Source organism: Desulfitibacter alkalitolerans DSM 16504 (assembly GCF_000620305.1).
Taxonomy (GTDB): domain Bacteria; phylum Bacillota; class DSM-16504; order Desulfitibacterales; family Desulfitibacteraceae; genus Desulfitibacter; species Desulfitibacter alkalitolerans.
Genome location: NZ_KK211100.1, coordinates 1,075,776 through 1,191,118, shown reverse-complemented (window position 1 = coordinate 1,191,118; position 115,343 = coordinate 1,075,776). Strand labels below are relative to the sequence as shown.

The window sequence follows — 115,343 nt, the reverse complement described above, 5'->3', positions numbered from 1 at the left end:
AAACCTAAGGGTGGCAAGGGGATTCTCCTGGGAGGAGTGCCTGGCGTGCCTCCAGCTGATGTAGCAATTATTGGCGGGGGAGTAGTGGGAACCAGCGCTGCCAAGATTGCAGTAGGCATGGGAGCCCAGGTTACAGTTGTAGATATCAGTCTGGACCGGCTCCGGGACTTGGATGACTTGTTTGGAGGCAGGGTACAGACCATAGTTTCCAATAGCTTTAATATAGAAAGGCTTGTCAAATATACCGACTTGCTCATTGGAGCTGTTTTAGTGCCTGGGGCCAGAGCACCCCGTCTGGTAACAGAAGAAATGGTCAGCCAGATGAAACCAGGTTCGGTAATAGTGGATGTGGCAATTGACCAGGGTGGCTGTATTGAAACCATTGACCGGGTAACAACACACAGCGATCCTGTTTATGAAAAACATGGGGTTGTACATTATGCTGTTGCCAATATGCCGGGAGCAGTTGCTCGCACCTCTACCTTTGCTTTAACCAATGCTACCATGCCCTACGCCCTTGAGATAGCCAACAAGGGCTATGTTCAAGCCCTGCGAGATGATCCGGCCCTGGCAAAGGGATTAAATATTTATAAAGGTCATGTCACCCATCCGGCAGTAGCTGAAGCCCTGGGTTATAAATATAAAGCACCGGAAGATATTTTTTAAAAATTAAAAATATTCCAAGAAAGGAGGTGGATTAGATATAATATGACCTATTAAAAACTAAATCTAATAAAAAAGGAGAGTGATTCAGGTTGGATTTTTTGAATGCCCTTGGTGATATGGTCTGGGGTCCACCCATGTTGATCTTGTTGGTAGGTACTGGTCTTTTTTTAACATTCAGGCTGCGTGGTTTGCAATTTACCAAACTGGTTTACGCTCACAAGTTGATCTTTACCAAAGATGAGAAAAGTGAAGGTGACATCAGCCATTTTCAGGCTCTGACTACTGCCCTGGCGGCAACTATTGGTACAGGTAATATAGCCGGGGTGGCCACGGCCATTTTCCTGGGAGGGCCTGGAGCTGTTTTCTGGATGTGGATGACGGGTCTGGTGGGGATGGCCACCAAGTATGCAGAGGCTATTCTAGCCGTGAAGTACCGGACAGTTGATAAAAAGGGTGAAATGTCTGGTGGCCCAATGTATTATATTGAAAAAGGCCTTGGCTGGAAATGGCTGGGGGTTCTGTTTGCTATATTTGGTGCTGTTGCTGCTTTTGGTATCGGCAACATGGTTCAGTCCAATTCAGTAGCTGCAGCAGTAAAGACTACTTTTAACATTCCACCTTATGTTACCGGCATTATTTTAGTTGTTTTGACGGCCCTGGTTATTCTGGGTGGAATTAAAAAAATCGGCAGGGTTACCAGTTACCTGGTACCTTTCATGGCGGCTTTTTACTTTATAAGTGGATTAATAGTTATTATCATTAATGCTTCTGCTGTTCCAGGTGCATTAGGTGCTATTTTTACTTCTGCCTTCTCTGGAACTGCTGCTGCCGGTGGTGCTGTGGGAGCAGCAATCAGGTATGGTGTAGCCAGGGGAGTTTTCTCCAATGAGGCCGGCTTAGGAAGTGCGCCCATTGCTGCAGCTGCAGCTAAAACTGATTACCCTGGACGCCAGGCTCTGGTTAGTATGACCCAGACCTTCATTGATACTATTGTGGTCTGTTCCGTTACTGCCCTGGCAATTTTAACTACTGGTGCCCTTGCTACTGGTGAAACAGGCGCTGCTTTAACCACTGCAGCCTTTAACCAGGGGTTGCCTGTGGTGGGCGGTCTGATTGTTGCCCTTGGTATTATATTATTTGCCTATTCTACTATATTGGGCTGGTGTTACTATGGAGAAAAATGTCTGGAATACTTACTGGGAGAAGAAGCGGTGCCATATTATCGTTATGTATTTGTATTGGCTGTTTTTGTCGGTGCCGTGGCCAAACTAGACTTTGTCTGGACATTCTCTGATGTAATGAACGGTTTGATGGCTGTTCCCAACTTGATCGGCTTATTGGGATTAAGTGGGGTAGTAGTGGCCGAAACCAACCGGTTCTTAAATGCAGCCCAGGAGGAACTAAGAGTCAGTAGGGGGATAGCTTCGGGGAAATAAATTTGACAAAATAAGTACAAGTAAGGGAAAGAAAAAAACAAAAGGGAAAAAGCTTTATGCTTTTTCCCTTTTGTTTTTTCTTTCAGGAAGTATAAGTTCTGCTATTAAGAAGTATAGGCTCCACAAGATAGATGGTCGGCAAAAACTTGACCTTCGAAGCTGGTTTAAAGGTTATCTGTCATGGGCCACAGGAGGAATATAAACAGTAGAATTGGCTAAAAAGCAATAAATAACATGAAAGAGGAATTAAAAATGTCAAAAAAATGATATTATAAGTACTAAGAAGATTATGATTAATATTAAAAAGTAACATTGGAACTTGAACAACAAAATGTCTGGAGAGATATTGTTGTTCCGGTAAACATGACATTTGATAAATTACATAAGGTTTTACAGGTAGTTTTTGATTGGCAGGATTATCATCTTCATGAGTTTTATATTTTTGGTGAAGAAAAATTTAACAATGACTTTTATATCAACCATCCTGGTTATCATAAAGAGGGGCATAGACCCATAGTTAATCTAGTTTGCAACGAAGAAGCTTTTGCCTATCCTAATGATGTACCAATGAGGTTTGAAAGTGGTGTAAAACTGTTAGAATACTTGCCTGCTAAAATGAAGTATAATTATGACTTTGGTGATAATTGGCAGCATTACATTGAAGTAATAAGGTTAATAGATAGTTATGATAAAAATTATCCTGTTTGCCTGGCAGGTGAAGGGAATACTCCGCCGGAGGATGTGGGGGGAGAACATGGATATGAAGAATTTTTGCAGATAATCGCTGATAAAGAAAACCCGCAATATGAGTTTATGTCAAAATGGGGGGAAAGCCAGGGATATAAAGAATTTGATATTGACATGGTTAACAAGTTTCTTAAGGCATGTAATGTAGTAATGCAAATTAAACTTTGTATGGTAGTTGGAAGGGCTGATGTGATAGTAAAGTTAGCTGTACAAAAACATTATTTTGAGGTGTGGGGACTATGGGCTTAAGTTATGATGTTGTCAAATTAGTTGCATACAGAAAGGAATGGGCAGAGAAATTTATATATGAAGCTGAACTAATTGCTGATTTAACAGGAATAGAAAAGGCAAAAATCCGCCATATAGGCAGCACATCTGTTCCAGGAATGATAGCCAAGCCTATTTTAGATATTATGATTGAAGTGAATAAGATTGATGATATTATAAAGTTTATACCCTCCCTAGATGAAATAGGGTATAGGTTTTTTGGGGAATGTGGTAGGCCGGGAAGAATGTTTTTTGTAAAGGGAAAACCAAGTAATTGTACTCATCATCTGCATGTAATGGAAAAAGGAAGTATTTATTGGAAAAATAATATAAGGTTTAAGGAATTATTAATAAATAAACCAGACTTAGCCGTGTCATATGCAAAAGTTAAAAGGAATTTAGCCAGCAAATACCCGTACAACCGAGAAGAGTATAGAATTAACAAATCAAAATTTATTGAAAAAATATTAAATACTTACCATGAAGACACTATACACGACAGGCCACTATGGTAAGTAATAACTGGTATGGAAATAAAACTGGTATGGAAATAAAATTGAAACCGGGGACAGTTAATGATATAATTTTATATAATGATTGGGGCTGGAGGTAGAAAATGGATAATAGAATACTTAACTTGATATTAGATAAGCTTGAGAATATAGAAAAAGAACAGCAGGAAATCAGAAACGAACTAGGTGAGATGAGAAGTGACCAGCAATCAATTAAAAGTGAATTAAGTGAGCTGAGAAGTGACCAGCAATCAATTAAAAGTGAATTAAGCGAGCTGAGAAGTGACCAGCAATCAATTAAAAGTGAATTAAGTGAGCAGAGAAGTGACCAGCAATCAATTAAAAGTGAATTAAGTGAGCTGAGAAGTGATCAGCAATCAATTAAAAGTGAATTAAGTGAGCTGAGAAGTGACCAGCAATCAATTAAAAGTGAATTAAGTGAGCTGAGAAACGATCAGCAATCAATTAGAAACGAATTAGGTGAAATGAAGAGGGAGATATGCCATAGGCTGGACAGGCTAGAGCAGGGCCAAGAAGCAATTAAAGAGTTTATGTTTAATGCAGAAAAGGCATTTCAAAGGTGTGAAAAAGACCATAAATTTATAGAAAATTTAAAAAAGGCTATTGGTGAATAAAATAAAGATTCTAATAATGATATATTTACATAAGAATAGGCAATAATTAAAGTGGGTGATGTAATGAATAAAGAGATTAGATGGAGACAGAGATTTCATAATTTTGATAAAGCTTATGGGCAGTTTCATGCTGCAATTTTGGACATAGACAAACTTAGTGTACTTGAAAAAGAAGGTTTAATTCAGAGATTTGAATATACTTTTGAACTGGCCTGGAAGACACTAAAGGATTATTTAGAATCAAAAGAAGTGATTGTAAAATTTCCTAGAGATGTTATAAAAGCAGCATTTCAATACGAAATAATCAAAAATGGGGAAGTATGGATGGATATGCTAGAGAAGCGAAATCTGATAGCACATACATATGATGAAGAACGTTTTAAGTTTGCAGTTAAAAAAATAAAGGAAGAATATTATGAAGCAATAACCCAGGTACACAGTTATCTAGATGGAGAATTAGAATGAATTTTGGAATAACGCCAAAGAGCATGAATATGATAATTAATGTGTTGATGAATAAAAAAGAGGTTCAAAAGGCAGCCATATTTGGAAGCCGTAGCATTGGTAATTATAAAAATGGTTCAGATATTGATATTGCTATTTATGGTGCTAATATTACAGCAGACCTTGTAAACGAAATAAGTGTGGAGTTAAATGAAAAACTGCCTTTACCATACTACTTTGACATTGTGCACTATGATTCTTTAAAACATGATGGACTCAAGGAGCATATAGATAAATATGGTAAAAGTTTTTATGACAAATTGACAAAAAGTATTAACCTTCGTTAAAGCCCTGGAGAGAAATCACTCAGGGCTATTTTTTTGTATAGTTGGAATTTATAAGTCGAATTATTCGGAAGCCATTTAGGCCTAAAACAACGGAGTAGCCATGGCTAAAATGAGTAATTTGTTAGATAAGGAAATGGGATGGAATAATGTAAAAAAATGTATTGATTTGAAAGGTAATGCAAATCAAATGTAGAATAATGAGGATATTAACAAATATAAAGTAATCTATCTGCTCTCTTTGTTTCGCATAGTCAGAATACTGATTTACACTACTATTATACCACGCTTTTTTGAGTATGTTACAGTTTAAGATAAAAAACAGTTGTCCCATCACATAGCACGAGCTTTCCTGCAAGGGGCGGTAGGGCTAGAGCTTTGGGGCGGGCCCCCGCCCACATGTCCTCTGTCACAAGACTTGCATTTGGGTATGGAAGCTATGGTAGTCAAGTCTTGCGCCAGCCCTGGCTAGGTGGACACTTCAGGAAAGCCGAGGACGTTAAATGAAATTGGTCTATCGGAGTTGATTAATTTGAAGCCTAAAATGCGTTCTTATATGAGATTATATTTAGGAAAAATGTGCTACACGTTTATAAGATACCTTAGCTGGTATATAAACAAAGTAAAATATGCAAAAACAAGGAATGTAAAGTTGTTTCCAATAGTTGTGTTTCAGCACCAAACACCACTATTGAGAAAGCTTAAAAATGTGGAGATGTGGTTGCAGTATAACAAGGTTAAGAATCTCAAGATTGCCGTTGAAAAAGTAAATGGCATCATAGTTTATCCAGGAGAAACCCTCTCGTATTGGAAATTAATTGGTAAAGCGAGTAAAAGAAAGGGTTACGTTGAAGGAATAGTTCTTTCACAGGGAAGCTATAGACCGGGTGTCGGGGGAGGTTTATGCCAATTATCTAATTTGATTTATTGGATGACACTACATACTCCTTTGACAGTTGTTGAAAGGCATAGGCACGGTTATGATGTTTTTCCAGATTCAAATAGAACTCAGCCATTTGGAAGTGGAGCAACATGTGTTTATAATTACATAGATTTACAAATTAAAAATGAAACAACAGAACCTTATCAATTACATTTAAAGGTTACAGAGGATTTCTTAGTTGGTGAGTGGAGATCATTAGAAGAACCGCTTTATACATATGAGGTATATCAAAAGGAGCATTGGATAACACAGGAACATTGGGGTGGATATGTTAGGCATAATTCTATATTTAGACGATTGTATGATAAAGATAAGAAACTAGTTGGTGACGAGTTTATTACTGAAAACCACGCAATTATGATGTATCAGCCATTTTTACAAGAGGGGGCCAACTGCATATAACACGCAGTTCCCGCAAATTTACATAGATGAATGTGCTATGGACACTGCGGGAACTGCTGAACGTTATATGAAATACCATGCGAATATTTTTATGGAAGAAGATGTAAGTTGGTGGTTGATATAGCATAATATATGGTATAATAGCAAGTAAGGAAAGTAAGGAATGGAGTGGTTTTCAATGGAGCTTGCTAGAATAACATCAAAAGGACAAATTACAATACCAATAGGAATAAGGAAGAAACTCAATTTAAAAGAAGGGGATAAAGTCATCTTCATTGAAGAAGGTGACAAGATAGTTTTTGCTAATTCCTCAATGATTGCGTTGAAAGAAATACAAGAAGGAATGCAAGGGTTAGCCGAGAAGCAAGGTATTTATAGTGAAGACGACGTAAGTAACTTAGTAAAAGATATAAGAAAAGAGATATGGGAGAAGAAATATGAGAATAATGACTGATACCAACGTGATTATCTCAGCTATTCTTTTTCCAGAATCTCAGATCACGAAAGTTATTCACAATGTAACAGAGAATCATACTCTTGTACTTTGTTCACATATCGTTGAAGAACTTCCAGGAGATCTTTAAAAGATAGTTATTAATTCAGATAGGTCTTTGGGGCGCATGGTACTTCATATAACAGCCGGTTCCCAAAATCTGAGAGAACATGCAGGTAGTAATCAGACTTTGGGAACCCTCAAAACGATAGGTGAAATAGCTTAAAAAAGGGAGATGGTTTCTTATGGTTAAACAATCAATTGTTGTTCTTGTATTAGGGGTCATTCTTGTTTTCACAGTAGCCCCTAATGTTAATGCAGGTATGGATAATTCTCTTCATGTGGTATTGGAAACGGAATATATAGACTTTGACGTTGAGCCAATAATTGAGAATGGACGTGTATTGGTTCCGATTCGTGCTATAGCCGAAAAACTTGAATTTACTGTTGAGTGGATTAAAGATGATAACTCAATAACAATTACCAAGGGAGATAGAGAAATTAAATTGATTTCGGAAGGTAAACGAGCATTAATTGATTCAAAACCCGTATTATTGGATGTTCCCCCAAGGATAATATCTGGAAGAACACTTGTGCCATTGCGTTTTATATCTGAAAGTCTAGGCCAGAATGTGTTGTATGAAAAGTGGATGGATACCCCAATGATCTGGATTACTAGCTTTAAACTTCTGGATTTTGAGGATGTAAAAATAGATGAGAATTACAGATCAGAATCTGATGAAACTATGCCTCCGATCTTCTATTTAAAGGACAGTGGGAAGACTGCAAAAGACATAAGACTTGGGGATACGCTTGAAAAAGTTAAAGCTGTATATGGTTTGCCCTTTAAAGATAATATTGATAGTGAAAAGAGAGGTTTCTTGATATATACAACACCATTCATCCCAAATTCTGGCTCAGGGTTTAGAATGACTTTTGAGTTTGAAAATGGTGTTTTAGAAGCAGTTGTAATTAGCTGATAGGCTACTTCACCTAACACGAGTTTTCCCGCAAGGGGGGCGGTAGGGCTAGAGCTTTGGGGCGGGCCCCGCCCACAAGTCCCCTGTCACAAGACTTGCATTTGTTGATGGCTGTTGGGGCAGGTTTACAAAATTGCTTCTCCGGACAAGAAAAACACCTGTTCTCCAAAGCAACTTCGCAAACCCACGAGACGTTATATGACATCGAAAAGAAACTCTTAATACACAAGATGCGTTATTCAATACATTAATGCTAGAGTTGACTATTACAGAAATGGTATAATATGCAAAAGGTCTATTTTAAGGGGTGTCGTTGAATGAAATGGGAAGAAGTTAGAAAAATTTATCCAAACCGATTTGTTAAACTGCAAATATTAAAGTCAAAAATCAAAGGTACCAAAAGATTAATTGAAGACATGGCCGTTATTGAATCATTTGATGATAACAAAGTAGCAACAAGAGAGCTTGTAAGATCTAAAGATGACATAGTAGTTTATCATACAGGAAATGAAAAGATTGAAATTGAGATCAAAAATATTTTTGGCTATAGAGGTATGAGTAATGAAACTACGATTACATGATGGATTGCTATATACTTCAATAGAAATAACATATTGTGGAGTATCAAAAATTGTTGAGAATATTGTTATAGATACTGGTGCAGTTGAAACACTTATTTCTCCTGATATTGTTGAAGATGTGGGTATTGTAGCTGAGTTAAATGATGAGATAAAATCATTTTATGGTGTTGGGGGAAACCTACATTATTTCTTCTCAAAACGAATTGACCAAGTAATTTTTGGAAACGTAAATTTGCAGGATTTTAAGCTCGATTTTGGTGTTATTGATCCGAAAGGTGAAATAAACGGATTGCTAGGACTAGATTTGCTAATGGAAGCAGGGGCAATTATAAACCTAAAAGAATTGACAATAAAGTTTGATGTTCCTTAGGAACATGTCATCCGTGGGCTACCTCTTCCTCCATTTCGTCTTACATATTTAGACAAAAAGAAGGAAAATCCTGCATAAACGTCAAAGTAAATAAATAACATTTTTTACTTGGGGTGGATACGGCGTACAACAAGGTGTTCCCGCAAGGGGCGGCAGAACCATAACTTTTGGGATGGGCCGCCCACACTCCCTGAGCCTAACCGAGTCGGCAGCCGCATTAGGCGACCCAGAGGGTCTCGGCCATGAGCGGCTGCCTGTAAGCTCAGAGGCATCGGGAACACCTGGAACGATAGGGCGGGAAATTGCTCACTATGCTCACTATTTCCGCCCTATCGTGGCGTGGGTTACAACCACACCACGTTATCTGCCATACAAAAAGGAGGCTTTCATGGCCTCCAATTTACAAGAGATTTTTTTGTTTGAGTGATTTAGTTACTATCATTCTTAAAAAAGCACTTTTACTCAGACCGTTTTCATCGGCGAGCTTTTTGATAAGAGCATTTTCCTTTGGAGTTAGTCTAATAGTTAAAACCTCTGTTTTATTTTGAGGATAGAGAACCACTTTTTGGTTTAGGTTTCTAACTGGATTGTAATTATCCTTATCATATAGTTGTGATTCAGCTAATAATTCATCTTTGCTTATATGACCTAAAGTAGAAACGTCAGCAACAGTCTTAGAATTAATTTTTCTTCTAGGTTTTTTAATCATTTCTTAGCACCTCACTTTCTTGGTAATAAATAGTTGTAAGATTTTTATCTGCCCAGTAAGCAGTAATAATGTACAAATTGCCATCAGCTGGTCATATGTTACAACTCTATATTGACACGGAGGAGTTGAATAAAAGCAGCATTATTAGATCCATTTGGATAGATGATTACGTTAATTAGCTTTGGCAATAAGCTTTTCTCGAGGTGCCACCTTACATAACACGAGGATTTGCGGCTCCGGCTAGCACCTCCGACAACTTGACGATTGTCATGTCTTTTGCTACTAGGAGGTAGGCTTTTGGGGGAAAAGTCACGCCACCCGTCAAGTTCGCAAATCTCGGGAACGTTAGACGTCAACTGCCGCAGAATATACAATGGGATGTGAATGGAATGTGAATGGGATTAAAATGTTATTTCGGTGGGAAAACATCTTCATGTTTACCGATTATAAAAAGAGTGTTTATTTGAACATTGTCAGATTTAGTGGTTTCAATAACTATTCTGATTGACATGTTTACAGATATTTCAAAGAAATTATCCGTTCCTTGGATTCTTTTAAAACGTAAGGAAGGATGGGTAGGGTCTTTCATAAAAAGTTCAATAGCCTTGGATGATTGTTTTTGAGTTTTTTTATCGAGAGACTTAAACTGTTTATCAAATTTTCGAGTAGAAATAAATCGTCTAGTCATTGTCAAAACCTTTTAAAAACTCATTGACACTTGAAAACTCACGAACCCTACCTGCATTAACATCTTCTTTAGCTTCAAGTAAGTCAGTTTGAGCTTTCTTGGTCCAAAAGTATGCTTGACTAGCTGGAATTATCTTATATGGTTCAATAACAATTTTATTATCATGAACTTGAAGATCTAATAGGTCCCCTTCCGCAATATTTAGTTTTTCCCTAATTTCCTTAGGAATAGATATTAGATTTCTCCTTTGGACAGATACTCTGTAAGAATTCTTAGATCTGTTAACTGGGGTTTCCAAATTAAATCAACTCCCGATTTTAGTAATTGCAACATCAGTATATACGTATAAACGTAAAAAAGCAATAGCAAAGCAACACGAGAGGGTCAGGCTTGACAAATTGACAAAAAATATTAACCTCAGGTAAAGCCCTGCCAGAGAAATCTCTCAGGGCTATTCATTTGGAGCAAATAACTCACGAAGATAATCGCAACGACTATGCAGTATTCCCCCTTTATTATGATGAGTATAGTGTAGGAGTATATACGTATAAACGTAAAAAAGCAATAGCAAAGCGGCGGAAGCTTCGTCTAACACGGAGTTTCCGCAACTTTGCCAATATGAATGCAGTATGACGCCTGCAGGAATGCCGGGAACGTTATACGCAATGCTACAATTTAGTAATAACTGAATAAAAAAAGAGAGACGTTAACGCCTCTCTCCTATTCCAAGTTGTTCTTTAAGTGCTGATTGCAGTACATGGGAGAAATTGATGTTTTTTTCAACAGCAAGTTTATTAAGCCATTGGTGTAAGGGGAAGAAATTTTTTTAAAAAATAATTACAGTCAGGCAGGAATTATTACAGTATATATATAATAATAGAAAATTAAATAAATTCAGACAAAAAACACAGCAAAGGAGCGACTTGTACATAATGGATGACATTAATGAGAAGATTAGAGATCTACGCATACAAAAGGAGCTGACTTTAAAAGACTTGAGTGAAAAGACCGGCTTGTCAATAAGCTTTTTGTCCCAGGTTGAAAGGGGGACTTCATCACTAGCAATTACATCTTTAAAGAAAATTGCAGATGCACTGGATGTACCCATTACCTACTTCTTTGAAGGTGAGGTAAACCAGAGTTTTGTAGTAAAGGCCGGGGAACGAAAGTCCATTAAAATTGAGGGTTCAATTGCAAAATACAGCAGATTAGGAGGTGAATTTAGCGGAAGGCTTTTGGAACCAATGCTGGTTGAATTAGAACCTAACAATAAATCCATTAACGTGTTTAGCCATCCAGGGGAAGAATTCTATTATGTACTAGAAGGTGAGATAGTTTTTGTAGTGGATGATCGGGAGTATGTTCTAAAGGCTGGAGATACTATCCATTATCCATCTAACCTTCCCCACTATTGGTATAATCCACTTGACCGATCTGCTTTTGTCCTTTGTGTGCTAACACCAGCTATTTTTTAAGCAATACTGGAATTAATTAAGAAAGGTGGTTTAAACCCATGCGTGCAGCTACTGATATTGGAGGTACTTTTACTGACCTGGTTTATGTTGACAATGAGGGGAGAGTGGGAACTGCTAAATGCCATACCACTCCGCCAAATTTTGAAAAGGGAGTAATAGATGTCATTGCAAAGGCTGAAATAAACCCCAGGGATTTTGAAACCTTTAGTCATGGGACAACAGTGATAATTAATGCCCTGACCGAAAGAAAGGGTGCCAAAACTGCACTAATCACCACTAAAGGCTTTCGGGATGTGCTAGAGATTGCCAGGGGCAACAGACCTGACTTGTTTAATGTTCGCTATGAAAAGCCCGTGTCCTTTGTCCCCCGATATTTGAGAAGAGAAGTGGAAGAAAGGCTCAACAACAAGGGAGAGGTTATAACTCCCTTAAAGACGGAACAAATATCAGAAATTATAGAGTATTTCAAAAAAGAAGGGGTAGAGGCTATTGCCGTATCCTATCTTCATTCCTATGCCAACCCTATCCATGAGCAGCAGACAGTTGAAATCATTAAAAGCCTGTGGCCGGAAATAGCTGTTACAGCCTCCCATGAGGTTACAAGGGAATGGAGGGAATATGAAAGAACAAGCACTGCAGTTTTGAACTCTTATGTCAAGCCCACGGCTGCCTCCTATATAGATAGACTTGAGAAAGAACTGCAGGCACTGGATGCTGGAGGCAACCGTTATATAATGCAGTCTAATGGAGGAACCACAACCTTTGAGCAGTGCAAGGTTACCCCCATTAACATGATTGAATCTGGTCCAGTGGCAGGAATCATAGGCTCCATTGTACTTGGGGAGGCCATTGGTGAAAAAAATGTTATAGCCTTTGATATTGGAGGAACAACTGCCAAGTGCTCTCTAGTGGACAATGGGGAAATCAAGGTAAGTACTGACCACAAAATAGAAAAAACAGAGCTGACTGCAGGTTATCCGGTAAAGGTGCCTGTAGTGGATATAGTTGAAATAGGAAATGGCGGTGGCTCCATTGCCTGGATAGATGATGCTGGGTCGTTAAAGGTTGGTCCAAAGTCGGCAGGAGCAGTGCCTGGTCCCATAGCCTATGACAAGGGTGGAACAGAGCCAACTGCAACAGATGCCAACCTGGTTGCAGGAAGGCTTTCTGTAAAGAACTTTGATAATGCAGTGGATATGGACAAGGTAACAGGGGGCATAGAAGAAAAAATAGCCAGACATTTTAACATGTCAGTTGATGAGGCAGCCCTTGGAATAATCAGAATTGCCAATTCCAACATGCTAAATGCCCTGAAGCTTATATCTGTAAGAAGGGGTTATGACCCTCGTGATTTTGCCCTGGTGGCCTTTGGTGGCGGAGGCCCCATGCATGCTCCGGCACTGGCTGTCGAGCTAGGTATTAAAAAGGTTATTGTACCTGTAGCAGCTTCAGTTTTTGCAGCATGGGGAATGCTCATGACTGACTTGAGAAGCGACTTTATCATGACCATCATCAAGGGTCTGGATAATTCTGTTCTGGAGCTTTTGAACAATGAATGGAGCAAATTGGAGAAGCAGGCCATGGAGCAGTACAGGGCACAGGCAATACCAGATGAAAAGGTAAGCTTCCTTAGATTCGCTGACATGCGTTACTTTGGCCAGGAGCATACTGTTAAGGTTGGAGTTCCTGGAGGCCTGTGGGATGAACAGGCCATGGCAAAAGCCAAGGAAAGCTTCCATAACAATCATGAAAAGCAGTTTACCTTTAAGCTTGAAGATGCACCTATTGAAATTGTAAATCTGCACCTGACAGCTTTTGGAACAGTTACAAAACCTAGAATGTACAGCATAGAAAGGGACCCAGCCAGTGCAGAAGCTGCTTTAAAGGAAGTGCGTCCTGTGCTCTATGAGGGCCATGGATGGATTGAAACTGATGTTTATGACAGGGATAAACTTAAGGGAGGAGCCCAGATTAAGGGCCCAGCCATTGTAGAAGAGGTGTCTGTCTCTACAATCATGTATCCTGGTCAAAATCTCACGGTTGACCAATTTGGCAATCTAATCATTAACACGGGGGTGTAAATGATGGCTAGCAAACAAGATGTGGATGTTTTTACTTTAGATATTGTTAAGGATTCTCTAGTAGCAGTAGGGGATGAAATGTTTATAGCCCTGGCACGCACATCAATGAGTCCAATCATCTATGAGGTATTGGATTATGCCTGCGGCTTGACTGATGCAGGGGGAAACCTGCTGACCCAGGGAAATGGAGTTACCGGTTTTATTGGCCTGCTGACCTTTATGGTCAAGGAAACCTTGGAGAAGTTCAACAAAAAGGGGGATTTAAAGCCCGGGGACATTATCATTATTAATGATCCCTTTGGAGGAGGGGGCTCCCACCTTTCTGATGTTGGTTTAGTCATGCCAATTTTTTACAAGGGTGAGCTGGTAGCCTTTTCTGCAAATAAGGCTCACTGGACAGAGGTTGGCGGCAAGGACCCTGGCTCCTGGACAACAGATTCCACTGATGTTTATCAGGAGGGTTTACAGCTCCCGTGCATCAAGCTGTTTGATGAAGGCAGGGTGAACCAGGCCCTTGTGGACTTGATAGCTGCTAATGTGCGTTTTCCAGACCTATCCCTGGGAGACATGTGGGCCCAGGTGGCAGCATTGAGGACAGGTGAAAGGCGGTTTGTAGAGATATGTGATAAATATGGTAAGGATGTAATAGTTGCTGCTATAGAGCGCCTGCTGGACCACGGTGAACAAATCTCTAAAAAGCAGCTTGCCATGCTGCCCAAGGGTACCTTTGAGGCTGTGGATTATATTGATGATGACGGTATAGGTAATGGACCCTTTAAGGTCCAGCTGAAGGTAACCATTACAGATGAGAAATTTATTTGTGATTTTAGAGGCAGCCATCCCCAGGTACCGGGACCTGTAAATTGTTCATATACGGCCCTGATTTCTGCTGTACGAACTATCTTTTTAGCCATAACTAATCCCTCCCAGGATGTCAATGATGGAGTGTTCCGCCCCCTGGAGGTCATTGCTGACAAGGCATCTATCTTTTCAGCAGAGAAACCTGCGGCAGTATCCACCTACTGGGAAACAATGCTTTATGGAGCAGATCTTATCTGGAAGGCCATGGCTCCTGTGGTGCCCCATAGATTAACGGCAGGCCACCTCCTTTCAGTTTGTGCTGTAGTTGTGGGAGGCATCCACCATGACACAAAACAGCCCTTCCTCCTGGTTGAACCATCAGTAGGGGGATGGGGAGCTGGAGAAGGCAAGGATGGGGAACCAGGACAGTTTTGTATAGGAGACGGGGAAACCTTTAATGTACCCATTGAGGTAGCTGAAACAAGATATGGCATCATGGTCAATGAGTACAGGTTTAGGACTGACGGTGCCGGTGCAGGTCAATACAGGGGAGGCTGTGGCGTTGTCAGGACCTATGAAGCCATGACAGACAATCAATTTGTTACTGGGACCTTTGGCCGGCACAAGTTTCTGCCCTGGGGCTTTAGTGGAGGAGAGGACGGATCCAAGAATTACTTTGAATTTGAAAAGGTAAATGGTGAAAAGTCTCAACCCTTTGGCAAGTATGCAAGATATCCCATGAACAGGGGTGACAAGGTATATCTCTTTACAGCTACTGGCGGAGGGTATGGGGATAAATTCAAGAGAGACCCTGCCAGGGTAGCCCTTGATGTGAAAAATGAAATAATAACTGTTGACCAGGCAAGGGATATCTATGGTGTAATTGTAAATCCTGAAACCTTTGCTGTTGAAGGACTAACTCAAGAAAGGCAGCAGAAGGGGGCTTGATAATGAAGATTGTAAATATTCATGAGCTTGTTGAGGAAGGAAAGAATAATTGTTTATTTAAGGTAATTTTTGACAAAAAGAATACGTCCAATGACAAGGTGACAATGGGAATGGTAACCATACCTCCTGGTGCTAGAATACCTGCTGCAGGTGATGGGGTTCATAGTAGTGATGAATATTCACTTATATGCAGGGGAACTGTGGTAACCATGGTAAATGGCAGTGAACACAGGATTTCCAGTGGGCAGGCTGCATATATTCCTGCTGGAGAATTCCACTGGACTATAAATGATGGGACAGAGGATTGTGAAGTGCTCTGGGTGCTTGTGAAGAATTAAAAAGAAAAAACAGGGAGGAGTTTTTAAAGTGAACAGCAGTAAAAAAATTGTAATGGCAATTGGTCTGGTTTTACTGGTTTTGATGATTGCTGTTGGATGTGGAGGGGGTGGGGCTCCTAAAGGAAGTGACACATCCCAGGAACCTGAAATGCAGGAAAGGATAATAAGAAGCACTGAAGCAACTGTACCGGTTATTGACCCTGGAGTAGGCTCAGATTATGCAAGCTCAATAGCCTTTGCAAATCTATATGACACATTGGTATTTCCAAACCATGACGGCACCTTGAGTCCATGGCTGGCTACTTATTGGGAGGCTGATGATGGAGGCCTGGTATGGACCTTCTACCTTAGAGAGGGGGTAAAGTTTCATAACGGTGACGAGCTAACTGCCGAAGACGTGGTATTTTCTATGAACAGGATGCTCACCATTGGGGAAGGGTATGGTTACTTGTTTAGTGGTGTTGTAAAAAAAGCTGAGGCACTAGACACCCATACAGTTAGATTTACTTTAGATAAGCCCTTTGGCCCCTTCCTGTCAACCCTGGTAAGACTCTATATTTTAAATGCCAGTGAGGTCATGGCTAACCTGGGAGATGGACCTTACGGCGACATGGGGGATTATGGTAAAAACTGGCTTATCACCAATGATGCCGGTAGTGGACCGTATATGGTAAAAGAGCTGAAAATGCAGGAGTATTTACATGGAACTGCCTTTAAAGATTACTGGGCTGGCTGGGAGGCAGATGCTCCTGAAGCTTTTATGATTTTAGGAACAACCTCTGGTCAAACTGTTAGGACCTTGATAAATAGAAGAGAGCTTGAGATTACTGACCAGTGGCAGACAAAGGAAGCCCTGGATGCCTTAGAAAAGATACCAGGGGTTGCAGTTAACTCGGTATTTTCAGGAACTAACCTGAACATAATGCTAAATACCAAGGTACCTCCTACTGATGATGTGCATTTCCGCAGAGCCCTGTCTTATGTTTTTGACTATGATGTGGTGGTTGACCAGCTGTTCCCAGGCTCAGCAAAATCAAGGGGTCCTGTGCCCGCTAACCTGCCGGGACATAATCCTGATATTCCAGAGCAGGCAAGAAATCTGGCAAAGGCGCAGGAGGAACTGGCAAAATCCAAATATGCTGACAGGCTTAATGATTATCCAGTGGAGCTGGTCTGGATTGCAGAGGTTCCTGATGAAGAGAAGGTAGCCATGCTCCTCCAATCAAATGCAGGGGAAATTGGCATCAAGGTTGATGTGGTAAGGATGCCCTGGTTGTCCTTTGTGGATCTTGTAACTACAATGGAGAACACACCTAATGCCAGTATAGTATTTGTTTCTTCCCATTATAATGAAGCTGGGTCTATCCTGGAATCAAGGTACCATTCAAGGTCAACGGGAACCTGGGAGCAGGGAGAGTGGCTCATGGATCCTGAAATAGATAAGGCTATTGATGAAGCCATTGGCACAGTTGATTTCAATGAGCGCATGCAAAAATACATGGGTATTCAAGAAAAGATAGTAGAGCTTGCTCCCACATTGTGGGTTTTTGACCAGGCTGAAAAGAGAGCTTACCAGGAGGATTATATATACTGGCCGGCTGCAGAGCTGACTAAAGCAGGTAAGCCTGTAACCTCTGTAATGGGCTACCAGTTCTACTACCGTGATTTCAAGGTTTATCCTGACAGGATACCCAAGTAAGAAGACCTGCTAAAATTACCTGGCGGTTCAGTATTGTTGATTAGCAGTTATGAATGCTGGGCCGCCATTTTTCCAAATTGTATTAGCTAAGGGGGAAACCAGGCTATGAGGCTTAGGACATATATCTTCAAAAGGCTCCTGCTATCCATAGTGGTACTAGTTGGTATTTCTATAGTGATTTTTGTAATTGCCAGGGTTGTTCCGGGGGATCCTGCCAGAATGGCCCTTGGACCAAGGGCACCCCAATTTGCTGTGGATGCTTTAAGGGCAGAAATGCACCTGGATAAACCCCTGCCGGCACAGTATGTATTCTGGATCAAGGGGGTAATGGTGGGAGATCTGGGAGTATCCATTGTTACCAAAAGGCCGGTTATGCAGGACGTTAAGGAATTCCTGCCAAGGACCCTGGAGCTGGCATTAATGTCTGCATTTATGGTTGTGGTATTATCCATTCTTTTTGGGATGCTGGCGGCTAATTACCGTGACAGGTTCCTGGATGCTGCAATAAGGATACTGGCCTATACAGGGGTAGCTGTTCCTTCTTTTGTGCTGGCAGTGCTTTTTGTCCTTGTTTTTGGCTACATGTGGCCTGTAATTCCCGTTCTGGGCCAGCTCAGCTATGGAGTCCAGGTTCCACCTCATGTTACAGGCTTTGTAACAATAGACAGCCTGCTGGCAGGCAAGGTTGATGTATTCTGGAATGCAGTGAAGCATCTCTTCCTGCCAGCCCTGGCACTGGCCATGGGGCCCTTGTTTCAGGAGGCTAGAATTGTAAGATCGGCCATGACTGATAACATGTCCAAGGATTATATAGCCCTTGCCAGGGGATATGGAATGCCTACCCGGGTTATCATGGGCAAATACCTTTTAAAACCTTCTTTAATACCGGCAGTTTCTGTCATGGGCCTGGATATTGCAGCTTTAATGGGCAATGCCTTTCTAGTTGAGGTTATATTTAACTGGCCTGGCATTTCCAGATATGGCATGGAGGCAATGCTGCGCAAGGATCTAAATGCCATATCCTCTGTTGTCCTTATTTTTGGCCTAATCTTTATCATTATTAACATTATTGTTGATATAATTGTGGCTTACCTGGATCCACGTATCAGGCTGGGGGGCAAGATATAGTGAATGCTAATTTACAAACTCAAACTGAAATAGTGGTTCCAGCCTTTTCCCAGAGGCTGGCAGAAACCCTTAAAAAGAACTGGTATTTGTTTTCACGCAACAAGCTTTCAGTATTGGGCCTGGCCATTGTGATATGTGTAGGGCTGGCAGCCCTCTTGGCACCAGTTATCACACCTTTTCCCCAGCATGTTCGGGAATTTGTTGATTACGGCAATGCCAGTATTGCACCAGGCAGCACCTATCTCCTGGGAACAGATGTCTTTGGAAGGGACATATTAACAAGAATAATTTTTTCCTTTCGGGGTGCTTTATTAATGGCTGTCATTGTCCTTTCCATAGCAGTGCCCCTTGGAGTTATCCTGGGTTTGTTAGCAGGTTATTATAAGGGAAGCAAGCTGGATACTGTCGTAATGCGGTTAACAGATGTTTTTCTGGCAATTCCTCCTATTTTATTGGCCCTGGCCATAGCCGCTGTTTTAGAGCCTAATCTTAAAAATGCCATGGTTGCTATAACTGTAATGTGGTGGCCGTGGTATACGAGGCTTGTTTACGGCATGGCATCCTCATTAAGAAACGAATACTTTGTTATTTCTGCAGAGCTCATTGGAGCCAGCAAGTTTCATATACTGTTTAGAGAAATTCTCCCCAACTGTCTGTCTCCAATTTTTACAAAAATGGCCCTGGATGTAGGCTGGGTTATACTTATTGGAGCTGCATTAAGCTTTGTAGGGCTGGGTGAGCAGCCGCCTACTCCTGCACTGGGACAAATGGTATCCGAGGGAACTAGATATATGCCTGATCTATGGTGGATGACAGTTTTCCCATCACTAGCAATTGTAATTATTATTCTAGGGTTTAATTTATTTGGAGACGGGATAAGAGACATGCTTGCCAGGGGGGAAAGTGGTCATGACTAATAATACCTTTAGTAATGCTGCTACTAGTACTGTTAATAATGGGGAGTCTATTCTGGATATCAGGGATTTAAGGGTATGGTACAAAACATATGGAGGCCATGTGAAGGTTCTTGATGGAGTAAATCTGCATGTTAACAAGGGGGAAAAGGTTGGACTTGTTGGAGAAGCGGGATGCGGCAAAACTACCACAATGAAAGCTGTTTTAAGAATCCTTCCTCATGGCAGGGCCATTGTCAAAAGTGGCGAAATCTTGTTCCAGGGCAGGGACATACTCCAGATGAAAGATAAAGATTTGCAAAATGTGCGCAGGAGTGGAATATCCATGATATTCCAGGAACCAACTGCTGCTTTAAATCCTGTCTTTACCATTGGAACCCAGATGCTGGATATTATTAAATTTTCACTTGCCGGCAAGAAGAATAAGGTTGGTATAAATTATAGAGATATGGCTTTAAAAGCTATCAGGGAGGTTTTCATTCCAGATCCAGAAAGGATTCTAGACTGTTATCCCAACCAGCTTAGTGGAGGTATGAAGCAAAGGGTCTGCATAGCCATGTCCATGGTCACACCTAGAGAGTTAATAATTGCAGATGAACCTGGAACCTCCCTGGATGTAACCATCCAGGACCAGGTCCACCGGATACTTCATGAACTGGTAGACAAAAAGGGGATGTCTCTAATAATGATAACCCACTCCCTGGGTGTTGCCAGGGAAATGACAGATAGAATATATGTTATGTATGCAGGAAATATTGTAGAGGCTTCCAGAACCAGGGATCTTTTTGAAAGGCCCCGGCATCCCTATACCCTTGGTCTTCTGGCATCAGTTCCAAAGCTGACAGGTCATGGCATGGCAGAGGGGATTTATGGATATATACCAAGCTATCTGCGCCCTCCTGCAGGCTGCAGATTCCATCCCCGTTGTCCAAATGTCATGGACATTTGCAAGGAACAAAAGCCTGAATTGATGGATCAGGGCTTGGGACATAAGGTTGCTTGCTTTCTATATGGAGGTAACTGAAATGAATGATAGCATATTAATTATTGAAAATCTAAAAACATATTTTCCTGTTAACCTCCCAAATGGCCGACAGGGATTTGTGAAAGCAGTTGACGGGGTAAATCTAAGTGTTAAAAAAGGTGAGGTTATGGGTTTGGTTGGTGAATCAGGTTCAGGAAAAAGCACCCTTGCGTATACCTTGATGGGGATGTACAGCCCTACAGAAGGCAGGATGGTTTTTCTAGGTCAGGATATTTGTGCAGTCAGCCACAAAAGGTCTCTGACTTTAAAAAAAGATATACAGATTGTTTTTCAGGACCCTGGCTCATCATTAAACAGGCAGCAGACAATCAGACAGATAATGGAGCTTCCCTTAAGGGTTCATAAAATTGTCAAGAAAAGTGAAGTGGACAGGAAAATTGCCTCCATTTTGCAGCTGGTTGAATTGTCCCCAGATTATATGTACAAATCTCCAGCTTCCATTGGCGGTGGTGAGCGGCAGATGGTAGCCATTGCCAGGGCCCTGGCTGCTAATCCAAGGTTTATTGTCCTGGATGAACCTACCTCTGCCCTGGATGTGTCCATTCAGGCCAAGATTATTAATATGCTCATGCAGCTGCAGAAGAAGCAGGAGCTTACCTATCTATTTATTACCCATGATTTAAGCCTCATGAGAAACATTGCCACTAGGGTAGCAATAATGTACCTGGGAAAGATCTGTGAAATGACCGAAACTGTTAGCTTCTTTAAAAATCCCCTTCATCCCTATACAAGGATGCTCCTTTCTGCTATTCCAGTTGTTTCTGAAGAAGAGGAAGCCCTTAAGCCTAAAAGGGTTTTATCTACTGGAGAAATTCCATCACCAGTTAATATACCTCCAGGCTGCAGCTTTCACCTGCGCTGCAGGGAAAGGAGCAGGGAGTGCAGCATTACTGACCCGGAAATGAGAGAAGTAGTTCCCGGGCATTTTGTACGATGCCATTTATATGATAAAAAATAGGAAAGGAGAAGGTTATGGTGGTAACAAAAGGGATACTTTTTATTAACCCTGTTGGTCATAATACATGGGATACTGCGGTCAAGGAATATCTGGCAGCTGCAAAAGATGACAATACTGAGGTTCATGTGATATCTCTTAAAAAGGGGCCCAGGCATTTAGAGTTTCATTATTATGAAGCCCTAATTGGTGTTGAACTGCTGCATACAATAAAACAGGCTGAAAAGCAGGGCTATGATGCTGCAGTAATTGGATGCTTCTATGATCCCTTTTTGCATGAGGCCCGCGAAATATGTGAGAGTATGGTGGTTACTGCCCCTGCAGAGGCATCCATGCAGCTGGCTGCCATGCTGGGTGACAGATTTTCCATAATGGTGGGCAGGAGGAAGTGGATACCTGCCATGCGGCGTAATGTGTTCAAGTATGGATATGGTGAAAAACTGGCATCCTTCAGGTCATTGGAAATGGGTGTACTGGAATTCCATGAAGACGAAAAACATACAGAAGCCATGTTAAAAAGTGAGGCTGAAAGGGCTGTTAAAGATGATTTTGCTGAGGTAGTAATCCTGGGATGTACAATACAATTTGGTTTTTACAGGGAGCTGCAGGAATTAATAGGAGTTCCGGTAATTGATGCAGTGCTGGCTCCCTTTAAGCAGGCCGAATATCTTGTTGAGGTTCGCAACAAGATGGGGTGGAAGCCCAGCAAATCAGGGGGCTTTGAGACTCCGCCAGTTAAAGAAATTGTTGAGTGGGACCTTGAAAGGCAATATGGGGCAGAGGGCTTATGGACACGAAACAATGGGGAAAAATAAAAAGGTTTAACTGGAAACATTGAACATGCTAAGGAGAGAACCAGGATAAAAAAATATGGTAAAGCATGGATTACAGTAAGGGGTGGTTAAAGGAAATGACCGATGTTTATTTAAATAGAATCAGCAGGGTTCAGGGTTTAATGGGCGACTTGAATGTGGATTACATGCTTATAGGGCCAACTTCTAATATGTTTTATTTAACAGGAAAGAAAACAGTAGTTGATGAACGTTTACAGCTGATTGTAATACCTAAAAAGGGAATGCCAGTCCTGCTGCTGCCAGAAATGTACAGGGAAAAATTCAGGGAGCTTGAGCTAGGGGGATTTTTTAAGCTAAAGTACTGGAAGGATACTGAAAACTCCTGTTCCCTGCTGAAACTGGCACTTGCAGAAAGGGGATTTAAGGTTGCTGTGGATGAACAGCTCTGGACTGGCCACTTTCTAAATATAATGGAGTGTTTTTCTAAAGCAGAGTATATTGGGGCATCAGGAATACTAGGACTATTAAAGATGTGCAAGGATCCAACTGAAATTGAATTGATGCTGGCTGCCGGCAAGATTATTGATGAAGTCATGTCACAGATGGTTGATGTTATCAGGCCTGGGATTAGTGAAAGAAAGGTGGCCCATCTTATTGAAACTCAGATAAGGGAGGCAGGAGCAGATGATATTGCCTTTAAGCCCATAGTTGCTTCAGGGCCTAATAGTGCCCTGCCCCATCACAGCCCTACTGACAGGGAGCTTAAAGCTGGCGAATTTGTAGTCATGGACTTTGGTGCAGTATATAAAGGGTATTGTTCGGATATGACCAGGACCTTTTTCCTTGGTAAAGCAAACAGCAGGCAAAGGGAGATTTATGATATAGTAAAAGCTGCTTATGATGCGGGATATAAGGAAGCAGTTAAAGGTAAAAAAATAGAGGACTTAGATTTGGCTGTTAGGAATGTGATTTCAAGTGCAGGTTACGGAGAATATTTCATCCATAGAACTGGCCATGGAATAGGAATTGAAGTTCATGAAGATCCATATATAATGGGGGGAAATACAAATGTCCTGGAAAATGGCATGGCCTTTAGCATAGAACCAGGTATTTATATGCCTGGTGAATTTGGAATAAGGCTAGAAAATATAGTTGTAGTAAATGATAATGCACCCCTGGAACTTAACAAATTTCCATTGGGGTCAGGCTTGACAAATTGACAAAAAATATTAACCTCAGGTAAAGCCCTGCCAGAGAAATCTCTCAGGGCTATTCATTTGGAGCAAATAACTCACGAAGATAATCGCAACGACTATGCAGTATTCCCCCTTTATTATGATGAGTATATTAATCAAGCTAAAAACTTTTATGCTCCAAGCTAGCACTAAGCATTTGCACATGGCAAATATTTAATGTAAAATTATAGTAACCATTATGCCAGGGGGGAAAAAGAAATGGGTATTTATGATGGTTTAAATCAAGCTGGCTTGTGGAAACTATTGGTTCTGGTACAGATCATTGTCATCTTCATATTTATTGTTATAATCAAGCATTTGTATAAACAAGCTTATACGGACCCACTTACTGGTCTTTACAGCAGAAGGTATTTTTATAAAAAGATGTCAGAATTAAAGCCCAACACCCAGGTTTCTCTTATTCTTCTTGATATTGATTGTTTTAAGGATATCAATGACACATATGGTCATCTGGTAGGGGACAAGGTGCTGAACCAGTTTGCTGATATATTGACAAACAATACAAGGGCAAATGATATAATCTGCAGGTGGGGAGGCGAGGAGTTTGCAATAATTCTTTTTCGTACAAATGCTATGGAAGTAATGGATATTACCAAGAGAATAAAAAGTGCCATAGAAAACTATGACTTTTCCTGCGGGAATATCAACTGCAGAATTACTGCAAGTATAGGCATAGTGTCTGCAAAAATAGAAAAGGGACTTGAGGTTGAGCAGCTTATAAAGGCAGCTGACAAAGCTTTATACAAGGCAAAGGAAAAAAAGAATTGCATTATTATGGGGATGGAATACATGTGATGTTGTAGTTTTACATTCTTCAATGGGTATTTTGCTTCAATAAGTATTTTGGAAAGCTCCAAAATACTTATCTCATGCCAAAAAACTTGCCCCTATTTTGAATTTAAATATGGAATTAGAGTTTTGACTAGTTTTGCTATAAGCTCTATTTCCCTGGTAGAGCATTTTGTTAACAATTGATTAAGTTCCCTGCCCTTGTTGGTGTCAGCTTTCCCATAGCTGCTGCTGCCTTCCTTTAAAAGGTCTGTATCCTTGCCTGTTCCAAAGACCAGGTAATCTAAAGATTCATGGAGATGAACACTGATTTTAACCAGAACTGGCAGGCTCATTTTTCTTTCTCCACGTTCTAATTGACCTACATAATAATCAGACAGGTCAATGATTTCTGCAAATTCTTCACGGGAAAGTGCAAGCTTTTCTCTTTCAGTTCTTATTCTCTGTCCAATAGCTTTTAAATCTAGTTCATGTTTTTCTGTCATAGTTAATTCACTCCCTTGTTGAGGCTACTTTACCGAACTTTAGAATATATCTGAATATGCAAAAGGCATATATTTTATATTTGCAAACAGCCCAATTTTAATGTAAAATTGTGTAGAATTGTAAAAGGTTGTATACAGGAGAGTGGGCAGGTGAAAATCATAGATAGGATAGAAGTTGCAAGAAGGCTGCTTGTGAATGCAGTTAATATGAACATGAGCAAAGATATTCTCCTTAAAATAAGTGAAAAACTAGATAAATATTTAGTTGAATATTATAAAGAAAATACAGGAGGAAGTAAAACTTTTGATAAGGAAATTTGATACAAGAAATGGGTCAGGCTTGACAAATTGACAAAATGGATTGTTTGGGATTGGAACTTTTTTGGCCTCCACCTAGTCTATATAATTAGCTATCTCGTGGTAAGAAAAAGTAGTAGTTGAAGTAGCCGAAGTAGATGTTTTTTACATGGACAAATAGGAGGTGATTGCGTAATGATTAAAAAACTATTACTATTTATTGCAGCTGCAGCTTTAATATTTACTGCATTTACTGTATTTACTGCAACTGGGTGTCAGAATACTGGTGATAAAGCAGATATCGGCCCTATTCTTATTGGGCCGGAAGAGGTATTGGGTGCTGTAAAAGGTGATGAAGTCAAAACTTGGGTTGAGGAATCTATTATTGTAAAAGGGCTTCATCAGAAAACTTTTGGTGATTATGATGTCTATGTGGTGGCATTTGGAGAAAAACCCACTGGTGGATATGAAGTGAAACCAGGGGAAGTTACCCTCACAGAAGCTAATAAGCTGCAGTTTGAGGCTGTCATTGTTGAGCCTGCACCAGGAGAAATGGTTACCCAGGTCATAACTTATCCCCATATTATTTTTGCGGTGGAGCAAGGTGTTGAGGTGAATGTTGTTAAAACAGGGGTTGTAAGAGAGATTGATGGGGAAGCTTCAGCTGGTGAGGGGAAAAACCTGTTGGATGATGTGAAAGTTGAAGGTGAAGGAAAATATGTCCAACTAGAATTTATTGACAAGGGCAATATTTTTAAGGATGTTCTTCTTATTAAAGGTGAGACCGCAGTTGAAAGGCTCAAATTTACTCTGGAGGATGGCCACAATATATATGTGGAACAGGATGTTGTTTTAAAGTTAGTGGATGGAACCTCTTCATTTACAGTTGGGCTCCAACTGCCTCCCATGGAAGGCTTTCTAATGATGGCAGTGCTGGCAGAAGTAAATGGCCAATGGAAGGATGACGCCTTTGTACCAATTAACCAATAGTTAAATTCCAAAAGCTATAGAGTAAAGATTGTTATATAAACTTAGGAATCACAATAAAGAAGCACAATTAATAATCACAATTTTTAGAAGCACAATTAGGAATAATTAGAAATCACATTTATAGAAAACAATATTTGGCTATAAAAGAATATTGTCATGAAACCGGGCAGCACTTTTGCCTGGTTTTTTGTGCTCAAGTGTACAAAAAGATGCTAAAGTGTCAAGTGTACTAAGGTGTACTAAATCATAGTAAAGGTACAGTTCTCTTACTGACTAGCGCAAAGCAGCCAAAGGAACCGTCCCTCTGGTTACTCTGGCTAAAAATTATAACATCATTAGGCAGGAAAATTTAAACATAAAGAAGAAATCCTAGAAGGAATTTTTTCTAAATTAGATGTTTTCTAAATATAAAATGAAAGATGAATATTAGTGAAGGGTGGTGCAAATCGTTACTGAGGAGGTAAAATATAGTCTTCCTTTTTGTAACGCACATATTATGTTTAAAATTAGACAAAAAAAGCCACTAACAGCCTCAGAAAATGACACAATTAAAGAGCGTCTGGAGGAACTCTTAAATGATCTTATAAAGACAAACAATATCATGCATGCAATTACTGCAGTTGAAAGTGGTGACGGATCTTTCCAGTGGTCTGGAGCCCGAGGTGCAGCAAACCCAGATGGGACGCCCATGGAGGTTGAAACCCCTTTTTGGATTGCCAGTGTTACGAAATTATTCATTGCAGCTGTAATACTAAAGCTTCATGAGCAGGATCGAATATCCATAAATCATGCTATGTCCGCTTATCTACCCCAAAGTATTACTAGAGAACTCCATCTTTCAAATGGCGCGGATTATACAAACAAGATTACAATCCGTCATTTACTCAGTCATTCATCGGGTCTACCCGACTATTTGATAGTTCATACAAAGGGTGAAAAAAGCCTATTTGAAAGTCTCCTTGAAGAAGGTGATCGGACTGTTTCTATTGATGAAAGTATGCAGATAGTCCGCAGGGTAAAATCTCCTCACTTTCCTCCCCGGTCTTTGGAGGAAGGGAAAAAGAAAGTTCGTTATTCTGATACAAATTTTCAGCTGCTCATTGCTATCATCACGGCTGTAACTGGGCAATCCTTACATGCAGCCTTTGAAGAAATGCTGTATAAACCCCTAAATTTAAAACAAACGTTCCTTCCAGGAACCCTGCCAACTGACCCTGTTTCTCAAGCAGCTACAGTATGGTATAAAGATATGCCCCTAAACATACCAAAAGCAATGAGCTCTATAGGAGATTTAAATAGTACCATCGTTGATCTGCTGGCATTCATGCGGGCGCTGATTTATGGCAGAGTCTTTGCTAAACCCATCACCCTTGATCTTATGCTAAACGAGTGGAACAAATTCGGCTTGTCTTTTAGTCCAGTGGGCCCCGGTTGGCCAATTGAATACAGCCTAGGAATGATGCGCTTTAAAATGCCGCGTATTTTTACCCCTTTTAACCCCATGCCAGGGGTTATAGGACACACAGGAGCTTCCGGCTCATGGCTATTTTACTGTCCGTCCATGGATATTTTTCTTGCTGGTAATGTGAGTCAAATAACAGCCGGTGCAGTACCATTTAAGGTTGTTCCTAAACAATTGAGCATTCTAAATAAATACTTTTAAGAGAATATAAGATAATAAAGGATTAGGCTATATTAGCGTTTAGAGGATAGAGGTGGGGGTATAAGTCTAACAAGGATGTATGTGGGCTATTTGAGTTATAATATAAATAGTTAATTTAAGGCAGGTGATGTAATGTGGAGAAGGAATTAAGAAGGCAATACAGGTTTTTTCTTAAAGACACCATCCGTAAGGCAATTGATTTTTCTGAAACTGATCAAAACATGGGCGTAGAAAGCCCTCTCATTGAAAAACCCCATAGTACAGATGCTGTGAAGGTTGACCTAATAAAACCTGAGAATTTGCAAAATATTAAGGGAATAGACTTGGCTGCGACAATAGCAAAACGAAAGAGCAGAAGAAAATACACTGATGAACCACTTACCATGGAAGAAATATCTTTCCTGCTTTGGGCCACACAGGGTATAAGAGGAGAACCGTCACATGGGCATGCTCTTCGCACGGTTCCTTCAGCAGGATGCCGCCATGCATTTGAAACGTACTTAACTGTTTTTAACATACAGGGTTTAAAACAGGGGATATATAGATACCTGCCCACGACACATCAGCTTCTTTTTGAATCCTCACCACATAACCTCAGGCAAAAGACCACTAGAGCAGCCTTTGGGCAAAAATTTGCAGGGAATTCAGCAGTTACCTTTATTTGGACTGCAATTCCCTATAGAATGGAATGGCGATATGGCCTTGCTGCATATAAAGTAATTGCCATTGATGTGGGTCACGTGTGTCAAAATCTATACCTTGTCTGTGAAGGAATTGGTGCCGGTACTTGTGCCATAGCAGCTTATGACCAAGAAGGTGCAGATGCCTTGCTGGGTGTTGATGGTGAGGATGAATTTGTAGTGTATATGGCTTCGGTGGGTAAGACGATTTAAAACGGAAATTATAAGTAGAGGGTGATGGTTTTGAATGAATGGAGAGAACTACTTTACAAAAGCATAGAGGAAGGAACTCTAAACTCTTTAAATAAGGTTTTTGATTTTATAGAAGAAGAGTTTTTGGAATTAACTGACCCAATAAAGAAAATGGATCCAACGCTAGTTTCCATGTACAAAAAAGGCGTTTGTGATGAATTAATAGTAAGTATCGGTGAAAACAATCTAAAATTTATAAGTGATGGGTACAAAAATGAAGTAACCGTTACAAATCGACTTAATGATAAAATTGCGGTTATAAAGATCATAAATTACTGTGCATATGGTTTTATGACTGAAGGTTCTTATGAAATTAGTGAAACAAGGGAAGTCTTAAACAAAGAGTTTATTGATAAAATTTTCAAGATGACCTTTGAAGTTAAAAATTAGCCACAGTCTGTAATATTTCTAAGGGCAAAAACCTGAGCAGCTGCCTGTGAGCAGCAGTATTTTTATTATTACTTGTACACCAATGATTTTAATGTAGACTAAATATAAGTGGATTAAATATAAAGGGAAAAGAGGTGTGTCAATTGAAAAATGTTACCATGTTTACAACCAGGACATGACCACACTGTAACACAGCAAGAGAGTTTCTCTTGAAACGAGGAATTATTTTTGAAGAACAGGATGTAAATGAGGACTCTGCAGCCAGGGCTGAGTTTTCACGAAGAGGACTTCAAGGGGTACCAGCCTTTTTAATAGGCGACCAAGTGGTTGTTGGATTTGACAGACAAAAAATAGAAAGCCTTTTAGATTATAGTATTGTTGGTTGTAATGAGTGCAATGCTCGTATGAGGGTGCCAAAAAACAAGGGTAACATTATTGTTACATGTCCAAAGTGCAGCAATAAATTTAAGATGTCAACATAAGTCTGGGGCAGTTTAATGACCAAAATATAGTAGAGCTCCAACTTCCTCCCAAGGAAGGCTTACTATTGCTGGCAGTGTTGGCAGTGCTGGCAGTGCTGGCAGTGCTGGCAGAAGTGGATGGACAATGGAAAACACAATTTTAAGAAGCACAATTAGGAATAATTAGGAATCACAGCTATAAGAAAACAAATCTGGGTTATAAAATACTATTGCCATGAACCGGGGAGCATTTATGCCCGGTTTTTTGTGCTCAAATGTACAAAAGGTACCAAAGTGTCAAGTGTATTAAAGCATATTAAAGCATACTAAAGCATGCTAAAGCATAGTGAATGGGCTGTCTTCTTACTGACTAGCGCCAAGCAGCCAAAGGAACCGTCCCCCTGGTTAGTTTTTTTTACTAGTATTCTTGTGGAGAAAATATTATCATTATTGTATATTTTACTTAGAGCAAGCTTAGATTAACAAATAATGAAGGAGACGACCAGATGTCACGAAAAAAATACGGAAAAACCTGGTGGGGCAATGTTTGGGTGGAGGCCCTGGAAAGAATAGATTACCATACCAACAGATTGCCCAGGGGGAGAGCCTATGCCGGTGGTGATAGGGTAAAGCATGTGGAAATAACCCCAAAGGGCAATATTACTGCAAAGGTAAAGGGTACACGAATCAGGCCATATAGCATTGAAATAGGCCTAAGAAAATTTAATGATCAAGAAATACAAATCATCCGGGAGTTAATTGAAGGCAATCCCCTCGTGGCTTCTCAGCTATCCATGGGCAAGCTGCCAGAGAACCTTCTGGAATTATTAGCCAAAAAAGGGGTCCAGCTGCTTCCAGATTCATGGGAGCAAATAGCTGCCCAATGCTCTTGTCCTGATTGGGCCAATCCCTGTAAACACCTTGCAGCAGTATATTATATCCTGGCAAATGAAATAGACAAGGATCCATACATTTTATTCAAGCTGCGTGGTGTGAACAAGGAAGCCCTGCTAAGTGATGCAGTTCATGAGCCTCAGGCCAATTCATTAATGGAACAAGAGAAACAGCTGCCTTTTATTAAGTACAGTGATTTCAAGCCCAATGAATACATGAACTATGCGGAAAACACTACTAACAAATCCATTAAATCCACAGAAAAGCTTGATTTAAGCTCAATTGCTAACAACATGCAGGGTGAACAGATCTTTGCCCTCTTAAGTGATGCACCTCTTTTTTACGAAGGCAAGGAATTTAAAAAAAGACTTCTTAAAGCCTATGAAAATTGTGCAAAAGCTGTTGAAGACCTGGAGCTAATTGAAAATGGCTTCTGCTTTGCAAACCTCAAGCTAACCCTTTTGTATCCTGGGAAAAAAGATGAAGCATATACCTTTTTTCTTAGTGAAGACACTTCCCCTGACCAACCCATAGAGAGGCTCTTATCTGCAGGAATAGAAAAAACAATATCCATTCCCCACTGGCAGGATGGGAAGCTGAGCCTTAAAAAGAAAAAGGGAACTATAGTGTCTTTGGAAGAGGTGATAGACCTGTTTCTGACCCTGCCCCTTGAACTGCCCCAGGAGAATACCCCGCCCTGGGCCAATTTTCTTTGCGGAGCAGCAGGGGCAGCCCGAGCCCTGTCCAGGTCATCTGCCTTTGTGCCTGTAGTCAAGCTTGTTGACGAAGCGGGGAGCTTTACTGTATGCTACCGGCCCCTGGATAGAATCAGCGGCCTGCAGGGTATAATAGAATACCTTTCGCAGCTGCTGCCCCCGGACTTCATATATAACCAAAAAGAGAAAAGCCTGCTCATGCAGAAGGAGGCAGTAGAAGAGGTAATACAGTTAATTCTCTCTCACATTATGTATAAATATAATGCCCAAAAGGTTGACAAGGATGATGAACTTGCCCTGGCTTTCTTTACTGGGAAAAAGTACAAGGCAGACAGCTTTGAAAAAAGGCAGACAGGCAATGCTGTAGCTAACTGGTTGGCATGGCTAAACCTTGAGAATTCATCTGTTGCTCCTGTTATTAAAATAGGGCTTCCTGCAAAGGGTAGTGAAAAATTTAGAATGCTTGTGGAAGTAGAAAACAAAAAAGATCCCCTGGCACCTTTGGTCCCCCTGGCCAAGATCTTTACTAATGATAAACAGGACAAGGAAGCAGAGTTGTTTTCCCTGCCCATACCAGTGGTGCGCAGGGAAGTAGCAAATCAGTTAACTATTGCTGGAGAATATTTGCCAGTACTAAAAAACATTCTTCAGTTAAAGGGCAAAAAGGGTGCTGAAGTTTCCCCAGAGGCAATGGCAGGTTTCCTGGGACAAACTAAAGACATACTTTCTCTCCTTGGAATTGGCGTTATGATACCCAGGGAGCTAAAGAAAATGGCAGCCCCTAAATTAGCCATTTCAGCTAGAACTAAGGGTGAGGCCTCTGCAGTTTCATATCTTAATCTTGCAGATATGCTAGAGTTTTCATGGCAAATAGCCGTTGGGGACAAGCTTATATCGCCTAAAGAATTTCGTGAGCTGGTAAAAAATGCAGGCAAGGTGGTAAAATACAGGGATGAATACATACTTCTGCAGCCGGAAGAAATAAAACAAATCCTGGATAGGCTTCAGAAGCCTGAGCCCAGGATGAATTCCATGGAGGTACTTCAGGCAGCCATTAGCGGCCAGACAGCACATGCTGATTTTCTACCAGACCAGGTGCTCCAAAAAATGATAGATGCCTTGACTTCTAAAAGCATTCAGGAAGAAATACCGCCGCCTTCAGGGTTAAATGCCAATCTGCGGCCATACCAGCTCAGGGGATTAAGCTGGCTTTACGGCAATGCAGTCAGGGGAATAGGCTCCTGCCTTGCAGATGATATGGGCTTGGGCAAGACCCTGCAGGTTATTGCTTTGATTCTTAAGCTCAAGGAAGAGGGCAGGCTTGCTAGACCGGTTCTCATAGTATGTCCGACAACACTAATAGGCAATTGGAGCAAGGAGCTGGAAAGGTTTGCTCCTTCACTTGAGGTGGAAATCTATCACGGTTTTTCACGCAAATTAGCTGCCAAAAATATAGATGTTATCATTACCTCATATGGAATTCTCCGCGGAGACAGGATAAAATTCAAAAAGCGCACCTTTGACCTGGTTGTTATAGATGAGGCACAAAATATAAAGAACCCCGATACGGATCAGACCAGAGCAGTTAAAGATTTGCAAGCCCAAGCATATATTGCCATGACAGGAACACCAGTGGAAAACAGGGTTTTAGAGCTTTGGAGTATTTTTGACTTTATCAATCACGGCTTTTTAGGGAACAAGCAGGATTTTAAAACTCACTTTGCCAATCCCATTGAAAAATACCGTGATGGGCAAAAAATCCAAAAGCTAAGAAATGTTACAGGTCCATTTATCCTCAGAAGAGTAAAAACAGATAAATCAGTAATAAGGGACCTGCCGGACAAGGTTATAAAGGATGAATATTGTTATCTCAGTAAGGAGCAGGCTGCCCTTTATCAGAAGGTAACTGATGCACTTTTAAAGAGCATTGAGGAAAGTGAAGGTATTGAAAGAAAGGGGATAGTTTTCAAGCTCATTACCTCTCTCAAGCAGATCTGCAATCATCCTGTTCATTATACAAAAAAGGGAACTGTTACTAAAGAGCATTCAGGGAAAGCTTTAAAAACCCTGGAGCTAATTCAAAGCATCAGGGAGAAAAATGAGAAGGTCTTGGTATTTACACAGTATAAGGAAATGGGAGAGCTCCTGCAAAAGCTGATTTATGATGAATTGAAGCTGGAGGCACTTTTTTTCCATGGAAGCCTTAATCGTAAAAAGCGTGATGAGATGATTCATGAGTTTCAAAACCACAAGGCAGGCTCCCCCATTATGATTGTATCCCTTAAAGCAGGGGGCACGGGCCTAAACCTAACGGCTGCTTCCAATGTCATACATTATGACCTCTGGTGGAATCCGGCAGTTGAGGACCAGGCTACAGACAGGACATACAGAATAGGCCAGCTGCAAAACGTCATGGTTCACAGGCTTATTAGTATAGGCACCTTTGAAGAAAAAATCAATGAGATGATTAATGATAAAAGAGAGCTGGCGGAGTTAACAGTGGCTGCTGGTGAGACAAGAATTAGCGAAATGTCTAATCAAGAGCTCAAGGAGCTATTTGTGCTTAGCAAATACTAATTTGAATTCTAAATGACAACCGGGCAGAAAATGTTTTGCCCGGTTTTAGTATGCAACTACTGATTTGACCTTTACACCCTTGATATTACCCAACTTGCCAGTTAAAGCCCCTATGTCATCAGTAGTGCCGTCTATGATTAAGGATATTACTGATACACCCCTGTCCTTGTAGGGGATACCCATTCTGCCAACTACAAGGTGGCCGTAACTGGCAATGATGTCATTGACCTTTGCAGCACTTTCCGCCCTGTTTCCTATAACAATTCCTATTACAGCTATCCTGGTATCCTGATTTTTCCCTGGTTCTTTTCTTGCTTGCTTTTTTTCCTGCTTTCTTGCTTGCTTTTCTTCTTGTATTTCGTCCAGTTTCTCTAGACTCATTAGTGTTCACCTGCCTGTTTATAATGCGCCTTCTCCCATGGCCAAGCACCACTAGCTTTGCATGGGTTCTCGGATTTTCTTTACCATTATTTTACCCTAATTCCTTTAAAATGGCACTAGCCTCGGGGAAGGAATCTAGAGCTCTAGGCAGGATACCATGGAGGTAGGCAATGAGTACCCCATAGTTTACCATGGGCACCTTGCTTGCCCTGGCTTTTGACAGGCGGTGCAGCATTTCCTTTCTATTAAGCATACATGCACCACAATGGACAATCAGCTTATAGCTCTTAAGATTAGCAGGGAATCCCCTGCCAGTATACCACTCAAACTCTAATTTGCCCTCAACGGCTTTTTCAAGCCATTTAGGAATTTTCACCCTGCCAATATCATCTTCCTGGCGATGGTGTGTACAGCCTTCTGCTATTAGTACACGATCCCCTGGGTTAAGATTTTTTACAGCTGCGGCTCCCTTGACCAGTTCAACCAGGTCTCCCTTCTGGCGGGCCATGATAATGGAAAAGGAGGTCAGACTGATGTCCAGGGGTGTCTCGGCAGCAACCTGATGAAAGGCCTGGGAATCTGTAATTACAATGGTGGGCTTTTTACTTAGGCCTGCCAGGGTCTGTTTCAGTTCAGTTTCCTTTGTTACTACACTAATGGCAGCATGCTCCAGGATATCTCTAATGACCTGCTGCTGGGGAAGGATTAATCTCCCCTTGGGTGCCGCTGAATCAATTGGCACTACCAATACGGCAAAATCTCCAGGCTTGACTAGATCCCCCACAAGAGAAATTTCAAGGGCTTCGCCAGGGGCTGCCTTGATAATTTCTTGTATAAGCTCATCTATACCTGTCCCAGTTTCAGCAGAGATTTTAATTAAGCCCTGGCCCAGGACATCCTGCCACTTTTCCAGCTGAATTTCTTCATCCGCCGAAGCATCTATTTTATTAAGGGCAATTATTACAGGTATGTTTTTTTCACGTATGATTCCTGCCAGTTTAATCTCAAAATCTGTTACCCCTATCATGGCATCAACCAGCATTATTGCCACGTCAGTACTATTAAGAACATCATTGGTACGTTTAATCCTCATTTCACCCAGATCTCCTTCATCATCCAGGCCTGCAGTATCAATTAAAACCACAGGACCAAGGGGCAGCAGCTCCATGGTCTTAAATACCGGATCTGTAGTGGTGCCCGGAACAGGAGAAACAAGGGCTGCCGGCTGTTTGGTAAGTGCATTGATAATACTTGATTTGCCTGCATTTCTTCGCCCAAATACTCCTATGTGCAGGCGAGATGATACTGGGGTAGTGTTCATGTTATCCATGTAAACTATCATTCCTTTCCCAACCAGGGGACAACCAGGGGGACGGTTTCCGCTGGTTACTTTGGTGATTCTTATCAACCAGGGGGACCGTCCATTCAGTCTCCTGGGCATTTTTTCATAAATATTAACTAAATATTACTTTTTGCTGTCAATCAAGTCTGTGCAAAAGACAAATAAGGGCAGGGCCGAAAACACTGTTTTATATTCCAATTATGGCTGCTATTATGCTTCCTTTAAAATCAGACAGCAGAACCGTCCCTTTGGTTGTTTTGGTTGGAGTCAATAACCCTTGCTAGCCCGGCCTGTTCAATGGTTTCAAGGGCTTTTTCCAGCTTGATTGCTTTTTTATTGCTGTATATTTTGTAGTTGCTTTTATAAGTCTGAGGAGTATAATTGAGCATGATTACATTGGCTCCTGCCTTTAAAGCTTTTAACTGGCCCTTTTCTTCCAGGGTTTCCAGAGCAGTAGTGGCAGGCAGAAAGGCCTTCCTGCATATTAGTCTTATAACAGCAACAGTCTTTATGGTCATAAAGGTGCTGCCGGGGGGATGGTTTTCCAGGGGAGTGTTTTGAGCTGGTACAAATGGGCCAACCCCTATCATATCCATACCCATATCCCTGAACCATAGTATATCTGCAGCCAGATCCCTTTCACACTGCCCGGGCAGTCCAATGATGCACCCTGAACCATTCATGTAGCCCAGTTCTTTTAACCAGACTGAACATTTTTTTCGCTGGAATAGGCAGTCATCAGGGTGCATTCTGGTAAATATGTCCTTACTAGTAGTTTCAATCTTTAATAGAAATCTTTCAACTCCAGCCTCTCTATAGAGGGCATATTCCTCACGGCTTCGTTCGCCTATGCTCAGGGTAATGGTTATTCCCACCTGTTCCTTGATGCTTTTAATCAAGGACATGATCCTTTCAGGGCTCCACCAGGCATCTTCTCCTGACTGGAGGACAACAGTTCCAATGCCAGCATTTTTAATATCTTGTGCAGCTGCTGTAATTTCATCAATGGTCATGCGGTAGCGGTGAATGCTGTTCTCTGCCCTGATTCCACAATAAAGGCAGTTCTTGCTGCAGTAATTGGAAAACTCAATGATTCCCCGTAAATACACTTCTTTCCCAAATTCCTGCTCCCTGACCTTAAAGGCAGCTGCAAAGAGTGCTTCACTATCTTCACCCTCTGCTTTAAGCAGGGTAACAATGTCTTCTAAAGTATAGCCCCTTCCGTCTTGAACTCTTTTTAGCGATTCTTGAAATCTAGAAAATCTAGTATCTAAACCCTCCATGGTGTTCACTCCCTGTTTCAGCTTTTAAGTTATTTTACTTTTCATGGTTCAATCATGCCACAAGTTGACAATTAAAAATATAAATCCCGCTGCCCCTTGTTAATTAAATCAAGCTTTTCAAGGGTGGCCTCTTTTAGTCTATCATTCTCAATTTCGCCTAAAGCCTTCTGGATAACAACCTCTCCCTGGGAAATATTTTCAGGAGTTCCATAATCTAAAAGGTTTTCCTTGAAGGTCAAGATGGCATTTGGCTGACAGAAAATATGAATGTCACCATGTCTGGCCAGATCCATAAAGTCTTTGCCGGTTCTGCAGCGTCTATAACAGGCTGTGCAGAAGCTGGGAATATAGCCGGAATCACAGATTACCTTGATCATCTGACTCAAGGATCTATGATCACTACTAGAGAATTGCTCGGCATTTTCTTCTTCATGACCATATCCCCCAGGACCTGTCTTGGAGCCGGCACTAATCTGAGACACACCAAGACTTAAGAGCTCATCTCTTAATGCTTCACTTTCACGTGTTGACAGGATAATTCCCGTATATGGTACTGCAAGCCTTAAAACAGCAACCAGCTTTTTAAAATCCATATCACTTATTGGATAGGGGGCTTCCTGTATTAAAGATCCAAAGGCAGGACGCAGCCTTGGCACAGAAATGGTATGGGGACCGATACCATACTTGTTCAACAGGTAGTCTGAATGTTGGAGCATGGCAAGGACTTCATATTTATAGTCATAAAGCCCAAGTAAGGCTCCAATTCCCAGATCATCAATTCCCGCCTCTATAGCCCTGTCCATGGCTGATATGCGCCAATCATAATCTCTTTTTATGCCTGTGGGGTGCATCTTCTTGTAAGTCTCCCTATGATAGGTTTCTTGAAAGAGCTGGTAGGTGCCGATACCTGACTTCTTTAGCTCCCTGTAATCATCAACTGTCATGGGAGCAGCATTGACATTTATTCTGCGGATGTCGCAGCATTCATAGATTGCCTTTACTGCATTGTTTATATGTGCCACATGGGTTTGACTCTGGTCTTCGCCACAAACCAGCAGGATTCTTTTATGACCCTGTTTTTCTATTTCCCTGGCCTGGGCCACAATATCCTCAGTATTTAAGGTCCGTCGATTGAGGTTCTTGTTTTCTGACCTGAAGGCACAGTAGAGACAGTTGTTGGTACAGGCATTGCTTGTGTATAATGGTGCAAACAAGACCACCCTTTTACCATAAACCTTATCCTTAACAAAGCGGGCTGTAGAAAAAAGCTCCTGCAGCTCATAATCATCTTCTGTGTAAAGCAGCCTGGCTGTCTCTTCAAGGCTCAAGCCTTCACATTTTCTTGCCCTGGCAAGTATCTCTTTAACTTCCAAACGGCCAGGTGGGGCCGATGGATTTAAAAGTTCGTTTATTCTATCTTCTTGAATACAATTCATGAAAAAACACCCTTTCTATGGCCTGCAAGCCTTTAATAAGCTAAAGAAACTATAAAACCATATCCATGCAAAATCCTCCTTAATGCAAAAATGCCCCTTCTGACGGTACAGAAAAGGCACACTAAGTCCGCATAAATACTTAACCTCCTTTCCCTCCGAACAAGATTTACTCCCATACGTCAGGTTTTAAAGAACTTTTCCCTTTGAGCCAGGTTATTACCCAACCCATCAGGATAATAATATTAAGTTTTACAATAAAAGCTATAAGAAAAGACAATTTTTCTTTGATATCTATTTTATTTTATTGCCCTGTAAAAAACAATACTTTTGTATAATTTTCATAAATTTTCATAAAGATTTCACACAAATACAAAAGGGCAGTCCGGCAGTTATAGTCATGTGCTAAAGGTATGTTTTGAGTATGGTTTTTTGTAATAAAAGGAAGAAAAATGCTATATCTTTTTAATACATTTAGTGTAAAATTAGTATAAGAATAATATAGAATCAGTTTAAAACAAGTGTTCAATGGGATAATCTAAAATTGTAAAGGAGGCAAAATAACATGTTTGGTATGATAGGTCCTCTTGGAATGTGGGAAATAGTTTTGATTTTAATAATTGCTTTGATTATCTTCGGACCAGGTAAGCTGCCCGAGGTTGGCAAGGCTGTTGGTAGGGGCATAAAAGAATTTAAGAGCGCAGCTAACTCTATAACTAGCGATGAAAGTGAAAAGGAAAAAAAGGAAGCTGAAAACAAACCTTCTTAGATAGAAGGTTTGTTTTCTTGTATAAGATTTTGCTAAAAATTATTAAGCTGCATTACTAAACTGCAAGTTTCTCCCCTAAAGCAGCCACATACAGCCTATTGTCAAATGTCAGTACAGTAAGCTCAGGCAGGTCTTTCTGTAAGGTTTTAGCAGTTGCAAGGTGCCAGAGATCTGCTCCCCTAAGAGGCCATTTGCTGGCCAATGCTTTTATAAAAATAGTATCAGGTGATAAGTTAATCAGCCGCCATGGACCTGTCTCTAGTGATTCAAGGGCTGAAGCTAGCAGAACTTCAGCTAACATTCTTTCCCGTTTAAGGCGGCTAATGACTCCATGGGTTTCTGCCAGGGCCAGGGTGGACATAAAGTGAAATCCATCTGAACTGGCATATTCTAATGCCTGGTCACTATGGCAATCCTTAAAAAGTGCAGAAATTATTGCAGATGAATCCCAATATAGTATATTGGTAGAACTGCTTTTCATCATCTTCATCATCTATCTCGGTCCTCCTGGAGAATAACCTGGGCCTTTTGATCCGGCAGGTGAAGGGGAGGCGGCAGATTCTTGATTTTCTTTTTTGGTGGTTCAATGATTCCCGCTTTTTCAAGCTCTGATAGCCGTTGTTTTAAAGACAGTTTATCTTTTTTAACCGGGCCTAAATATGCTACTGGAGCACCCCTGTCTGTTATGATAATTTCTCTTCCGCCTTGAACATCCTGTATAAGCTTACTTAGGTTAGCTTTAGCTTCTCTAATCCCAATATTGATTTTTTCCATTTCATACACCCCAATATAAAAACTTACTTTAATTGTATTATTTTAATTGTAGTCATTAAGACTACAATTGTCAATATATTAAGGCGTTTATTCAGATATTTCAGGCATCATTCAGACATCATTCAGACATCGCTCAGGCATTATTCAGATATCATTCAGGCATCGCTCAGGCCATTTGCTGGCCAATACTTTTATAAAAACAGCTTCTAACCAAAAGCATCAATTTGAATAGACAGGAAAACCTCCACAAGCTCCGGGTCAAAATGGGTGCCTGAGCAGCGCCTGATCTCTTGCAAAGCCTCATCTATAGTTTTGGCCCTGCTGTAAGGGCGTTCATTTGTCATGGCGTCAAAGGCATCAATTATAGATAAAATACGACATTCTATTGGTATTGACTTGCCTCTAAGGCCAAGGGGGTAGCCTGTTCCGTCCCACTTTTCATGATGTTTTAATATTAAATCAGCTACACTTAGTAAATCTGGGGATGAAGATGCAATCCTGTAGCCTTTTTCAGTATGCTGAGTCATAATGGCCCACTCTTCCTGTGTCAATGGACCTTTTTTAAATAGTATATGATCTGGGATACCAACCTTTCCTAGATCGTGGACCTGGGCTAGCAAAGCCAGGTTATCCAATTGGTGTGAAGAAAGTCCTATTTTCCTGCCAACTTTTAGGCATAAGTGTCCCACCCTTTGGGCATGACCCTCGGTAATATAATCTCTTTCGCCCAATGTGGCCATAAGGGCATTGAGTATCTGGGACTTGGCACTTGCTCCCTTGCGAAGCTTACTGCGGTACATGGCATCATCTGCCGTTTTAAGGGCCGCTGAAAGAGATGTGTTTTTGTCACTAACAGTTGTTGTTCCTAAGGAAATGCTTAATGGCAAATGCTGGTTGTCACTATTGTACTGGGCTTCACTAAACTGAATTCGCCCTGCAATTCTTGCAGATATTGTTTCACTAGTGCCTGGAAGGAGAATTACAAACTCATCTCCCCCAACTCTAGAAATAATGTCGCATGAGCGTAAGTTTTCTTTTAAAATCCTGGCAAACACCTTTAAAAGCTCATCGCCAAGGTCATGTCCCAGGGTATCATTTATCAGCTTTAATCCATCTATATCTGCTGACATGATAGTAATGGGATACTGCCGGCTGTTTTGAAGACGTTTTATCTCAGCTTCAAAAAAGGTACGGTTGTAAACCCCAGTGAGCTTATCATATAAGCTTAGATATTTGAGCTCTTGTTCATAGTGCTTTCTCTCGTTAATATTTGAGTAGCTAATATAACCACCGGTAATAACTCCGTCAATATATACAGGGCTTCCTTTAAGATGGACGTTTACTGGTTTGCCGCTTTTGGTGTATCTGATGGTTTCTCTTTCAATAGTCTGGCCCTTGAGAATTTCAGGAGAAGCATAATCTGCTGCTTTGTTGAAGGGATCTATGATGCTGTTTATGTTCTTGCCAATAACCTCATGATATTCATAGCCAAACATCTGGACAAACTGGGAGTTGACGTTAGAAATGTTACTATTTGTATCAAAATAGACAATGGCATCCAGTGTGTTGGTAAACAAAGCCTGGAAATGTGCCTTTTGATTGTAGATCTCTTTTTCAGCAAGTACCTGGTCAGTAACATCCATAATAACCCCATCTATGCAGATGAGTCTATTTTGAAAATCAAATATTCCCTGCCCCTTGCCATTGACCCATATATAGCCCCCGTCTTTTTTGAGCAGCCTGTAGTTAGTTTTAAAAAATTCTCTTTTCATAAGGGCATTTTGGACTATCCTGGAAACCTCTTCACTATCCTCTGGATGAATTACACTTGCATAGGAGCGAACATTATTATTAATGAAATCAGAACTTGGATAGCCTGATATGTTTTCTATTTCGTTGCTGATAAACTCCATGGTCCAGTCAGCATCATTGGCGCATCTGTAAACTATGCCGGGCACATTGGATACAAAGGCACGGAATTTGACTTCACTATTGTTAATGTCTTGAATCAAGGCAGTAATATTTGTTTTCATCCTGTCAACAGCCCTGGCAATTACACCAATTTCATCTCTTCTTTTTTGGTATTTGCGCAATTCTTCATCTTCAAAGGCAAAGTCATAGCTGGATAATCTGTCTAGTGATTGGGACAGCTTGACTATTGGTCTAGTTACATGCTTGACAGCAAAGTACAGCATTATAGCAATGACAAAAAAAGTGGCTAAAACGGTACCACTCATTTCAGCAACCATGTCTTTTTTAAGGCTGGTTAACTCACTTTCTTCAATAAAGGCTATAAATTTCATGCCCAGCTCTGAAGATGAGTAACTTGTAACCAGGTAATCAGTATTGTTTATATTAATCTTTATGAAGCTTTCCTTTTCACCCTGGCCATTATTAAATGAAATTCCATGGAAGAAATCATTTATGTTTTGAAGCACCAGGTATTGATACCGGGAGTCAGCAATTATTGTTCCGTCATCCTGTGTTAGTACAACAAAACCAGAATCTCCTATGCTAATCCCAGATAACATTACAGCTAATTCACGAAGATTAATATCTACACCTACCACACCGATGAATTGGCCGTGCTCATTTTTTACCTGCTTTGTAAGACTAATCAGCTGGTTTCCAAACCAATCATAGGGAGGGCCTTTTACTACCTGATCTCCACTATCAAGTGCCTGTATATAAAAAGGACGTTTCCTAGGATCATAATTGACCATTACGGGACCTTCTGGGCATTGTATATAACCTCCATATTTTGTTCCCATATAGACATAAACCAGGTTAGGATGGGTGTCTATAAATTTTTTGAAAACACTGTAAATTTCTTCTTCAATGCCGCCATTTTGAGATGGGGTGATAAAAACCTCTTCATTTCTATCCATGTAAGTAGTTATGGTATCATCTGCCTGCATTACAAAATAATTTTTTGACAAATAAGCTACCTTTTCCATGTAGTTTTTAAAAAACATGTTGTAGGCATTTTCAACTTGTTTGATTTCCCGGTTGGTTGCTTCTAAATAATTGCTGGTAATATAGTTGTCCAAAATCTTATTTATAAAAAAGCCCACAATTAGTAAAGGGATCAGAACAGACACCATGAAGATAGCATATAAAACCATGGAATTATTACCTTTTGGCATAGCATCCCTTTGCTTTTTCATTGCCTTTGTTACCTTTCATATTATTAGTTTTCTTTCAAAATTGGTAATTGATGAGAAATTCTCAATTGTTTCTTTTATACTTCTTAATTTTAAAAAAATCTGTTATCTGAGTGTAAACTTGCCTGGGTACCCCTCTTGCTAATGCACTTGCTAACGGCACTTGCTAATGCAAGCACATCCCCAGAATTAGCTCCTGAGGATGTGTATGCAAACAGGTGAGATAAGACACCTGAGTTGTGATTAATATTAAAATTTTAAGACGGGCTAAAGCCCTGGTTCTGCCACCACGCTTCTTTTAATTCATCATAGTGCTTTTCAAAACTTGCAAGGTGCTCTTCTTCCCATTTTACAAGGGTTAAGTACAGTTTTTTTGCCGCGTCTAGTTTAGTGGTTCCAGCGGCCATTTTATAGAAATCTACAGCAGCTTTTTCCATGTTTATGGCAATGCCAAAAACAGATACAGCCAGGGAACCCCTTTCTGTTCCTGCATTAGACCAGGAGAAAATATGGGGGGAAGGTGGGTCTGTTAGCGAAGGGGGAGTTATGACTTCTGTATCCTCACTCATGGATTGGTACATTTCCTTCAACCAATTAAGGTGTTTTTCTTCTTCTTTGGCAAAGTGTGAAAAAGCTTCCCTTGCATCAGCGTCCTTTGTCTGTTGTGCTGCAAGGAGATAAAAGTTATAACCCTCTAATTCATTTAAAATGGCCTGCTTTAGAATCTCCAGTTCATTATTAAGAGCCATAGCAACTCTCCTTTCATGGTTAATCTATAGATGTAATTATGGTTTACAGTTTAGTTAATATTATTTGCAATTTTTACATGTTTTGATAATTTCTTTTTGCATAACAACTTTGTATAAAACTTCTACAGAGTTTTGGAATATCCTAGTTTTCAGTTAAAAAATCTACAAAATCTTCACAAATGATTTTAGTCATTTTAATTCTGACAAAAATATAGAATTGGCTCACATAATTTTAAGTTACAATTAGCATTAAAATTTCATAAATAACCTCAGCATATGTGCTGGACAAGGCTTTATATTTTCCTTGTACTTAACAACAAGTCAACGAAACCGTCCAACAGGTCGGGTTTTTTCTTTTTGTGCACATGGGTTTATCATGTAAATAACTTCAGCAGAGAGGAGGTGAAAAAATGCCAGTTATTAGTTCAGTAGTAAGCTCAGGGTTAAGGCTCATGGTACAAACAGGGATGGATGATGAGGGTCTGCCAATCATTCGCACTAGAAGCTTTAACAGGGTAAAGCCCCAGGCAGCAGATGAGGCTGTCTACAATGTAGGAGATAAGCTTGGGGAGCTTCAGCAGTATCCTGTTACTGCCATTAGAAGGGTTACCGAAAGTGACCTTATTTCCCAGTAATGATGGTTTGGATGTGATGGATGAAGCCGAAGGCAAGAAGACAGGAAGGGAGGTGAAATAATATGCTTACAAGAAGATTAGAGCTGCAGTTTTTCAATGAAGCTGGCACCAGAGCAACTATAGGTCTGGATGATCCAAAGGAGGATTTAACTGATGTGGAGGTTAGAAATGCCATGGAGTCTATCCTGGCTGAGGATGTGTTCACATCCCCAAGGGGTGACCTGGTAGCCATTGCAGGAGCTCGAATTGTCGCTAGAGAGGTTACTGAATTTTCAGTAGCTGAGTAAAGGGAACACAGGGGGATAGGTCCACCACACATATTGAGCATCAAAATAGCTTAAACTTGGGCTTATACCCCCTGTTTTTTCTCCAAACTGCACATTAGTTGTGGTTTGCGGCCTGAAATATAACTTGTGACCTCTTGACCCATGACATGGGCCGCTATTTTATATAAGGCTTTCGCTGGCGCCAAAAGGCTTGGCGAAAGGCAAGTTTTCTTTAATAAAAATGGGGGTGAAAAAATGGAAATGATTTTTACCCAGGTGGGGAATTTTGGCTTTCCCATGGTGGTGGCCATTTATCTCCTGGTAAGGGTAGAAAAGAAGCTTGATGAATTAACCGTTGCCATTAATAATCTTGGAAGGGTGGTTGAGAAAAATGCATCCTAGAGAATTTATTGTACTCCATCACACAGGGGCGGAGGAAGCAGATGCCGGACATGTAAAAAGAAACCATCTGCGCAAAGGCTTCAGGGATATTGGTTATAACTATGTTATAGAAAATGACGGCAAGGTCATCACTGGAAGGCCCCTGGATATCCCAGGGGCCCATTGTATAGCCGACAGGATGAATTTTAGAGGTATCGGAGTAGCCCTTATTGGAAATTTTGAGGAGCGTCATCCCTTTCCGGAGCAGATCAATAGCCTTATTATCCTTCTCCAGGAACTTCAAATTAAGCATTCCATCAATCTGGAAAAAATACTTCTTCATAAAGAAGTTAAGGGCAGCGCAACCAAGTGTCCAGGAAGGCTATTTCCCTGGGATGATTTGAGGCTCTCTCTTTACCCGGATGTTCCCTGGATGTGGCAGATAAAGCTGGGAACATATTTCGACAAAAATATTGCCTTGAATACGGCTCAAGCATTGAGGGACATGGGCTACCCGGCAGTGGTGGAGAGAATAAATATGGAAAATCAAGTAAAAACTGCCTTGACAACAAACATATGTTCGTTTTATAATTAGTTCAGCATAGGAGGTGGGATATATGGAGCGGTTATCCTTTGAGGGCATATGGCAGAATATTAACTGCCTTGTCCCCGTATATAATGAAGAAGGGGGCAATGTGACGCAGGTCCATTTAGATGATGGAAGGGTCCTTACAGACAGCAGAAAGATGTGTACTGTTGTTAAAAACCTGGCAAGGGTTTTTACAGTAGATGTGGAAACGGCTCGTACAAAATATTCAAAGCTTGTTGATAGGAAGATTTCAGTACCTATACCCTTACACCAGGATTTAGTGCTTGTACCTGTTAAGATGAGGAAGCCAATAGCCAGGGAGGATGGGGCATGGGGTTACGTTGTGCTTTCAAAAATAGTCTGCTACAATAAGCACCCTGAAAAGGATAATACCATTCAGATTTTCTTTGATAACGGGCATATTGACGCGCTGCTTCTTACAAAAAGCTTTCAAATAATACTGGAAAGTGCAAAAAAGATACACAGGGCTTACAGACAGCTTCATTTAGTCTCAGCAATAAAAGACAATGATGAGATATTAAAAGAAGAGTTCATCAAATACTGTGTTATGCCCTTTGTGGAGAGAAACCTGCTGCACTATAGGCTGATGGCCAAGAAGGAAAAAGAATATTGATGGGGGACTATTGATGGGGGACTGACCCCTTTTAGGAAATTCTGGAAGAAGGTCCAGACATAAAAAAACCAGCCCTCTTGTAGAGAACTGGCTATTGCTATATTACCAAGGCAGATTATCCAAAGTCTGTCCAGCAAGTGTGTGACCCCCTACATCTGCGGTGCTAGTAACTGTGGCTCTCTGATTTGGTGCAGTGCCAACAAGACCATATGATGCTGTTCCTGGGCCTGCTGGTTCAACAGCCAAATAATCGCTAACTAAGTCTCCTACATCATTAAGTGCAGTTGCAGTTGTTCCGTTGGTAGCGTAGTATGTAGTAATTGCACCATCAATAGTTCTTAGGTTAGCTTCTACGGATCTTCTCTCAGCACTTTGTGTCACATTACTGTACACAGGAATCGCTATCGCTACCAAAACTCCTATAATAACCACAACTACCATTAATTCAACCAGAGTAAAACCCTTCTGGTTTTTTGCTTTGTTAATAAATTTAAACAAGATCACGACCTCCCTTGAGTAAGATAAAGTTGTTTTAATAAATGTTATACGAAGAAAATCACTTTTTAGACATTTTTTTTAAAATAATACTAAAAAACTTAAAAATGTACAGAATTTTGATATAAAGCTACAATTAAACAGCACTAATTTCCCCAGGTTTGTAGTATTATTTTATTACAAAGATATAACGTTAAAAAATTACAGGGAGAATGGTGCATGATGAAAATTATATTCTGCGGCGGGGCTGAAACTGTTACTGGATCTTGTTATTTGGTTAAAACTGATACCGGGGAGAGCCTGCTTGTTGACTGCGGCCTTTTTCAGGGAAGCAAGGCTATCAAGGAAAGAAACTATGGGGATTTCCCCTTTGAGCCTAATGAGATAGACTGGGTGCTTTTGACCCATGCCCATATTGACCATAGTGGGCGTATTCCTAAATTATATAAAAAAGGCTATAGGGGCCCTATTATAACAACAAAAATCACCAAGGAGTTATGTGCTGTAATGCTTCCCGACAGTGCTTATATTCAAGAAATGGAAGTTGAGCGGAAGAATAGAAAAAACCTCAGGGCAGGTAAACCTCTGCTAGAGCCCATATATACTGTTTCAGATGCAGAGGAATGCATTAAGCTTTTTGAAGGCAAGGGCTATGATGAAATTATTAAGCTTAATGATAATGTCTCCCTTCGGTTTACAGATGCAGGACATATTCTTGGGTCTTCAATTATAGAAATATGGATTAAAGGTACTGATGGGGTAAAAAAGGTAACATTTACCGGTGATTTGGGGAATTATGATAAACCCCTGGTTGATGACCCTGAAATCCTGGAGGGTACAGACTTCCTGGTAATAGAATCCACCTACGGCTCTAGAAACCATGATGAGGAAGATGAGGCAGCAAGAATAGAAAAACTCTCAGAAGTGATAGAGTCAACCTTTAAACGCGGAGGCAACGTGGTTATCCCTGCCTTTGCAGTAGAAAGAACCCAGGATTTGATTTTTGATTTAAATAAACTTATTCAAGAAGGAAGGATTAATCCTGAAAATATTTTTGTGGATAGTCCGCTGGCAATAGCTATCACAGAAATATTCTGTAAAAATGCAGATAGCTTTGATGAAGCTGCCCAGGACTTTAGCCGTGAAACTGGCAGATGTCCATTAACATTTAAAAACTTGAGGTTTACTAGAACTGCGGAAGAGTCCAAGACAATTAACAATATAAAAAGTGGAGCAATAATTATATCTGCCAGCGGCATGTGTGATGCAGGGCGTATCAAGCATCATTTGAAACATAATCTCTGGAGGGCAAATTCCACAATCTTATTTATTGGCTATCAGGCTGAGGGAACCCTTGGAAGAACTATTTTAAATGGAGCGAAAAAGGTAAGGATCCATGGGGAAGAAATCACTGTAAATGCTAGAATTGAAAGTATTAAAGGATACTCCTCCCATTCTGATCAAGGGGATATCCTTAAGTGGATAAACAGCATTACTCACAAACCTGAATTGATTTTTTTAGTACACGGGGAGGTTGGGGAAAGTTCAACTTTAAAAACCTTAATCGAAGAAAACTATCAAATTGAAACCCACATACCTTACTACCTTGAAGAATATTCACTGACAAAAAGAGCTAAACCTGTTTTACTCCATGATTTATCCAGGAAGACTGCAGCAGAGCTTCAGGAGGAGTTGGAAGACTTACTCAGTCAGCTGCAGCAGGTTGGGGAAAGACTTATCCTTGAAGAGGAATACCATAAAGCCGATGAACTTTTCAAGGAGCTAAAGAAAAAATTGACATGATAGGGCTGTGGGGCTATTTAACCCGGTTTTCAAACTGCAGCCCTGGTTATCTGGTTATCCGCTGGGAGATGGAACCTGGCGGGTATCTTTATTTTAGATTAACTTATATTATTTTTGCAGGAAATTGTAGGATTTTTAGAGAAATTGTCAAATATCTCTGCCGCATTTTTTGGATTAAATTTCTGTTTGTTTATTTGTTCGGGCACAGGAGGAATAATTCTTGGTTTATACATCTGATATGTGGGCATTTTTGCTTTCAGCAGCCATTATTTTAGTGCTAATTATTATCACCTGGTATAAACGTCAATTCACAAGTGGACGTGCTTTTCTTTATTTGATGTTTTGTGCTTTTATTTGGTCAATTACCTTTGCCTTTGAAATAGCTGCAAACAGCCTTGAATTAAAAATATTCATAGTAAAGCTTCAGTTTATTGCTATAACTTTTTTGCCCCTGGCCTGGCTTAATTTGATCTTAACCTATACAGGGCAGATTAGGCCCTTGAGATTTTGGTTGTATTTATCTGTCATACCCTTCATTACCAATACCCTTATATGGATTGTTCCTAGACCTAACTGGTTCTGGGGTGAGCCCAGGCTTTTATACAGCAATACAATGCTGCTGGTGGATTATGATTATGGATTTTGGTTTTACTATGTACATGCTCTCTACAGCTACATTTTGATTTTTGCTGCACTTATCACGCTTATGCGTGTTTACTTCAGACTTCACTCAATATACAGACCCCAGATTATACTGTTGATTATTGCTATTTTTATTCCTTTGATTGCGGACATTCTATATGTTGCCGGCCATTCACCAAGTCCTTATAACACTACCACGGCAGTTTTTAGCATCTCATGTATAATCATTACCTGGGCGCTGTTTCGCTACAAGTTTCTTGATCTTTTACCCATGGCACGTGATGTGGTATTTGAAAACATGGATGACGGAGTAATTGTTCTGGATGATAAAAACCGTGTTGTAGATATTAACCCTTCAGCAATAGAAATAACAGGTATGTCTAAACAGGATATTGGACTCCAAATTGACCAGGTAAGCCCAGGTTTAATAAGCAGCACCCTTAAGGAAGCAGGAGAAAGGGATACGAAACACCTTGAAGTCAAGTTGGAAAATAAAGATTGTGTATCTATTTATGATTTTCGAATCTCCTCTATAAAAGACCAAATGGGACAGATAAGAGGAAGCCTTGTTACCCTTCGTGACTGCACAGAAAGGACTAATTTGATTGAGAGGCTGCGTGACGAAGCCATACGGGATAGTTTGACCGGTATATTTAATAGGAGGGAACTCATTGAGCTTGGGCAAAAGGAGTTAAACAGGTTGAAACGCTACCCAGATAGTTTCCTTGCAGTCATCCTAATGGATATAGATAAATTCAAGAGTATAAATGATAAATATGGGCACGCTACGGGAGATCAGGTGCTTGTTGCCTTTACAGAACAATGCAAGGAATGCATTCGCCCCTATGATATATTTGGACGTCTTGGTGGAGAGGAGTTTATTATTATCCTGCCTGAGACAAGACTTGAAGATGCTGTTATTGTTGCTAAAAGAATAAACAAGAGTATTGAAGAAATGCAAATATTAACCATGACAGGGGATACTGTATCAATTACTGCAAGTATTGGTGTAGTTTCTTCTCAGGCTCTGGATTCTTTTGAACTTGGCCTGGAACGATTGTTTATCATGGCTGATGAGGTCATGTACCTGTCAAAAAAACAAGGTGGAAATAGTGTTGTATCTTATAAATAATAAAAATAACATACAACACTATCAGCTATTTCTTCTTTATCCAAGAATCCTGTTTATTTATCAAGTTGTATGGTGCATCCATCTGGGCTGCACTGAACTCCTATCTCATCTTGAATGGCAAAAATTTGCTCTAGATATTCTTCCCTATTTTCTGGCTTGAAAAAATCCACATTAACCACTGCAATATATACTGCACTTTTCACACAAGTTCTTAGAAGTTCAACTCCCAGCCATGCATCACCCTTTACTGGTTTATAGCAGGTATGTATAACCTGTTCATAGGTTTTAACAAGGTCCAGGGCCATTCTTGCCATGGTCAAGGGAATCTCGATAGCCTTTTCAACTGACCCAGGTTCATTGGCTATGACTTGCTTGTACACCAGGATGTCCTCCTCGCCTAATTCCAGGAATCTTTGTGAGGTCTTTTCGGACTTGTGAGCCAGCTCCTTAAGCATATCATGGTCACATTTTGGGACCTTTCTTAAGGTAATTTTAGCAGTTAAACCAAGAAGTGATGCACCCAGGGAACCTGTAACTGAAAGAGAAGAACCAGCACTTGGTATGGGCTTTTCAGAATTAATCTTTGCAAGAAAATCCTTGATAACAAGACTGCTGATATCCACAATTAAACAACTCCCTTTTAATTAAGTAAATATACAATTCATATCTTATTCGATACTTTTCTTGGAAAATTCTTCTTAAAATAAGAACAAGGCAGTTTAGAGCAAGGAGACTTCTTTCTTAAAGTTTGTTAACAAGGTTGTTAATACTTATAGGGTTATTATATAACATTTGTTGTTACAAGCAACTTCTTTAACATAATCTTAACAGTTTCTTCGATTTCTAACAATTTAAAGCTGAAAAACGGCTATTATATTAGAAAATTATGTTATAATAATACACAATAGAATATGTATGAACTGTGAAGGTGCATAAATGGTACGTATATCTAGAGATTTAAAGCAAATAAATATAGACGAAAAGTTAAAGGAATTAGCTAAGCTTTGCAACAATAATTCTGAAGTTCTTGCCTGTTTGCTGTATGGCTCATATGGAACAGAATATCAAACTCCCTTAAGCGATGTAGACTTGGCTATACTACTCATACCAAATGTAAAATGGGATATTGATAAAAAGCTTCAAGTTGATAGTATAATTTCAAACCACCTAAGAGAAGAAGACGTAAATATTGTAGTTTTAAATGAAGTCTCCATAGAATTGCAGTATGAGATTCTTTTAACTGGAAGAATGGTGTTTGTAAGAGACCCAGTTTTATTTGCTGATTTTAAGGAATACGTAATTAAATATTATCTCGACTATAAGATAGACATGGATAAGTTTTATGAAGATTATGAAGCAGTTCTTTTGGAGGGCCAGGCCAGTGATAGCCAAAAATAAGGTTATAAAAAAAATACAATTTATTAAAGATCAGGTAGAGATGCTCAAAAGAATAAGTAATAGGCCAAAGGAGGAATTTATTGGTGATGCCATTTTACCTGCGGCGGCTACAAGATATTTGCAGATTGCAATTGAAGCAATGATAGACCTGGCAAACCATATAGTATCAAGGAATCATTGGGGAATTCCAAAGACTTACGGTGAAGCATTTCAGATAATGCATAAGAAGGGGTTAATAGCTGAAAGCGATTTGCAGGTATGTTTAAAAATGGTTAAGTTCCGAAACAGAGCTGTTCATCTATATGATGATATTAATGATGAAGAAATATACAGCATTATCCGTAATAATCTTGATGATTTTGAGAAGTACATTAGTGCTGTTGTAAAAGTGCTGGAATAGAAGATTAACTTAACAAACACTTTGATTTCAACAGGGGAAAAAGCCCCTGTTTTTTTACACTATCAGTATAAGTTCCACAAGGTAGATAGTGGTCGTCTAAAACGCAGCGTCTAAGCTGCATAGCCGACATTAGAACGTCTAAGTTCGTCATTCACCAGACTAAGGCTTCCGCCAGCGTCAAAGACTTGGCGCCCTGCTAGGACTGGTATTTCTACGCATTAAAAATGCTAGAACTACTGGCGCAAGCCAAGTCTTGTTTTATGTTCAAAGAATTAACAAAATTATTGGACAGATATGTAAAAATATTTTTGTTAAAGGTGAACCTCTAAATTCCGATAATAAAAGTATATAACTAATTTTAGGGGGAAGGACCCATGGGGTATACTGGGAAGCTGCTCATTGCAGTGGCGGTATTATTTGCTTTAGCCTTTGCATTTCCCTTTAACTCTGGAGCAGAAGAAATCAATACCAATCTGGAGGTAAAGGCGGGGCATATTAATGTCGCCAGGGGCTTTCCCTTCAGTCTGCCAATTACAGTAACTGGGCCAGTTGCTGAAAATGATCTGGAAAATCTCATCAGGTTTTATGCAGCTATTCCTGGATTGGAGGCTGCTGATATAGAGCTTTTGGAAGTAGAGGGAGAAATGCCGGAAATAGTTACTGATACCCAAGAGCGGGCTAAAGTTGGAGTTAACGAGGAGGATGCTTCCACACTTGTTCTGGCCTGGGGGCCTCCTGGAGGATTTCCCATGGGTGATTATGTGCTGGAGGGTTTTTATGGAGGACCAGAGGGAGTTACAACTACCTTTTACGCTTCCATTAATGCCATTGGAAATTACTCTGTTTCCTTTGCTGTATATGATTATAGTGCCGGAATACTAATCAACGATCCTGACCGTGATAAGACAGCTATAAATGTAGAGGAATATAAATTTAATGTGCTCAGGATATTTCCAGATGAAGACGGATGGCATGATGAAAGGGAAATAAACCGCAAAAGGATAGACAATGTTGACAGGTATTTTATACAAGTTACCTTTGAGGATGAATTGGGAAAGCTGGAGTTTAACTATCAGCTGGGATTAAGCCTTATAAGAAGTTCCAGGGTTTTCCCAAAGGGCTCCAGCCATGCCAACCTCATTGATTTTGAATTTCTAAACATAATTCAGGCCCTGGATTCAGCACAGAGGGATGAATATATAGCAAATTATCTATTTAAGAAGGATTCTCTTAATAATGAAGCCCATCTCTACATACCTGTTAAGCTGTTAAATCCCCAAACGGTCTATGATGTGATAATTAATTCACATATAGTAGTCCTGGAGGATGAAAACCCGTTTCCAATTGGCAATCAATTGTTAACGTGGAGCTTTGCCACAATGGGCATACCCCATATCACCAGTATTTCCCCTGGCAGCGTAACAAGATACTATGATAGCAGCATGCCAATAATTATTGCCGGAAATTTCTTTAATTATGAAACTGTTAATGTTTACTTCGGCAGCACAAGGGCACGTGGTGTGTACGTGTCTGACGGAGGCAGTTATTTAGAGGTTTATCTTCCCTCTGGCAGCAGACGCCTTGAACCAGGCTTATATGATGTCTATGTCATAAATACTGCTAATCATGAAACAATTGCCCATGGGGCATTTAGTGTTATAGACGAAGGCCACCATATACCTAATGACCAGTACAGGGTGAAACAAGAAATACGCCAGGGTGACGTAATTAGCTCCTTAAAAACTAGTGAGGATACCCTGGTCATTTCATCCAGATATAGAGATGCTAGAACCCTTGATTTTAACCTTGACGAGCTAATGGGGGAAGAGGTACTTATACGTAAGCTTGAGTTTGAGGGCAGAAGTGGTGACAGAATAGGTGAGCTTGCTGCAAGATCCAAATGGGCAGATATAACCATTTTTGGGTTGTCAGCTTCCAGCACCGCTAGAGGTGATAAGGCTGTGATTAGCCTGGGTCGGGTGGAGCCCTTTCTAGCCCAATCAATGCAAGCACGCTTATGGGACAAAAGCATCAGGTCAGACCTGATCCAGCTGACAGGGGAAAATTTTAGATTTGACCGGGCCAGGTTATCTGTTCCCTATAGAAATACAAGTGGAGATAACCTGAAGGTCCTTCGCTATGACGAGCTTACAAGACGCTGGTACAATGTTGATTATTATACTGTTAGTTTTATTGATAGAAGAGTAGTGCTGCAGACCTTTAATCCTGGAATATTTGTGGTTGTTGAGTAGGGGGAGAAGCCATGACAAAAAGAAAATTGATAGCCTTAATGCTGCTGGTTGTCTTTGTATTTAATATATTTCCAGCGGCAGTTCTTGCAGAGGAGGCTCCCACCCAGGAGCATACCGTAACCTATATTTCCATTGGACAGGCTTTTAACAGAGAGGGTCAAATAGAAGTAACAGAGATTACTGTAACAGGCAGTTATATTGAAAGTGTAATGGTGGTCCCAAGGGGTACAGGCAAGCCAGTAGTCCTTGAGGACCAGCTTCCCCAGTTTCATAATGCATTTTATGGAACCCTGGACCAAAACCAGATTGGTGACAGTATCTACATCAACGGCAAGGAATATAAAGTGGAAATAGGCAGCATGCCCCAGTTAAGTGAGGTTAAGACTAGGAGGGTTGTCAGGCCTGGTGGATTATTTGAAATGGCAGGGTCGAATTTTGATGAAATTGATGGGGTCAATGTCAAGGCTGAATATGGCAGGGGAACCTCTTATGCTTCCTTCCCCATTGGTTTTTTTGTAGATGACAACAATGCTGTTGGTACTGGCTTAAATGCTCCTCCTGGACTCAAGAATATTTTGTTTACCAAAAGCACATCAACTCCAGCTGGCATTCCAGTAGATATTAAATTTGAGTTCAAGGATCAATTCCATTTGATAGAAGAGCTGGTTATACCAGATTTAGAAATGTTCCCAAACAGGGGAGAAAAGGGAGACCAGGTCTTTTTTAAAGGTACCAATCTTCCAGAATCTAGTGTTTTTTTCCTCAGGGAGATAGATGGAACTTCAGTTTATAAAAACAGCAACAAGGCCAGACATGTAAGCTACAGGGATGGAGTTCTTGTAGTAGAGGTTCCTGATTTTACAGGAGAGGCAAATTTTCTTGGTGAATACTATGTAGTTATAACAAACCTGATAGCAGACCATAAAGACCCCATGAAGGAGGTCTGGCGAGAAACAGTAATTGGGAAAATGGTGGATAGTGTATTTGTGCCGGAGAGATTTACTGTGATAGATGGGAGCTCCAAGGGAAGAATTCTCAGCATCCAGCCAAATCAAGGTCCAGATACAGGCTCTGATGCTGAGATAACTGGTTTGCGTCTTGGCAGCCTAAATGTGGAGGGACTTATATTATCTGATCCATCAGCACCAGTACAAACTATTTCTCCCACAGGTATACTTCTGACTTTGGATTATGGCAGTGGTACTTATAAGAATAAAAATGTAACAATCACAAAAGAGGTCAGGGTGCTCATTGCCAATAATGCTGCATTTAGAACTGGCAGCACCTTCAGCACCAATTTGGACCGACTGCTCATTAGAACTCCAGAGGTTACTGATGCGGCAATTTCACCCAGAAAGGATGTGGTGGTAGAAACAGAAACCACCCTGGAGGCTGCTGATGGCGAAACCTACGTGTTTAAAGAAAGAATGGTACTGCCAGGTGGCTATACATTTATTACGTCCAGGATTACCCCTGTGTTAAAAACAGTTATTCCTGACAAGGTCCCCCTCAGGGGAGACAACACTACTGACATGGACCTCTGGATAGCCCTTGATGGAGAATTCTTTTTTGTCCACCGCCACGACAATAAGGTGTGGCTGCCGTTAGTAAAAATAGTGGGTCTGCCAGAATTTAACCCAAATATATCACCAGGTGAAAATACACCTGAACAAAGGTATGTTGAAATGGTAGTCCTTGACAAGGACGGCAATGTTGTTGATGGTGTTGGAGGTAGAGAGCTGGGTACAAAGATACTTTTTAAATTACCCCAGGGCATTGCTGTTCCCCAGGAAGGTCCCCGGGATATTTATGTCAGGAATCCCCTGCGCAACAGTCCTACAGAATTCATTAATTCTGATACCCTTGTGTCGGGTATTAGATTTATTAAGGTTCCCGTGCAAAGGGTTCCCAATATTGATAATGTTGTACCAAATGTTGTTGCCACTGAAGGTGGAGAAACTGTAAGAATATTTGGCGGCCAGTTCCTGCCAGGTGTCAAGGTATTTATTGAAGGAAAAGAGGTTCCCAATATTCAAAGAGACGGTTCTGGCACTGTCATTACTTTTACTGCACCTCCGGGCAGGCCAGGGCCAACCCAACTGCAGGTTGTAAATCCTGGTGTTGATGGCGGTATTGCTGTGTGGGACTTTTTCTATGTTGAAACCTATACAGAGCCTGAGTTTAAGTCCTTTTCACCAACCTCTGGTTCAGAGAATACCCTGGTAGTAGTTAAGGGTAAACACTTTCTCAAGCCTGACCCTTCAGCGACAAATGTGCAGTTTAATGACTTTGAAATATATAAGATAATAGGGACAAGAATCTATCTTGGTGGCCAGGATATTAACACCTACAACAGGGACGATAGCAAAAAAATAGCCTTGAGGGACTACATGGCACCAGGAGGTCAAGAGCTGCTCAGGTTAACACAGGATGGTGTGGAGCTTGCCCCCTATGCCCATAGTATTATTCTAGAAAGGGCTGCTACAGCTGAAGATCCGCTAAATTATTATGCAATTGAACGGGATATACAGGGTCGCATCCTGCTCTATGATGGCTTTGGCAACAGGTACCGAATTATTGTAAATCCTAATCCAGGTCATGATGAACCTCCCTTTCTGGCTGAAAAGATTGAAGGTCCTTCCCAGGGCTTTTATGGCCTTGAGCTGGACAATTCAAATGGAAAACAGCTGCTCACAGTACTCCATCAGGATGGAAGTGCCAAGTTTGCCATGTCTGTGAAAACTGCTTATCAGGTGGATTCCGTAACTGGAAATATTGTTGGGCACAGGGTTAAGGTAATAGACAGTGAAACAATTTATTTCTGGGTGCCCAAAATGATAAACGGCCATTATGATGTGGCAGTTGTAAACCCAGATACTAAATCAGCCAAAGGTGCAAATAAGTTCCATTACCGTGAAGATCCCCAAAATGCCCCGGGGATAACTGCCATAGTGCCAGATTTTGGCTCCTATGAAGGGGGCTACTATATTGAAATACATGGAGACAACTTCCAGGATACAGGTCAGTTTAAGACCAGGGTCTATATAGATGGCGTGGAAATTGCTGCGGCTGATACCATAATTAGTTCCAACAAGAGGCAGATAAAGGTTAAGGTGCCTCCCTATGCCCTTGAGAATTTTATTGGGAAAAATACCAGCAGGATTTCAGTGCCTGTTGTGGTGTTAAACAGCAATGGCGGCAGCTTTGGACTGGAAAATGGTTTTGCATATGTAATACCTTCCAGCGAGCCAAGAATATCTCAAATAATCCCTGGTCAGGGCAGTGCAGCAGGAGGAAATATTGTTGAAATCCTGGGCAAAGAATTTCTATTTGCAAGAAATGCTGCTGGTGAGCTGATTGATGCACCCATTGTATATTTTGGAGATAGCAGGGCACAGGTTATAGACTGTCAGGAAGGCTACCTCAGGGTCATTAGTCCACCTGGCAGGGCCGGCAACGTACAGGTCTATGTTTTGAACAGGGACGGCGGCATTTCCAACAGGGATAAGGTCTACAGGTATATAGAATCAACGCCAAGCATTACCAGCATCACCCCATCCATAGGCAGAAGACAGGGTGGAGAATGGGCTGACATCCTGGGCAAGCAGTTTTCACCCGGTAAGATAACACTCCTTGAAAGGGATGGGGAGCTGACAAGGGAGATTGAGTACCCAGGTACAGGGGATACAGTAAGGGTGCGTTTTGGCAGTGTAAGTAATGAAGGGATACCAATTGATCAGCCAAACTCCGGCTGGATTAGCGGTGGTAACCCAATAGTTTCCCTGGCTGGTGGACTGACTGTTCAATATAATGTTGTTCAAGGCAGGATAGCCCTTCAGATAAATGAAGGAGGCAAAATCTATAAACAGGAGTTTGACTATAATGAGGCAGAAAGGTTTATCAATGCTCAGCAGCTAAAGGATGAAAGTGGTGCTTCATACCAGGGCTGGGAGCTTATTCGTTTAAGAGTTGTTGACAGGCGGTTAATAGTTGAAAGGGGATATTCACCAGAAGCCCAGTATATGAGTCCAGAACAAATACGTTTAAGGGTTCCCTCATACTATACCATTGGCAGGGTTGAGGTCAAAATCATAAATCCAGATGGAGGCTCAGCAAAGGGCAATTTTGAGTACAGAAATCCTGACAGTAAGCCTTTCATTACCAACATGACCAAGGATGGAAGGCTTCCAGAGGGTGAAACTATTCAAAATCAGGATGCATTAGTCCTCAGGCTGGACTACAAGGGTGGAAACAGGATTGGTATTGTAGGTGGAGATTTTAGAGAAAATGCTAGAATTCTCATTGGCGATTTCCTGGTTATCCAGCCCAATGATATCCACTATGAGCTTCCTAACCGCTTGACCTTTGTCATGCCTGAGATGAATGAAAACCTTGTAGGACAATATTTTAGAGTAATAGTGGAAAACGAGGATGGAGGTCTTGCCTTTTCAGACCAGACAAAGCCAAGGCCCATATACATTACCTTTATAAAAGCCGAGTCCTTCCCCTCAATAAGTGCCATTAGTCCTAACAGGGGACCTGCCAAGGGTGGCACCAGGGTGACTATTACTGGCAAGGACTTTAGGTTAGACCCTGATGGTAATCCTCCCCTTGTTTTCTTTGGGGAGGTACAGGTACCTGCACACCAGGTAAACAGAATAGATCATACAAGAATTGAGGTAATTACACCTGCCAATGTTCCAGGACCAGTAGAGGTAAAGGTGGAAAACCATGATGGGGCTTTATCAAGGCCAGGTGGAGTATTTTATTATATAAGCAGTCCGGCAATTAATACAGTTGTTGATCCAGATGATCCAACAGAAACAAGGCTTGTTACGGCTATTTCTGTTGAAGGAGGGCAAAGAATCAAGCTCAAGGGTGCAGGTTATGAGGCAGGCTCCAGGGTTGTATTTAACCCACAGCTAAGGCAGCTAACGTCTGGGGAGATTGAAACTGCTAAAAACATTATTTACATTGACGGCATGCCCCATCTGCTCCTGTCTGGAAAGGATGCTCCTGAGGTTATCCTTGAGAATACGGAAACTTTAATAGTAAAGACCCCTGAGGGACGCCTTGGTGATAAGGGCATAATTGTAGTTAATCCTGATGGAGGTGCCAGCAGCCTTTATCAGAATATAGTCTATACCCTGCCGGAGCTTGATGCCCCAGAGGGTGTAACTGCTGAACTAGTCTATGACAGGTTTATCCGGGTTACCTGGTCAGAAGTGCCTGGGGCCCATGAATATGAGGTTTATGTCATAATAGATGGTAAGGGAATGGATTTCATTGAATCAACCAAGCACACAAGCATCCTTTACTCCAATTTAGAACCTAGAACTGATTACAGGTTTGTGGTAAAAGCTGTAGGAGGTTTTGGTTCTTCCAAACCATCACAACAAAGCAACACAGTAAGGACAGGGAGAACTGTCGGCTATCCTGATACTGACGGAACCATTAGTGAGAATACCCAGCTTACAAGGGCTGGCCAGAGGGCAGATGTGGTGATTGGAACCAGGGATTTTGACACCAGGGAGATTGTCATAGACCTCTTAAGGGGACAGCTGGCCGGCAGCAGTGAGGTGGTGCTGAGCATCCCGGCATCTGTTATAGCCGGCAGTGGGGCAAGGGATATTACTGTAATTGGCAGAGATTTCACAATGAAATTTAATCCAAGTGTCTTTAATAATGCTGCTGTTAACAGCAATAGAAGCAGGGCTGATGCCGGTGTGCGTTTTAGAATAGCTCCTGTTAATGAAAGCCTTAATATACCAGGGGGTAATAATCTATCCCCAGCTTATATGTTAGAAGCTTCTCTATATATAGGAAGGGAAAATATTAAAGTAGATTACCTGCGCTCCTTTATAAACTTTAGCATTGATTTTGATAAGGTAAAGGCGGATATGAGACGATTGAATGACCTTAAGCTTCATAGATATGATGATTATAAGGGTGTGTGGACGCCAGTTGAGTACACCACATATGAACCAGGCTCAAGTATAATCACGGGGGTTACAGACAGACTGGGCAGATATGTTATTATAGGGAGCAGGAGGTAGGATGGATGAAAAAATTATTAAAGCTTATAATCCTTGCAGTACTGTTCATGTTCTTCAGCTCTGCTGCATGGGCACAGCTTTACTCCAATGTAAGGCAGGGCACAGTGGAAGGATACCTGCTGGACAGGGGCAGCGATTTTGTTTTACTTGAAGAATACAACGGGATCCTGTACAAGCTCCCTGTTCATGAGAAAGCCCAGCTTTTAATTGACAACAGGCCGGTGCTTCTAGCTGATTTTCTCCCAGGCATAGAGGTTTATGCCCAGGTTAGAGACGGCAAGGTACAATTTCTTGAAGGGTATTCTACTGTAAACCTGGGATATATTGCTCCAGGCAGTAAGGTTCGAACTGGCATTGTTGCCAGAATAGACAGGGACCAGATCCAGGTGAGCCTGGCAACAGGGGATCAGGAAACATACTTTGCATCTCCTGTAACCCTGGTGCAGAAAAAGGGTGTCAGGGTACCCCTGGATGTCCTTTATGTGGGTGATAGAATCAAGCTTTATTTTGATGAGGCGGAAAGCAGGGTTGCCAGCAGAATAGTAATTGAAGGGGATTCTATTCGTATCAAGAATATTTACAAGGGTACTTTAAATTCGTCTAACAGGTTTTCCAACTCTATTTCCCTGGAGGATGCACAGGTATTTAGAAATGGCAGCTGGCAGAGGCACAACAACTACATGAGCCTCCCCTATAGTGTGGATATTCCCTTGTATATTGGCGGTTTTAAAATTCCAATTACCAACTTAAGCTTCTACAACGGCACCACTGTGTACATGGTGACCAGGGACTTCTTTAATACAGAACGAATTGACAGGATGCTCTTGAAAAACAGGCATGAGGCCTTTTACAATGGCAAGATTCAGGATATTAATTGGTACACCCAGGCCTTTGAGCTGGGTAATAATAAAAACTTTAGCTTTAACGACAGCACCATTGTTGTAAAAAATGAGAGGATAGTTGACATGTACTCTTTATCCTCCCAGGCTGATGCCTTTGTAATTAGTGATGGCTTTGGCGATAGTAGACTTGCCAGTCTGGTTTATATACTTAATGAGGATATAAACAACTCCAATATGGGCAGCCACCATTTGTATGCAGGCAGGCTTGACATGGTTGTTGAAGACCTGGTGAGGATTAATGATTTCTTTGTACTAAACAAGAATCAGTGGGAAGGCTTTGACCAGGAAAAGGAGCTTTTTTATGACAATGACACCTCCCTTTATAACATGGAAGCCAGGGAGTTTATCAGTCCAGCTGAATTTTACTCTAGACCCTATAGCGGAAATGCAGATAAAGCTAAGAACTGGTATGCCTATATTTATACTGATGGTGACAGGATAGCCTCTATAGGCATAATGAAAAACCTTGACTCACTCTTGAGGCAAAGGGTTACTACTGGAATTATTGAAACAATTGCCGACGACTATCATGTGGGCTGGACAATACTTCTAAGAAATGCCAGTGACTGGAGCAATCGGCATGAAAGCTGGGTTCCCAAGAATACTTCTGTCAGGGTGAACCTGGAAGAGAGCCTGGTAATCAGGGAAGGAAAAATTATTGCACCTGAAGACCTGAGAACTGGGGACAGATTGTATATGGTAAGAGATGATTTCAGGGGCCGGGTGGTAATAGTCAAGTAAAGCTGTTTTAAATCCTTTATTCTAAAAAACTGGAGGTCACTGCATGTTTTATCTAAGGCTTATTCGTTTTATGACAATACTATTGGTGCTAATGGCTGCTGCAGGAGTTGGTCTGGCAGTACCTCCTGATTATTTGGGTGGGGTATATAACGAATATGAATATGAGGAATGGGTCTTTATAAGCGGCGAACCTATCAAGTTCATAGGCACTGTTACCGTTACTGAACCTGAAAGGGGGACCCGAACGTCACTTACAAATACCTATCGTTTCACATTAAGGCCGGCGGATAACTTAATACAAGGTAAGCTTGACAGGACCATGTCCTACATAACCACCTTTACCGACAGGCCTGATAAGGGGCAAACCCTAGGTCAGACTAAAGTGTCTAATTACAGAGAAACCATCGAACTAAAGGGTGACAAATATGTTCTGGCCGACTTTTTCTTTTCCAAATCAGATGTGATAGATAATAGACCTGCCTCAACTTACTATTTAGGTAATATTACAGGCAAGAAAATATATAACATCAATAATAATCAAGGCAGGGTAACCATTGATATATCCGGCGGCAATGTGGGCTATGAGAACTTCTGGGGTAAGACTGAAACCCAGATAATAGATTACGTTATTAATTCTCAAAGGCAGGTCCTTGTAAAGGGCGAGGAAGATGAAGAGGATACCATGAAGGATGCAGCCTGGGGAGGCTCCTACAGGGTACAGGCATCAGACAGTACACATAAGAATTTAATTTATACTGAAAGTGCTCCAAATCTGATCAGCTTTGATGGAGGACACATTAGGATAACCAACAGGGAAATGGTTTCAATGTATGAGTATAATATGCCTCGAATGGATAATGGCATACCCCATGCCAGCGGAAGGGACAGGGGAGTGCTGCAGCTGTCAAAGAAGTTTGTACCCAAACTGGAAAGCCTCATTGTACCCAAATTCAGGGACGTTGGAGGTCACTGGTCTGAGGATAATATACGTCGGATGTATTCACTAGATGTTTTTGATAATGTAGACCAGTATTTTCTGCCAGATGTGCCAATGACAAGGGTAGAGTTTACAAAGGGAATTATCAGGGCATGCAGCATCAAGGTTCAGCCTAATGCCATGGTAGAAGAAAGACCAACGCGGAGAACAAGATACGCTGAGCCGGAAGATGACCTGTCCCCCTTTAAAGACGTGAGCTCTACTGATCCAGACTTCAATTATGTAATGGCTGCCCTTGAGAGGGGAATAATTAAGGGGGTATCCAACATTGAGTTTGGACCCAACAATCCCCTAACACGTGCCCAGGCTGTGACTATTCTAGTTAGGGCCCTGGGCTTTGAGAGTAAAGCACCAAAACCTGGCTTTAGAACCCAGTTTAATGACGATGCTAGAATACCAAATTGGGCCAGGGATAGTGTTTATGTTGCACGAGAGATTGGCCTGGTTCATGGTGATGCGGCAAATAACTTTAATCCCAACCAGGTTATGACACGTGCTGAGGCTGCAGCAATGCTTACAAGGTTTTTAGAGTTTTTGGAAAAAGATCTGCAGAGGGATTACAGGGAGAATATCATACTCTTTAATTAGTGCTTGATTAAGATTAAGGGCAGCTAATCTCTTAATGCTGGAAATATTTTGCCCAGGGGGAAGGAATTTTAAATTTAAGGAAGAATGGAATAAGTATGAAAAGTTAGATTCTAATGCCCCTCTTGATAAGGAACAAGGGTGCATTAGAATCCTTTGCTTTTTAAGAAAAAATAGTATTGGGGGAAAGAAAATGAATACTAACGCAAGGAAAATTGGCCTGCTGATAATTATAGGTGTTTTGACTTTATTATTGGCGGCTCCGTCAGCCATTGCTGGTAATCAGGTAAGTCTGTCATTAAATGGCCAAACAATTGAAGCTGATGTTTATGTAGAAAAGGGAGTAAGCTACATTTCAGTAAAATCCCTGGCCAAGCTCCCTGGGATCACCATTGAACAAGAAGGCTACGTGCCCCTTCGCCAGTTCTTTGAAGCCAGGGGTGGGGAAGTAAGCTGGGATGCCAAAAATAACCAGGTTGTGATTTCCTGGAGAGAAAAGGCTGATGGTTGGACTGCTGATGAGCTGGTTGTTAAATCAACTGAGCTTCTTCAAGAAGCAAATACATACAGAATGAAGGGTACTGCACTAATGAGCATTAGTGTTTCTGGAGCAGGGGAGGTTCCTCAATTACCACAAATGGAAATGCTCATGGAAGGTGTATTTCAGCAGGAACCGCTAGCCATGTATATGAAACAGTCTATGAACCTTTCCGGGGATACAGGGGAACTAACACCTGATGAACTGGCAGTGTTAGGCTTAGACGGTGCAGTGGTTACAGAAATGGTCTGGCTTGATAATGCAATCTACCAGAAGATGCCCCATTTTGACCAGTGGGTTGTTCAAGACCTTGCTGGAATGGACATGATGGGGGAATTGAATAACCTTATTCAGGCTTCGCCTCAACAATCCCTGGAAATGATGCGTCAGTTTGGCATAATCTATATTTTTGGAGAAGATGCAGTAATTGACGGCAGGGAGTACTATACTGTAAAAAACTATGTAGATAGTGCAACCTTTAAAAAGGTCATGGAGGAATTGTTGGGGGGCTTTGAGCTTTCCGAGTCCGAGCAGGAGGAAATGACAGCAGTTAACAGGGAAATCCAAATGGCCTTTGAAGCCATGCTTGATACCATGGAGGCAACCTACTATGTTGTTACCTATATTAACAAGGAAACCCTATTGACTGAACGTATGGTTTTCGAAATGGACATGAAGTATTCATTACCTGGCATGAGTCCAGAGAGTCCTATGAGCTTTGCCATGAACATGAAGGGTGACTATGAGTTATATGACTTTGAAACAGAGATCCAACTGCCTGATGTAAGCAATGCCATGACACAAAGGGAATTATATGAGCAGATGATTAATATGATGGAGTAAACTAAATAGAGTTAGAAAAAATTTTTATGGCCCTGGTTACAGTTTAACCGGGGCTTTTATATGGATTGCCAGCTTGTACCCATGCCTGAATTATATGGACATCTGACCTAGCATTATATAAAATAAAGGTAAGGCATCTGAAAAGGAGTGCACCGGGGTGAAGGTTTTAACTCAAAAAGATAAAAAGAAATTAAAGAGTTATTTTAAAAATAGAAGTGATGTTGTATTGGCTATACTATTTGGTTCCCATGGTACTGAGTTTCAAAGAAATGATAGCGATATAGATTTTGCCATCCTCTTTGACAATAAAATAAGTATGATGGAGGAAATGAAAATATTAGATGAATTAAGCGGCATATTAAGCTTTGAAAACATAGATTTATTAAACCTTAATAAAGCATCAGTCATCATGAAATTTGAAGCATTAAGCGGGCAAATTATATATGAAAGAGATTTTGATGAAATATCTGATTTTATGGAAAAAGTATTTAAAACTTATGGAGATATTACTTATATGATAAATGAATTCAATACAGATGTACTTAATAGGGGGATTAATGCAGATGAATATTGATATTGATGTGAACAAAATAAGTAAAAAAATCACCCTGATTATTGAAAATCTTGATAAATTAAGAATATTAAAACAGATTCCTGAACATGAGTTTTATAATGATAATCAAAACAAATAGCTTTGAGGCTTATAAGGAGCTTGACTAAATAGGTGCTTCCCTAACTTACCTGGAAGTGCTTATTTTGTTTACACTATCAGAAAGTATAAGTTCCACAATGTAGATAGTATTCACAAAGACTAAGGCTTCCGCCAGCGTCAAAGACTTGGCGCCCTAAAGGACTGGTATTTCTACGCATTAAAAATGCTAGAACTACTGGCGCAAGCCAAGTTTTGTTTTATAAGAAAGGATTCTGTCGGGTATTTCTAGAAGTTGACTGAAATAAAAAATTGCCATTTTTTTATAGCAAAAGTGAAACAAAAATTGCTTTTATATAGTCTATATATAGGGGACGTTTAAGCCCTATGGAGAATGTAAACTGGAGGGTAAGTTATGAAAAAGGTTATCATTGCAGTAGTAATTCTAGCAGTTTTAGTTGGGGGAGGTTTTGGGGGTTGGAAATGGTATCAGGCTAAAAGGGATCCAATGAATCAACCACCTGTTTTTGCAGAGGCACCGGCAACCATGGGGGATTTGGAGGTTGTAGTTGAAGGCTGGGGACCACTACTTCCAATAGAGGATCAGGAGGTAAGCTCAGCAGCAGCCGGAACGGTAAAAAGGGTTAATGTAAAGCCAGGAGATAGGGTAAACCAGGGACAGGAGTTAATAGTCTTGGAAAATACCACCCTGGCAATGGAGATACAGCAAAAACAATTAGAGCTTGACCAGAAAAAGATACAGCTGGCCAGACGCTTAAATACCACACCGGACAAAATAGACCAGGTGGGTGCAGAGCAGGCATTAAGGATAGTTGCTCCTGCCAGCGGCAGACTTACAGATTTTACATATAAGGTTAGAGAAGAGATATCTTCGGGAGCTTTAATAGGAAAGGTTGTGGATGACAGCGGCCTTGTAGTTGAAGTGCTGGCTACAAGCCAGATATATAATAATGTAAAAAAGGGAGATAAGGTCAAGGTCTACTTTAGCGAGTTTACTGGAGAAATGCAGGCATCAATTCATGAAATAGAGTCTAATCCAATTCCGGGAGACCAGGGTTTTTCTTATAGAATAAGTATACTCCTTAACAACCCTGGATTGCTAAAGGTAGGGATGAAGCCCCAGGTAATTTTTAGCTTGCCGGGTATAGAGGTGCAGCAGCAGGGTGAAATAGTACGATACAAGACAGAAGAAAATATAGTGCCTAATGTTAGCGGTGCCATTACCAATATATATGCCAAAAACGGAGATTGGGTCAACAAGGGGCAGCTTATAGCTACTGTTGAGGAAGGGGATGCAATGTCCCATGTTATAAGTGACAGGCTGCAGATAAGCAGTCTGCAGCTTGACCTTGAAAATAAGATAAACCAGATGCAGAACATGGTGGTTAGAGCCCCCATAGATGGCATTGTAGTAGAAGTTTTTGTTCAGGAAACCGACCAGGTTAATGTAGGAACAAAGGTTGTTAAAATTGCAAATTATGACATGATGCGGGTAGACATTATGATTGACGAATATGATATTGCAAAGGTCCACAAGGGACAGGAGGCTGTTATCACTGTAGATGGAATGCCTGGTGTTGAATTTGCGGGCCTTGTTTATGAGGTGGCCCTCATGGGGGAGACCAGGGAAGGCCTGGCAGGTTTTCCCGTGAAAATAGATATACCGGCACCTGAAGGCTTGCGGGGAGGAATGAATGCCAACGTTTCCATATTTATTGATTCCAAGGCTAATGTAGTTCTGGTTCCCATTGAAGCAGTATATGAAGAGGGCGGTCAAAGCTTTGTTCAGATCCTTGAGGAAGGCATGCCTGTGGCAAAAGAGGTTACCATAGGCTTGACAAGTGATAGATTTGCCGAGGTTATTTCCGGAATAGAACCAGGTACAATGGTTGTTGTGGGCAGCTCCATGGACATGATGGACTATGGTTTTGGTCCTGGTGGCCCACGCGGCAAAGCAATACAGTATTAGGGTGTTAAGATATGATTAAATTAGAGAATATAACTAAAACATATAAAAATGGCAAATTGTCAGTTGAGGTTTTAAAGGGTATAACCATAGACATAGGGGATGGAGAGATGGTGGCCATAATGGGGCCATCTGGATCGGGAAAGTCAACTTTAATGAATATTTTAGGCTGTTTGGATGTTCCAACAAGTGGAGTATATCTTCTTAACAACCAGGAAATCCAGAAAAAAAGCGGCAGACAGCTGGCTATTATTAGAAACAGGGAGTTGGGCTTTATCTTCCAGAAATATAACCTTATACCCCAGCTAACTGCAGAGGAGAATGTGGAAATGCCTTTAATTTACAGGGGTATAGCCACAAGGGAGAGAATAAAAAGAACACGAGAGGCTTTAGATAGGGTTGGCCTGTCCCATAGGATAAAGCATAGACCCACAGAAATGTCTGGTGGTGAACAGCAGAGGGTTGCTATTGCCAGAGCCCTGGCTGCAGAACCCCATGTTCTGCTAGCCGATGAGCCAACAGGCAACCTGGATACAAAAACAGGTGAAGAGATTATGGCTATCTTCCAGGAGCTAAATGATCACTGCATGACACTGGTACTAGTAACCCACGATGGTGACATAGCCCAGCACTGTAAAAGACTCATTAAAATTCAAGATGGGATTATAATTGGCGATAGTAAGGTTGAAAGCAGGATAAATGCCAGGGAGGCACTAGCAGAGCTAAACCAGGCAAAGGCGGTGGTCTCATGAGGAGCTTAATGCTCAGCTTTAAATCAGCCTGGCTGGGGCTAATGGGCAATAAGGTCAGATCATTTCTTACCATGCTTGGCGTTATTATAGGTGTATGCTCTGTCATCACCCTTGTTTCAGTTGCTACAGGGGCAAGGCAGCAGATGATGATGCACATGGAAAGCATGGGAACAAATGTGATACAGGTGTATTCCCAGGGATGGAATGTAAGATTTACCCTGGATGATGTCAAAGAGCTTGAAGAAAGGGTTCCAACCATAAAGGCTGTGGTCCCAAATGTGGAAAATTGGACCAATATGAGATGGAGAAATCACGGAGACTATTTTGGGTATTCTGGTACTACGGAAAAGTATCTTGTTGTAACTGACAGCAAGCTTGCAAGTGGCAGATTCCTCACTGAAGGGGATGTTCTTCACAGGCGAAGGGTGGCTGTAGTAGGGGATCAAGTTGTAGAGGACCTGTTTAAAGGTACTAATCCCATAGGCCAAAACATAAACATTCAAGGACAAAGCTTCCTGGTGGTAGGGGTCATGGAAAGAAAGGGCAAGGAATATGCTATCGGACCTGATAGGAATGTTTTTATTCCTGTCACATCTGCCATGAGGCTTATGGCTACTAATCGAATTCACGCCCTATCCATTAAGGCAAACAGTGCAGAAGACACAAAGGTAGCTACAGTTCATTTAAAACGAATTTTTCAAAAGAAATATGGTCATCCTGATGCGGTAGGCATACATTCCCAGCAGGAATGGCTGCAGCAGGTAGAAGAGATGAACAGGATTATGACCCTGGTTATGGGGGCAATTGCCAGTATTTCGCTGCTGGTAGGGGGTATAGGCATAATGAATATCATGCTTGTATCTGTAACTGAAAGAACCAGGGAGATTGGCATAAAAAAATCCATTGGTGCCATGAACCATCATATTTTAATACAATTTTTAGTTGAGTCAGTTATTATAAGCGGTGTAGGGGGTGTTATTGGAATATTATTAGGTTTTGGTGGTGCCAATCTAGTTGGCAGGTTGGGTCCTGAGACTGCAGTGTCTTTGACTTCAGTTATTGTATCCTTTGGCTTTGCAGTAGGCGTAGGTGTAATCTTTGGAGTATGGCCGGCCATGAAGGCTGCTTCCATGAAGCCAATAGAGGCACTGCAGCGAGAATAACAACCAGGGGCAACCAGGGGGACGGTTCTTCTGGTTGGTTTGACCTAAAGTTATCTTCGCACAGCCTGTAAGACCCCGCCCTCGCATAAGGAAAGGGGACACACCTGCTGAAGTCTGGGATATTCCTGGGGACAGGAATGTCCCCAACTAATGGGGATTAACAGGCTATAAGCTCGAAATAAGTACGGCTAAGGTTCAGGTGGGGCTAAAACCCCATATGAACCAAGTCTTCTTTATCTTCAGCTAATAACGTAAACAAGTTTCGTTTGGAAGTTAGTAGAAGTTAGTAGATATTTAGAATCAAAAGGGGGATAAGTATGCTTACAAAAAAAGTGTCAACAATGTTTTTCGTCATGTTCCTATTATTTGCACTAGCCCTACCTGCTGCTGCCTCATCCACATATATAGTTGATCAACAGGGCAACCAGAAATTTCCAATAATAGCAGGGGATATATTAGTCTATGAGGATCACCTGGGAGGCAGCCCAAGTATCTTTTTGTATAACTTCTCTACTAAGGAAACCAAAAGAATAAGCAGCACAGGCAGCAGTCAGTATGCACCCCACACAGACGGAAAATATGTTGTTTGGATAGACAATTCTTTTAATGTCCAGTCAATAAATCTATATAATATAGCAGCTGGAGAAACCAGTAGGCTTACAACTATAGGCTCAGAAAAAAGAAGCCCCAAGGTTTATTATCCCTGGGTGGTGTGGTCTGATTACAGGGATAATAGCTGGGATATCTTTGCTTATAATATATCAACCAAGGAAACTAAAAGAGTTGCCAGGCATAATTACGGCTTCTTAAGAAAAGAATTTGATGCTGACGGTAACAGAAGGGCACACCACGATGGACAAATTACAGTAACCATCTGGAATGATAGAATTGTGTGGACTGATTTCCGCAATCAAAAATGGGACCTTTATGGGGCCGATTTAAAGACAGGAAAAGAGTTTCCTGTGGTAACCGAGCAAAGAGACCAATTTAGTCCGTATCTAGAGGGAGAACGTCTTGTATATCAAGATAATAGAGACTTCAGGAGCAATATTTACCTTTATGACTTTAAAACAGGTCAAAGCAGATTAATTTGCGGTGCACAAAGGGACCAGGAGTTTCCCAAGATTTCTGGAAACATAGTTGTATGGCAGGATTTTCGCAACCAAAGATGGGACATTTATGGATATGACTTAAATACCTCTAGGGAAATTGTGTTGAGCAATAAACAGCATCACCAGACCCATCCATCTATAAGCGACAGCAGACTTGTGTTTATGGACAATAGTAAATCCAGGGAAGACATAGCAATGATTAATGTGGTTAATGAGACAATTCCTGCACCAAGCCTAGACGGCATTCCAGGAATTAAGATAATGGTTAACGGTGGTTTACTGCCCACAGATGTTTCACCGGTCATGGAGCAGGGAAGGGTATTAATTCCCGTAAGGGCTGTAGGGGAGGCCCTGGGGGTAAATGTTGGTTGGAAGGGTGAACTGCAGCAGATTACCCTAACGGGCAGAGGAAAAAATGTTGAGCTTTTTGTAGGCAATAAAAGTGCTAATATCAATGGCACTCCAGAGGAGCTGGATGTGCCGGCTAAAGTAACCCAGGGACGAACCCTTGTACCCTTAAGGTTTATTAGTCAAGCCTTTGGGGCCAGGGTCAACTGGGATGGCGGCAAACAACTGGTAGAGATTTCCTTCTAAAGGAAATCTCTACTTTGCAGGTAAAGAATATGCTAGAGTAGAAATACCAAGTTGGGGACATTCCTCAGCAACAGAGAGTAGCTTCAAAAGAGGTGTGTCCCCGTACACCAAGTTGGGGACATTCCTCAGCAACAGAGAGTAGCTTCAAAAGAGGTGTGTCCCCGTACACCAAGTTGGGGACATTCCTCAGCAACAGAGAGTAGCTTCAAAAGAGGTGTGTCCCCGTACATTATAAAAAGGAGATGAAGTTTATGATTAGGAGAAACCGGAGCATTTTAATCGCAGTGGTTTTACTTGCAGTATTTCTTTTTTCTGGTCCTATACAGGCTGCAGAAAAGACCAATTATTCTTTGGATCTTTTTAGAGAGGTTTTTCAATATGCATTGGACAAGTATGTTCATGAGCTGGATGAAAAGACCCTGGAAGAAATGGCAATAAGGGGCTTAATACAGCAGCTTGACCCCTATTCACAATATTTTGATGGTGACGATTATGAAGACTTTCAGGTCGAAATGGATGGTAGGTTTGGTGGGGTAGGGCTGCGTATTGAAAAGATTGGAGATTACATAACTGTTGTGGCTCCTCTTTCCGGAACCCCCGGTGAAAAAGCAGGTATTCTCGCTGGTGACAGAATTATCAAGGTCAATGATACAGATGTTATAGGCATGGATCTTCAAAAGGCAGTAAGCATAATAAGGGGAGAACCAGGCACATCAGTAAAGCTTACAATTCTTAGAGAGGGTGCTGCAGAACCCCTGATCTTTAATGTAGTGAGGAGTATTATAGAGATTCAAGTGGTTGAAAGTGAAATGCTGGAGGGACAGATAGGATATATCAAGCTCACTAACTTTACCAGCTCTAGTACTATGCTTTATACCAGGGCGCTTAACGGCCTGCGCTCAGACGGAGCTAGGGGAATAATTTTAGATGTAAGAAATAATCCTGGAGGATACCTGGGGGCTGCCCTCTCAGTAGCAAGTCCATTCATTAAGGAGGGTGGAAATCTAGTTCATATTCAAAGCAGGGCAGATGGTGACAACACATACTATTCAACCTCCAAGGCCCTTGGAATCCCCCTTGTGGTATTGGTTAACAAGGGTAGTGCCAGTGGCAGTGAAATCGTAGCAGGAGCTATTCAGGACCATGGTGCAGGTACCCTTGTAGGAACTACAACCTTTGGCAAGGCAACAGTACAGCACATGCATGAGCTTCCAAATGGGGGAGCTGTTAAGATTACAACGTCCCAGTACCTTACTCCTAACAGGAGACAGATAAATGGGGTAGGAATTGAACCAGATGTGGTAGTTGAAGATCCAGAAGAACAGTTAAAGACAGCCATTGAAATATTAAAGAAGAAAATAGGTCTAGGGGCAAAAAACAATACTAATGGTATCACCTTCAAAATAGGGGAAAAGGGCATGTGGGTTGATGGAAGATTTGTACCCTTAAATGAAGCTCCTTATTTGAATAGAGATGGGGTAACCATGATACCCCTTAGGGTAATTGCTGAGCAGCTGGACTTCAAGGTGAACTATGATTCTAAGAAACAAAAAATTACTCTAAATAAAGGGGACAGCCAATTGATAATGTGGGTTGGCAAAAAAGAGGCCCTTATGAATGGTCAGGCTAAAAGCCTTCAATCTGTACCAGTTGTCAAGAACGGGACTTCATTGGTTCCCTTAAGACTGGTTGCAGAGTTTTTTGGTGCCCAGGTAGAATGGAATGACGGCCAGATCATCCTAAAATAAGACAAATGATATATTTGGAAAATAATTGTCGAAAAATCCACTTTTGCAGAGGATTTTTGCCATAATTTGTTGAAGTATACAGTAAAGTTAAGGAATTATATGGAGAAATTAGGAGAGTGATGGCACAGATGTTAATAAGAAAAATGCTGGCTGTACTGGTTTTAGTCATGTTTTTATTAAGCACTGGAACTGCCGCAGCAGCAAGTCAAGTGTTTAGTGATGTTCCTGGAAACCATTGGGCAGCAAAAGATATTGCTAGAATGAAGGCGAAGGGTGTTCTTGGAGGTGTTTCTGCAGCAAGCTATGCTCCTAATGACCCTGTTACACGAGAAATGCTTGTGGTAATGCTTGTTAGGGTCCTTGGCAAACAAGGTGAGGCATCAGGCACCATACCTGCTAGCTTTATTCAAAGGGATAAGGTTAGCAGCTATGCTATAGGCTCCGTGGCCTATGCTGTGAGAGAGGGTATTATTAGTGGGGGCCTTTTACACAGTGATCCAAGGGGACCGGTGAGCCGCCATGAGGTAGCAGAAATAGTTGTCAGGGCCATGGGCATGGCCAGTGAAGCTGCTGCCAAGCAGAATGCTTCATTAAATTATACAGATACTGCATCAATCCCCTTTGCATCAAGGGGCTTTGTAGCTGTCATGCAGGAAAAGGGCATAATGGGTGGTGGAGCTGATGGAAAGTTTAACCCTAACGATCCCTTGACAAGGGCACAAATAGCTTCAGTTCTTAACAGGGTTGACAACCAGGTAAAAGCTCTTACAGCCAATACTATTAAGGGAAAGGTCTTTGGAGTTTCATCTTCTGTACTTACCATTGAAAATGCCTCTGGTGTGATACAACCTATAAATCTGGCATCTGGTGTTCTTGTATTCAGGCCTGGGGGAGCTGCTAGAGTTACTGATTTAACTCCCGGTCAAATGGTGGAGGTTATTACTGATGCCGCCGGCAGAGCACTATATGTAGATCAGGGTCAGTTTGAATTTGATCAGGTGGCTCTGGAAGGTGAAATTACTGATATAATTTCTGGACAAAATCTGTTGCTGCTTACCATTAAAGATGATAAGGGCAAAACAGATACCTACACCTTAAGCTCATCAGCTACTATTAAAATTGACAATCAAGCTGCCTCAGCCTCCCAGTTGGCAAAGGGGCAGCCCATTAAAGCAAGGGTTACAGGGAAAACTATTACTTCTCTTGAGATTTCCGATGCCCATAGGATAATAAATGGAACCATAAAGAATATAGATTTATCTGGCAAAACTGTAACCATTGAAAGAACTGGTGGTCTTGGAGATACATTGGTTAATGTTGATACTACCACGGTAATTGAGTTAGCAAGAAAGGAAGTTGATTTAAAGGATTTAATTGAAGGGCAAGAGGTAATGGTTATAGCCAGGGGTGTTAAGGCTACCAAGATAGATGCACAGAATCTGGAAAAGACCATAACAGGAGTACTAGTCAGTATTTCATTTACCCCAGATGTGACAATTACTGTTTTAAATGAAGCTACAGAAAAGGAAGAAACCTACAAGGTAGATGAAAATGTAAGTATCCGCAGGGATAGAACAAGGAATCTAACTTTACGAGATATATTCCCAGGGGATGAAGTCGATGTTGATTTGAAAAACAGGATTGTTACAAGTATCTTCGCTTCAAAGGTTGAAAGCAAAACAGAGGGTAATGTTAAAGAAGTAAGAATAGGTGCCGTACCCACACTGGTTATTGTTACAAATGATGGTAAGGAGGAGAGCTATCCCATTGCCAGTACTGCTAGAATCCGTAGAGATGGCCTAAGCGTTTCCTTACATGAAATTCAATATGGAGATTGGGTACGCCTGGAGGTGGAAGGAAGGCAAGCAGTTAGGGTTGATGTGGAGGCAAGGTATACCAACAGGTATCTCATTGGTACAGTTGAAAACATCCATAAGGCAGCCCAGGTAATAGTGGTTTCCGAGATGGATTCACGTGAAAACAGACAGGTCTTCTGGGATAGTGACACAGTTGTAATTAGAAATAACCGAATTAGAGATGTTGAATATTTAAGTCAAAGGGATGAAGTTGTAATAGCAGGCAGATTTGATGGTGGCCTTTTCTGGGCTAACACCATAGTAATTATTGTAAGCAGAGATTAGAGGAGAAGCCAAATTATTACCAGTAACAAGTTAATATCAATACCCTGGCGGAGCAAATCAATTAGCTCACTGCCAGGGTTTTTATTTCATGAAAATTTTATCTTCAGGGCAGAAAGTATAAATTTCATTACAGCAGCTGCACAGGGGCAAATGAGTGATTACTCACTTTACTAAAAGTCGGGTTGTGTGGTATGATTTTAGTGAGTGATTGCTCACTATTAAATTTTTTAGATTTTGGGGTATGAAGCTATAGTTTTGCAGTTTTTAGCTTAAAAATTTTTAAAGATAAACTATTTTGGGGGAGTGAAAATGAAGGAGAAGTCAAGGGCTCTATTTTTACTGTTGTTTTTTGTCTCCAGCTTGATTTTAATACCAATTGGCTGTACTGGAAAAAATGAACTAAAATTTTCTGGAATTATTGAGGGCAGGGAGGTACGCGTATATTCCCAGGTTTCAGGTGAGGTGATGAGTATCCTAAAGGATGAAGGTGACTGGGTTAAGCCCCAAGACCAGCTTGCTGCAGTTGATGATGCTGTACTAAAATGGCAGTTGGTCGAAGCTGAAGGAGCAGTTAACGCGGCCTTAGCAAAGTACCAGGAAGCCCTGACTGGTACACGACAAGGTGATATGGATAAAGCAATGGCAAATGCTCAGCAGGCGGCGGCTAATGTTTTACAAAGCAGGGCAAGACTTAATCAAGCAGAAGCAGCATTAAAAGTCATGGAAGCCCAGGTGTTGCAGATAAGAAGCAGCCTAACAGGGGCTGAGGAAACCCTTTTGTTCTATAAAAAACAGCTGGAGGATATGGAACTGCTTTATGCCCAGGGAGCCCTGACCTTAAAGGAGTTAGAAGTTCAACGGGAGCTTGTCAATAAGGCTTTAACCCAGGTGGGCAGCTTAAGTGCCCAATATGATGCAGCCGCTGCCCAGCTTGAGGGAGCTAAAAGTGAGCATGAAGCAGCCAGGGCCAGCCTTAAGGGTGCAGAGGCCCAAGAAAAAGGTGCACTAGCTCAGCTTAGCCTTCTTAAAGAAGGGACTACAGCACATAATCTAGAATATTTGAGGTCCATTAAGGAGCAGGCCCATGCACGTTCAGAGCAGGTGAAGGTTATGCTGGCTAACACCCTTATACAAGCTCCTGTTGAAGGTTTGGTTTTACGCAGGCACATAGAAATAGGGGAGCTGGTTAGGCCTGGAACTGTACTTTATACTATTTTAGACCCTGAAAACTTGGAGATAACCATGTATATTCCCCAGGAGGACCTGGCTAAAGTTATGATTGGAAAAGAAGTATTTGTTCAGGTTGATGCCTTTCCAAATAAGAGGTTTACAGGAGAAATTGTACAGATAAATGATAAGGCTGAATTTACCCCAAGGAACATACAGACATCAAAAGAAAGAAGCAAAATGGTCTTTGCTGTAAAGGTCAAGCTAAGGGAAGGCTCTGGTGAATTAAAGCCGGGGATGGTAGTTGATTTATACCTGCCCATTGACTTAAAGGAGGCAGATTAGTTATGGAGCCTGCAATTATCTGTGAGAATCTTACAAAGAGCTTTAGAAATGTAATGGCAGTAAACAGCATAAATCTATTCATTCCCAGGGGCACCATTTATGGATTTTTAGGTCCAAACGGTTCAGGAAAATCAACCACCATAAGAATGCTGTGCGGAGTTTTGCTGCCGACAAGTGGCTCTGGGTATGTATTGGGCCATGACATTACAAGGGATGCTGAGGCTATTAAACAAAATATAGGGTATATGTCTCAAAAATTCAGCCTTTACGAGGACCTAACGGTAGATGAAAATCTGGATTTTTATTCTGGAATATATGGCTTATCTGTCCAGGAAAAAATTACTAGAAAAAAGGAATTAATGCTAATGGCTGATTTAAAGGGGAGGGAAAGTCAGCTTGCAGGAACCCTTTCTGGTGGTTGGAAGCAGAGATTAGCCCTTTCCTGTGCTCTACTGCATAACCCTGAGGTTCTCGTTCTTGATGAGCCTACTTCAGGTGTAGATCCAGTTTCTAGACGGATTTTTTGGGACATGATCAAGGAAATGGCAGATAAGGGTATTACTGTGTTAGTCAGCACCCACTACATGGATGAAGCTCTGAAGTGTGATTATATAGGTTTCATATTCCATGGTGAAATGCTGGATCAGGGTACACCTGAAATCTTAATGGGGAAAAGGGGTAAAGACAATTTAGATGATGTTTTTCTGGAGATGGTGAAGCAGGCTTCCAGTGAGTAAGATTGCCCAAACCCTGGGCTAGTTTTTTAAATATAGTTTTGTCCTGTTTGCTGAGGATAGGGAAAGGGTGTGAGAGGATTGGTAAAGGGAAGATTTTCCATAAACCGCTTCATGGCAATTGTGAAAAAAGAGATGCTTCAAATTAAAAGAGACAAGGTGAGCCTTGGTATAGGAATAATGATGCCATTAATGTTTCTGCTCATTTTCGGATATGCCATTAATACTGATGTGGAGCATATACCTACAGGGGTCTGGGATCAAAGCAATTCCAGGGCATCTAGAGAGCTCATTGCTGCCTATGAGGTTACAGGTTATTTTCATATACTTGAGAATGCAACTAGGTATGATGAGCTTCAATATCTTATGGATTCAGGTCACATTGAGGTAGGAATTGTAATACCCCATGATTATGCTTACGGAATTGAACAAAACAGGGATGCATCCCTGCAAATTCTCATAAATGGTTCTGATCCAACTGTAGCAAGAACAGCCCTCTCCGCTGTTCAGCTGATTACTCAAAATGCCGCTTTAGAGCTGCAGCAGCAGCGTTTAGATAGAGAAGGTATGGTCGAACTGGCATTTCCTATTCAGACCGAAACAAGGGTTTTGTATAATCCGGATATGGACAGTACGTTTTTTAACATTCCTGGTCTAATAGGTCTGGTTCTCCAAAACGTAACAGCCTTGTTAACAGCTTTTGCCATGGTAAGGGAAAAAGAAAGGGGGACACTAGAGCAGCTTCTGGTAACTCCCGTTAAACCAGTGGAACTAATTATTGGCAAGCTATTACCCTATGTGGCCATAGGGATGCTGTCCTTTACCCTTGTATTAACTGCTGGTGTTTTGTGGTTTAAAGTACCTGTTAAGGGAAGCATCCTGCTGTTATTTATTCTGGGGCTGCTGTTTCTTGTAACAACTCTATCAATTGGTCTATTCATTTCTACAGTTGCTAGAAATCAACTGCAGGCAGTTTTTATCACATTTGCAATTATATTTCCCAGTGTGCTTTTATCTGGCTTCATGTTTCCAAGAGATACAATGCCCTTTGTAATTCAAGCATTGGGAGGAATTATACCCTTAACTTACTTTTTAATAATCTTAAGAGGAATTTTTTTGAAGGGAATATCCTTAAATTATCTCTGGACAGAAACCATGATGCTTGCGGTCTTTGCAGTTATTTTTTGTACAATTGCAGTAATAAGGTTTAGAAAAAACCTGGAATAAGGAATAATATGGAAAAAGCCAGGTCCCTGTGACTTGTTTTGGAAGGATGGAAATCTAATTGGAAGGGTGGCACCATAATTATGAAGGAACAAAATGATAAGGCTTTAAATATTCTTCTCCAGCAGTATCTAGAAAGTGAAAAGGATATAACTGATAAGCAAAAACGTGTTTTAGAAGCTGCAGTTGAGGTTTTTTCTGAAAAGGGCTTTGCGGGAGCATCTACAAGTGAAATTGCCCAAAGGGCTGGTGTTGCTGAAGGGACAGTTTTTAAGCATTACAAAACGAAAAAAGGGCTGCTTTTAAGCATCGTATCACCGACAATTCTAAAGCTTGGAGCCCCCCTGCTCATGAAGGATTTTGAGAAGGTTCTTGAGGCGCAATATCAGGGCTTTGGTGATTTCTTACGTGCACTAATAAACAATAGGGTTGAATATGCCAGGAAAAATACAGCAGCTTTAAAAATCCTATTAAATGAATTATCCTTTCATCCAGAATTAAGTAACATGCTCAAACAGGTTTTTAGTGAACGCATTAGACCTCGGCTGCAGAAAGCCTTCAGGCATTTTCAGGACAAGGGAGAGTTGAAAAAGCTGCCTGATGGGACCATTATCAGGCTGATAATTAGCACTGTGGTAGGCTATGTCATAACAAGGCTGGTTGTGCTGCCTGATCATAGTTGGAATGACGAGGAAGAGATAGAGACAATGATAGAATTCCTCTTAAAGGGTTTAAAACCCTAAATAATATTAAGAATGTACAACAGATACTACTGGGGTGTGAATATAAATAACTTTTTTAAAATAAAATCACATTAGAATTAGTCCGAATGTAATAAGATAAACTTACAGAAATATATTAGGTTTGGATGAAGCATGGTGAAACTTTTTGCTCAATTATGTGTAAAGGAAAACAGGCAAAGTTGATGAATTAAAAAATTTTTTTTGAAACTATTTTAATTCCCATACGTATAAAACAGTGTAGGAGGTGACTTATGATATTTCTATAAAACTTAGGTTTTTGCGCTAGAATCATAATTATATTTCACTTAAACCAGCCAGCGGAACCGTCCCCCTGGTCAAAAATAGTTGTTGACTTTAGATTTTAGCGTGGATAGAATAGGGTGTGTAAAACTGACCGTCCGGTCAGTCAGAAGGTTTTATATTTCAAATGTTTGAAAGGAGTAGTACATATGAGGGAGAAAAAAATACTAATTGCTTTCTTCATGGTGATTGCAGTAATTGCGGCAGTAGTGGCTGCCGGCAGTCTTATGCAATCTGTTGAGGAAGTTGGCGAGACAGATGTAATCAATCCAATCCCCGTGGAAACTGCAAAAGCCTTCAGGGGGGACATTACTGAAATTACCAATATGACAGCTGTAGTAGAGGCAAGGGATAGTGTATCCGTTATCCCCAAACTGGGAGGCAAGGTTGAGAGGGTAGCTGTAAGTGTTGGTGATAGAGTATCAAAGGGCCAGGTCTTGGTTCAGCTTGAGCAAAGAGAGCTTCTAGACCAGTTAAAGCAGGCTGAAGCCGGTTTAGCTCTTGCCCAGGCAGGAAAGAGCTCTGCCATGGCTAGATTGGACGACGCACGGGCTACCCTGGAAAGAATGGAAAAGCTCTATACAGAAGGTGCCATTTCCAAACAACAGCTGGATCAGGCAAGACTGCAGTATCAGCTTTCTGATCCTGAAACTGTGAATGCACAGATAAAACAGGCCCAGGCTGGAGTTGATATGATAAGGACCCAGCTGGAAAATACAATTATTTCAGCACCTATAACAGGAGTAGTAACGGCAGTAAACGTAAGTGCAGGTGAAATGGCAGGTCCTTCCATGCCTGTAGCTGTAATAATGAATCTTGATGAGGTTGAGATTTCTGTGGGGGTTGTTGAGCAGTATATAAATAATGTTAAGGTTGGAGACAAGGTTGATCTAAGGATCTCGGCAGTAAAGGATGAACCCTACACAGGAGTAATTAAAACAATTGCCCCTGCCGCTGACCAAATGAACAGAACCTTTCCTGTGACAATTATTTTACAAAATGAAAATCATGAAATTAAGGCAGGTATGTTTGCCGAGGTTGCTTTAGCTACTAGAACTAAACAGGATGTTGTGGTTGTACCAATGGTTGCAGTAGTTGACCAGGGCAGCAGACAGTCAATTTTTGTTGTGGAAAATAATGAGGCAGTCGCTAGAAAAATTGAACTGGGAATTAATGATGGTCAGTTTGTGGAGGTAATTAGCGGAATTGAAGAGGGAGAAACGTTAATTATCAAAGGTCAAAATATTGTAACCCATGGTGATCCTGTAGTGGTTCAGGGTGGTGAAAAGTAATGTGGCTTTCTAATTTTTCAGTTAGGCGACCTGTAACCATTATAATGGCTGTCTGTATCGTGCTTATACTTGGATTTGTTTCCTTTACAAATCTTTCTGTAGACCTTTATCCTGATTTTAACCTGCCCTATGCCCTTGTCATGACAAACTATGAAGGGGCAGGACCTGAAGAGGTTGAAAACCTTGTAACCAGACCCCTTGAGGAAACCATGGCAACCTTAAGTGGTGTTGACCAGATTTTCTCTGAATCAATACCCGGGACATCAATGATTTTCATTGCCATGAACTGGGGCACAGACATGGATTTTGCAACCTTGAAAATGAGGGAGCAAATTGACTTTGTTACAACCTTTATGCCAAGCGACATTGATAAGCCCATGGTCTTGCAAATGGACCCTTCAATGATGCCAATACTAGAAATTGGTGTTACAGGCACTGATGATCTGGCTTTCTTAAGAGACCTGGTTGAAAATGAGATAAAGGATCGTCTCTTGAGGATAGACGGAGTTGCTTCAATCTATACAACAGGTGGGCTAACCAGGGAAATACATGTGTTAATTGACCCTGCCAGGCTTAATGCCTATGGCATTTCCATGGACCAAGTAATGGGAGCTCTTCGGTCTGAAAACGTAAATTTTTCTTCAGGGCAAGTAATAGATGGCAACAGAGAATTTCTTGTAAGGACAATGGGTCAATATGAAAGTATAGAAGACATTGGAAATGTGGTTTTAAGCCTTCCAAGGGGGGGACATATTTATTTAAGAGATCTTGGCGAGATCAAGGATACCCATAAAGAAGTTAATCAAATTACAAGGGTAAATGGTGAGCCGAGTATTGGTGTTCACATAGTAAAGCAGAGCAAAACCAATACAGTGCAGGTTGCAAACAAGGTAAAGGCAGAGCTTGCAAAGATTGAACAGGAACTGCCTGGTACTGTTAAAATGAATATAGGGTTTGACCAGTCTCAATTTATCAATGAATCAATTGCCAGGGTTGTTCAAAATACCCTCATTGGTGGTTTGCTGGCAATAGTGGTGCTTCTCCTCTTTTTAAGAAATTTACGGAGCACCCTGGTTATAGCGACAGCTATTCCAATATCCATAATATCTACCTTTATACTTATTTATTTTAATAATCTAACCCTTAACATGATGACACTGGGCGGTATAGCCCTGGGGATAGGTATGATGGTTGACAGCTCCATTGTTATACTTGAGAACATTTACCGTCACGGTCAGCAGGGGTATTCTAAAATTGAGGCAGCCAAAGAGGGAGCTGGTGAGGTTTCTAGTGCAGTAATTGCAGCTACTATTACTACCTTGGCAGTGTTCCTGCCAATAGTTTTTGTTCAGGGTATTGCAGCAGAGCTGTTTAGAGGCTTGGCTTTAACAGTATCCTTTGCCTTAGCCACAGCACTAGTGGTGGCCCTAACCTTGATACCCATGCTGGCTTCAAAACTGCTGGTTGTAAATGGAAATGGTAAAGGAAATGGCAATTCAAAACCTACGAGGCAAAGAAGCACGCCAATAAAGTGGGCCTCTGAAGGAATGGGAAGGTTTTTGGATTGGTTAAATGATAAATATGGGGCACTTCTTGCCTGGTCATTAGGCCATAGAAAAACCGTTGTGGCCGTGGTAGTTTTGGCTTTAGTCGGGTCCCTGGCATTGATACCTAAAGTGGGAATGTCCTTTCTGCCTAGTATGGATAGTGGAGAAATCTCCATTAGCGTTAACCTTGCAAGGGGTACTGTCCTTGAGGATACAAATGCTGTTGCAGCAGATGTGGAAGAGTATTTAAATTCCTTTGTAGAGGTTAAATCTATATTTGTTTCCGTTGCTCCTCCCAGAGATGGTATGACAGGATTGGGGGCTGCGGCTACAGAACGTATAAGCATAAGAGCCATGCTAGTAGACAGGGACAAAAGAGATCGTGATTCCAGGATAATAGCAGATGAGATACGCAAGCACCTTGCCTTAATTCCTGGGGCTGAAGTAAGTGTAAGGGCGGTTGATGCTTCCCAGGATACTGGTGGGGGAGGAGTAACCCCTATTCAGGTCAAAATTAAGGGCAGTGATCTAGATGTGCTGCAGGACCTGGCAGAGCAGGTGAGAAGTGTTGTAGAGCAGGTTCCGGGCACCAGAGAGGTAGAGATTCCCTCAAATGAAGGGGACCCTGAGTACAGGATCTATGTAGATAGAGCCAGGGCTGCACAGTATGGTTTAAGTGTTGCCCAGGTGGCTGGTACTGCCAGGGCTGTCTTGGAGGGGCAGGTAGCAACCCGTTATAGAACAGGAAGCTCTGAGATAGATGTAAGGGTGCTGTATCCCGACAGCTATAGGGAAAGCTTAAAAACACTTAGGGACACATATATTACATCTCCCACAGGAATGAAGGTTCCATTGAGCATGGTGGCTGAAATCAAATCTGACAGGGGCCCCGCAAAAATAACAAGGGAAGACCAGGTGAGAACCTATACAGTTAATTCCCAGCTGCTGGGTAGAGATCTCGGCAGCGTAATGAAGGACATTGAGGAAAAGGTTGGAGCAGAGGTGCAAATACCCAGGGGTTATTCCATAGAGTATGGTGGAGAAATGGAGGAAATGGTAAATGCCTTCAGCAGCCTGCTTCTTGCACTAGCTCTGGCCATAATTCTGGTTTACATGGTAATGGCATCTCAGTTTGAGTCATTGATGTATCCCTTTGTAATAATGTTTACAATGCCTACCACCCTGATTGGTGTAATAGTTGGATTGGCTGTAACTGGCAGGGAGCTTAGTGTCCCCACATTTATAGGAGTAATAATGCTTGCAGGTATTGTTGTCAATAACGCCATTGTACTTGTGGATTATATTAATGTTCTAAGAAGAAGAGGGCTGGAAAGAAACGAAGCAATTCTTACAGCAGGACCCATTCGTTTAAGACCCATACTTATGACCAGCTTGACAACAATTCTGGCATTACTGCCTACTGCTTTAGGTATTGGAGTGGGAGCAGAAGTGGCTGCCCCCATGGCAACAGCTGTGGTAGCAGGCTTACTGGTATCTTCAATTTTCACCCTGGTATTAATACCAGTTGTATACACGTTGTTCGATGACCTTGGGAATTGGACTAGAAGAAAGATAGGCTGGGAAGACAATCAATTTAAGGTGGATGCAGGTTCATAAACATTCCTCAGCAATCGGAAGTTAGAGGTTGGAAGTAGGAAGTAGGAAGTTAATTGGGGACATTCCTCAGGGTTTAGCCGTAGTTTAAAAAGAGGTGTGTCCCCATACATAAATTGGGGACATTCCTCAGGGTTTAGCCGTAGTTTAAAAAGAGGTGTGTCCCCATACATAAATTGGGGACATTCCTCAGGGTTTAGCCGTAGTTTAAAAAGAGGTGTGTCCCCGTACATAAATTGGGGACATTCCTCAGGGTTTAGCCGTAGTTTAAAAAGAGGTGTGTCCCCGTACATAAATTGGGGACATTCCTCAGGGTTTAGCCGTAGTTTAAAAAGAGGTGTGTCCCCGTACATAAATTGGGGACATTCCTCAGGGTTTAGCCGTAGTTTAAAAAGAGGTGTGTCCCCGTACATTAAAGGAGGTAGGAGAAATGAAATTAAAAGGTTCGCTTTTAAAGACCGCAGTTCTGGCGCTAGTTTTTGCTTTATTCCTGCTGCCGGTAGGAGCTGTAAAGGGTGACGTGGACCAGGGAGCGGCAGTTGCAGCAACTAATGCAGCAGATGGTACTGCCGGTGATGCAGTTGAGACTGCCGGTAAGGCAGCATCAGAACAGAAAAAAGTAATATCTCTAACCCTAGAGGAAAGCATTAAAATGGCCGTAGAAAAGCACCCAGATATAGCCGTGGCTAAAATAGAGCATGAACAGGCCAGGGCGGATTTAAGAAAAGCCAGGAGAGATGCAAAAGATATTAATGATTTAAGAAAAATGCCTGGCATGCCAGGATTATATAGCTATGATGTATACCTGGCTGAAAGGGTACTGCCAAAAACCATGGAAATGTTAGAAGTTCTTTCAGATAAAGGCCTTGAATTTAGAACCAACCTGGTTAAGTTCCAGGTAGAAAATGCATATTACGGGGTTTTAAAGGCTGAAAGAGAGCTGCAAAATTCCATAGATTCTTTATCAAGGGCCAGGGAGCAATTGAGATTAGCTAAAGTGGGCCTTGATGTGGGGGTTAATGCCCAGGTTGATGTCCTTGGTGCAGAAGTTCTAGCTGCTTCCCAGGAGCTGGCTGTGACCTTTGCTAAAAATGCCTTACAGCAGGCCCGCATGGATTTTAATAACCTTATAGGGTTAGCTTTAGATGATGAGGTAAAGCTAACCAGCAGCTTTAGCTTTGCACCTGTGGAGTTTAACCTTGATGAAATAAAAGAAATGGCTAAAGAAAAAGACATAACCTATATTCAGCTCCATGAAAGCTATAAGGTCCAGACTGAAGCCTTCAATCTTGCAAAAGGTTACTATACACCTAATGTTTACACATACCAGGAAGCAGAAAGAGACTATAACATGGCTAAATTGAAGCTGCAAAATGCTGACCAGGAGCTAGACTTGAAAATTAGAAAGGCTTACCTAAATACTGAAGCAGCAAAAGAAAGATATAAATTAATGGAGAAATCTGTGGAACAAGCCAGGGAGAGTTATCGTCTAACTAAGTTAAGGCATGAAGTGGGGATGGCAACCCTCCTAGATATTGAAAGAGCAAGTGGTGAGCTAGATAATGCAAAAACTGAATTACTATCAGCAATTTATGATTATAATTTAGCTGCTGCCATGCTGCAGCATGGACTTTTTGACCTTGGTGGAATGAGTAATGGCCGATAATAAGGAAAGGGGTCACACCTCTGATAAGGCATCAAGGAGTGTCCCCAAATTAGAAAGCTCTGGCAAAAGGGAACAAATTTTAGAGGCAGCTATTAAGGTTTTTGCATGTAAGGGCTTTTACCATGCCAGGGTTGAAGAAATTGCAATTGAGGCCAAGATTGGCAAGGGGACGGTTTACGAATATTTTAAAAGTAAGCAGGATTTGTTCCAGGAAATGTTTAAGTATATTCATAACCTTTATTTGGAAAAAATCATGGCTGACATAGAAAAAAGGTATACATTTAAAGAAAAGGTAAGTTATATACTTGAAGCCCATCTAAGATTTATTTTAGAGCATAAAGAAATGGCTCAAGTTTTCCTGGCAGAGCATCCTCCACTTGATGATGATTTTAAAAAATGGTTTTTGGATCTGGAAAAACAAAAGCTCCAGTTCTTACAAAACAATGTTATAGATGGGATTAAAAGGGATGAGCTTAAGGACCTTGACCCATCTCTAATTGCCAGGATAATAGCTGGAGTAATAAGCTATTTTGGCAGCTGCACAATACTTAATGGACTGGAAACAGCAGATGGTGACTTGACAGCACTATCTGCAGATACCATTGAATTATTATACTCAGGAATAGGGCAGTAATATAATACTATTGAACGGGTGTGTATATGCAACAATTTATCAACTCAATAAAAAAACTGCATATTATCATAGCTTTAGCATTATTTATCTTAGCTGCTTTTCCAGGTTATACCCCTGCTTATTCTGATACCCGTAACCACTGGGCAGTTCAGGAGATTGACCTGTTATCTGCCAAGGGAATTATTGGTGGGTATCATGATGGGAGCTTCAGGCCTAACCGCAGTATCACCAGGGCGGAATTCAGCAAAATCATAATCAGCAGTCTTAATTTAGATGAAGAGGCCTATAACCTGTATAATGTTCCCTCAGCTTTCAGGGATATCCCATCTGCTTATTGGGCAAAGGGATATATTGAGCTTGCCTATGAGCTTGGCATAATTAATGGTTATGAAGACGGAACCTTTAGACCTGAGAGGCCAATTAGAAGGGATGAGTTAACAGCAATGCTTGTAAGAACTCTAAAGGTTTCTAGTGCCTTTGAGACAACATCTGACCTTGGATTTAGTGATGAAAATGAAATTCCCGGGTGGGCAAGGGATCCCGTAGCAAAGGCCCTAACTCTAAATCTTACCAGCGGGTATCCAGACGGATCCTTTAGGCCTGCTGAGCTTACAACCAGGGGTCAGGCAGCTGCCTTTATTGTTCGAATGCTTGAAGCCAGGGGTGATGCCCTTGAGTTTGCGGGAATGCTTAAGGGCTTGGATACCGTTGGCAGTCGAATGAGGATTGAAATTGCCGGAGAAGACCACTTTTTTAATTATAGTGGGTCACTTGCAGCTTACAGGGATAAAAAGCAAATAAGCTTGTCAGAGCTTGCTGGTGGATTGCCAAAGAATATTCACTTTATTGTCAATTCCCGAGGAATAATTAGTTATATTGAACAGGTAGAAGGGCTCAGAGGTTTATCCCTTTCATCTCTAACCCATGTTTCAACTTATGGGTCGCCATTGCCAGCTTCCCCTGCTCAAAAATCTTTAAATTTTTCAAGGGTCGACTATACAGGTGCTAATCCAGGAAAAAGCCTGGAAGTCACTATTAATGAAATGAATGTAAAAGATGTTCTTCCCATAGGAGCACAGGGCCAGGGACAGGTTATTGCAATAATAGACACAGGTGTTGACCCTGGACATCCTGATCTCAAGGAGACTACAAGGGGAACTGCCAAGATAGTTGACTGGGTGGATTTTACAGATGAAATGAAGGTAAATACATCTGGCACTATAAAAGCAGCAGGAAATCGAAATTATACTATTGAAGGGGCAAGCTATTCAATTAAAAATATTTCTTCAAAAAGTGGGGAATACAGGTATGGATTTATTCAAGAAAGGAATGTACTTCGAGATTTAAATTTTAATGGAAGGTTTGATGATAGGTTTTTAGTAATTCTTTCTGATCCGGATACTCCAGGGAAATATGACAAAGTATATATTGACCTGGCAGGAAAGGGAGAGATTGATGGACAGATAGGCTACAGAATATTCAAGGAAAGCAGACAGTACTTTACTATTGAATCAGCTGATGCAGAAAGGCATTTTAATATTGTGGTAGGTGGCATTTCTCCAAAGGGGGACTGGGTCAGGTTTGGTGTTGATTTTAATGGGCACGGAACCCATGTTGCCGGAATAGCCGCCGGCAATGGAGGAATCAAGGGGGTAGCCCCCGGGAGTCAGATCATGGTGCTGAAAGCCTTGGATACCATGGGAGAGACAAATTGGGAGCTCCTAAAGGAGGCTATAAACTATGCAGCCAATAATGGTGCCCATATAATCAATTTGAGCCTTGGCTATTACCTTGATGAAACTGCAGGAAATAACTCCCTGACAGAGCTTATTGCTAAACTAAGCAGAGAGCAAAACATTGTATTTACAGTGGCAACAGGAAACAGGGGACCAGGTCTGGCTTCATTGGCTACTCCTGGCAATGCAAAGGAGGCCATATCTGTTGGAGCGTTTATTTCTCCGGCCATGTGGAAGCAGGATTATGGCTTTGAGGTTGAGCATGACAGCTTGTGGTATTTTAGCTCCATTGGCCCGAGAAATGATGGGCTTATGATCCCCGATGTAGTAGCACCTGGTAGTGCTGTTTCTACTGCCCCCATGTGGGCTGTAGAAAAATATTCCATGGCAGAGGGGACAAGTATGGCTGCTCCTCATGTAGCCGGTGCAGTTGCGCTGCTCAGGGATTCTCTGCATAGGCTGGGTAAATCTCCAAACTCACAGGATATTAGGAGAGCTATTTCTCTTGGAGCAAGACCTTTGGACAACTTTGGTCCCGCTGAAGTTGGCTCTGGTGTTATAGACGTTGTGGAGGCCTGGAGGAAGCTGTTTCTTGTAGATAAGGTTAAACCCCTAATATCCCAGACCTACAATAAAAGACTGGCATTTGGAGAGGGTTTGTATGCCAGGGATTTTATTCCGGGAGAAATTAATTTTAGAATAAACAACCTTGCAAATGAACCAGTGGCTGTAAACTGGGACTCAACGGTGGAATGGTTAGTTCCTGAACTTGCAAAAACCAGGATAGCTCCAACAGGCCGCAGAACAATGGGTGTCAGCTATAACATACCTGAAGAACCAGGCCTTTATTCGGGATTCTTAAGGGGTGATATTGCAGCTACCTATGGATACGATCTGGCAGCACTGGTAACTGTCATAAGGCCCCACATTTTGGAGCAAAACAACCAGTATAGGGTTCATTTATCAGGAGAATTACCTGCAGCCCAGTATTCACGACATTTTTTCCAGGTGCAGCCAGGAGCTGAAAGCCTGTCTGTAAAGCTAAAAGTGGCAATGGCTGGAACTCAGCCCTTGGGAAGGGTAAGGGCTCATATAATAGACCCCAATGGCAATGAGTACTTCATGACAGAATATGTGGGTCTGGGACCACCTGGGTCCTTAATAAAAGATAGTACATCAGCAAGCATATTATCTCCTGAGGTTGGTATATGGGAGGTTGTAGTTTACAGTTCCCCCGCTTTAAGTGCATATGGAGCAAAAAAAAGCCAGTTTAATCTGGAAGTAAACCTTACTGGAACTATTAAGCAGATTGACAATTCCAGACAGACGTCCTCATGGATAATTGGCGGTATCCTTTCAGATAAGGATTTTGGTGGTTATAAAGCTAAAACCTACCAAATAATTGACAGAAGAACTAAAAGGCCAATTAATGGAGTTATAGAACTGAAAGGAATTGTATATGAAGTGAGAAATGGAAAGCTATTTATTAGACAGTAAAAATTTTGATAAATTAGAATATGTTAAAATTAACCCTTGCTAAATAGCTAAACTCTTAATTATAATACAATTAGCACATGATAATAGAAATATCACATGTGCTAATATTGTAATAGGAGGTAAAAATGTGGAGAACAAGAGTATAGGAGTTGAAAGGGAACACTGGGGCTCTAGATTTGGTTTTGTTATGGCTGCAGCTGGTTCCGCAATTGGCCTGGGAAATATATGGAGATTTCCCTATCTTGCAGGTGATAACGGTGGAGGGGCCTTTATAATTATTTATCTTATTGCAGCCTTTTTAATTGGCTTCACTGTTATGCTTTGTGAATTTGCTATTGGTAGGGCAGGACAGTTAAATGCCATTGGTTCCTTTAGAAAATTGGCTCCAGGGACACCATGGTGGATTACTGGTGCCTTTGGCGTATTGGCCGCATTCTTAATTTTATCATTTTACGGTGTAGTTGCCGGTTGGACAATGGCCTATGTCTGGATGACTGTAACAGGGTCACTCTCAGGAGTTCCATCAGATCAACTGCCGGGAATATTTGTTGGCTTTATTACCAATCCAACCCAACCAATTATCTGGCAGGCAATTTTCATGGTACTAACAGTTGGTATTGTTGTTGCCGGTATTAAGGGAGGTATTGAAAAGTGGAGTAAAATATTAATGCCGGCTATTATTGTTATCTTATTTATACTAATGTTCCGCGGATTAACACTAGAAGGTGGTTTTGCGGGCGTAAGCTTTATTTTAAAACCGGACTTTTCACAAATTACTGGCAAGGTTGTCCTGGCAGCACTAGGACAAGCATTCTTCTCTTTAAGCCTGGGTATGGGAACAATGATAACTTATGGTAGCTATTTAGAGAAGAAGGAAAATATGCCCTCCTCAGCAGCAACAGTAATTGGCCTTGATACTGGTATTGCCGTCCTGGCCGGCTTTGCAATCTTCCCAGCATTATTTGCTGTGGGGTTAGAACCATCACAGGGAGCAGGCCTGGTATTTATGGTGCTGCCTGCTGTTTTTGATACTCTTCCCCTGGGGATGTTCTTTGGAACTATCTTTTTTATATTATTAGCCATTGCAGCCTTAACTTCTGCCATATCAATTTTAGAGGTTGTAGTTGCATTTATTAAGGATGAGTTTAATGTTGCCCGCAGCTTCTCTGCCATTGTAATTGGTTTTATCATCTTTTTAGTAGGTGTGACTGCTTCATTATCCATGGGACCATGGGATCATATAGTCGTACCATTCCCAGGATCAGAAGCAGGCCTTAACTTATTTGATTTTTATGATGAGTTCTCAGCCAAGATACTGCTGCCAATAGGCGGTATGTTAATCTGCTTGTTTACAGTGTGGGTCTGGAAGCCCCAGAATGCGTTTAAGGAAATCACTAATAATGGTACACTAAGCTTTGCTTGGTTACCACTATTCAAATTCATGGCCGGCATTGTAGCGCCAATTGTAATTCTCATTGTATTGCTTAATGGTTTTGGTATATTTGGTTAAAAAATCATAGCGCATAATCATGGGATATCTAATAATGAGCAGAGGTGCATAGTTTGCCTTCTGCTTTTTTTTTTGTATGCTCCTAGACAAAATATGACAAAAATAGTGATGGAAATAAAAAGGTAATTAAAAGTAATTGTCGAAATAAATACTAGCAATGGACTTTTTTAGTCCGGACGGGCAGCTTTGCATTGAGAAGCTGTCCTTTTAATTATGACACTTAAACATTTTTAACATTAGGATTAAAAAAGCTGGGGGTGATATTTATGGTGTATAAGCTTTCAGACTTGGTTAGTATAAGTGACCTGCAGGGAATAGTTAATAGTATTTATCATATTGAAAAAATAGAGTGCAGGGCAGTTGACCAGGATGGTTCTGTATTGGCAGACGGTTTTGTCCAGGGACGCAAAATAGACGTTGATGAAATAATATTGGACATACCTATAAACAGCCAGGGGCGAAGGATTGGGCTGCTTCAGCTTGTTAAGCATCTGGAGTGCTCCATAAATGAATCAGCATTTTCTTTAATGACCCACCTGGCAAATATATTGAAGTTAATAGGGGAAAAGCAGAGCAAATGCCTGTATCTGGAAAAGGAGCTGGTCAAAACCAGGCATTCACTAACAAAAATAATTGAGTTTGAAAAATTAATTGCCAGTATTGCCAGGAGATTTATCAGTATTTCAGCAGAGGAGATATCTGAGGAAATCAACCATACACTAAGGGACATTGGAGAATTTTCCAAGACAGATCGCACATATATTTTTTTAGTATCTGAGGACAAAAAGACTGTAAATAATACCCATGAATGGTGTGCTGGGGGCATAGAAGCCCAAATCCATAATCTGCAAAACATACCTGTTGATTCTATTCCATGGTGGATGGGGGAGCTTAATTCCATGAGAAATATCTATATCCCAGATGTAGATATTATGCCGCAAGAGGCCTCAACTGAGCAAGAAATCTTAAAAGCTCAGGAGATAAAGTCAGTAATAGTGGTACCCTTGACTTTTAAAAATACGCTCATAGGTTTCATGGGTTTTGATTCTGTCAGGGATTACAAATGTTGGCCTGTAGAGCATATAACCCTTTTAAAAATTGTTAGTGAAATAATAGTAAGTGCATTAAGAAGAAAAAAGATAGAAGAGGAGCTAAGATTTTTAAGCCTTCATGACCATCTCACTGGATTATATAATCGTGCCTATTTTGATAATGAAATGCTTCGACTGGAAAAAGGGAGGGATTATCCCATTTCAATTATTTTCCTGGATATGGATAATCTTAAAACTATCAATGATACAATGGGCCATCAGGCAGGGGATCAAGCCTTAAAAAACTGTGCCAGACTGCTCAAAGAAAATTTACGAGAAATAGATGTTCTTGCAAGGATAGGGGGAGACGAATTTGCGGTAATCCTGCCATGTACTGATGAGAAAAGTGGTGAGGAGATAATCAGGCGTGTTAAGGACACTCTGGCAAACTATAACCTTAATAAGGAAGGGCTGCCTTTAAGCCTTTCTATAGGTATAGCAACCTGCAATGGTCCGGAACATAAATTGAGTGATACTCTAAAAAGAGCAGATGACCTTATGTACATTAAAAAGAACTCTACCAGTACAGCCAACCGAGTGCTCTAACTTACCACTTTTATATAAAAGAAAAATAATATATAATAGTGCGGAAGCTATTTGAACCAGGACAAACACAAGGAACTAATAATTTCCCAGCCAATTTAAAGGGAGGCAGATACATTGACATTTAAGACTAAATCAGCTAATTATATAAACTATCTTTTGATAGGTATCCTAGTTATGGCACTGTTGGCAGCCGGCTATCTTGCAAAGCAGAGAATGACCCTGGAGCAGGCCAACAGGCATGTAGAGGTGAGTATTGAAAGCCAGGAGGTTGAAAGGCTGGCTAGATATAGCCAGTATTCAGAGCGGGATGTATTAAGGAAATTCAAACAAACAGGTGTATCTGGCATCCTTTTAAAGGAACAGATAATTAGTGATCTAGAGCCCCATAAGGCCTGGGTTATGTCGGGCAGTCAGCTTCTCTTAGATGACAGGTATAGAACAGAGATGGGGAGCAATGTTGAAAATATCAAAACTGGCTACAACTATATTATTACAAATGATGAAAAGGTTCATGAACAAATAAAGAAAAACTTATCCTTAAAGGTTTTTGGTGTTCACGTACCGGAAAATACAGGCAGCATTCAGCTTGTTGGGGTCCCAATTACCAGATCTGAGCTTAGCACCATTGGCCTGGGTTTTGACCAGGATTTTATGGAACTGGCCGTTTCAGAAGGCTACAATATTCTGGTACAAATACGCAATTGGCCCCAGAGCTCACCTGAAGCAATAAGGGGTGTATTTGAATATTTAGTGCCTTTTAAGGATAATATTACGGCAGTTTTATTTAATGATTTTTTAATTCCTGGCTTTCCCCATTATCTGCATATTATTAATGAAGGAATTGAAAGTCTTGAGGCAAACTTTGCCTTCATTGAAACCTTTATCTTTAATCAGCAAGGTGCCAGGCAAGTCGGTTTAGATGAACCAACCAATGTTGTCAGGTTCCATGCAATAGGGCTAAACGAAATGGTTAATATGACTCCTCAAAGGGCAGTGGACAGATTCACCCTGGCAATAACTGATAGAAATGTTCGAGTTCTTTTAGTAAGGCTTTTCTTCCCAATGGATAGCTCAGATTGGATGGAAACAAATGTTAATTATCTTGGTGGAGGAAATGGCTTTACAGGATTAATACCTGCAATACAAAGGGAAGGCTTTAATATAGGCGAAGCTCAACCTTTCAACATGCATGTTACATCAGCAGAGGGGAACATACTGTTGACCTTTGTAAGTGGACTGGGTGTTCTTGCAGGGGGAATGCTGCTCCTAAGGAGGCTAGATTTTTCAAAGCTTGCCTATTTATTAGGGGGAGCAGGCCTTATAATCTGGGCAGGAGCCTTTATAATAGACCCCTTGTTAAATATTGCCATAAAGGCCATGGCCTTGGGTTCGGTAATAATATTTCCATCACTGGCTTTAATTTTAGTTTTAAATGATAAATCCAGCATCTCCCCGGGGAGGGCTATAATCAAGCTTATTCATGCTTCCTCAATCAGCTTGATAGGTGCACTGCTAATGGTAGGATTATTTGCACATCTGAACTTCATGCTCAAGCTGGATCAGTTTGTAGGGGTGAAGGTGGCTCATCTTTTACCAATCCTAATTTTGATATTTGCTTTTTATTTTTGGCGCGATAGAGATAAGCTGCCCAGCAGAATTAAGGGTCTGCTGGATGCAGTTGTTACAAACAGGCATCTAATACTTGTAGGGTTTTTCCTGGTTGCCGGACTAATTTATGTAACAAGGACAGGTAATGAGGCAGCAGTTGTATCCTCTCTGGAGCTTAAGGTGAGAACCCTTTTAGATAATCTATTAATAGCTCGTCCGCGCACAAAGGAGTTTTTGATTGGACATCCCTTTATGCTGCTGCTTTTTTATCTAGGCTATCAGCATCGTTATCTGCCACTGCTGTTATTGGGGGCAATTGGTCAGATTTCCATGGTTAATACCTTTGCTCATATTCATACACCTTTATTGGTTTCCATGATAAGGACCGTTAATGGATTATGGCTGGGTATTGCAATAGGGGTTATGTTCATACTATTATGGAGATTATATAAACACTTGGAAGGCAGGCTTTTTAATGAGTAAAAAAATTGCAATATCTGGTTATTATGGCTTTCAAAATATAGGAGACGAGGCTATACTCTATAGTATGCTGCAGGCTTTTGAGTCTGTGGGCAATCTGGAACCTATTGTTTTTTCCAATAATCCAGAGCATACCCATAAACAATATGGTGTGGAGTCAGTTGATAGATGGAAGCTTTTTACTTTGATTAAATCATTAAGAAAATGTGATCAGCTTGTTAGTGGCGGCGGCAGCCTGCTTCAGGATGTAACTGGTCCCAGAAGTCTTATCTACTATCTAGGGGTTGTTTTTTTGGCAAAGCTTTTAGGTAAAAAGGTTATGTTTTATGCCCAGGGAATAGGACCCATCAATACTCCACAGGGCAAGAGGCTCATGGGCTGGCTCGCAAATAAGGCTGACTTGATTACTGTGCGTGATGGGGCTTCCAAGAAGCTTCTAGACCAGTTGGGAATTGACAGGCCTGAAATAAGAGAAACTGTAGATGCTGTCCTTGGTATAGATAGAAGAAGAGTAAACACACAGTCTGATGAAAAGGTGCTGGTAGAAATGGGCATCTCCCCAGAGGGAGAGCCAATTGTGGGTGTTTCTCTAAGGGAATGGCAGAATCCAGGCAACTATAAAAGGGCAGTTGCAAAAACCTGTGATAATTTGATAGAAATGGGATACAGGGTTATGTTTATACCCTTTCATTTTCCAGGTGATATTGCCCCAGGAAGAGATACTATCAAGCTTATGGAGCATGGAGAAAAGGCTATCCTCATGAAAAACCAGGTCAATGTGGAAGAAATGCTTGGCATTCTGGGCAGCCTGCATATGATGATAGGAATGAGGCTCCACTCTCTGATAATGGCTGCCGTAATGGGAGTACCCATTGTTGGTATTTCCTACGATCCAAAGGTGGACAGCTTCATGAAACAGGCCTATCAGCCCCTGGCAGGAAGAGCGGAGACTATAACGGAGGATCAGCTATGGGATACTGTAAGAACAGCCTTAGAAAACAGGGAAGCCAATCTGCCTGAATACCTGCAGATTATAGATGAAAAGAGAGAGCAGGCCCTGGAAACTGCCCGCTGGGCCAAAGAACTCTAAAAAACCAGGGGGACGGTTGTGTGCCACGAAAAACAGACTCATAGAAAGATAACTTAAGAGTTTAGGCTCTATGAAAGATGAAGGAAGGCCCTTCGGAGTCAACATTCAGGTGTGGGCTCCAAACCACCTTAAGCTGCTGTGGTCAAAAGCCATGGTGGTGAGCGTTAAGGAAAAGGCAAAGCTAAGACTTTGTCAGGTGAGAATCATGGAGATGAGTACAAGCGAATCACCGTTCAAGTGTCGAAACATGGAAAAGAAGTCATCAAAACTAGGATCTAACCGTCATTCTAGGATAAGTATAGAGGAGACCTGATTACCGACTATATGGTGACCGGCATAGAGGTGACATGAACATGATTTAGGCTTTTATAGGGAACGTGGGAACCTACGACTCTGATGCTAACGGAAAAACCACAAATGGGAAACCCCCATAAGGGTGAAATACGGATGCAGAGTATAGGGGCGGAATAGACCGTAGTAATGATGAAGCTTCTGTAATGGAAGTGGAGTGAAGGGTAGCGAAAGCGAACTATATTATTCAGTTTTGAGTATCAGTCAACCAGAAATGGGAGGAGCTAATGAACAAAACAAAGCCGTTTAGAATACCAAAACAAATAGTACAAGAAGCCTATGAGAAAGTGAAAGCGAATAAAGGCTCTGCAGGTATCGACGAAGTAAGTCTAAAAGAATTTGAAAAAGACCTTAAAAACAATCTGTACAAAATATGGAACAGGATGTCGTCTGGAACATACTTTCCCCCAGCAGTAAAAGCAGTTGATATACCAAAGAAAAATGGTGGGATAAGAGTACTAGGAATACCGACAGTAGCAGACAGAATAGCACAAATGGTAGTAAAAATCCATTTTGAACCAAAAGTAGAACCCTACTTTCTGGAAGACTCCTATGGGTACCGTCCGAATAAGTCAGCAATAGAAGCAGTAGGCATTACCAGACAGAGGTGCTGGGAATATGACTGGGTACTAGAGTTCGATATTAAAGGACTATTTGACAATATAGACCATGAACTCCTGATGAAGGCAGTACACAAACACACAAAGGAGAAATGGGAAATATTGTACATTGAGAGATGGTTAAAGGCACCTTTTCAAAAAGCAGATGGAACAGAGATAAAAAGAGACTCTGGAACACCGCAAGGTGGTGTCATTAGTCCGATACTTGCAAATCTATTCATGCACTATGCATTTGATAAATGGATGAAAATAAATTATCCCAATAACCCATGGGCAAGATATGCAGATGATGGAGTAGTACATTGCTCAACCTTAGAAGAAACAGAAAACATACTAGAAACGCTAACAGCAAGATTTAAGAACATAGGGCTAGAATTGCATCCAGACAAGACCCGAATAGTATATTGCAAAGATGACAATAGAAAAGGAAGTCACACTCAAGAGAAATTTGACTTTCTAGGATATACTTTTAGGTCAAGGCTTGCCAAGAACAGACGAGGAGAGTACTTCATAACATTCTCGCCAGCAATAAGTAACAAAGCAAGCAAGGCAATAAAACAAAATGTGAGAAATATGAACCTTCAATTTCGAACAAATCGAGAAATCAATGATTTGGCAGACCTTCTAAATCCCAAGATAAGGGGATGGATAAACTACTATGGTAGTTTTTGCAAATCGGAATTAACCCCTGTGCTTAAATATATCAACAAAACCTTGCAAAAATGGGTACGAAGAAAGTATAAGAATATCAATGGAAGCAAAGCTAGAGCTAGGAGATGGCTCATCAAAGTAGCAGAGGCAGTTCCTCAACTTTTTGTGCATTGGAAACTTGGTATAATTAACGACTGAATAATGGGAGCCGGATGAGCTGAGAGGTTCACGTCCGGTTCTGGGAGAGCCTGTGGGTGAGACTCCCATGGGCTACTCACCCCTCTGGTTGGTTTTTAAGATACCCCAATTTTATTGCTTATTAAAAGGCCATCAAATGCCTTAGCGGCATACTTACTGATGGTCTTTTTTTACTTTTACACCAGCCGCCAGACAAAAAAATCTCACAAAGGTTAGATACTATTCCAAAATATGCATTAAAATGCAGGATGTGATATAACATTAAGAGTTGATGGAAAATTCGTGATTAGTAAAATAATTTTATTTTTAGTAATACAATCTCTAAAAAACCAAAGGAGAAGGTTAATTCCTATAGGATATAGAATAAAATAGGTGATGTATTATAACTTTTTATAACAGCTATAAGTAATAATAAATTATTATAAACTATTAAATGCCTGTTCTGGTAAGTTTGGAGGAGCAAAATGGATCTCAAGGAAGTGAAAAAGCTTTTAGAGGCAGAGGTTTTATGGGGCAGTGAACTATTAGAAAAGTCGGTGTCTTGTGCCTTTGGGTGTGACCTATTAAGTGATGTGTTGGCCTTTACACCTCCAAATGTTTTGCTTTTAACAGGTTTAACAAATATTCAAGTTATTAACACTGCAGAAATGATTGAGGCTGCTGCAGTTGTTTTTGTAAGGGGTAAAAGGCCCACAGGGGAGGTCGTGGATTTTGCCAGACAAAAGAATATACCTCTTTTGGCAACAAATTATATGCTTTATGACAGCTGCGGCATTCTCTATCTTAATGGTCTAAAAGGTTGTGAGGGTAATGGGTAGAAATGTATTATGTATAACAAAACTGTAGAGTAGGTTTGAAGATGAGTAAATTTGAGCAGGAATTCACAGTAGCTTCCCTGGATTTTGCTGCTGCTGGCCAGGCTTCAAGTCAGATTAAAAAACTTTTACAATTGGTAGGATATCAACCACTGGAGATAAGAAGGGCTTCCATTGCTGCTTACGAGATGGAAATGAATATGGTAATACATGGTAACGGTGGAATACTTAAGGTTAACCTTGTTCCTGCAGCTATTGAATTAACTGCCCAGGATAAGGGTCCAGGCATTCCTGACATAGATTTAGCCATGCAGGAGGGTTACTCAACGGCACCACCTAACATTAGAGAAATGGGTTTTGGTGCAGGCATGGGGCTGCCTAACATTAAAAGGTGCACTGATTTTATTGAGATCAAGTCTGAAGTGGGCAAAGGGACAATGGTAAGGGTTATAATCAACGCCAGCCAAAAATAATGATTTAGAAGCTGAACTTACATCTAACTGGGATAAACTAATTTTCTTCTTATAGTTTGAATGGAGGTAAACAGCCTTGAAACAGTATTTTCATTCTGTGAGGTTAGATAAAGAACAATGTAAGGGATGCACAAACTGCATAAAAAGGTGCCCTACTGAAGCCATTCGGGTACGAGATGGTAAAGCTCGAATTATTGAGGAGCTTTGTGTTGACTGTGGTGAGTGTATACGAACCTGTCCTAACCACGCCAAAATTGCAGTTGAAGATTCTTTAGATAAATTAAATGATTTTAAATATAGAATTGCCCTTCCAGCACCCTCTTTTTATGGGCAATTCGACTCCAAACATACCCTTGATGAAATTTTGGAAGCCTTGATAATGATTGGTTTTGACGATGTTTTTGAAGTAGCACTGGCAGCGGAGGTAGTAACCAGGGGGATAAATAATTACTTGCAAGAAAATCAAAGCCTAAAGCCTCTCATATCACAGGCCTGTCCAGCTGTAGTTGGTCTTATTCAGGTTCGTTTTCCACTGCTCTTAGAGCATATTATTCCCATAGACTCTCCCATGAATATGGCGGCCATGTATGCAAAAAGGAATGCTTTTTCTAAAGGATATGCCCCTCAAGAAGTGGGAACTTTTTTTATTACCCCCTGTCCTGGTAAAATAACAGCCATTAGGCAGCCAGCAGCCAAGAATCACGTTTATGTAGATGGTGCTATTTCAATTTCCACTATTTATGGCCAGGTATTAAAACACATTAAAGACCTTAAGGGTAACAGAAAGCTTCAGAAAGCATCGGGGTTAGGCATAGGATGGGGCAGTTCTGGTGGCGAGATAAAGGCACTGAAGCATGGTACAAAACTGGCTGTTGATGGTATACAAAATGTAATTAATGTTTTAGAACAAGTTGAAAAAGGAGAATTGAGGGATATTGCATATCTTGAGTGCCAGGCATGCCAGGGTGGTTGTATAGGAGGGTCTCTTGTGGCCAAAAACCCTTTCCTGGCCAGGGTACGAATTGACCAGCTGGTAAGCAAGGGTACAAATCCGCAGCTAGAGCATTTTTTGGAAACTGTGGATTTGTCTCACTGCTTACTAAAAGGTGATTTTCAACCTCGAAAGGTAAGAAATCTTGATGACAACCTGGCGGAAGCCCTTGTTAAGATGGAGAAATTAGAAAGAACCTTAGAGGAACTGCCGGGACTTGATTGCAGTTCCTGTGGTTGTCCAAACTGCAGGGCCCTTGCAGAGGATATTGTCAAGGGATTAGCCTTTGAGACTGACTGTGTTTTTAAATTGAGAAAGCAAGTAGAAATCCTTGCAGAAGAAGTATTAAAGCTGGCTAGAAAGGTTCCCCCTGCAATGGGTCAGCGAAACTCGGAGTAATATTCATTATTAGGGAGGTTTACAATGTGCACTTAAATTACGTTGCTTCCAAAATGGGTATTGAATTGCTAAATCCATCGCTAAAGGAATGGGAAAAAAGAGACGTGACATGGGGTTATTCTTCTGATCTGCTAAGCTTTGTCATAGCAGAAGCCAGGAGTGGTTATTTATGGATAACTAAACAAGTACACATAAACATTGTAGCGGTTGCCTCGCTTAATGAGCTTTCAGGCATTGTGGTATCTGGTAAAAAGCCTGATGCAGAAGTGCTGGAGAGGGCCACAGGAGAAAACATCCCAATATTTTACAGCCATGATTCTGCCTTTGAAACAGCGGGAAAGCTTTATAGACTTATGACAGAAAATGCAGGTCAGAAGCAATGACTGAAATGAATATAAATGCTGACCTTCATATTCACACGGCCCTTTCTCCCTGTGCTCATGAAGAAATGGGACCACAGCAGATTCTTCTAAGGGCCTATGAAATGGGTTTAAACCTTATAGGTATTACTGATCATAATTCCGTTTTAAACCTTAAATCCTTTGTTGAGGCCGCAGATACATTCAAGCGTGGAAGTATTAAAATTGTTCCTGGTCTTGAGATTCAATGCGAGGAGGAGGTACATATCCTCTGCCTTTTTGAAACTGTTTCTGCTGCAGAGGAATTTTACAAATATATTGAGAACTATCTGACTGACATTAAAAACAAAAAAAGCATTTTTGGTGAACAGTTAGTGTTGGACAGTAAAGGCAGCATTATAGGAATGGAGGAAAGACTGCTTCTAAGCTCAGTAAGGTTGAATGTTGAGAGGGTAGTAGCTGGGGCACATGAATTTGAAGGACTGGCAATAGCCGCCCATATAGACCGTCCGGCATACAGTCTGCTGTCATTGTTAGGTTTTATTCCCAAGAATTTAAAGCTGGACGCTCTTGAAGTATCAGCAAGGGTTAATCCACAGGAATATATAGAAAGGATAGATATAACTGGATATCCTATCATTTCTTCATCAGATGCACATTTTTTAAGTGATATTGGCAGGGCATATATTTCTTATAAGGGGGACTTGGATTTTTATTCCCTTAAAAAAGCCCTGTTAAATAATAAATTCAGGATTTTGAAAGGGGGGATTAATTCATAAATATATGCAGCCATGGTTGTGATTGTAGTAACAAGTTCAAGATTGGAAATCAGCAGTTAAGCAGTTAATTTCTAAATGAAGGAGGTAAATTTATGTCATCAGCTTTACCTGAAATTGATTGGGAAACTTTGAACCCCCAAATTGATGAGATTATTGAAGAGTTCAGGGGACAGCCTTCAGCGCTGATTGAAGTCTTACATCGAATACAAGAAATTGTAGGCTTCTTGCCAAGGGATGTACAGATAAAAATAGCTGAAGGGCTTGGAGTTGCACAGTCAGAGGTCTATAGCGTTTCATCCTTTTATTCCCATTTTTCCTTCAAGCCAAAGGGAAAATACAAGGTGTGTTTATGTATGGGAACAGCCTGCTATGTAAAGGGAGCACCTGAAATCTTGACAGCCCTGGAGAAGCATATGGGAGTTGAGGCTGGAGATACCACAGATGACGGCATGTATTCTTTGGAAAGTGTAAGGTGCCTGGGTGCCTGTGGTTTAGGGCCTGTTATGACTATTAACAATGAGGCCCACGGTCTTTTAAAACCAGACAAGGCATTACAGTCAGTTAAAAAGTGCTGCAAGGAATAAGATGGAAGAACTAGCCCAACACATTCTTGATCTTTTAATGAATTCCTGGGAAGCCGGTGCTACTGTAATTGAGCTTAACATTATTGAGGATAGCCAGAAAGATATCATAATCATTACTGCAGCGGACAATGGCAGGGGAATGGACGAAAAGCTTATGATACAGGCTCTAGATCCCTTTAAAACAGGGCGCAAAACCAGGAAAGTAGGGTTAGGTTTAGCCCTTTTACAGGCTGCAGCTGAGGCCTGTAATGGCAAAGTGGAGTTAACCCCAGCCCACTCACAGGGCCTAATAGTAAAAGCCACATTTCAAAGAAGCCATTGGGATAGACCCCCATTAGGGGATGTGGCAGGAACCATTACGGCTTTTCTATGTTCTGCTTCTAGTATTAGGGTTATATATACCCATGAGTTTAATGGGTGTCTATTTACTTTTGATAGTAAGCAGATAGAAAAAATTGTATCACCCGTGCCAGTAAACCATCCAAAAGTTCTTCAATGGATTAGGGAAACAATTGGGCAGGGTTTATCTAAGCTATATGATGGAGGTGATGAGTAAGTTGAAGACAATTCAGGATTTAGAAAAGATTAGAAAGGAAGCAATGGAGGAAATCAGGTTAAGGGAAGAGGGCGAGAAAGTCAGGATTATCGTAGGATTAGGTACATGTGGTATAGCTTCAGGAGCTAGAGAAGTAATGAATGCATTTATAGAAGAAATTGCTGCAAGAAATATTGACGCAGTGGTAACCCAGACGGGGTGCATAGGTTTTTGTATTCAAGAGCCTCTCATTGAAGTTCATATTCCCGGACAAAAGAAGGTTATGTATGGCAATGTTGATGTAGAAATGGTTAAGGAAATTGTAGATAAGCATTTGATTAACAAATCTGTCCTTACTCAATGGGTTATACATGAGTAGGAGCTTGGTATAAAGGAGGGGAGATTCGTGCAATTGTTTCGTGCTCACGTTTTAGTCTGTTCAGGAACAGGATGTCATTCCTTCGGCAGCAAATCTATAATGGAAGCATTTAAGGAGGAACTAGACAAAAGGGGACTAGGAAGAGAAGTTAAGGTAGTTGAAACGGGTTGTTCAGGCCTTTGTGCTTTAGGACCTAATGTCATTGTCTATCCTGAGGCTGTTTTGTATTGTACAGTAAAGCCTGAGGATGTACCCGAGCTGGTGGAAGAGCATTTTGTCAAGGGTAGAATCTTGAAGAGACTTACTTACCAAGAGGTAAGTGCCCAGGTTATGCAGCCTGATTTTGGCAGTATAGACTTTTTCAAGAGACAAAAGAGAATTGCTTTGAGGAACTGTGGTGTGATAGACCCTGAAAGTATTAAAGAATATATTGCCAGGGACGGATATTTTGGATTAGCAGAGGCTGTAACAAGGATGGAACCTTCACAGGTGCTGGAAGAAATCAAAAAATCAGGCTTAAGAGGTAGAGGTGGCGGTGGTTTTCCTACAGGACTTAAATGGGAATTTGCTGCCAGAGCAGAAGGCACTCCAAAATATGTGGTATGTAATGCTGATGAAGGGGACCCTGGTGCTTTTATGGATAGAAGTATTCTGGAGGGTGATCCCCATAGTGTGGTGGAAGGTATGGCTATTGCAGGCTATGCCATTGGAGCCAGCAAAGGATATTTATATGTAAGAGCAGAGTACCCCATAGCTGTAAAAAGATTAAAAATAGCTATTGATCAGGCAAAAGAACTAAAGCTCCTGGGGAATAACATTTTTGGAACCGACTTTTCCTTTGACCTGGAAATACGCTTGGGTGCTGGAGCCTTTGTTTGTGGTGAGGAAACTGCCCTCATAGCTTCAATTGAAGGACGAAGGGGAGAACCAAGAACACGTCCACCCTTTCCAGCAGCATCTGGTTTATGGGGTAAACCAACCATAATCAATAATGTGGAAACCCTGGCTAATGTGGCAACCATTATAAGAAACGGATGGGAATGGTTTGCAGAGATTGGCACAGAAAAAAGTAAGGGCACAAAGGTTTTTGCCCTGGCTGGTAAGATAAAAAATAACGGGCTGGTGGAAGTGCCCATGGGTACCAAACTGGGAGAGGTTATTTTTGATATAGGCGGCGGTATACCAGAGGGGAAAAGATTCAAAGCTGCCCAAACAGGCGGCCCTTCAGGTGGATGTATTCCTGCTGAACATTTGAATGTGCCCATAGATTATGAATCCTTGACTAACTTAGGAACCATTATGGGATCTGGCGGCCTAATTATCATGGATGAAGACACCTGTATGGTTGACCTGGCAAAATTCTTTGTAGATTTTGTTAAGGACGAATCCTGTGGTAAATGTACTCCCTGTAGAATTGGCTCCACAAGGATGTTAGAAATTCTTGACCGTATAACAAAGGGTCAGGGTCAAGAAGGAGATATTGAGTTACTCCTAGAGCTGGGTAAAGAGATAAATGAATCAGCTCTATGTGGTTTAGGACAGACGGCTCCAAATCCAGTAATAAGCACTATAAGATATTTTAGGCATGAATATGAAGCTCATATTAAAGATAAATATTGTGAGGCTTCTGTGTGTGCTACAATGTTTAATTCCCCCTGCCAGAATACCTGTCCGGCAGGAATTGATATACCCATATATGTTGACCTCATTGCTCAACAAAAGTATAGAGAGGCTTATGAAGTAATGCGCAATGACAATCCGTTGTCTGTAATATGCGGCAGGGTATGCCATCACCCATGTGAAGGCAGATGCAACCGCAGTAAGCTTGACGATAGCATTGCCATAAGGGACTTGAAGCGTTTTGCCACTGATGCCCTAATGCCAGAAGGTTTACCTGTACCAGAGGCAGCTGAAAGTAATGGCAAGAAGGTAGCTATTGTTGGTTCTGGGCCAGCGGGGTTAACAGCTGCTTATTACCTGAGGAAGGCAGGCTACGAGGTTACCATCTTTGAAGCACTGCCTGTAGCAGGTGGAATGCTTAGGGTTGGAATACCTGATTATCGTCTTCCGGCAGATATATTACAGGCAGAAATCAAGGTAATTGAAGACATGGGAGTAGAAATTAAAACCGGAGTTGCAGTCGGAAGGGATATTAAACTTTCAGAGCTTAAAGAAGCATACTCTGCGGTATTTTTAGCTGTGGGTGCCCATAAGGATCAAAACATGGGAGTTCCTGGCGAGCACCTCAAGGGAGTTGTATCAGGAGTTGAATTATTAAGAGACCTAAACCTCGGCAGTGGGCCTGATATGAAAGGCAAGAAAATAGCAGTAATAGGCGGAGGAAACGTTGCAATGGACGTTGCCCGTTCAGCCATAAGAAAAGGTGCCGAGGAGGTTCATGTAATTTATAGAAGAACTAGAGAAGATATGCCTGCCATGAACGAGGAAATTGAAGATGCCATTAAGGAAGGAGTAAAGATAAGCTACCTGGCTAGTCCTACTAGAATCATTGGCAAAGGCGGCAAAGTAAGCCGCTTGGAATGTGTCCAGTCTCAACTAGGAGATTTTGACCCAAGTGGACGAAGAAAACCCGTGCAGGTACCAGGATCAACTTACACCTTGGATGTGGATATGATTGTACCGGCCATAGGCCAGCAGGTGGATGACTTATACAGAGATGAGAAGCTTGTTCTTGAAACAAATCCTAATGGAACTATAATCTCAGACCTCAAGACCTGTTCCACATCACTAGAGGGCGTTTTCTCAGGCGGGGATTGTGTCACAGGCCCTAATACTGTTGTAGCTGCAATAAAAGCAGGAAAACTGGCGGCCATATCCATTGACAAATATTTGAATGGAAAAGGCGTATACGCTCCCCTTGCTCCTGAACGCAAACTGTCTGCTCCAATTTTAGAGGAAGTCAGAATGCGCGTTAAAATGGGCAGTCTGGAAAAAGAGGAGAGACTTGCAGGTTTTGGAGAAGTAGAGCTTGGCTTTACAGAGGAAGAAGCCTTAAGGGAAGCTCAAAGGTGCATGCGTTGTGATATCAGGTAGATACAGAAATCTTCAAGCAAGGAGGGAGAATGAATGGAACTTGTTAGTTTAAAAATTGATAACCGGTTGGTTGAAGTGCACCCAGGAGCTACAATTTTAGAGGCTGCAGAAATCGCCGGTGTAAATATACCTACTTTATGTTACATGAAAGATATAAATAAAGTCGGAGCCTGCAGGATTTGTGTGGTAGAGGTCGTTGGAGCAAGGACCCTGGCAGCAGCCTGCGTTGTCCCTGTTGCTCAGGGTATGGAAGTCCTAACAAATACTGAAAAAGTTAGGAATGCAAGAAAATTTAACCTGGAACTGTTGTTGTCTGATCATGATGTTGAGTGTCTCACGTGTATCCGCAACCAAAACTGTGAGCTGCAGAAAATGGCTGAACTCTTAGGGGTTAGGGATATGCGCTTTGTTGGAAAACGCAACCTAAGTGCCAAGGATATGTCAACACCTGCCCTTATTAGAGATCCTCAAAAGTGTATTCTCTGCCGCCGCTGTGTTAGTGTTTGTAAGCAGGTTCAGTCAGTGGAAGCCATTGTTCCCCTGGGAAGAGGGTTTAAAACCCTGATCGGTACACAGTTCAATGAGGCTTTGTCCTATTCTGTTTGTGTCCAGTGCGGGCAATGTGTTCTGGTATGTCCCACAGGTGCATTGGTGGAAAAAGAGAATACGGAGGAAGTTTGGAAGGCCCTGTCTGATCCCAGGAAGCATGTTGTGGTACAGACAGCCCCTGCTACAAGGGTCTCTATAGGTCAGGAATTTGGCTTAGAGCCTGGCACGGTGAGTACTGGACAGATGGTTGCCGCCCTGAAACTTATAGGGTTTGATAAGGTTATGGATACAGATTTTACGGCGGACTTAACAATTATGGAGGAAGGCAGTGAGCTGATTGAAAGGCTTACCAATAATGGTACTCTGCCCATGATAACCTCCTGCAGCCCCGGCTGGATTAAGTTCATTGAGCATTTCTATCCTGAGTTAACTGAACATCTTTCAACCTGTAAGTCCCCGCAGCAAATGTTTGGGGCACTGCTGAAAACCTATTATGCTGAAAAAGTGAAGATTGATCCAGCTGATATAGTATCAGTCTCAATCATGCCCTGCACAGCCAAAAAGTTTGAAGCAGACAGGCCTGAAATGACAGACAGTGGCTACACAGATGTGGACTACGTTCTAACTACAAGAGAGTTGGCCAGGATGTTCAAGCAGGCCGGTATACAGCTCAATAAACTCCCATCTGAAGAATATGATGCACCACTAGGGATTTCAACAGGTGCCGGTGTTATTTTCGGTGCAACAGGAGGAGTAATGGAAGCGGCCTTAAGAACTGCCTACGAGCTGGTGACAAAGGAGGAACTTCCCAGCGTTGATTTTTATAATGTCAGGGGAATGAGGGGCATTAAAGAGGCTGAAGTAGACCTAAAGGGCACAAAAGTGAAGGTTGCAGTAGCCCATACCCTTGCAAATGCAAGGAAACTCCTGGATAAAATAAAAGACGGTACTGCTGATTACCATTTCATTGAAGTTATGACCTGCCCAGGAGGATGTATAGGTGGTGGAGGCCAGCCTATTCCTACTAACCTTGAAATAAGAGAAAAGAGGATAAAAGGTATCTATACAGCTGATAAAATGATGAAACTGAGGAAATCCCATGAGAACCCTGCAGTTCAACAGCTGTACAAGGAATACCTTGGAGAACCCCTGGGAGAAAAATCCCATCATCTTCTGCATACCCATTATGAAAAAAGGGGTAAGTTCAAAAAAGTAGAATAATATATAGAAGCAGGACATATTAGCCCATAAAATGCAGACTGCAAAAATGGGGACATATCTCCTGACAAAGCCGGCAATAACTTACCGGGGACATATCTCGCTCATAAAAAATTAATTGGGATGTGTCCCCGTATGTTTAATCAACATAGGACAGTCAGAGGTGATTTAGTTGGGTGTTGTAAAAACCATAGAAGGAATATGCAGCATTTGTTTTTCTTGTATAAGGAACTGTCCAGTTAAGGCTATTAAAGTGGAAAAGGGTCAGGCCATGGTTATCCCTGATCTGTGTATATATTGTGGACATTGCATAGAAGTTTGTTCAAAACAGGCAAAATGTGTAAGAAGCAGCCTGGAGTTATTGCAAGAGATTATGGATACTGATGAAATTAAAGTTGCATGCTTGGCTCCCTCCTATATCGCAGAATTTGCTGGAATTGAGCCTGGCCAGGTTGCTGCAGCTCTAAAAAAGGCAGGTTTTGAAAAAGTATACGAGGTTGCATTTGGCGCTCAATTAGTAGCCCAGTCTTATAGAGAATATATATTAAAGCAGGAAAAACAAGAGGGGCTAATAAGCAGTGCCTGCCCCAGCATTATATTCTTAATTGAGAAGTATTTTCCCTCGCTAATACCAAAATTAGTTCCCATTGTATCACCCATGATTGCCGTGGGGCGTTATTTACGCTACATGTATCCTGACAGGAAGGTTAAGGTAGTGTTCATTGGGCCTTGTTCAGCAAAAAAAGCAGAGAGGCAGGATGAAAGCCTGGAAGACAGTGTGGATTGTGTCCTGACTTTTCCTGAATTAAATGAATATCTAAAGCTTAAAGGAATTGATCCTGACAGCTTGGATAAGGAAGCCTTTGATAGTCCCAGTGTTCATGCAGCAAAAATATTTCCCCTGGCTGGAGGACTTCTGAAAACTGCAGCACTACAGGCAGATATCTTGGAAAACAGGATACTGACAGTTGAGGGGAGGGAAAACAGCCTGAACTTTCTAAGAAATGCAGCCCAGGGAAACATTCAGTTTGATTTTGCAGATATATTATTCTGTAATGGATGTATTAGCGGACCAATGTTTAGTGAAAAAAGAGACGTCTACTCTCGAATGCATTTGCTAAAGGAATATGCCCGTAAACAGGAAGAAGACCCGCAAAAGCATGAACAAACAGCAGAGCAAATTCAGATAGATCTGGGAAGAAGCTTTAAAGATAAAAGTTTGTTTGTAAAAGAACCTTCAGAAAAGGAAATCCAAGAGATATTATTCAGTCTTGGCAAATACAAGATAGAAGATGAATTAAACTGCGGTGCATGCGGATACGAAACCTGCCGCAACAAGGCTGCTGCTGTAGTCAGAGGCTTAGCAGAGAATGAAATGTGCCTGCCTTATTTAATTGATAAGCTTGAAAAGAGCAACCTACTTTTAAAAAGCCAGCTTCAGGAAAGTACCAGCGGTGTAGGAAGATTTATTGGAAACAGTAGACCCATGCAGCAGGTATATCAGATGATAAAAAAGGTAGCACGTACTGACACTACTGTCCTGATTGTAGGTGAAAGTGGTACAGGTAAAGAACTTGCTGCACAAGCAGTCCATGAACTAAGCTTACGAGCTAATGAAAGTTTTGTTAGTATAAACTGTGCAGCGCTACCCGAAACACTTCTGGAAAGTGAACTTTTTGGCCATGTTAAGGGTAGTTTCACAGGGGCAGTTACTGACAAAAAAGGTCTTTTTGAGGAAGCTCATAAGGGGACCATTCTCTTAGATGAAATTGGTGACGTTAGTTTAACACTACAGGTCAAGCTCCTCAGGGTTCTTCAGGAAGGGGAATTTTTAAGAATAGGAGATACAAGACCGAAAAAAGTAGACGTACGTGTCTTAGCTGCTACCAATAAAGACCTGCTGGAGTTAATTAGTAAGGGAAGCTTTAGGGTTGACCTTTATTACAGGCTGAATGTGGTGTCTATTAATCTACCACCCCTTAGAGATAGAAGGGAAGATATACCACTATTGGCAGTTACCTTTTTGCATAGATTTAATAAAAAGCTTAGAAAATCTGTAAGCAGAATCGATAATGCTGCCATGGAGGTGCTCTTGCACGCAGAGTGGAAGGGAAATGTGCGGGAACTAGAAAATGTTATAGAAAGGGCCGTGCTTCTCTGTGAAGGTTCAGAAATAAAAATTGAAGATTTACCTCCTGAGCTGTTAACTGAAGGGTTTAAAGGTCAGAAACCCATATTAGGAGAGAATTTTTCACTTAAAGAACATATGGAGCAGTACCAAAGGGAAATAATTCTCAAGGCTTTAGAGGAAAGTGGTTGGGTACAGGCAAGGGCTGCTAAAAATCTAGGTTTAAACAGAAGTACCCTTCATGAAATCTTGAAGCGCTATGATATATAGAACCGGCTGCATCAGCCGGTTCTATCACTAAGACTCCTATTTCCTAGTCTCCTATTTTCTAGCGTGCGTTCCCAGGTAACTGCTTCTAAAACTCAGATGAAGTCGAAACTCTATTTGAGTTTTAGAATTCTGTTTATAGAAATATAGAAATTAGATTCTTTCTCTCTTTTCAAAATGGGTATGCAGCAGCTTGTGGGCTTTCTCCCCGAAAGGCTCTCCCAAGAAGGTCTTGTAGAGATCCTGGATTTCTTTGTTCTCGTGGGATTTTCTAATGCCTTTTCTGCGATCTTCTTCATATATAGCATCTCGGCGCTTTTTGATTATTTCCTCGTTACCGTGATGATAGGGTTGACCACCCCCTGCTATACATCCCCCGGGACAGGCCATAATTTCAATGGCGTGGTACTGGGATTTTCTTTCACGAATTTCCTCCAGGATGACTCGGGCATTGCCCAGGCCGCTGGCAATACCAATGTTCAGCTCCTGTTCGCCGACTTTCACTGTGGCCTTTCGTATCCCTTCCATCCCTCGCAGCTCTTCAAACTCTATCTGCTCCAGGGTTTCACCAGTCATCCATTCGTAGGCAGTGCGGAGAGCCGCTTCTATAACTCCACCGGCAGTGCCAAAGATAGCTGAGGCTCCAGTAGTTTCACCTAGCGGGCTGTCAAATTCACTGTCGGGTAAACGGTCAAACTCGATTCCTGCTTCCTTGATCATGGCTCCTATCTCTCGGGTGGTGATGGATATATCCACATTGTTGCGAGCATCCTTGGTCAGCTCTGGCCGCTTAGCCTCTGCTTTTTTGGCGATGCAGGGCATGATGGATACTACTACGATGTTATCCGGGTTTAAGCCCTTTTTCTCGGCGTAATAGGTTTTTGCAATCTGCCCTAGCATGATATGGGGAGATTTACAGGTAGAGGGCACATGGATAAGATCAGGAAATTGATGTTCGATAAACTTTACCCATGCAGGGCAGCAGTTGGTTAAAATAGGCAGGTTTTTGTTGTTTTGCAGGCGATAAATTAGCTCCGATGCTTCCTCCATCACTGTTAAATCTGCCCCAAAGTTGGTGTCAAACACCGCATCAAAGCCTATGCGCTTTAGCGCAGTGACCATCTTCCCTGTTACAATAGTGCCCGCTTTCATGCCGAAGAGCTCGCCAAGGGCTACCCTAATAGCCGGCGCTGTCTGGACAATCACAAATTTGTCTGGATCGTAGATAGCCTTCCAAACCTTGTCGGTATGATAGACTTCTGTCAGTGCTGCTGTAGGACAGCTCTGAACACATTGACCACAGTAGGTGCAGGAGGATTCCGCCATGGGGATATTGGCAAAGGGACCTACAAAGACGTTGAAGCCCCGACCAATTCCTGAGAGAATACCACAGGTCTGAACCACATTGCAGCCCGTCTCGCAGCGGCGGCAGTAGATACACTTATTTGAATTTTTTGCTATGGCATCGCTGGAAATATCCATGGGATAGCTCATGCGCTCTCCTGCCCAGCGAATCTCCCGCACTTTTAGTTCCTGTGCCAGGGATTGGAGATCGCACTCCAGGTTTTTAGGGCAGGTAAAGCACTCGTTGGGGTGGTTGGATAACAGGAGTTCCACGGCGATTCTGCGAGCGGTAATAGCCTTAATGGTATCAGTCCTGACCATCATTCCCTCTTCCATCCTTGTTACACAGGATGGTACTAGTTTATTGTGGTTGCTATTTCCCTGTATCATTTCTACCAGACAAACTCTGCAGGAGGCGGTTTTATTATATAGCTGCAGATCGTGCAAATCCAGGTGACAAAGGGTAGGTATCTTGACCCCGATCTCGTGGGCTGCTTCTAACACAGTGATGCCTTCAGGCACTGTGATATGCTGATCGTTGATTTGCACCTTGACCTGTTTTCTAGCTTCTTGTTTTTCTTGATTGCCTGACATTGTCTCACCTCGCTCTTTTCTTAAGAAGTTACACTGTATTACTTTTAGCTTCATGGTTTCCTTTACACTGGGGATGTTCTGCATTCTGCACTAGTTGAACATATTCATGCCAAAAGTGATTCATGGTGCTGATAATTGGGTTAGGTGCAGTTTGACACAGGCCGCACAGAGAGGTCTCCTTGACCATGTAGGCCAGCTGCTTGATGGCATCCAGATCTGCCATGGTTCCCTTTCCTTCAGTGATTTTTTCCAGCATTTCAAAAAGACGCTTCGTGCCTATCCGCCCTGGAACACATTTGCCGCAGGCTTCGTTCATGGTAAACTCCAGATAAAATTTGGCTATATGCACCATGTTATCATCCTCATCCATGACAATCATCCCACCAGAGCCCATCATAGAGCCCTTTTCCAATAGGAGATCGTACTCAATGGGGGTATCTAAATCCTTTTCTGTTATCACGCCCCCAGAAGGGCCGCCTGTTTGCACCGCTTTAAATCTTTTACCATTGGGAATGCCACCGCCAATATCGTAAATTACTTCTCGTATGGTGAGACCCATAGGCACCTCTACTAGTCCCACATTGTCAATCTTGCCGGCTAAAGCGAAAACCTTGGTTCCCTTGCTCCGCTCTGTACCCATGGAGGCAAACCACTGGGCTCCTTTAGTCAAAATAGCTGGGATATTGGCAAAGGTTTCCACGTTGTTGACACAGGTAGGATATCCCCAGTAGCCTTCTTGAGCCGGGTAGGGCGGCTTGTTACTGGGCTCTCCTCGTTTACCTTCACAGGAATTAATCAGGGCTGTCTCCTCCCCACACACAAAGGCCCCCGCCCCCAGCTTGATGTCAATATCAAAGCTAAAATCTGTACCAAACAGGTTTTTCCCCAGCATGCCCTGCTCTCTAGCTTGAACAAGGGCAGTATTTAAGCGTTGAATGGCCAAGGGGTATTCGGCTCTGATGTAAATCAAGCCCTTACCGGCGCCGATAGCGTATGCACCAATGGCCATGGCTTCTAACACGCTGTGGGGATCTCCCTCCAGGATACTGCGATCCATAAAGGCACCTGGGTCGCCTTCGTCAGCGTTGCAGATGACATATTTTACCTGACCTTCCTGAGCCCTGGTAATTTCCCATTTTAAGCCGGTGGGAAAGCCTCCGCCGCCCCGACCCCGCAAGCCGGATTTTTTCACTTCCTCTATCACTTGATCACTAGTCATCCTGGTCAAGGCTTGCCCCAGGGCTTCATAGCCGCCTACTGCTATATATTCATAGATGTCTTCTGGGTTTATTAAACCGCAGTTGCGCAAGGCTACCCGAATCTGCTTTTTATAGAAGTTCATTTCCTCCTGCAGGTGAACCAGCTGCTTGGTGTTGGGGTCCTGGTAAAGCAGCCGCTCCACGTGATTGCCCTTAATTATGTGTTCGTCAACTATCTCCTTGGCATCCTTTGGCCCTACTCGCACATAAAACACATTGTCTGGCTCTACCTTTACGATAGGTCCTTGCTCACAAAAGCCAAAACAGCCGGTCTTTACTACACTTACCTGATCTGCCTGCCCCCTGGCCTTGATGACAATCTTCAGGTTCTTGATCACCTTTTCACTATCACTGGCTACACAGCCTGTGCCCGCACATACCAAGAGGTTCATCCGCTCTTTAGGGAAGACGCCCTCTTTAACCACATCCACATGCTGGCGCAAAATTACTTTGGCCAAGGACTGCTGCTTGATACTGTTTAATTCGGCTAAGCTGCTAATCAAAGCTATTCCTCCTTTGCTCGATAGTTATTCACCACATCGGGTACCTGATCTTCTGTTAGTCTTCCATGAACCTTGTCATTTACAGTCACCACAGGCGCCAGTCCACAGGCGCCGATGCAGCGGACATCTCTCAGTGTGAAGCATCCATCTTCCGAGGTCTCATTGGCGTTAATGCCGATACTCTCTTTAAATTTATCCAGGATTTTGTCCGCACCTCTCACAAAGCAGGCTGTTCCCATACAGACGCTGACAGTATGCTTCCCTCTTGGCTTGGTAGTAAAGTAAGAGTAAAAGCTTACCACGCCAAATACCTCTGCTCCGGGAATTCCCAGCTTTCGGGCAATATACAGCTGCAGGTCCCGGGGGAGAAAGCCAAAAATCTCCTGGGCCTTATGCAGAATTTCTATCAGCGAGCCCTTGGTAGTCCCCATGTTATCTAAAAAGGCGTCCAGCTGATGAAACTTATCCTCTGGCAGGTCTTCACTAATAGGTCTAGTCACACTTATTTCTTGCGGTTTGGTCACTTTGCTCACAATCCTTTCTGTATATACTATTCACTTTTTTATACTATTTATTGATTCTAGTGCTGGTATTACCTGTAGTCACCCGGTGTATGCCCATGAAAGCAGCAGATGGTTTTGCAAGTATTGCTAGTGCAAGGTATATCTTCAGGCTTTACATCTAAAACATTTAAAAAAGACAGCCTATAAAAAAACATAAGCCATCTTTTTATAATTATTGTTTTGTTAAATTCTTGCATGGTGCTTTTAAACTATAACTACAGGCTTAATCATGTCTCTGGGCTTATCTCTCATCATAAGAAGCGCTTGTTCAACACTTTCAAATCCATATAACACATGAGTAACCATTCTTTCAGGGTCTATTCTATCAGCCTGTACAAGGGCAATCATTTTCTCCATTCTAACACGGCCACCGGGAGTAAGGCCTCCTCTAATTGTCTTATGAGCCATACCAAGACCCCATTCTAGACGGGGAATGGGCAGGATTTCACCTTCTCCAAAGTAATTTACGTTTCCAATATTTCCACCTGGAGCAGTGATTTTTACTGCATCTGAAAGGATATCAGCTCCTCCACCAGCAATAATAGTTGCTTCAACCCCTTTGTTTTTGGTTAACTCCATAACCTGCTCTACGATAGGACCTTCTTTATAATCTATTATATCAGTTGCTCCGTAGTATTTGGCTGCCTCAATAGTCACAGGTCTATTTCCCACCACGATAATTCTTCCTGCACCACGCAGTTTAGCACCAGCAACACTCATTAAGCCAACTG

Annotated in this window: 98 protein-coding genes (2 of these 98 cut by a window edge); 80 read left to right on the top strand and 18 right to left on the bottom strand. The window is 41.4% G+C overall.

The window, feature by feature from the left end; genetic code table 11:
• From ald to K364_RS0111370, 12 genes are all read left to right on the top strand, one after another.
• Positions 1-666, top strand: partial view of an alanine dehydrogenase gene (gene ald / locus K364_RS0111435; RefSeq protein ID WP_028308138.1) — the 3' portion only. It extends 450 nt beyond the left edge of the window; 666 of the gene's 1,116 nt are visible here — the last part of the coding sequence; the start codon falls outside the window, past its left edge; it ends in the stop codon at positions 664-666.
• 89 nt (positions 667-755) lie between these two features.
• On the top strand, positions 756-2,102 hold the full coding sequence (locus tag K364_RS0111430; protein WP_028308137.1) for an alanine/glycine:cation symporter family protein: 1,347 nt from the start codon (positions 756-758) through the stop codon (positions 2,100-2,102).
• A gap of 312 nt (positions 2,103-2,414) precedes the next feature.
• Positions 2,415-3,098, top strand: coding sequence for a plasmid pRiA4b ORF-3 family protein (locus K364_RS23800; RefSeq protein ID WP_084295747.1), 684 nt, complete (start codon positions 2,415-2,417; stop codon positions 3,096-3,098).
• Complete coding sequence (locus K364_RS23795; RefSeq protein ID WP_051533988.1) at positions 3,089-3,631, top strand: GrpB family protein; 543 nt, start codon at positions 3,089-3,091, stop codon at positions 3,629-3,631. Before K364_RS23800 ends, K364_RS23795 begins: the two co-directional genes overlap by 10 nt.
• A 101-nt stretch (positions 3,632-3,732) precedes the next feature.
• Positions 3,733-4,263, top strand: coding sequence for a hypothetical protein (locus K364_RS0111415; RefSeq protein WP_028308136.1), 531 nt, complete (start codon positions 3,733-3,735; stop codon positions 4,261-4,263).
• Between the two features lie 63 nt (positions 4,264-4,326).
• A complete protein-coding gene (locus K364_RS0111410) occupies positions 4,327-4,728 on the top strand; it encodes a nucleotidyltransferase substrate binding protein (protein ID WP_028308135.1) in 402 nt (133 codons plus the stop codon).
• Entirely contained in the window at positions 4,725-5,054 is a 330-nt protein-coding gene (locus tag K364_RS0111405) for a nucleotidyltransferase domain-containing protein (RefSeq protein ID WP_028308134.1), read from the top strand. The genes K364_RS0111410 and K364_RS0111405 overlap by 4 nt, the downstream gene beginning before the upstream one ends.
• Before the next feature lie 541 nt (positions 5,055-5,595).
• Positions 5,596-6,396: a VanW family protein gene (locus tag K364_RS0111395; RefSeq protein WP_035269087.1), complete on the top strand. Its 801-nt coding sequence runs from the start codon at positions 5,596-5,598 to the stop codon at positions 6,394-6,396.
• A 178-nt stretch (positions 6,397-6,574) separates the two neighbouring features.
• Positions 6,575-6,850 (top strand): AbrB/MazE/SpoVT family DNA-binding domain-containing protein, encoded by a 276-nt coding sequence (locus K364_RS0111390; RefSeq protein WP_028308132.1) that lies wholly within the window; start codon positions 6,575-6,577, stop codon positions 6,848-6,850.
• A gap of 284 nt (positions 6,851-7,134) precedes the next feature.
• Positions 7,135-7,869 (top strand): copper amine oxidase N-terminal domain-containing protein, encoded by a 735-nt coding sequence (locus tag K364_RS25635; RefSeq protein ID WP_051533987.1) that lies wholly within the window; start codon positions 7,135-7,137, stop codon positions 7,867-7,869.
• Between the two features lie 317 nt (positions 7,870-8,186).
• Positions 8,187-8,450 carry a hypothetical protein gene (locus tag K364_RS0111375; RefSeq protein ID WP_028308131.1) on the top strand — a complete coding sequence of 88 codons (264 nt, stop codon included), beginning with the start codon at positions 8,187-8,189 and terminating at the stop codon, positions 8,448-8,450.
• A complete protein-coding gene (locus K364_RS0111370) occupies positions 8,431-8,820 on the top strand; it encodes a retropepsin-like aspartic protease (protein WP_028308130.1) in 390 nt (129 codons plus the stop codon). Before K364_RS0111375 ends, K364_RS0111370 begins: the two co-directional genes overlap by 20 nt.
• 400 nt (positions 8,821-9,220) lie before the next feature.
• Here the strand turns inward: K364_RS0111370 and K364_RS0111365 are convergent, their stop codons facing one another.
• From K364_RS0111365 to K364_RS0111355, 3 genes are all read right to left on the bottom strand, one after another.
• A complete protein-coding gene (locus tag K364_RS0111365) occupies positions 9,221-9,529 on the bottom strand; it encodes a plasmid mobilization protein (protein ID WP_028308129.1) in 309 nt (102 codons plus the stop codon).
• Between the two features lie 409 nt (positions 9,530-9,938).
• Complete coding sequence (locus K364_RS0111360; protein WP_028308128.1) at positions 9,939-10,217, bottom strand: type II toxin-antitoxin system RelE family toxin; 279 nt, start codon at positions 10,215-10,217, stop codon at positions 9,939-9,941.
• On the bottom strand, positions 10,210-10,515 hold the full coding sequence (locus K364_RS0111355; protein WP_028308127.1) for an AbrB/MazE/SpoVT family DNA-binding domain-containing protein: 306 nt from the start codon (positions 10,513-10,515) through the stop codon (positions 10,210-10,212). Before K364_RS0111355 ends, K364_RS0111360 begins: the two co-directional genes overlap by 8 nt.
• 634 nt (positions 10,516-11,149) lie before the next feature.
• Here K364_RS0111355 and K364_RS0111350 point away from each other — a divergent pair.
• From K364_RS0111350 to K364_RS23785, 12 genes are all read left to right on the top strand, one after another.
• Positions 11,150-11,692: a helix-turn-helix domain-containing protein gene (locus K364_RS0111350; RefSeq protein ID WP_028308126.1), complete on the top strand. Its 543-nt coding sequence runs from the start codon at positions 11,150-11,152 to the stop codon at positions 11,690-11,692.
• A gap of 38 nt (positions 11,693-11,730) precedes the next feature.
• Positions 11,731-13,773, top strand: a complete 2,043-nt coding sequence (locus tag K364_RS0111345) for a hydantoinase/oxoprolinase family protein (protein WP_028308125.1) — start codon at positions 11,731-11,733, stop codon at positions 13,771-13,773.
• Positions 13,774-13,776: 3 nt separating this feature from the next.
• Positions 13,777-15,522 carry a hydantoinase B/oxoprolinase family protein gene (locus K364_RS0111340; protein WP_242841683.1) on the top strand — a complete coding sequence of 582 codons (1,746 nt, stop codon included), beginning with the start codon at positions 13,777-13,779 and terminating at the stop codon, positions 15,520-15,522.
• A gap of 2 nt (positions 15,523-15,524) precedes the next feature.
• The gene (locus K364_RS0111335) at positions 15,525-15,860 is read left to right on the top strand and encodes a cupin domain-containing protein (protein ID WP_028308123.1); all 336 of its coding nucleotides are present in this window, start codon (positions 15,525-15,527) and stop codon (positions 15,858-15,860) included.
• Between the two features lie 28 nt (positions 15,861-15,888).
• On the top strand, positions 15,889-17,559 hold the full coding sequence (locus K364_RS0111330) for an ABC transporter substrate-binding protein (protein WP_242841682.1): 1,671 nt from the start codon (positions 15,889-15,891) through the stop codon (positions 17,557-17,559).
• Between the two features lie 105 nt (positions 17,560-17,664).
• Positions 17,665-18,687, top strand: coding sequence for an ABC transporter permease (locus tag K364_RS0111325; RefSeq protein WP_028308121.1), 1,023 nt, complete (start codon positions 17,665-17,667; stop codon positions 18,685-18,687).
• Between the two features lie 29 nt (positions 18,688-18,716).
• A complete protein-coding gene (locus tag K364_RS0111320; protein ID WP_422857219.1) occupies positions 18,717-19,604 on the top strand; it encodes an ABC transporter permease in 888 nt (295 codons plus the stop codon).
• On the top strand, positions 19,597-20,625 hold the full coding sequence (locus K364_RS0111315) for an ABC transporter ATP-binding protein (protein WP_051533986.1): 1,029 nt from the start codon (positions 19,597-19,599) through the stop codon (positions 20,623-20,625). Before K364_RS0111320 ends, K364_RS0111315 begins: the two co-directional genes overlap by 8 nt.
• 1 nt (position 20,626) lies before the next feature.
• Entirely contained in the window at positions 20,627-21,604 is a 978-nt protein-coding gene (locus K364_RS0111310; RefSeq protein WP_028308118.1) for an ABC transporter ATP-binding protein, read from the top strand.
• Between the two features lie 14 nt (positions 21,605-21,618).
• Positions 21,619-22,416: an aspartate/glutamate racemase family protein gene (locus tag K364_RS0111305; RefSeq protein WP_028308117.1), complete on the top strand. Its 798-nt coding sequence runs from the start codon at positions 21,619-21,621 to the stop codon at positions 22,414-22,416.
• Between the two features lie 95 nt (positions 22,417-22,511).
• Positions 22,512-23,615 carry a M24 family metallopeptidase gene (locus K364_RS0111300; protein ID WP_028308116.1) on the top strand — a complete coding sequence of 368 codons (1,104 nt, stop codon included), beginning with the start codon at positions 22,512-22,514 and terminating at the stop codon, positions 23,613-23,615.
• Positions 23,616-23,849: 234 nt separating this feature from the next.
• A complete protein-coding gene (locus tag K364_RS23785) occupies positions 23,850-24,446 on the top strand; it encodes a GGDEF domain-containing protein (protein ID WP_051533984.1) in 597 nt (198 codons plus the stop codon).
• A 92-nt stretch (positions 24,447-24,538) separates the two neighbouring features.
• Here K364_RS23785 and K364_RS0111290 read toward each other — a convergent pair whose 3' ends face one another.
• Positions 24,539-24,925: a helix-turn-helix domain-containing protein gene (locus K364_RS0111290; protein WP_028308115.1), complete on the bottom strand. Its 387-nt coding sequence runs from the start codon at positions 24,923-24,925 to the stop codon at positions 24,539-24,541.
• Between the two features lie 150 nt (positions 24,926-25,075).
• On the opposite strand from K364_RS0111290, the gene K364_RS26240 reads away from it, so the two are divergent.
• From K364_RS26240 to K364_RS0111255, 7 genes are all read left to right on the top strand, one after another.
• A complete protein-coding gene (locus K364_RS26240; RefSeq protein WP_156946452.1) occupies positions 25,076-25,246 on the top strand; it encodes an aspartyl-phosphate phosphatase Spo0E family protein in 171 nt (56 codons plus the stop codon).
• Between the two features lie 171 nt (positions 25,247-25,417).
• Positions 25,418-26,212 (top strand): protease complex subunit PrcB family protein, encoded by a 795-nt coding sequence (locus tag K364_RS0111280; protein WP_028308114.1) that lies wholly within the window; start codon positions 25,418-25,420, stop codon positions 26,210-26,212.
• A 439-nt stretch (positions 26,213-26,651) separates the two neighbouring features.
• Positions 26,652-27,875 carry a serine hydrolase domain-containing protein gene (locus K364_RS0111275; RefSeq protein WP_242841681.1) on the top strand — a complete coding sequence of 408 codons (1,224 nt, stop codon included), beginning with the start codon at positions 26,652-26,654 and terminating at the stop codon, positions 27,873-27,875.
• A gap of 134 nt (positions 27,876-28,009) precedes the next feature.
• A complete protein-coding gene (locus K364_RS0111270) occupies positions 28,010-28,768 on the top strand; it encodes a SagB/ThcOx family dehydrogenase (RefSeq protein WP_028308112.1) in 759 nt (252 codons plus the stop codon).
• 30 nt (positions 28,769-28,798) lie between these two features.
• Entirely contained in the window at positions 28,799-29,197 is a 399-nt protein-coding gene (locus K364_RS0111265) for a hypothetical protein (protein WP_028308111.1), read from the top strand.
• 143 nt (positions 29,198-29,340) lie between these two features.
• On the top strand, positions 29,341-29,679 hold the full coding sequence (locus K364_RS25630) for a glutaredoxin family protein (protein ID WP_084295745.1): 339 nt from the start codon (positions 29,341-29,343) through the stop codon (positions 29,677-29,679).
• 485 nt (positions 29,680-30,164) lie between these two features.
• The gene (locus K364_RS0111255; protein WP_028308110.1) at positions 30,165-33,845 is read left to right on the top strand and encodes a DEAD/DEAH box helicase; all 3,681 of its coding nucleotides are present in this window, start codon (positions 30,165-30,167) and stop codon (positions 33,843-33,845) included.
• Between the two features lie 45 nt (positions 33,846-33,890).
• Here K364_RS0111255 and K364_RS0111250 read toward each other — a convergent pair whose 3' ends face one another.
• From K364_RS0111250 to hydG, 4 genes are all read right to left on the bottom strand, one after another.
• On the bottom strand, positions 33,891-34,124 hold the full coding sequence (locus K364_RS0111250; RefSeq protein ID WP_028308109.1) for a TM1266 family iron-only hydrogenase system putative regulator: 234 nt from the start codon (positions 34,122-34,124) through the stop codon (positions 33,891-33,893).
• Positions 34,125-34,317: 193 nt separating this feature from the next.
• Positions 34,318-35,547: a [FeFe] hydrogenase H-cluster maturation GTPase HydF gene (hydF, locus tag K364_RS0111245; RefSeq protein WP_028308108.1), complete on the bottom strand. Its 1,230-nt coding sequence runs from the start codon at positions 35,545-35,547 to the stop codon at positions 34,318-34,320.
• Positions 35,548-35,795: 248 nt separating this feature from the next.
• Positions 35,796-36,851 (bottom strand): [FeFe] hydrogenase H-cluster radical SAM maturase HydE, encoded by a 1,056-nt coding sequence (gene hydE / locus K364_RS23770; RefSeq protein ID WP_051533983.1) that lies wholly within the window; start codon positions 36,849-36,851, stop codon positions 35,796-35,798.
• Between the two features lie 71 nt (positions 36,852-36,922).
• Positions 36,923-38,287: a [FeFe] hydrogenase H-cluster radical SAM maturase HydG gene (gene hydG, locus K364_RS0111235; protein WP_028308107.1), complete on the bottom strand. Its 1,365-nt coding sequence runs from the start codon at positions 38,285-38,287 to the stop codon at positions 36,923-36,925.
• Positions 38,288-38,849: 562 nt separating this feature from the next.
• Here hydG and tatA point away from each other — a divergent pair.
• Positions 38,850-39,053, top strand: a complete 204-nt coding sequence (gene tatA / locus K364_RS0111230; RefSeq protein ID WP_028308106.1) for a twin-arginine translocase TatA/TatE family subunit — start codon at positions 38,850-38,852, stop codon at positions 39,051-39,053.
• 55 nt (positions 39,054-39,108) lie between these two features.
• On the opposite strand, the gene K364_RS0111225 is transcribed toward tatA, so the two are convergent.
• The 4 genes from K364_RS0111225 to K364_RS0111210 all read right to left on the bottom strand — a co-directional run bounded on the left by K364_RS0111225 (position 39,109) and on the right by K364_RS0111210 (position 43,740).
• Complete coding sequence (locus K364_RS0111225) at positions 39,109-39,546, bottom strand: type II toxin-antitoxin system VapC family toxin (protein ID WP_242841680.1); 438 nt, start codon at positions 39,544-39,546, stop codon at positions 39,109-39,111.
• Positions 39,543-39,827, bottom strand: a complete 285-nt coding sequence (locus tag K364_RS0111220; RefSeq protein ID WP_028308104.1) for a type II toxin-antitoxin system Phd/YefM family antitoxin — start codon at positions 39,825-39,827, stop codon at positions 39,543-39,545. Before K364_RS0111220 ends, K364_RS0111225 begins: the two co-directional genes overlap by 4 nt.
• Positions 39,828-40,033: 206 nt before the next feature.
• Positions 40,034-42,994 carry a diguanylate cyclase gene (locus K364_RS25625; protein ID WP_051533982.1) on the bottom strand — a complete coding sequence of 987 codons (2,961 nt, stop codon included), beginning with the start codon at positions 42,992-42,994 and terminating at the stop codon, positions 40,034-40,036.
• 254 nt (positions 42,995-43,248) lie between these two features.
• Complete coding sequence (locus tag K364_RS0111210; RefSeq protein ID WP_028308103.1) at positions 43,249-43,740, bottom strand: ferritin family protein; 492 nt, start codon at positions 43,738-43,740, stop codon at positions 43,249-43,251.
• 410 nt (positions 43,741-44,150) lie between these two features.
• Here K364_RS0111210 and K364_RS0111205 point away from each other — a divergent pair, with 410 nt between their 5' ends.
• From K364_RS0111205 to K364_RS25620, 5 genes are all read left to right on the top strand, one after another.
• Positions 44,151-44,375 carry a DUF1659 domain-containing protein gene (locus K364_RS0111205; RefSeq protein ID WP_028308102.1) on the top strand — a complete coding sequence of 75 codons (225 nt, stop codon included), beginning with the start codon at positions 44,151-44,153 and terminating at the stop codon, positions 44,373-44,375.
• A 62-nt stretch (positions 44,376-44,437) separates the two neighbouring features.
• Positions 44,438-44,662, top strand: a complete 225-nt coding sequence (locus tag K364_RS0111200; protein ID WP_028308101.1) for a DUF2922 domain-containing protein — start codon at positions 44,438-44,440, stop codon at positions 44,660-44,662.
• 234 nt (positions 44,663-44,896) lie between these two features.
• Positions 44,897-45,043, top strand: coding sequence for a YvrJ family protein (locus K364_RS23760; protein WP_035269068.1), 147 nt, complete (start codon positions 44,897-44,899; stop codon positions 45,041-45,043).
• The gene (locus tag K364_RS23755; protein ID WP_051533981.1) at positions 45,033-45,617 is read left to right on the top strand and encodes a peptidoglycan recognition protein family protein; all 585 of its coding nucleotides are present in this window, start codon (positions 45,033-45,035) and stop codon (positions 45,615-45,617) included. The genes K364_RS23760 and K364_RS23755 overlap by 11 nt, the downstream gene beginning before the upstream one ends.
• A gap of 22 nt (positions 45,618-45,639) precedes the next feature.
• Complete coding sequence (locus tag K364_RS25620; protein ID WP_028308100.1) at positions 45,640-46,245, top strand: hypothetical protein; 606 nt, start codon at positions 45,640-45,642, stop codon at positions 46,243-46,245.
• A gap of 102 nt (positions 46,246-46,347) precedes the next feature.
• Here K364_RS25620 and K364_RS27590 read toward each other — a convergent pair whose 3' ends face one another.
• The gene (locus tag K364_RS27590) at positions 46,348-46,743 is read right to left on the bottom strand and encodes a prepilin-type N-terminal cleavage/methylation domain-containing protein (protein ID WP_051533980.1); all 396 of its coding nucleotides are present in this window, start codon (positions 46,741-46,743) and stop codon (positions 46,348-46,350) included.
• 216 nt (positions 46,744-46,959) lie between these two features.
• On the opposite strand from K364_RS27590, the gene K364_RS0111175 reads away from it, so the two are divergent.
• Both K364_RS0111175 and K364_RS0111170 read left to right on the top strand, forming a co-directional pair.
• Positions 46,960-48,543: an MBL fold metallo-hydrolase RNA specificity domain-containing protein gene (locus tag K364_RS0111175; RefSeq protein ID WP_156946451.1), complete on the top strand. Its 1,584-nt coding sequence runs from the start codon at positions 46,960-46,962 to the stop codon at positions 48,541-48,543.
• A 220-nt stretch (positions 48,544-48,763) separates the two neighbouring features.
• Entirely contained in the window at positions 48,764-50,317 is a 1,554-nt protein-coding gene (locus K364_RS0111170; protein WP_028308098.1) for a histidine kinase N-terminal 7TM domain-containing diguanylate cyclase, read from the top strand.
• Between the two features lie 53 nt (positions 50,318-50,370).
• Here K364_RS0111170 and K364_RS0111165 read toward each other — a convergent pair whose 3' ends face one another.
• Positions 50,371-50,940: a cyclodeaminase/cyclohydrolase family protein gene (locus K364_RS0111165; RefSeq protein ID WP_028308097.1), complete on the bottom strand. Its 570-nt coding sequence runs from the start codon at positions 50,938-50,940 to the stop codon at positions 50,371-50,373.
• Between the two features lie 313 nt (positions 50,941-51,253).
• Between K364_RS0111165 and mntA (K364_RS0111160) the strand changes: the two genes are divergently transcribed.
• The 41 genes from mntA (K364_RS0111160) to K364_RS0110955 all read left to right on the top strand — a co-directional run bounded on the left by mntA (K364_RS0111160) (position 51,254) and on the right by K364_RS0110955 (position 110,352).
• Complete coding sequence (gene mntA, locus K364_RS0111160; protein ID WP_028308096.1) at positions 51,254-51,715, top strand: type VII toxin-antitoxin system MntA family adenylyltransferase antitoxin; 462 nt, start codon at positions 51,254-51,256, stop codon at positions 51,713-51,715.
• Positions 51,699-52,115 (top strand): type VII toxin-antitoxin system HepT family RNase toxin, encoded by a 417-nt coding sequence (gene hepT, locus K364_RS0111155; RefSeq protein WP_028308095.1) that lies wholly within the window; start codon positions 51,699-51,701, stop codon positions 52,113-52,115. The genes mntA (K364_RS0111160) and hepT overlap by 17 nt, the downstream gene beginning before the upstream one ends.
• 374 nt (positions 52,116-52,489) lie before the next feature.
• Positions 52,490-54,367: a hypothetical protein gene (locus K364_RS23740; RefSeq protein WP_051533979.1), complete on the top strand. Its 1,878-nt coding sequence runs from the start codon at positions 52,490-52,492 to the stop codon at positions 54,365-54,367.
• 11 nt (positions 54,368-54,378) lie between these two features.
• The gene (locus tag K364_RS23735) at positions 54,379-60,423 is read left to right on the top strand and encodes an IPT/TIG domain-containing protein (protein ID WP_051533978.1); all 6,045 of its coding nucleotides are present in this window, start codon (positions 54,379-54,381) and stop codon (positions 60,421-60,423) included.
• Positions 60,424-60,428: 5 nt separating this feature from the next.
• Positions 60,429-62,066 (top strand): hypothetical protein, encoded by a 1,638-nt coding sequence (locus K364_RS0111140; RefSeq protein WP_028308094.1) that lies wholly within the window; start codon positions 60,429-60,431, stop codon positions 62,064-62,066.
• Between the two features lie 43 nt (positions 62,067-62,109).
• A complete protein-coding gene (locus K364_RS0111135; protein ID WP_028308093.1) occupies positions 62,110-63,651 on the top strand; it encodes an S-layer homology domain-containing protein in 1,542 nt (513 codons plus the stop codon).
• Between the two features lie 190 nt (positions 63,652-63,841).
• The gene (locus K364_RS0111130) at positions 63,842-65,029 is read left to right on the top strand and encodes a DUF6612 family protein (RefSeq protein WP_035269043.1); all 1,188 of its coding nucleotides are present in this window, start codon (positions 63,842-63,844) and stop codon (positions 65,027-65,029) included.
• Positions 65,030-65,186: 157 nt separating this feature from the next.
• Positions 65,187-65,603, top strand: a complete 417-nt coding sequence (gene mntA / locus K364_RS0111125) for a type VII toxin-antitoxin system MntA family adenylyltransferase antitoxin (RefSeq protein WP_028308091.1) — start codon at positions 65,187-65,189, stop codon at positions 65,601-65,603.
• Positions 65,593-65,721 (top strand): hypothetical protein, encoded by a 129-nt coding sequence (locus tag K364_RS27585; protein ID WP_277995568.1) that lies wholly within the window; start codon positions 65,593-65,595, stop codon positions 65,719-65,721. Before mntA (K364_RS0111125) ends, K364_RS27585 begins: the two co-directional genes overlap by 11 nt.
• 372 nt (positions 65,722-66,093) lie before the next feature.
• The gene (locus tag K364_RS0111115) at positions 66,094-67,668 is read left to right on the top strand and encodes an efflux RND transporter periplasmic adaptor subunit (protein ID WP_028308090.1); all 1,575 of its coding nucleotides are present in this window, start codon (positions 66,094-66,096) and stop codon (positions 67,666-67,668) included.
• 11 nt (positions 67,669-67,679) lie between these two features.
• The gene (locus tag K364_RS0111110; RefSeq protein ID WP_028308089.1) at positions 67,680-68,417 is read left to right on the top strand and encodes an ABC transporter ATP-binding protein; all 738 of its coding nucleotides are present in this window, start codon (positions 67,680-67,682) and stop codon (positions 68,415-68,417) included.
• Complete coding sequence (locus K364_RS0111105; RefSeq protein WP_028308088.1) at positions 68,414-69,580, top strand: ABC transporter permease; 1,167 nt, start codon at positions 68,414-68,416, stop codon at positions 69,578-69,580. The genes K364_RS0111110 and K364_RS0111105 overlap by 4 nt, the downstream gene beginning before the upstream one ends.
• Positions 69,581-69,897: 317 nt before the next feature.
• On the top strand, positions 69,898-71,286 hold the full coding sequence (locus K364_RS0111100) for a stalk domain-containing protein (RefSeq protein ID WP_028308087.1): 1,389 nt from the start codon (positions 69,898-69,900) through the stop codon (positions 71,284-71,286).
• A 251-nt stretch (positions 71,287-71,537) separates the two neighbouring features.
• Positions 71,538-73,034 carry a S41 family peptidase gene (locus K364_RS23730; protein ID WP_051533976.1) on the top strand — a complete coding sequence of 499 codons (1,497 nt, stop codon included), beginning with the start codon at positions 71,538-71,540 and terminating at the stop codon, positions 73,032-73,034.
• A gap of 128 nt (positions 73,035-73,162) precedes the next feature.
• Complete coding sequence (locus K364_RS0111090) at positions 73,163-75,175, top strand: S-layer homology domain-containing protein (RefSeq protein ID WP_028308086.1); 2,013 nt, start codon at positions 73,163-73,165, stop codon at positions 75,173-75,175.
• 309 nt (positions 75,176-75,484) lie between these two features.
• Positions 75,485-76,687 carry an HlyD family secretion protein gene (locus K364_RS23725; RefSeq protein WP_051533975.1) on the top strand — a complete coding sequence of 401 codons (1,203 nt, stop codon included), beginning with the start codon at positions 75,485-75,487 and terminating at the stop codon, positions 76,685-76,687.
• Between the two features lie 2 nt (positions 76,688-76,689).
• Complete coding sequence (locus tag K364_RS0111080) at positions 76,690-77,424, top strand: ABC transporter ATP-binding protein (RefSeq protein WP_028308085.1); 735 nt, start codon at positions 76,690-76,692, stop codon at positions 77,422-77,424.
• 111 nt (positions 77,425-77,535) lie between these two features.
• The gene (locus K364_RS0111075) at positions 77,536-78,648 is read left to right on the top strand and encodes an ABC transporter permease (RefSeq protein ID WP_035269026.1); all 1,113 of its coding nucleotides are present in this window, start codon (positions 77,536-77,538) and stop codon (positions 78,646-78,648) included.
• Between the two features lie 80 nt (positions 78,649-78,728).
• The gene (locus tag K364_RS0111070) at positions 78,729-79,388 is read left to right on the top strand and encodes a TetR/AcrR family transcriptional regulator (RefSeq protein WP_028308083.1); all 660 of its coding nucleotides are present in this window, start codon (positions 78,729-78,731) and stop codon (positions 79,386-79,388) included.
• Positions 79,389-79,837: 449 nt separating this feature from the next.
• Positions 79,838-80,980: an efflux RND transporter periplasmic adaptor subunit gene (locus K364_RS0111065; protein WP_028308082.1), complete on the top strand. Its 1,143-nt coding sequence runs from the start codon at positions 79,838-79,840 to the stop codon at positions 80,978-80,980.
• The gene (locus K364_RS23720) at positions 80,980-84,144 is read left to right on the top strand and encodes an efflux RND transporter permease subunit (protein WP_035268574.1); all 3,165 of its coding nucleotides are present in this window, start codon (positions 80,980-80,982) and stop codon (positions 84,142-84,144) included. The genes K364_RS0111065 and K364_RS23720 overlap by 1 nt, the downstream gene beginning before the upstream one ends.
• 427 nt (positions 84,145-84,571) lie before the next feature.
• A complete protein-coding gene (locus tag K364_RS0111050; protein ID WP_028308080.1) occupies positions 84,572-85,807 on the top strand; it encodes a TolC family protein in 1,236 nt (411 codons plus the stop codon).
• On the top strand, positions 85,797-86,441 hold the full coding sequence (locus K364_RS0111045) for a TetR/AcrR family transcriptional regulator (protein ID WP_028308079.1): 645 nt from the start codon (positions 85,797-85,799) through the stop codon (positions 86,439-86,441). Before K364_RS0111050 ends, K364_RS0111045 begins: the two co-directional genes overlap by 11 nt.
• A gap of 26 nt (positions 86,442-86,467) precedes the next feature.
• Positions 86,468-89,674, top strand: a complete 3,207-nt coding sequence (locus K364_RS0111040) for a S8 family serine peptidase (protein WP_028308078.1) — start codon at positions 86,468-86,470, stop codon at positions 89,672-89,674.
• 127 nt (positions 89,675-89,801) lie between these two features.
• Entirely contained in the window at positions 89,802-91,184 is a 1,383-nt protein-coding gene (locus tag K364_RS0111035) for a sodium-dependent transporter (protein ID WP_028308077.1), read from the top strand.
• Between the two features lie 266 nt (positions 91,185-91,450).
• Positions 91,451-92,821 (top strand): sensor domain-containing diguanylate cyclase, encoded by a 1,371-nt coding sequence (locus K364_RS0111030; RefSeq protein ID WP_028308076.1) that lies wholly within the window; start codon positions 91,451-91,453, stop codon positions 92,819-92,821.
• 114 nt (positions 92,822-92,935) lie between these two features.
• On the top strand, positions 92,936-94,912 hold the full coding sequence (locus tag K364_RS0111025; protein ID WP_028308075.1) for a DUF5693 family protein: 1,977 nt from the start codon (positions 92,936-92,938) through the stop codon (positions 94,910-94,912).
• A complete protein-coding gene (csaB, locus tag K364_RS23715) occupies positions 94,905-95,999 on the top strand; it encodes a polysaccharide pyruvyl transferase CsaB (RefSeq protein ID WP_035268572.1) in 1,095 nt (364 codons plus the stop codon). The genes K364_RS0111025 and csaB overlap by 8 nt, the downstream gene beginning before the upstream one ends.
• Before the next feature lie 109 nt (positions 96,000-96,108).
• Positions 96,109-96,312, top strand: coding sequence for a hypothetical protein (locus tag K364_RS0111015; protein ID WP_156946394.1), 204 nt, complete (start codon positions 96,109-96,111; stop codon positions 96,310-96,312).
• A gap of 265 nt (positions 96,313-96,577) precedes the next feature.
• Entirely contained in the window at positions 96,578-97,819 is a 1,242-nt protein-coding gene (ltrA, locus tag K364_RS0111010; protein WP_028306901.1) for a group II intron reverse transcriptase/maturase, read from the top strand.
• A 464-nt stretch (positions 97,820-98,283) separates the two neighbouring features.
• Positions 98,284-98,637 (top strand): DRTGG domain-containing protein, encoded by a 354-nt coding sequence (locus K364_RS26705; RefSeq protein ID WP_028308074.1) that lies wholly within the window; start codon positions 98,284-98,286, stop codon positions 98,635-98,637.
• A gap of 41 nt (positions 98,638-98,678) precedes the next feature.
• Complete coding sequence (locus tag K364_RS26700) at positions 98,679-99,107, top strand: ATP-binding protein (protein ID WP_035268569.1); 429 nt, start codon at positions 98,679-98,681, stop codon at positions 99,105-99,107.
• A 76-nt stretch (positions 99,108-99,183) separates the two neighbouring features.
• Positions 99,184-100,497 (top strand): [Fe-Fe] hydrogenase large subunit C-terminal domain-containing protein, encoded by a 1,314-nt coding sequence (locus K364_RS0110995; protein ID WP_028308072.1) that lies wholly within the window; start codon positions 99,184-99,186, stop codon positions 100,495-100,497.
• Positions 100,498-100,523: 26 nt separating this feature from the next.
• Complete coding sequence (locus tag K364_RS23710) at positions 100,524-100,880, top strand: hypothetical protein (RefSeq protein WP_035268565.1); 357 nt, start codon at positions 100,524-100,526, stop codon at positions 100,878-100,880.
• On the top strand, positions 100,877-101,635 hold the full coding sequence (locus K364_RS0110985) for a PHP domain-containing protein (RefSeq protein ID WP_051533974.1): 759 nt from the start codon (positions 100,877-100,879) through the stop codon (positions 101,633-101,635). The genes K364_RS23710 and K364_RS0110985 overlap by 4 nt, the downstream gene beginning before the upstream one ends.
• 92 nt (positions 101,636-101,727) lie before the next feature.
• Positions 101,728-102,219: an NADH-quinone oxidoreductase subunit NuoE family protein gene (locus K364_RS0110980; RefSeq protein WP_035268562.1), complete on the top strand. Its 492-nt coding sequence runs from the start codon at positions 101,728-101,730 to the stop codon at positions 102,217-102,219.
• A 1-nt stretch (position 102,220) separates the two neighbouring features.
• Positions 102,221-102,775 (top strand): ATP-binding protein, encoded by a 555-nt coding sequence (locus K364_RS0110975; RefSeq protein WP_028308069.1) that lies wholly within the window; start codon positions 102,221-102,223, stop codon positions 102,773-102,775.
• Positions 102,768-103,133 carry a (2Fe-2S) ferredoxin domain-containing protein gene (locus tag K364_RS0110970; protein WP_051533973.1) on the top strand — a complete coding sequence of 122 codons (366 nt, stop codon included), beginning with the start codon at positions 102,768-102,770 and terminating at the stop codon, positions 103,131-103,133. The genes K364_RS0110975 and K364_RS0110970 overlap by 8 nt, the downstream gene beginning before the upstream one ends.
• Before the next feature lie 27 nt (positions 103,134-103,160).
• Positions 103,161-106,187 carry an NADH-quinone oxidoreductase subunit NuoF gene (nuoF, locus tag K364_RS0110965; protein ID WP_035268559.1) on the top strand — a complete coding sequence of 1,009 codons (3,027 nt, stop codon included), beginning with the start codon at positions 103,161-103,163 and terminating at the stop codon, positions 106,185-106,187.
• A 33-nt stretch (positions 106,188-106,220) separates the two neighbouring features.
• Positions 106,221-107,957, top strand: coding sequence for an NADH-dependent [FeFe] hydrogenase, group A6 (locus K364_RS0110960; protein WP_028308066.1), 1,737 nt, complete (start codon positions 106,221-106,223; stop codon positions 107,955-107,957).
• A 169-nt stretch (positions 107,958-108,126) separates the two neighbouring features.
• A complete protein-coding gene (locus tag K364_RS0110955; protein WP_028308065.1) occupies positions 108,127-110,352 on the top strand; it encodes a sigma 54-interacting transcriptional regulator in 2,226 nt (741 codons plus the stop codon).
• A gap of 150 nt (positions 110,353-110,502) precedes the next feature.
• Here the strand turns inward: K364_RS0110955 and K364_RS0110950 are convergent, their stop codons facing one another.
• The 4 genes from K364_RS0110950 to K364_RS0110935 all read right to left on the bottom strand — a co-directional run.
• The gene (locus tag K364_RS0110950; RefSeq protein WP_028308064.1) at positions 110,503-112,287 is read right to left on the bottom strand and encodes an NADH-dependent [FeFe] hydrogenase, group A6; all 1,785 of its coding nucleotides are present in this window, start codon (positions 112,285-112,287) and stop codon (positions 110,503-110,505) included.
• 28 nt (positions 112,288-112,315) lie between these two features.
• On the bottom strand, positions 112,316-114,049 hold the full coding sequence (locus K364_RS0110945; RefSeq protein WP_028308063.1) for a NuoF family protein: 1,734 nt from the start codon (positions 114,047-114,049) through the stop codon (positions 112,316-112,318).
• 2 nt (positions 114,050-114,051) lie between these two features.
• Entirely contained in the window at positions 114,052-114,573 is a 522-nt protein-coding gene (locus K364_RS0110940) for an NADH-quinone oxidoreductase subunit NuoE family protein (protein WP_051533972.1), read from the bottom strand.
• Positions 114,574-114,816: 243 nt separating this feature from the next.
• Positions 114,817-115,343, bottom strand: partial view of an NAD(P)-dependent alcohol dehydrogenase gene (locus K364_RS0110935; protein WP_028308061.1) — the 3' portion only. The gene runs 529 nt beyond the window's last position; the window shows 527 of its 1,056 coding nt (coding positions 530-1,056); its start codon lies off the right edge, out of view — the gene reads right to left on this strand; the stop codon is at positions 114,817-114,819.

Bases quoted from the DNA above. Each gene is read 5' to 3' on its own strand.
- K364_RS0111065 (WP_028308082.1), top strand. From the start codon at position 79,838: ATGAGGGAGAAAAAAATACTAATTGCTTTCTTCATGGTGATTGCAGTA.
- K364_RS0111255 (WP_028308110.1), top strand. From the start codon at position 30,165: ATGTCACGAAAAAAATACGGAAAAACCTGGTGGGGCAATGTTTGGGTG.
- K364_RS0111130 (WP_035269043.1), top strand. From the start codon at position 63,842: ATGAATACTAACGCAAGGAAAATTGGCCTGCTGATAATTATAGGTGTT.
- K364_RS0111280 (WP_028308114.1), top strand. From the start codon at position 25,418: ATGATTAAAAAACTATTACTATTTATTGCAGCTGCAGCTTTAATATTT.
- K364_RS0111375 (WP_028308131.1), top strand. From the start codon at position 8,187: ATGAAATGGGAAGAAGTTAGAAAAATTTATCCAAACCGATTTGTTAAA.
- K364_RS0111040 (WP_028308078.1), top strand. From the start codon at position 86,468: ATGCAACAATTTATCAACTCAATAAAAAAACTGCATATTATCATAGCT.
- K364_RS0111205 (WP_028308102.1), top strand. From the start codon at position 44,151: ATGCCAGTTATTAGTTCAGTAGTAAGCTCAGGGTTAAGGCTCATGGTA.
- K364_RS25620 (WP_028308100.1), top strand. From the start codon at position 45,640: ATGGAGCGGTTATCCTTTGAGGGCATATGGCAGAATATTAACTGCCTT.
- K364_RS0111415 (WP_028308136.1), top strand. From the start codon at position 3,733: ATGGATAATAGAATACTTAACTTGATATTAGATAAGCTTGAGAATATA.
- K364_RS0111395 (WP_035269087.1), top strand. From the start codon at position 5,596: ATGCGTTCTTATATGAGATTATATTTAGGAAAAATGTGCTACACGTTT.
- K364_RS0110960 (WP_028308066.1), top strand. From the start codon at position 106,221: ATGGAACTTGTTAGTTTAAAAATTGATAACCGGTTGGTTGAAGTGCAC.
- K364_RS0111135 (WP_028308093.1), top strand. From the start codon at position 62,110: ATGTTTTATCTAAGGCTTATTCGTTTTATGACAATACTATTGGTGCTA.
- K364_RS0111100 (WP_028308087.1), top strand. From the start codon at position 69,898: ATGCTTACAAAAAAAGTGTCAACAATGTTTTTCGTCATGTTCCTATTA.
- K364_RS0110975 (WP_028308069.1), top strand. From the start codon at position 102,221: ATGGAAGAACTAGCCCAACACATTCTTGATCTTTTAATGAATTCCTGG.
- K364_RS0110950 (WP_028308064.1), bottom strand. From the start codon at position 112,287: ATGTCAGGCAATCAAGAAAAACAAGAAGCTAGAAAACAGGTCAAGGTG.
- K364_RS0111115 (WP_028308090.1), top strand. From the start codon at position 66,094: ATGAAAAAGGTTATCATTGCAGTAGTAATTCTAGCAGTTTTAGTTGGG.
- tatA (WP_028308106.1), top strand. From the start codon at position 38,850: ATGTTTGGTATGATAGGTCCTCTTGGAATGTGGGAAATAGTTTTGATT.
- K364_RS25635 (WP_051533987.1), top strand. From the start codon at position 7,135: ATGGTTAAACAATCAATTGTTGTTCTTGTATTAGGGGTCATTCTTGTT.
- K364_RS27585 (WP_277995568.1), top strand. From the start codon at position 65,593: ATGAATATTGATATTGATGTGAACAAAATAAGTAAAAAAATCACCCTG.
- csaB (WP_035268572.1), top strand. From the start codon at position 94,905: ATGAGTAAAAAAATTGCAATATCTGGTTATTATGGCTTTCAAAATATA.
- K364_RS0111340 (WP_242841683.1), top strand. From the start codon at position 13,777: ATGGCTAGCAAACAAGATGTGGATGTTTTTACTTTAGATATTGTTAAG.
- K364_RS23735 (WP_051533978.1), top strand. From the start codon at position 54,379: ATGACAAAAAGAAAATTGATAGCCTTAATGCTGCTGGTTGTCTTTGTA.
- K364_RS0111075 (WP_035269026.1), top strand. From the start codon at position 77,536: ATGGCAATTGTGAAAAAAGAGATGCTTCAAATTAAAAGAGACAAGGTG.
- K364_RS0111305 (WP_028308117.1), top strand. From the start codon at position 21,619: ATGGTGGTAACAAAAGGGATACTTTTTATTAACCCTGTTGGTCATAAT.
- K364_RS0111365 (WP_028308129.1), bottom strand. From the start codon at position 9,529: ATGATTAAAAAACCTAGAAGAAAAATTAATTCTAAGACTGTTGCTGAC.
- K364_RS23725 (WP_051533975.1), top strand. From the start codon at position 75,485: ATGAAGGAGAAGTCAAGGGCTCTATTTTTACTGTTGTTTTTTGTCTCC.
- K364_RS0111050 (WP_028308080.1), top strand. From the start codon at position 84,572: ATGAAATTAAAAGGTTCGCTTTTAAAGACCGCAGTTCTGGCGCTAGTT.
- K364_RS0111390 (WP_028308132.1), top strand. From the start codon at position 6,575: ATGGAGCTTGCTAGAATAACATCAAAAGGACAAATTACAATACCAATA.
- K364_RS23720 (WP_035268574.1), top strand. From the start codon at position 80,980: ATGTGGCTTTCTAATTTTTCAGTTAGGCGACCTGTAACCATTATAATG.
- ltrA (WP_028306901.1), top strand. From the start codon at position 96,578: ATGAACAAAACAAAGCCGTTTAGAATACCAAAACAAATAGTACAAGAA.
- K364_RS0111220 (WP_028308104.1), bottom strand. From the start codon at position 39,827: ATGGAAAAAATCAATATTGGGATTAGAGAAGCTAAAGCTAACCTAAGT.
- K364_RS23740 (WP_051533979.1), top strand. From the start codon at position 52,490: ATGGGGTATACTGGGAAGCTGCTCATTGCAGTGGCGGTATTATTTGCT.
- K364_RS0111080 (WP_028308085.1), top strand. From the start codon at position 76,690: ATGGAGCCTGCAATTATCTGTGAGAATCTTACAAAGAGCTTTAGAAAT.
- K364_RS23760 (WP_035269068.1), top strand. From the start codon at position 44,897: ATGGAAATGATTTTTACCCAGGTGGGGAATTTTGGCTTTCCCATGGTG.
- K364_RS23730 (WP_051533976.1), top strand. From the start codon at position 71,538: ATGATTAGGAGAAACCGGAGCATTTTAATCGCAGTGGTTTTACTTGCA.
- K364_RS0111105 (WP_028308088.1), top strand. From the start codon at position 68,414: ATGAGGAGCTTAATGCTCAGCTTTAAATCAGCCTGGCTGGGGCTAATG.
- K364_RS0111300 (WP_028308116.1), top strand. From the start codon at position 22,512: ATGACCGATGTTTATTTAAATAGAATCAGCAGGGTTCAGGGTTTAATG.
- K364_RS0111315 (WP_051533986.1), top strand. From the start codon at position 19,597: ATGACTAATAATACCTTTAGTAATGCTGCTACTAGTACTGTTAATAAT.
- K364_RS0111225 (WP_242841680.1), bottom strand. From the start codon at position 39,546: ATGATGAAGATGATGAAAAGCAGTTCTACCAATATACTATATTGGGAT.
- K364_RS0111045 (WP_028308079.1), top strand. From the start codon at position 85,797: ATGGCCGATAATAAGGAAAGGGGTCACACCTCTGATAAGGCATCAAGG.
- K364_RS0111310 (WP_028308118.1), top strand. From the start codon at position 20,627: ATGAATGATAGCATATTAATTATTGAAAATCTAAAAACATATTTTCCT.
- K364_RS25625 (WP_051533982.1), bottom strand. From the start codon at position 42,994: ATGAAAAAGCAAAGGGATGCTATGCCAAAAGGTAATAATTCCATGGTT.
- K364_RS0111350 (WP_028308126.1), top strand. From the start codon at position 11,150: ATGGATGACATTAATGAGAAGATTAGAGATCTACGCATACAAAAGGAG.
- K364_RS0110970 (WP_051533973.1), top strand. From the start codon at position 102,768: ATGAGTAAGTTGAAGACAATTCAGGATTTAGAAAAGATTAGAAAGGAA.
- K364_RS0111345 (WP_028308125.1), top strand. From the start codon at position 11,731: ATGCGTGCAGCTACTGATATTGGAGGTACTTTTACTGACCTGGTTTAT.
- K364_RS0111290 (WP_028308115.1), bottom strand. From the start codon at position 24,925: ATGACAGAAAAACATGAACTAGATTTAAAAGCTATTGGACAGAGAATA.
- K364_RS0110980 (WP_035268562.1), top strand. From the start codon at position 101,728: ATGTCATCAGCTTTACCTGAAATTGATTGGGAAACTTTGAACCCCCAA.
- K364_RS0111070 (WP_028308083.1), top strand. From the start codon at position 78,729: ATGAAGGAACAAAATGATAAGGCTTTAAATATTCTTCTCCAGCAGTAT.
- K364_RS0111210 (WP_028308103.1), bottom strand. From the start codon at position 43,740: ATGGCTCTTAATAATGAACTGGAGATTCTAAAGCAGGCCATTTTAAAT.
- hydE (WP_051533983.1), bottom strand. From the start codon at position 36,851: ATGGAGGGTTTAGATACTAGATTTTCTAGATTTCAAGAATCGCTAAAA.
- K364_RS0111325 (WP_028308121.1), top strand. From the start codon at position 17,665: ATGAGGCTTAGGACATATATCTTCAAAAGGCTCCTGCTATCCATAGTG.
- mntA (WP_028308096.1), top strand. From the start codon at position 51,254: ATGGTACGTATATCTAGAGATTTAAAGCAAATAAATATAGACGAAAAG.
- K364_RS0111360 (WP_028308128.1), bottom strand. From the start codon at position 10,217: ATGACTAGACGATTTATTTCTACTCGAAAATTTGATAAACAGTTTAAG.
- K364_RS26700 (WP_035268569.1), top strand. From the start codon at position 98,679: ATGAGTAAATTTGAGCAGGAATTCACAGTAGCTTCCCTGGATTTTGCT.
- K364_RS0111370 (WP_028308130.1), top strand. From the start codon at position 8,431: ATGAAACTACGATTACATGATGGATTGCTATATACTTCAATAGAAATA.
- K364_RS0111410 (WP_028308135.1), top strand. From the start codon at position 4,327: ATGAATAAAGAGATTAGATGGAGACAGAGATTTCATAATTTTGATAAA.
- K364_RS0111030 (WP_028308076.1), top strand. From the start codon at position 91,451: ATGGTGTATAAGCTTTCAGACTTGGTTAGTATAAGTGACCTGCAGGGA.
- K364_RS23755 (WP_051533981.1), top strand. From the start codon at position 45,033: ATGCATCCTAGAGAATTTATTGTACTCCATCACACAGGGGCGGAGGAA.
- K364_RS0111200 (WP_028308101.1), top strand. From the start codon at position 44,438: ATGCTTACAAGAAGATTAGAGCTGCAGTTTTTCAATGAAGCTGGCACC.
- K364_RS23795 (WP_051533988.1), top strand. From the start codon at position 3,089: ATGGGCTTAAGTTATGATGTTGTCAAATTAGTTGCATACAGAAAGGAA.
- K364_RS0111405 (WP_028308134.1), top strand. From the start codon at position 4,725: ATGAATTTTGGAATAACGCCAAAGAGCATGAATATGATAATTAATGTG.
- K364_RS0111175 (WP_156946451.1), top strand. From the start codon at position 46,960: ATGATGAAAATTATATTCTGCGGCGGGGCTGAAACTGTTACTGGATCT.
- hydF (WP_028308108.1), bottom strand. From the start codon at position 35,547: ATGAACACTACCCCAGTATCATCTCGCCTGCACATAGGAGTATTTGGG.
- K364_RS0111140 (WP_028308094.1), top strand. From the start codon at position 60,429: ATGAAAAAATTATTAAAGCTTATAATCCTTGCAGTACTGTTCATGTTC.
- K364_RS0110985 (WP_051533974.1), top strand. From the start codon at position 100,877: ATGACTGAAATGAATATAAATGCTGACCTTCATATTCACACGGCCCTT.
- hydG (WP_028308107.1), bottom strand. From the start codon at position 38,287: ATGAATTGTATTCAAGAAGATAGAATAAACGAACTTTTAAATCCATCG.
- K364_RS0111335 (WP_028308123.1), top strand. From the start codon at position 15,525: ATGAAGATTGTAAATATTCATGAGCTTGTTGAGGAAGGAAAGAATAAT.
- K364_RS0111090 (WP_028308086.1), top strand. From the start codon at position 73,163: ATGTTAATAAGAAAAATGCTGGCTGTACTGGTTTTAGTCATGTTTTTA.
- K364_RS0111110 (WP_028308089.1), top strand. From the start codon at position 67,680: ATGATTAAATTAGAGAATATAACTAAAACATATAAAAATGGCAAATTG.
- K364_RS26705 (WP_028308074.1), top strand. From the start codon at position 98,284: ATGGATCTCAAGGAAGTGAAAAAGCTTTTAGAGGCAGAGGTTTTATGG.
- K364_RS23785 (WP_051533984.1), top strand. From the start codon at position 23,850: ATGGGTATTTATGATGGTTTAAATCAAGCTGGCTTGTGGAAACTATTG.